Source organism: Bradyrhizobium sp. JHI2711 (assembly GCF_056156565.1).
Genome location: NZ_JBPZPT010000002.1, coordinates 1,117,698 through 1,230,617 on the forward strand (window position 1 = coordinate 1,117,698; position 112,920 = coordinate 1,230,617).

The window sequence follows — 112,920 nt, forward strand, 5'->3', positions numbered from 1 at the left end:
TCTGCTACGCCACCACCAACCGCCAGCTCGCGGTGAAGAAGGTGGCGCCGGTGGTGGACGCGCTCATCGTGGTCGGTGCTCCCAACTCGTCGAACTCGCAGCGCCTGCGCGAGGTTGCCGAGCGCGAGGGCTGCAAGATCGCGGTGCTGGCGCAGCGCGCCGCGGACCTCGACTGGAGCAGGTTCGGCAACATCAAGAGCCTTGGCATCACCGCTGGCGCGTCCGCGCCTGAGGTGATCGTCGAGGAGATCATGGACGCCTTCGCCGAGCGCTACACGCTGCACGTGGAGACGGTCTCGGCCGCGGAAGAGAACGAGTTCTTCCCGTTGCCGCGTCAGGTGCGCCCCGAAGCTGCCGCCGAGTAGACCTTGATGGCGGTCTACACCGACGTCGCCGCCGACGAGCTTGCGGATTTCCTGAAGCAATACGATCTCGGCGAATTGCTCTCCTACAAGGGCATCGCCGAGGGCGTCGAAAATTCCAACTTCCTGCTGCACACAAGCAAAGGCTCGTTCATCCTCACGCTGTACGAAAAGCGCGTGGCAAGGAACGATCTGCCGTTCTTTCTCGCGCTGATGACGCATCTGGCCGAGCACGGCGTCAATTGTCCGCTGCCTGTGAAGGCAAGAGACGGCGAGGCGCTGCGCGAGCTGGCAGGCCGGCCCGCAGCGATCATCACCTTCCTCGAAGGCGTCTGGCCGCGCAAGCCGAACGCGACCCATTGCGCCGGGGTCGGCGAGGGGCTGGCGAAGATGCATCTGGCAGGCGCGAATTTTGCGATCAAGCGCACCAATGCGCTCTCGGTTTCCGGCTGGCGGCCGCTGTTCGACGCAGCTTCAAGCCGCGCCGACGAGGTGCAGCCCGGTCTGCGCGATTTTCTTGCCGCCGAACTTGATTATCTCTCGAGCGGCGTCTGGCCGAGCAACCTGCCCGAAGGCGTGATCCACGCCGACCTTTTCAACGACAACGTCTTTTTCCTCGGCGACAAGCTCTCGGGGATCATCGACTTCACCTTCGCCTGCAACGACATGCTGGCCTATGACGTCGCGATCTGCCTCAACGCCTGGTGCTTCGAGCCGGATCATTCCTTCAACGTCACCAAGGCGCGTGCCTTCCTCAACGCCTATGGCCGGGAGCGCAAGCTGAGCGAAGCCGAAGAGGCCGCGCTGCCGCTGCTGGCGCGGGGCGCGGCGATCCGCTTCCTGCTGACGCGGCTGGTCGACTGGCTCAACGTGCCCGCAGGCGCGCTGGTCAAGCCGAAGGATCCGCTCGAATATGTCCGCAAGCTGCGCTTCCATCAGAGCGTGACGAGCGTGCGCGAATATGGGCTGACCCCGTCGGGACTGGTGGCGTGAGCGAGCTTCCCAATGTCACGATCTATACCGACGGCGCCTGCTCGGGAAATCCCGGGCCGGGCGGCTGGGGCGCGATCCTGAAGTTCGGCGACAAGGAAAAGGAGCTGAACGGCGGCCAGCCGCACACCACCAACAACCAGATGGAATTGATGGCGGCGATTTCGGCGCTCGAAGCGCTGAAGCGGCCGTGCACGGTCGACCTCTACACCGACAGCCAGTATGTCCGGCAGGGCATCACCGGCTGGATCTTCGGCTGGAAGCGCAACGGCTGGCGCACCGCCGACAAGAAGCCGGTGAAGAATGTCGAGCTATGGCAGCGCCTCGACGCAGCGCTGAAGCAGCACGAGGTCCGCTGGCACTGGGTCAAGGGCCACGCCGGCCACCCCGAGAACGAGCGCGCCGACCAGCTGGCGCGCGACGGCATCGTCATGGCGCGGTTGCAGCAGCGGGTGAGGGAGTAGGGGGCGCCATCGTCGCCTCATTCACCACTGTCATCGCCCGGCTTGACCGGGCGATCCAGTACTCCGATAGGTTTCTGATTCAACCGAGAAGCCTCGGCGTACTGGATGCCCCGCCTTCGCGGGGCATGACAGCGTCATGTGTGGCTAAGACCGGTGGCGCCTCACAGCTGCCCGAGCAGCGTATCGCCGCCGGAGACCTCGACCTTGCCGGGCATCGCCTCGAGGTTCAGCTTCTTGACCACGCCGTCCTCGATCAGCATCGAATAGCGCTTGGAGCGGATGCCGAGGCCGTTGGCGGAGGCGTCCAGCTCCATGCCGATCGCCTTGGTGAAGTCGGCATTGCCGTCGGCGAGGAAGACGGCCTCGTCGCGCTGGTCGGTGTCGCGCTTCCAGGCGTTCATGACGAAGGCGTCGTTGACGGAGACGATGGCGATGGTGTCGACACCCTTGTCCTTCATGGCATAGGCGTTGAGGAAGATGCTCGGCAGATGCATCTTGTGGCAGGTGCCGGTATAGGCGCCGGGGACCGCGAACAGCGCCACCTTCTTGCCCTTGAAGATGTCGTCGGTGGTCTTCACCTGCGGGCCTTCCGCCGTCATCACGCGGAATTTCGCCTCGGGCAGCTTGTCGCCAATCTGGATCGCCATCGTCACTCTCCCTGAAAATCGGTCCCGCTTTTTAGACCGGGCGGCGGGCCTGCACAATATTGCCGGCGGCGGAAGCGGCGAGGATGGCGGCCGTTCACCGTGATGTCATCAGCCGGCAAAACCGCCGCCGTCGAGGAAGGCCTGCTCCTCCTCGGTGGTGTCGCGGCCGAGGAGACGGTTGCGGTGGGGAAAGCGGCCGAACCGCGCGATGATATCGGCGTGGTCGCGCGCGTATTTCAGGCTTTCGGCATTGTCGGTGTTTTGAAACAGCGCGACGCAGTGCAACTGGTCGGCTAGGTGCTCGGAATGCATGAAGGGCAAATAGAGGAATTCGAGCAGGAGGGGATCGACCCTGCGATCGACGCCGCGCGCGATGGCGCGGCGGGCGACGTCGCGCGCCTGTGCGTCGCTGGCAAAGGCCTGCGGCGTGCCGCGAAACATGTTGCGGGGAAACTGGTCGAGCACGATGACGAGTGCCAGCACGCCGTCGTCGCTTGTCTCCCATGAGGCAAGCTCGCCGGCGGCCGCCTTCTGCCACAGCGAGAGAAAGCGGCGTCGTATCTCCGCATCGAAATCATCGCTGCGCTCGTACCAGCGTTGGCGCCCGGCCTCTCGCCAGAAGGCGAGAACGCCTGATGGCGTGATGTCGCGGGCGTCAGCCATGAACGGAGGCGCGCCTTACGCCGCCTCCGCCTTCTTCTCGTCGCGCAGCTGCCGACGCAGGATCTTGCCGACATTGGTCTTCGGCAGGTCATTGCGGAATTCGACGTGCTTGGGCACCTTGTAGCCGGTGAGCTGGTCGTGACAGAACTTGATCACGGCATCCGCCGTGAGGTTCGGGTCCTTCTTCACCACGAAGGCCTTCACCGCTTCGCCCGACTTGGAATCGGGGATGCCGATCACGGCGCATTCGAGCACGCCTGGATGGCTCGCGATGACTTCCTCGACCTCGTTCGGATAGACGTTGAAGCCGGAGACCAGGATCATGTCCTTCTTGCGGTCGACGATCTTGATATAGCCCCTCTCATCCATCACGCCGATGTCGCCGGTGCGGAAATAGCCGTCCGCGGTCATCACCTTGGCGGTTTCTTCCGGCCTGTTCCAGTAGCCGGACATCACCTGCGGGCCCTTGGCGCAGATCTCGCCCGCCTGGCCGAGCGGGACCTCGTTGCCCTCGTCGTCCCGGATCGAGATGTAAGTCGACGGCACGGGGATGCCGATCGAGCCGGCGAACTCGGTCGCCGTGGGCGGATTGCAGGTCAGGACAGGCGACGTCTCCGACAGGCCGTAGCCCTCGGCGATGCTGCAGCCTGTGATGTTCTTCCATTGCTCGGCAACGGGGCGCTGCACCGCCATGCCGCCGCCGTTCGAGATCTTCAGCTTGGAGAAGTCGAGCTTCTTGAAGTCGGGATGGTTCATCAAGGCGTTGTAGAGCGTGTTCACGGCCGGGAAGGTGTTGACCTGGTATTTCGCCAGCTCCTTGATAAAGCCGGGTATGTCGCGCGGGTTCGGGATCAGCAGGTTGCAGCCGCCGGCGCGCACAGCCAGCAGATAACAGGCCGTCAGCGCGAAGATGTGATAGAGCGGCAGCGCGCAGACGATCATGAGCTGCTCGACATGCGGCGGAGAAGCGAGCGCCGGCTGCAGCCAGGCATCGTTCTGCAAGACGTTGGCGACGATGTTGCGATGAAGCAACGTCGCGCCCTTGGAGACGCCGGTGGTGCCGCCGGTATATTGCAGGAAGGCGACGTCACCGGGCGACAGCTTCGGCTTGTTGAACGTCATGCCGCGGCCGGCGGACAGCGCGTCGTTGAAGGAGACCGAGCCCGGCAACGACCAGGCCGGTACCATCTTTTTGACCCGGCGGACGACGAGGTTGACGATCACGCCCTTGAAGCCGAGCAGGTCTCCCATGCTGGCGACGATGACGTGCTTCACCTGCGTCTTCGCGATCACCTGCTCGACGGTGTGGGCGAAGTTCTCCAGCACGATGATCGCTTCGGCGCCCGAATCCTTCAGCTGGTGCTCGAGCTCGCGCGGCGTATAGAGCGGGTTGACGTTGACCACCGCGAAACCGGCGCGCAGCACGGCGGCCGTCGCGACCGGGTATTGCAGCACGTTCGGCATCATGATGGCGATACGCGCGCCGCGCTGCAGCCCGCGGCCCTGCAAGTAAGCGGCAAGCGCGACCGACATCTGGTCGAGGTCGCGATAGCTGATCGACTTGTCCATGCAGATGAATGCCTTGCGGTCGGCGAACTTGGTGAAGCTCTCCTCCAGCAGGTCGACCAGCGATGCGTATTGCGTCGGCTCGATATCGGCAGGCACGCCGGGCGGATATTGCTTGAGCCAGATGCGCTCCATGGAAGACTCCCCTCATTGACCAGGGCCCGTTGTTCTCGGGCTTGCCTCGTTGTCGCCAGTATCCAGCTTGCCGGAACGGGTGGCAAGCCGTCGTGGCTTAGGGCAAAGGTCGGGCCGTCGCTACTGGAATCGTCGCAAAACGGTGCTGCCGCAGGTGCGAAGCGGGGCTGCGGTTTAGTGCCGAGCGGCGTTAACTGTTGTTGGCCGGCTTGGCCGCGGCGGGAGGCTTCGTCGCAGCGGGGGTCGTCGCTGCCTTGGGCTTGGCGGGCTTCGCCGCCTGATCGCCGCCGGCCGAAGGCTTCTCGGCGGGCTTCGCCACCGCATCCGGCTTGGTCGCGGCATGCTTGGCGCCAGCCGGCTTGGTTGCGGCCGGTTGGGGCGTGGCCGGCTTGGCCGCCTTGCCGTCAGTCGGCTTGGCATCCGGCTTGGCCGCCGCGGTCTTGGTGTCCTTGGGCTTATCGGCCGGCTTGTCGGCGGCGTCTGGCTTCTTGGCGACGCGCGGCTTCTTGGCGCGCGGCTTGGACGCGGCCTGCTGGTCGGCATCGGCTGCCACAGCGGCAATCAGGGCGGTGCCGGTGCGGGTCGGGCCGGTATAGACCAGCACGGGCTCGGTCGGAGCCGCAGCCGAGGCCATCAGCTCGGAAGCTTTCATCAGCGGCGGCTGCAGGCCTGCCGTGAAGAAGGTGAACTGGGCCGCGCCGCCGGTGGCGGAGCCCGATCCGGTCGCGCCGCCACTGGCCGCAATCAGCGCATCGTCGTCGTCGCTGGCCGGCCGCTTGCGGTTGGGTCCGCACATCTCGTCGCGCAGGTTCGGCGGCGTGGCATCGACCGGCACGAGATTGTCGACCGTGCCGAGCGAGGGGCGCAGCCAGGTGAGGTTGTCCGGAGCGAAGCCACGCTCCAGGAGCTGCGCCGCCTTCACCGCGCGTGCCGTGCCGGAGTTTGCACCGAGCACCACCGCGATCAGCCGGCGGCCGTTGCGCGTGGCCGAGGCGACGAGGTTGTAGCCGGAGGCGCAGATGAAGCCGGTCTTGAACCCGTCGGCGCCGGGATAGCGGCCGATCAGCTTGTTGAAATTGCCGGTGACGCGCTTGCCGAAGCGGATCGCCGGGATATGCATGTAGTACTCGTATTCCGGCAGGTCGCGCAGGAAGGACCGCGCCAAGATGCCGAGGTCGCGCGCAGAGGTGATCTGGCCTTCGGCGGGCAGGCCGTTTGGATTGACATAGCTCGTCTGCGCCATGCCGAGCTTCCTCGCGGTGTCGTTCATCACCGCGGAGAAGCCGTCGACCGAGCCGCTGACGCCTTCGGCGAGCACCACGGCCATGTCGTTCGCCGACTTGACCATCATCATCTTCAGCGCGTTGTCGACGGTGACTTGGGTTCCCGGGCGGAACCCCATCTTCGATGGCGATTGCGAGGCCGCGGTCGGCGACACCGTGAGCAGCGTGTCGAGCGTCAGCCTGCCGTCCTTGACCGCCTTCAGCGTCACATAGGCGGTCATGATCTTGGTGACGGAGGCCGGGTACCAGGGAAGGCTCGCGTTTTCGGCCTGCAGCACCTTGCCGCTGTCGGCCTCGATCAGCAGGAGCGCTTCGGCGCTCGCCGTGCGCGGCGCGAGCGTCGCGGCACAGGCGAGCGTCGCAGCGAACAGGTTGAACAGGGATTTGCGAAGCAGCGGGCGAAGGGCGTGCACTATCCGATTCCGGTCCTTGGAGATCCGCCTGATACGGCCGGTTCTCGTGATCTGATTGTCGGTTCTGAAATCCAGCGCCGCCGCTTGCGGCGTCGCAAACCTATACCGGCTGGTGCGTCGAGAATAGGGGGATCGGCGCGGTATTCCGCAACGAAGTAGGCCGAATTTCGACGGTCCTCTCGGGACTTGCTAGGGGGATTTGGCAGCTGTCGCGGCAGCCTCGGCGGCCGTCACGCTGGCCCGTGCGTTCTCCTGCACCATGAACTGGGCCTTGGCCATCTCGGCAAAATGGCCGCCTTTGGCCACGAGTTCATCGAAAGTTCCGGTTTCGATCACCCGTCCATTCTCGAACACCAGGATCCGCGTGGCGTTGCGGATGGTGGAGAGGCGATGGGCGATCACGAAGGTGGTGCGGCCCCTCATCACTTCGTCGAGAGCGGCGTTCACCTTGACCTCGGTGACCGCGTCGAGCGCGGAGGTCGCCTCGTCCAGGATCAGGATCGGCGGGTCCTTCAGCAGGGCGCGGGCGATCGAGAGCCGCTGCCGTTCGCCGCCGGAGAGCATGCGGCCGCGCTCGCCGGCATTGGTCTCGAAGCCGCCGCTGCGTTCGATGAATTCCAGCGCCTGCGCGCGCTCCGCCGCCTTACGCATCTCGGCCTCGGTCGCATCCGGCTTGCCGACGCGCAAGTTCTCCGCGATCGAGCGGTTGAACAGCAGCGCTTCCTGGAACACGACACCGATGTTCCGCCGCAGCGAGGTCAACGTGACGCCGCGCACGTCCATGCCGTCGATCTTGATGACGCCGGATTGCGGATCGAAGGCCCGGTGCAGGAGCGCAATCGCGGTGGACTTGCCGGCCCCGGTCGGGCCGACCAGCGCAATGGTCTGGCCCGGCAGCGCGGTGAAGGTGAGGTCCTCGATCGCCGGCCGCTTGCCGTCATAGGAGAACGTGACGTCGTTGAACTCGACGAGGCCCGACAGCCTGCCGGCATCGATTGCGTCGGGCCGGTCGTGCACCGCGGGCACGGCGTCGAGCACATTGAAGAACTCGCGCAGCCGCGGAGCTTCCATGAACACGTTGTTGATGAAGCTGACCACCTGCTCGAGCTTCTGGATCAGCAGCGTCGCGAAGCTCACGAACATCACGATCTCGCCGACCGAGGTCAGGCCCTGGTCGTGCAACGCGATGCCGAGGGTGAAGATCGCGAGCACCGTGATGGTGGTGGAGGCGCGCGTGATCACCGTGACCAGCGCCCACCACGACAACACCGGCATCTGCGCGGCCAGCAGCTCGTCGGCGACCGAGCGCAGCCCCTTGACCTCGGATTCGACGCGCACGAAGCTCTGCACCAGCGCGACGTTGCCGAGCGCATCAGACGCGCGCGCGGAGAGCTCGCTGTAGTGCTCCTCGACCGCCATCTGCATGCCGAAGGTCCTGCGCACCACGAAGGTGGTCAGCGCCGTGAAGACGATGCAGAGCACGAACAGGAGGATCGCCAGCCGCCAGTTCAGGTAGAGCGACAACGGCAGCAGCACCAGGACCGAAAGGATCGCGGCAAAATGCTCGCGGAAAAAGCCGAGCCACAGCCGCCACAGCGCGTCCGTGCCGTTGAGCATGACCTTCATCAGCCGGCCGGAATGGGTGCCGGAGTGGAAGGTCAAGGGCAGCTGCAGGATGTGCTCGAAATAGTCGGTCAGCACCGCCTGGCGCTGACGATGCGAGAGCCGGTCGGCCTGCAAGGCCACCAGCGCGCTGCAGACGATGGTGAACAGTCCGAACGCGACCCAGGCGACCAGGAACGGCCAGGCCGAGCTCGAGCCGGCCACGGTCTTACCCGAGAGCACGTCGACGATCCGGCCGAACAGCACGGGCTCGGCGAACTGGGATCCCGCCAGCAGGAGGTTGGCGACCGCGAGCAGCCAGCCCAGCCGCGCCTCCTTGCCGAGCAGCTCAAGAACGCGGGTGTAGAGTCGGAGAATGGACATGCGGGCGGGGGACTCGGTGACGACGGAGCTCACATTCTAAGCAGGGACCGCCGCGAGATACAGCGCAAGCTTTCAGTTTTGCTCAGTTGATCAGCCGCTCTGCCAGCGGCGGCAGGAACTGGCCGTCGAAGACGTCGCGAGCCGTCGGCCGTTTGCGGAATTTGAAGTCCCGCGCGATCTGATCGATCGAACGTTCCAGGCGCGCCGGCTCGACGCCGCCGAGGCCGTTGCGCTTGACCTCGTCGGTCAGGATATTGTCGGCAAGGACCGCGTGCAGGCGCTTCAGCTCCAAATTGCGGTCGCCGTCGTCGATGCGGCTCGCGGCCTCCTCCGCCGCACGCGCCGGCTCCCTGGCCGTCGCGGTGATGCCCGCAATCAAGGCGCGGACGAAGCCTTTCACGGCATCCGGCTTCGCTGCGGCGAAGGCGGTGTTGGCGACTACGGCAAAGCCGTAGGCCTCACAGCCGTAGTCCGCATAGCGCAGCACGACGAGATCGGCTTCGGGTACGCCGCGATCGCGCAGGTTCACCGCCGAGAGATAGCTGAACCCGGCGACGGCATCGACCTGTCCTGCGGACAGGATCGGCTCGCGCACCGCGGCACTGATCTTGTGGAATTTGACGTGCGATGCCTTGATGCCGTTCTGCTGCGCCAGCGCCGGCCACAGTCGCATCGACAGATCGCCGTCGGCAACGCCGACGGTCTTGCCGTCGAGGTCGGGCAGGAGACGGATGCCGCGGCTTTTGCGCGCGACGATCGCGTAAGGCGCGCGGTCGAACAGCACGAACACGGCCTTGACCGGCGCCGCGTCGTCCTTGTCACGAAAGCGTATCAGCTCGTTGATGTCGACGAGCGCGAGCTCGCTGTCGCCTTTGGCGAGCCGTGCGAGCGCCTCTGGCGATCCGCTCGCGCTGTTGAAGGACACGTTGAGATGCTCGGCGCCGAACCTGCCGTCCTTCGCCGCAAGGAAGAATGGCGCCATGCTCGCATCGATAGGACGGTCGAAGGTGAAACGGATGGCGGTCGAGGGAGTGCCGCTCTCGGCCGCAATGCATTCGCGCACCGTCGATGCGGTGAACGCGATTGCAAGGGCCAACAGGCATTGAAGGGCGATCGTCTTGAATCCGGACATCGGTCGCGCCGGCCCCGCAATGTTATGGTTTCGTGACGCTTGGCAAGCGCCGGCCCGCGACGAACGTGCGCGCGCGAACATGAACGGCGGATGAGCGGGCTTGCGGCATCGTTACGCAACCCCGTTCAGCTTGTGTTGGGATTGGGGAACCTACTTAGGTGGTGAGTGTTTGACAGACATCAGCCTGTCGTCAGGCACAATCCGAGGTCCCAAGGAGGGTCCAGATCATGTTTGACAGCCTTTCGAAGTTCGTCGGCCGCAAGGCCGTTCTGGCCACGGCCGCCGTGGTGGCCCTGACTGCCGCTGCACCCACCGCCTCTTACGCTGGCGGTCGTCATTGGCATGGCGGTGGCGGCGGCGCCGCTGCTGCCGCGATGTTCGGCCTCGCCGCGACCGGCCTCGCGATCGCAGCCAGCCGCAATGCCTACGCCTATGATCCGGGTCCGGGTTACTATTACGAGGGCGGCCCGGTCTATTACAGCGGCCCCGGCTATGGTTCCTATTACTACGACTCGGGCCGCCGCTACACCTATGGCGGCTACAAGAACCCCTGCGCCCACGGCTATTCCGGCTACAGCTGCTATTGACGGATCGGCCATTCTGATCGACGAACAGGCCGTCGCGCTTGCCGCGGCGCCCTGTTTTTTGCTTACATTGCCGCGTGTTAACACGCCGGCCATTTGTTTCGAGTAGTTTTGCGTACCATGAGTGATTCGCTTGAGCGGCTATATCTGGCTGTGCTCGCGGCCAGAGACCTTGATCCGGCAACATCGCGCACGGCCCGGCTGTTTCAGCGTGGGCCCTCAAAAATGGCAAAGAAGCTCGCCGAAGAGGCCATCGAAGTCGTCATCGATGCGGTCAATGGCGATAGCGAGGCCGTGATCCGGGAAAGCGCCGACCTGCTCTACAATCTCACCGTGCTGTGGGCTTCGGCCGGAGTGCGCCCCGAGGACGTCTGGCGGGAAATGACGCGGCGGGAGGACATGCTCGGAATTGCCGAGAAACTGCCGAAGTCGCCGCCGAAATTGCCCAAAGTCGCGTCACCGCGCATAGCCTCGCGGCGGCCTATTGTCGCGCTCGACGGCCGTGCCGCGCGCAAGCGCCACTAGAAGCGTCACAAATCGCTCAAAAACTGGCGATGGACAAATCCGTCCCATGGTGCTTCATCGCGGCGCCATGCTGAAACGAATGTACGACTGGTGCATCGACGCCGCCCACAAGCCCTATGCGCTCTGGATCATGGGCATCGTGTCCTTCGCCGAAAGCTCCTTCTTTCCGGTCCCGCCGGATGTGATGCTGATTCCGATGTCCCTGGCGCGGCCGCAGCGCGCCTGGTTCTATGCCGCGATCTGCACCGTGACCTCGGTGCTCGGCGGCGTCGTCGGCTACGCCATCGGCGCGCTGCTGTTCGACTCGGTCGGCCAGTGGCTGATCCAGGTCTACGGCCTCGCCGACAAGGTTGACGCCTTCCGCGCCTCCTATGCGGAATGGGGTGCGGTCATCATCCTGCTCAAAGGACTGACGCCGATCCCCTACAAGCTCGTCACCATCACCTCGGGCTTTGCCGGCTACAACATCCTCCTGTTCGTCCTGTGCTCGATCGTCGCGCGCGGCGGACGCTTCTTCGTCGTCGCGATCCTGCTCAACCGCTACGGTGACTGGATCCGGGTCAGGATCGAGCGGCATCTCGGATTGTGGGTCGCGCTCGGCGCGATCGTGCTGGTGCTCGGCTTCGTTATCGCCATCAAGCTGATCTAGAGCCGCGGCGCTTTGCCGCCGCGCCGGCTTCGGCTACGGTTGTCGTCATGATGGTTCGATCCGGCAATCCGGCGGCACGGCATGGGACGCTGATGTCGACAGCGCTGCTGCTGCTGCTGCTCGCTGCCGGAGGGACGGCCCGGCCGCAATCCGCCCCGCCGGCGCTCGGCCTTCAGCAGCAGGGAGCGCAGGCCGGCCCGTCGCCATCGACGCCCGCTCCCTCGGCGCCGCCGGCGCGCGAGGAGAATCCCGGGCTGATCAACGAAATGGGCAAGCTGTTCGACAAGCTGCCTTCGATCCTGCCGCCGATCAAAAGCCCCAGTGAAACCATGGATGACCTGTCGCGGCTGGCCAAGCCTTCGACCATGGTGTCGGGGCGCGTGATCTGCCCGGTCTCTGCGAACGGCGCGCCCGACTGCAAGCAGGCGGCCGACCAGCTCTGCCAGGGCAAGGGCTACAAGGAAGGCAAGAGCCTGAACGCCGACTCCGCGGAAAAATGCTCGGCCAAGGTCCTGATCCCGGGCCGGCAACGTAAACCGGACGACTGCCGCACCGACACTTTCGTGACCAGCGCGCTGTGCCAGAACTGAAGGCCGGCGCGCGAGAACCAAGGAGCGCCCATGAGCCGCACGGAGCAGGACTTCCTCGGACAGCGTGAGATCGCCGACGACATCTATTACGGCGTCCAGACCATCCGGGGTAAGGAGAACTTCCACATCACCGGCATTCCGATGAACCAGGAGCCTTACTTCGTGAAGGCGCTCGGTTACGTCAAGAAGGCCGCCGCGATGGCCAATCGCGACCTCGGCGCGATCGACGCCAAGGTCGCGGACGCCATCATCCTCGGCTGCGACCGCGTCATCGCGGGCGACATGATGGATCAGTTCGTCACCGATTTCATCCAGGGCGGTGCCGGCACGTCGACCAACATGAACGCCAACGAGGTGATCGCGAACCTCGCGCTGGAATCGCTCGGCTTTGCCAAGGGTGACTACCAGCACGTCAGTCCGAACGATCACGTCAATTACGGCCAGTCCACCAACGACACCTATCCGACCGCCTTTCGGCTGGCCCTGATCCTGCGGCTCAAGAGCTACATGACGGCGTTGCGTCAGCTCCAGGAAGCCTTCTTCGCCAAGGGACGCGAGTTCGAGCGGGTGCTGAAGATGGGCCGCACGCATCTGCAGGACGCGGTGCCGATGTCGCTCGGCGCGGAATTCCGGGGCTGGGGCACCACGATCGGCGAGGAGGTCGACCGCATCTCGGAAGCGCGCGCGCTGCTGCGCGAGATCAATCTCGGCGCCACCGCGATCGGCACCTCCGTCACGGCGGCGGTCGGTTATCCCAAGCTCGCCGTCCGGCACCTCAGCGCGCTCACAGGCGTCGATTTCATCCTCGCCGGCGATCTCGTCGAGGCGACCTCCGACACCGGCGCCTATGTGCAGCTTTCCGGCGTTCTCAAGCGCACGGCCAGCAAGCTGACGAAAATCTGCAACGACATCCGCCTGCTCGCTTCCGGTCCGCGCGCGGGCTTGAACGAGATCAACCTGCCGCAGCTTCAGCCGGGCTCCTCGATCATGCCCGGCAAGGTCAATCCGGTCATTCCCGAAGTCGTCAACCAGACCAGCTTCCTCGTCATCGGCCTCGATACCACGGTGACGCTGGCGGCAAGCGCCGGCCAGCTCCAGCTCAACGTGATGGAGCCGGTGATCTCGTTCGCGCTGTTCTTCTCGATCCGCACCATGGAGCGCGCGGTCAACAGCCTGCGCGAGAATTGCGTCGTCGGCATCACCGCCAACGAGGAGCACACCCGCAACATGGTGCTGAACTCGCTCGGCATCGTCACGGTGCTGAAGCCGCTGCTCGGCTACAAGCAATGCGCCGAGATCGCGCGCGAAGGCTACAAGACCGGCAAGTCGCTGCACCAGATCGTCGTGACCGAACGCAAGCTGCTGACGCAGGAGAAGTGGGACGAGATGTTCTCGTTCGAGCGGCTGATCAACCCGGATTTGATCGGGTAGGCGGTCGCTGTCATTCCGGGGCGCGCGAAGCGCGAGCCCGGAATCCATTTCGCCACGCGTGCTGACGCCCGATGGATTCTCTGATGCGCAATCGCGCATCATAGCTCGACGCTCCGCCTCGTCCCGGAATGACGGGTGAGGAATTCCGCTGCTTGGAATTGCGGGAATGGCCTCCGCTGCGGCGCCAAAACGCAATACTTGACAGTGGAAAGATTGCCTTGTTGGTATGGCTCCCAACTTCAATTTGACCGGCTGAGAGGATCGTACCGCAATGTCCATGCCTGCCTTGTTCAAGGGGCGCCTGTCGATCCCCGTGATCGGCTCGCCGCTCTTCATCATCTCGGTGCCCGATCTCGTGATCGCGCAGTGCAAGGCGGGTGTGGTCGGCTCGTTTCCGGCGCTGAATGCGCGGCCGCCGGAGCTGCTGGACGAATGGCTGGCGCGGATCACCGAAGAGCTCGCGGCCTATGACCGCGCTCATCCCGACAGGCCGTCGGCGCCGTTCGCGGTCAACCAGATCGTGCACAAGTCGAACAACCGGCTCGACCACGACATGCAGCTCTGCGCCAAGTACAAGGTGCCGATGATCATCTCCTCGCTCGGCGCCCGCGAGGAGCTGAACCAGGCCGTGCACGGCTGGGGCGGCATCGTCTTCCACGACGTGATCAACCAGAAATTCGCGCACAAGGCGATCGAGAAGGGCGCCGACGGCCTGATCCTGGTCGCGGCCGGCGCCGGCGGCCATGCCGGCACCATCTCGCCGCTGGCCTTCGTGGCCGAGACACGAAAATGGTTCGACGGTCCGATCGCGCTGTCGGGTGCGATCGGCAACGGCAAGGCGATCCGCGCCGCGCGCATCTTGGGGGCCGACTTCGCCTATATCGGATCGGCCTTCATCGCGACCAAGGAGGCCAATGCGGTCGAGAAGTACAAGGAGATGATCGCGGGCTCGAGCGCCGACGACATCGTCTATTCCAATCTCTTCACCGGCGTGCACGGCAATTATCTGAAGCCCTCGATCCTGGCGGCGGGCATGGACCCCGAAAATCTGCCGACGTCCGATCCCTCCAAGATGAACTTCGGCACCGACGCCTCCGGCGAGCGCGCCAAGCCGAAGGCCTGGAAGGAGATCTGGGGAAGCGGCCAGGGCATCGGCAGCATCGACAAGGTCGTGCCGGCGGCCGAGCTGATCGCGCGCTTCAAGAAGGAATACGACGAAGCGATCGATCCGCCGTTGTGATCGCACCCAGATCGAGTGCTGCATGCCCCCCATTTACCGCGTCGACGGCAACGACGTCGTCACCAGCCCCGATGCAGCCGGCCCCTGGGACCGGCGCATGCAGCACGGCTCGGCACCGGCATCGCTGGTGACATGGGCGGCTGAGCGCATCCCTGCGGCGGTGCCGATGGATGTCGCGCGCGTGACCATCGATCTGATGCGCCCGGTACCGGTGGCGCCGCTCACGATCGCCACCGAAATCTTGCGCGAGGGCCGCAAGATCCAGCTCTGCGGGATCAAGCTGCTCGCCGACGGCGTGCAGGTGGTCGGCGCCACCGTGCTCAAGATCAGGCGCCAGGCGCTGACGCTGCCCGACGAGGTCGAGGAACTTCCGGTCACGTTGCCGTCGCCGGAGGATTCATTGGTCGAGGACGGTCACGCCGCCACCAGCCCGTTCGTGCGATCGGTCTCGATGCGCGCCGCGCGCGGCCGCTTCGGCCAGGCCGGCGCCGGCGCGATCTGGTTTCGTGTCGACCATCCGCTGATCGAAGGCGAGGCCGTCTCGCAGGCGATGCGCGCCGTGGTCGCCGCCGATTTCTCCAACGGCACCGCCTCGACGCTCGACTTCCGTGCCTGGACCTACATCAACGCCGACCTCACCGTGAGCTTTGCACGCCAGCCGGTCGGCGAGTGGATCCTGCTCGACGGCGATTCCTGGATCGGCCCCGACGGCGCGGGCCTTGCGATGTCACGCCTCGCCGACCGCCAAGGCTATTTCGGCCGCGCGGTGCAGAGCCTCGTGATCGAGAAGCGGTGAGAGGCGCTATGTGCGATCAGCCGGGCGATGACACCGATCGTGTGAGAGCTCTCTCGCGTATCGCGGGATTGAACGGCAGACTTCCGCCGCCGCGGAAGGGATGCAAGGTCGTGTTCGACCAGGGCATCCTGCCAGTTCACACACCGTAGAAGATCTTGATCCCCCACAGCACCACGATGATGGCCGTGATCAACGTGATCGCGGCGACTGCACTTTCCAGGGAAGCGACTCTCATTTCACTCTCCGCTTCCCAGCCCCGTCAGCGGTCTAGTTGATTCCCTGATTCGCCGGCAATTGCGCGGGCATCGCCGTCGCAGACTCCGTTGCGGGCTGTGGTGCCGAAGCAACAACGACACCGTAGAATTCCGGAGTATTTACCCCACCATCCGGTCCCGCCCGCTCCAGAAGCCCGCACGCAGCACCTTCTTGTCGACCTTGCCGACCCCGGTCATCGGCAATTGCTTGACGAATTGGATCTGCTTGGGCGCGTGCGCCGAGCCTTTTCGCGTCTTCACCAGGTTGATCAGCTCGTCCGGATCGGGCTTCGTCCCTTCACGCGGGACGACGATGGCGGTGACGGCTTCGCCCCATTTCTCGTCGGGAATGCCGACGACCGCGACCATCGCCACGTCCGCGTGCTGCGACAGGACGTCCTCGACCTCGCGGGGGAAGATGTTGAAGCCGCCTGTGACGATCATGTCCTTCTTGCGGTCGAGGATGAACATGTAGCCGCGCTCGTCCTGACGTGCGATGTCGCCGGTGTGGACCCAGCCGTTCTTCAGCGTCTCGGCGGTGATATCGGGCCGCTTCCAGTACTCCGCCATCACATGCGGCGCGCGCACGCAGATCTCGCCGGCCTCGCCCGTCTTCACCTCCTGGTCGTTGTCGTCGAGGATCTTGACCTCGCAGGCCGCGATCGGGAAGCCGCAGGACAGGAACAGCTCCGGCCGCTGGGGATCGTGGTCGGCCTTGCGCAGCACCGAGATCGGATAGCATTCGGTCTGCCCGTAGAGCTGCGAGAACACAGGGCCGATGCGTTCGATGCCCTCCAGCAGTCGGCTCGGCGACATCGCGGAGGCGCCATAGAGCACGAGCTCGAGCGAGGAGAGGTCGGTCTTGCCGAGCGCGGGCTGATCGAGCAGCACATAGATCATGGTCGGAACGAACAGCGTGAAGTTGATGCGCTCGCGTGCGATCGTTGACAGCACGGCTTCGGGATCGAAGCCTTTCAGCATGTGCACGGTGCCGCCGCGCATCAGGGTCGGCAGCACCTTCGTGCCCGCGACATGGCTGATCGGCGCGACCGTGAGGTAGCGCGCAGCCTCGGGGATCTCGAAGTCGGCCAGGATCGCGCCGGCGGCGCCGGCATTTTCGCGGTGATAGCGCAGCGCGCCCTTGGATTTTCCGGTGGTGCCGCCGGTGTAGTTCAGTGTGGCGAGATCGTCGGAGCTGGCGAGGCACTGTGCGCTGGCGTGCCCCGCACTCTCGACCGCCGCCAGCAGATCGACGCCGTAGCCGGCCGGTCCCATGTTGAAGACCGCCTTGAGCCGGCCGGCCTTCGCGGCGAGCTCGCCGCCGCGGTCGCGGAAGGCGGCCGCATCCACCACCAGCATCTCGGCTTCGGAATCCTCGAGCTGAAACAGCTGGTCCTCCAGCGAGCCCAGAGGGTGGAGCCAGGTGATGCAGAGGCGGGCCAATTGGGCGGCGACGCCGGCGCACCAGCTGTCGGCGCGGTTCGCGGTGAGGAAGGCTACGCGGGCGCCGGGCTCGAAGCCGAGCCGCATGAACACGCCCTGGATCCGTCCGATCAGGTCGATGGCACCCCGATAGCTCAGCGATCCCTCGGGCCAGGCGAAAGCAATGCGGTCGGGATAGCGCGACAGCGCCCGTAGCGTCTGCGCACAAGCCGGGGATGATGCGTGGAGCGGATCAGGCATATGTTTCCTCGTTGCTTTGTCACCGGCTTATGGCGTGCCAATGTTGCTGACGACGCTAGCACAGAGACTGCGGGAGGAAACCACAAAGCCCGCGCGAGGGAGGCATGCATGCCATCAGATCGACTGCAACGCTTCCGCGATCGTCTTGCTCTGCCGCTGATCGCGGCGCCGATGTTTCTGGTATCGGGCGTCGAGCTCATGGTTGCAGCCTGCCGCAACGGGGTGATCGGCAGCTTTCCCACCGCGAATTGCCGTGGCGCGGAACAGCTCGATGAATGGCTGACCGAAATCAAGCTGCGGCTGCGGCAGCATGAAGATCAAACCGGGCGAAAGGCAGCGCCACTTTGCCCGAACTTGATCGTCCACCGCTCCAATGCGCGGCTGGAGCAGGATCTCGCCGTGCTGCTGCGGCACAAGCCGGAGATCGTCATTACGTCGGTCGGCTCGCCGGCGCCAGTCTTGAAGCTGCTGCACGACGCCGGCGCCCTGGTGCTGGCGGACGTGGCCTCGATCCGCCATGCCGAACGCGGCGCGGAAGCGGGGGCGGACGGGCTGGTCCTGCTCACTGCCGGTGCTGGCGGCCAGACCGGCTGGCTCAACCCGTTCGCCTTCGTCCGTGCGGTGCGCGCATTCTACGACGGCATCATCGTGCTCGCGGGCGGAATTAGCGACGGTCGCGCGCTGCGTGCCGCCGAAGTGCTCGGCTGCGATCTCGCCTATATGGGCACGAAGTTCATCGCGACGCGTGAGAGCATGGCGGACGAGCGTCACAAGCAGATGCTGGTCGAGAGCAGCGCCGACGACATCTTGCTCACCACCGCGTTCACGGGCTTGCAGACCAGCATGCTGAGGCCATCGATCGCGGCCGCCGGGCTCGATCCCGACAATCTGCCGGCGCGCGGCGCGATCAATATCACTGAGGATATCGACGTCGCCGCCCGCGACAGCCGCCCCAAGCGCTGGCGCGATATCTGGAGCGGTGGGCATTCGACCTCGGGTGTCACCGATGTGCTCGCGGTCGAGGATCTCGTTGCGCAGACCATCGCCGAATATCGGGAAGCGGGTGGGCGGTAGCGTCGTCGCCTCTCCCATAGGGGATCGGGCAGGGTTAATCCCGCATGCCTCCGGCCCATCCCACTTAACGGCGGATTAACCATCGCCAGCCAAGAATCCCTCTTGTGGCCGCCAATCAGGACGAGAGGGACAGGCGATGGACTTCAATTATCTCAACGGCAAAACGGCTGCGACCCTGGACGAGATCCGCGTCCGCGTCGCCCATGCGCTGGCCCGCCACCCGCTGTGTCGCAACGTCCGGTTTGACATCGTCAGCGTCCCCCGGACCCGCCGCGGCGGCAATTGGACGGTGACGCTGCAATCGGTCGAGCCGCGCGCGGTCTGGGAAGCCTCGGAGATCGTCGCCGACATCCAGGATGCCTATGACCTTGCGGCAGCAGCCTGATTTCGTTGGGGGTTTCCGGGCGATGTCGCCTTAGTCCGCGCGATTGCCGCCGCAATAGCACGGTTCAGCCTTAATTATCGCCCAGTTTCCGGGCAGTGATCACGTGGACTTGAAGTCGGACGCGGAGAGACGTTTGTCCAAAGCCATCACCATCGTCGCGCTGACCTGTTTCCTCGTCCTCGGCGCCGCCACCACCGCCATCCTCGGCCGCGACAGCGTTCCCAGCGTCAGCGCCGCGATGATCGCCGAGACGCCCCCAGCCAAGCCGCTCGCAACCAACCGCGCCGCCAAGGCCGACCGTCTGGTTCCGACGCTCGCGCTGGCCTCGGCCGCGATTGAGCCGGTCCAGGTTGCCGCCGACAAGCTGGCGCAGGCACCGGTCCTGACCGAGCCGCTGCGTCAGGCCTTCGCCGCCGCCACCCCCTCCGATTTTCCGATGCCGAAGCCGAGCGCGCACGAGGCGCCCGCCGCGACCGAGGTTCCGGCCGTCGAAGTTCCGGCCAAGCCGAAAGTCGTCGCCAAGCCGCAGCCGCAAAAATCCTACTCGCTGCTGTCCGACGTGCAGATCGCAGGCATCAGGGATCGCCTGAAACTCTCCTCGTCTCAGGAATATTACTGGCCCTCGGTCGAGACCGCGCTGCGCAACGTCGCGCGCAAGATCCAGGCGAACAGGCTGTCGAATCCGAATGCACCGCCCAGCGCACAGATCGATCCGAATTGCGACGAGGTGCAGCAGCTGAAGTCGGCCGCGATGCCGCTGTTGTTCCAGCTTCGCGACGACCAGAAGGAAGAAGTGCGCAAGCTCGCTCGCCTCATCGGGCTTGAGAAGGTCGCGCAGCAGATCTGACGCACGCGGTTCCTCGTCGAGGAGCCGCGGCTTATCAGGAACATCTGGCAATCCCCACGCGTTGCCCGCTCCGAAAGAGGGAGTGGACAAATGCGCGCCTCGACAGCCTATTTTGTCGGTGCCGGAACCATCGTCGCGGCCATCGCCATTGGTCTCGGTGGCGGCATCGTCGCCGGCAACATCATGAATCCGGTTGCGTCAAAACAGGGGCCGGACACCAGCAAGATGGCGCAGCGCGCGGCAAGTCCCACGCCGGTCAGCACCAACGCTCCCTCCGAGCGCGTGAACTATCTCACCGGCTCGCAAGCCTTCGGTGCGATGATCGCCGCGCCCGCACAGGCCGAAGCAAAGTCTGAACCCGCAAAACCCGACACGCCAACCACGCAGGCGAATGTCGCACCCGCGCCGCAACCCTCGCAAGCCGCTGCAGTCGAGCCGCCGAAGCCCGCCGCTGCGCCACAGGCCGCAAGGCCTGCCGAGCAGCAGGCCTCGACCGAGCCGTCGTCCTTACCGAATAACGCCTATGCCAAGGCAAGGGATTCCGATGTGAAGCGCGCCGCGTCCGAACGGCGCCGAGCCGAGCGTCGCGAGCGCTGGGCCGAGCGCCGCTATTATTACGAGTCCCGCGAGCCGCGCGGCCTGCGCGACCGCACCGATTGGGATGACGTCGCGCGCAACATCCGCGAGGATTCCGATGCGCGCGATTACGCGGGGCGGTCGCGCAGCGGCTTCCCGCAGATCAGGCTGTTCGGGCCTGACGACGATTAGCACCTGACACGGGGATCAAGCGGAGCGGTCGCGCCAGCGACCGTCACGTCATTCCGGCGCGCCGCAACCCCTCGAGATAGTGCGTACGATCCTCTTCCCGCAGCATCGGCAGCTCGCGCGTGATCCAGGCCAGCGAGACCTCGGGCTGGGTGCGGCGCAGGCCTTCCAGGGCGGATGCCGCGAGGGCGGGATCGCCGAGCATGCCGGCGGCGGCCGTCAGCACGCGGTGGGCGCCGACGAAATCCCCGCGCTGGCGCATCGATTCCCGAGCCATCTGCACGGCGCCCGCGTAGTCGCGGCCGACGAACCGGGCATAGGCCGCAACCCCGCAATAGATCGCCGCGAGCGGGTCGCGCGGGCTCAGCCGCAGCGCGCGGCGGGCGGCGGCATCGCCGTCCTGCCAACGTCCGGCATAGCACAGCGTCACGCCGTGGAAGGCATGCGCCATCGCGAAATTCGGATTGAGCCGCAAGGCCAGCTCGAATTCAGCCAGCGCGTCGTCGAAGCGGCGGCGGAACAGGTAGGTGTAAGCAAGGCCGTGATGGGCCCAGGCATCCTCGCGGTCGGCCTCCACCGCCGCGAGCGCCGCACGCTCGGCGACCGGCATGGTGGCAGCCATGTCGGCCCAGCCCATATGCGCGCCGAAGATATGGCTGGTGGCGAGCAGGCCGAGCGCCTTGCCATAGGCGGGATCGACCGCGACCGCTTCTTCCAGCAACTTCTGCGCGGCGGCATTGTCCTCGCGGGTGATGCGCCAATAATGCGACAACGCGCGCATCACGAGGTCCCATGCATCCAGGCTGCCCGGCGGCTTCTGCTGGGCCCGGAAGCTTTCGGCAGCATAGAGCTGCGGCTCGATGGCGGCGACGATCGCTTCCGTGATCTCGTCCTGCACGGCGAAGATGTCGGCGAGCTCGCGGTCGTAGCGTTCGGCCCAGAGATGGCTGCCGGTCGAGACGTCGTTGAGCTGGGCCGAGATGCGCACCCGTTCGCCGCTCCGCCGCACGCTGCCCTCGACCACGTAGCGCACCCCGAGCTCCCGCGCGACCTCGTGGATGTGCACGGCGCGGCCCTTGTAGACGAAGGAGGAGTTGCGCGCGATGACGAAGAACCAGCGCAGCTTCGACAGCGCCGTGATGATGTCCTCGCTGATACCGTCGGAGAAATAATCCTGCTGGACCTCGCCGCTCATATTGGTGAAGGGCAGCACAGCGATCGCGGGCCGCTCCGGCAGAGCGAAGGTGGCCTGGGACGGGGCGATCCGGACCGGCTCCGGCGCGACCGCGCCGATTTGCGTCTGGACGTCGCCGACGAAGCGAAAACCCTTGCGGGTGATGGTGCGGATCAGCGACTGGCTCGCGCCATCGTCGCCGATCGCCTTGCGCGCCGCGTTGATCCGGCTGGTCAGGGTGGATTCGGAGACGCTGCGCCCGTGCCAGATCTTGTCGATCAGCTCGTCCTTGCTGACGACCCGGTCGCGGTTCTGCATGAGGTGGACGACGAGGTCGAAAACCTGCGGCTCCACGGCAATGGGAACCTGCTCGCGGCTCAGCTCGCGCCGGTCGGTATCGAGAAGGTGGTCCCGGAACAGAAACTGCACGTCGAAAACTCGGGCCTCATTGCGAAATCGGGCAAACAAACAAAATGAAATTTGGGTCGAAAGATCGTGTGTCTGCCGAAGGGGGCGTTTGGTTCATCGCAATCGCGTGATGGCAGCCATGTGGTTTTCCGAGGGGAATACATCCGCAGCTAGAATGTTGCGGTGTAAATCTGGCGACGAGATCAGGCGCCCCTCCAGCACCGTCATCCTGGAGCGCGGGAGCGTAGCGCAGGCCCTCTCAGCGACAACGGCTTCGCCATTGCGCGGGAATGCCGTTTTAGTGTCGCGCACAACGGGGGATGCCCTTTGCCGATCTGCCCTGCGTACGTAAGGTACACCGACAGAAAACACCAACCCAGAAGAAGTGTCCATGCCTGCTTTCCCCGCCGCCACCACTGTGCTCGACTCCCTGCTGTTTCGCGACGCCTTCGGTACGCCTGAGATGCGCGAGGTGTTCTCGGACGTCGCGACGGTCGCACGCTATGCCGAGGTCGAGGTGGCGCTGGCGAAGGCGGAGGCGAAGTGCGGTGTGATCCCACACGAGGCGGCCGCAGCGATCGCGGCGCGGACCGACATCGGCGCGCTCGACTTCGATCTGCTCAGGCAGGAGACCGATGTCGTCGGCTACCCGATCCTGCCTTTGGTGCATCAAATGGTGAAGCAATGCGGCGAGGCGGGCCGCTACGTGCATTGGGGCGCCACCACGCAGGACATTATGGACACCGCCGTGGTGCTGCAACTGCGCGCCGCGCTCGAGATCGTCGAACGTGACATCGCCGAGCTGCGCAAGATCCTCGCCGATCTGTCGAAGCGCCATCGCGACACGGCGATGGCGGGCCGCACCCATCTGCAACAGGCGCTGCCGGTGACCTTCGGCTACAAGAGCGCGATCTGGCTCGCGATGTTCGACCGCCACGCCGAGCGGCTGGCGCAGCTGAAGCCGCGCGTGCTGGTCGGTCAGTTCGCCGGCGCGGCCGGTACGCTGGCGTCGCTCGGCGACAGGGGGTTCGAGGTGCAGGAGGCGCTCTGCAACGAGCTGAAGCTCGGCGTTCCCGCCTCGACCTGGCACGTAGCGCGCGACGGCTTCGCCGAAGCCGTGAACTTCCTTGCTCTCGTCACCGGCTCTCTCGGCAAGATCGCGCTCGACATCATGATCATGGCCTCGACCGAATTCGCCGAGGTCTACGAGCCCTTCGTCAAGGGGCGCGGCGCCTCCTCGACCATGCCGCAGAAGCGCAACCCGATCTCCTCGGAATTGATGCTTGCGGCCTCCAAGGCGGTGCGCCAGCACGCCGGCCTGATGCTCGACGCCATGGTGCAGGATTTCGAGCGTGCCACCGGCCCCTGGCACGCGGAATGGATGGCGATTCCCGAAAGCTTCGTGCTGGCCGCCGGCGCGCTGCACCAGGCGAAGTTCGCGCTCGCGGGCCTCATCGTAGACGAGGCGAAGATGAACGACAATCTCGCCATCAGCCGCGGCCTGATTGTGGCCGAAGCGGTCATGATGGGCCTCGCCCCGCAGATCGGCCGGCAGGAGGCGCACGACGTCGTCTATGACGCCTGCCGTCAGGCCAACGAGAAGGGAATGACCCTTGCTGACGCGCTATCCGCAGATTCACGGATATCGAGCCACATCGATCGTGCCACAATCGAGGCGCTCACTTCACCGAAAAATTACCTCGGCCTTGCGCCCGCCATGGTCGACCGGGTGCTGGCATCGGCAACGCGTTGAAAACCAAAATGCGTGAAACTGCGTATCTTTCCAAGGGCGCAAGACGCTCGCATACTTGTGCCCCGCGATGCTAGACTTAAATTGAGTGAGCGACTTTCGGCAGAGGGCCCGGCATGACTGATCAACGCAATCCTTCCACTCCCATCGATCCGGCGAAGCTCGACCGACTGGCCGAGGTGGCGGTGAAAGTGGGCCTGGGCTTGCGGCCGGGACAGGATCTGCTTCTGACGGCGCCCGCGATCGCGCTGCCGCTGGTGCGGCGGATCGCCGTGCATGCCTACAAGGCCGGCGCCGGCCTCGTGACGCCGATGCTGTCGGACGAGGAGATGACGCTGGCGCGCTACCGCCACGGCCACGACAACAGTTTCGATCGTGCCGCCGGCTGGCTCTACGAGGGCATGGCCAAGGCGTTCTCCGACAACACTGCACGGCTTGCCATCGTCGGCGACAACCCGATGTTGCTGTCCGGCGAGGATCCTTCCAAGGTGGCGCGCGCCAGCAAGGCCAATTCGATGGCCTATCAGCCTGCGCTGGAGAAGATCGTCAATTTCGACACCAACTGGAATATCATCGCCTATCCGAGCGCGTCCTGGGCGAAGCTGGTGTTCCCGAACGATCCCGAGGACGTTGCGGTCGGCAAGCTCGCAGACGCGATTTTCGCCGCGTCCCGTGTCGATCGCGAGGACGCGATCAGCAATTGGGCGAGCCACAATGCGGTGCTGCGCGAGCGCACCAACTGGCTCAACGGCCAGCGTTTCCGCGCGCTTCAGTACTCGGGTCCCGGCACCGATCTCACCATCGGCCTTGCCGACGGCCACGAATGGGAAGGCGGCGCCTCGCTGTCCAAGAACGGCATCAGCTGCAACGCCAATATCCCGACCGAAGAGGTCTTCACCACGCCGCATTGCCGCCGCGTCTACGGCCACGTCGTGAGCTCGAAGCCGCTGTCCTATCAGGGCACGCTGATCGACAACATCGCGGTGCGGTTCGAGGACGGCAAGATCGTCGACGCCAAGGCCTCGCGCGGCGCCGAGGTGCTGAACAAGGTGCTCGATACCGACGAGGGCGCGCGGCGCCTCGGCGAGGTGGCCTTGGTGCCGCATTCCTCGCCGATCTCGCAGAGCGGGCTGTTGTTCTACAACACGCTGTTCGACGAGAACGCGGCCTCGCACATCGCGCTCGGCCAGTGCTATTCGAAATGCTTCGTCAACGGTGCCCAGCTCACGCCGCAGCAGATCGCGGCGCAAGGCGGCAACCAGAGCCTGATCCATATTGATTGGATGATCGGCTCGGCCGAGACCGACATCGACGGCATCTTGGCCGACGGCAGCAAGGTGCCCGTCTTCCGCAAGGGCGAATGGGCGAAGTCGTAATCTAGATTTTGGTCCAAATAGGCAGCCCAGGACGTGCTCAACCTCTCCCCGCTGGGGAGAGGTGAACGTCCTCGCGTCAGTCTTCCCCCTCACGCCGCCGCGTTGCGCAGGGTCGGGCTGTTGTCGATGCTGAAGCGGTTGAACAGCGTCGTGAACGGGCTGCCGTCGGTGGCCCGCACGATCGCGTCGGACGCCGCCACCGCCTCGTAGAGCGCGCCAACCGGATCGTCCGCGTCCGCCAGCGCGAGCGCGCCGCGGATCTGTTCGCGGGCCTCGCTGACGTCATCCTCGTCTTGGAGCCTTGCCTCCAGCGCATCCGCCGCGCGGCGCATCTGTGCAAGGTCGCCGCCCCCGGAGAATTTGAGGATGTCGCGCCAGTAGGGACGGGCAACGACAAGCTGGATCAATGCATCGAAACTTTCCGCGATGATGCCCGCGCGGCCCTCTGACGAGACATAGAGCACATTCTGCGACGGCAGCAGCACGAACGCGCTGCCGGAGCTGTCACTGCCGATGTGCCGCGGGCTTTCGACGCCGTCGATGGTGAACCAGGGCTCCTCGTCCGGTTCGAAGGAGACGTCGAGACTGCGGAGCCTGGCGACGACCTCGCTGTTGGCTGTCAGAATCTCCGGCGTGAGGGGCATCGGTGCGGCTCCTTCCCAAGACTTCGCGCACTTTGTCGCACCCCGGACAAGCTAGGTTCATGTGTGCGAATTCGCAGAGGAAATCGTGACGTTAACCGTATCGCACCCGCAACTCTGGGCTGATTGTCGAGTGCCATGTAAGAAAGAATTAAAAGCAGCCTACTAGCGTCCCAACTTCTTTCGAAGCAATCCGGGCCGAGACCCGGCCATTCATATTTAAATCTTCTGGGGAAGCAGATGTCGCGCACATTGATTGAAATCGGTAGTTGCAATGTGGACCTCGAGCTGCGGCCGATCGAGCCGTCCTGGATCATCGAGGGCAATCCGGTATCCCGCTCCCGGGTGCTGTCGACCAGCGCCGATGGCACCGCGCAGACAATCATCTGGCACTGCACCGAAGGCCGCTTCAACTGGTACTACGACATCGACGAGACGATCATGATCATGGAAGGATCGATCGTGCTCGAGAGCGACGGCATGCCGCCCAAGCGCTACGGCCCCGGCGACGTCATTTTCTTCCGCGACGGCGCGCATGCCAAATGGCATGTCGAAGGCCACGTCAAGAAGATCGCCTTCTGCCGCAAGACCAATCCGGTGATGATCGGTTTCCTGATCCGCGTCGTCAACAAGCTGAAGAAGATCTTCACCTCCACCGCCGCGCCGCGTCCCGCCTCGCTGATGGGCACTGGCTAAGCGGACACCCAAAGGTTTCAAGGACGCTTCCCAGCGGCCACGACGAAGAGGGGTCGGGATCCATGTCCCGGCCCCTCTTTTCGTCATGACGGCAGCTCGAGCCGGTAGACGTCGATCGCGGTCTGCGAGAACAACGCCGTCTTGTCGGCCTCGCTCACCTTTGAGGCGATACGCTTGAAGGCGTTGAAGATCACCTGGTAACTGCACTGGCCCTTGTCCGGGGGGAAATTGCTTTCGAACATCGCGCGCTTCGGGCCGAACGCCTCGATGCAAGTCTCGACATAGGGCCGCCAGGCCGCGGCAAGCTCCTCGGATGTCGGCGGCCTCTCGCGCAAATGGAAGTCGTAGCCAAGCAGGCACATCGCGAGACCACCGAGCTTCACCACCACATTTTCGCATGTCGCGATCTCCCGGATCGAGGCGCGCCATTGCGCAAACACCTCCTCGCGCCGGCCCGCGAAGCGGCCGGTTCCGACCGGGCCGCCGCAATGGTCGAGCACAATCCTGGTGTCGGGGAAGGCGCGCGCCAGTGCCGTGAGCTCACCGATTTGCGGGTGGAACAGCCAGGCATCGAAGCTGAGCTTGAGGGGGGCGAGGCAGGCAAAGCCTTTGCGGAAGGTCGGATCCTGCAACAATCTCTTCGGCCTGTTCGCATACATGCCGGCGACGACAGGATCTTCGTCCCAGGCCGATGAATGCCTGATGCCGCGAAAGCGGCCGTTGCCAGCGGCGATCTCGGCTTCCAGCACGCCCTTTGCGGCGTCGCCGAGCAGCAGATTGGCATGGCTCACGATGCCGGCGCAGATCGCGGCCTTGCCGTAGCCACCGCTTGCACTCATGGCGGCGACGCCGTTGGCGAACTCGACCTCGCCCACGGGCCGGAACGCCTCGGGTCCATGCGCGCGGTACATCGAACGGCAGTCGACATAGACGGTGGCGATGACGTTGTGACCGGAGGCGATGTCGGCGGCCATCTCCTCGATCAGATAGCGGTGCCCGCGATTCCACAGATGATGATGGGGATCGACGATCGGCCGCAAGGGATCGATGATCTCCTCCCGATGCAGCGCGAGCCAGTCCTCACGCGGATCGACGAACAGCCCGCTCGTGTTGGCGGGCACACCGCTTGCTGCCATCGGCCTTCGCTCCCTGATGTTTTGTGTCGGGAGCCTAGCACCTCATTTCCGCATGCAGCAGCGCGCCTTGCGCAACCGCACCCATCATCACAAGCAATGCGGTATGCTCGTCAGCCCGTCCGCCGTCTTGCTCTTACTTCGACCATCAGCCGCCAGTCCACTGCCGTGGCCGGCTTGACCTCCCCACGCCAACGGAAGGAGTCCCCGGTAATCTCAGTAAAGCTCCAGCGCGTCAGCTCGCCGGATTCGGTCGTGCCTTCCTGCACGATGTCCTCGCCGCGGGGACGGCCGATCTGCTGCCGGAACACGCGGCGGCCCGGATCGAACCAGGAAATCCGCCACGCATCCATGGCCGGATCGTAGACGCGCAGCGTGGTGCCGTACCAATTGCCGGCGATCGGAAAGGCTGCGCTGCCCGCTGGCCGGGGAATGATCCAGACGTCCTGCACCGCACGGCCTTCCAGCACCCAGCCGAAATGGATTTCGCCCGGCGCGGTGTGGCTTCTGCCGTCCGGTCCAAAGGCGGTGATCTCGGCGTCCCAGTCGCCGACGAAACGGCCGTAGAGCTGAAGCGCGGCCGCGTGCTCGGGATGCGGTGCGCTGGCGTGAAGAAGTCTCGCAAAGTCGTTCATGTTGCTCTCCTGCTGCGGAGGATTCAGCACGGATGAGCCGCGGGCGACTTGGAGAAAATTGCCGTCGGTCGTCAGGTCTTGCGCAGCGACAGATGTCTCATGGGACGATCGGCCTCCGCCTGCGTCGACCGATTGCTCGAGCTCTCAGCACGCCAGATGGCGACAACGGCGACAATGACGAGACTCGCGCCCACGAGCATCATGCGAGAGAACGGCTCTGCGAGCACGAGGGTGCCGAGCAGCACCGCGATGACCGGATTGACGAATGTGTAGGTCGAGACCAGGGAGGTCGAGACATTCTCGAGCAGCCAATTGTAGGCGGCGAAGCCGATCACGCTGCCGGAGACGATCAGCCAAAGAGCTGCTGCAACGGACGTCATCGAGACCTCGCTCGGTCTAAAGCTCTCCAGTTCGCCCGTCAGCCAGCTGATCGCGAACAACACGGCGCCCCCGATCGATAGCTGCATGCCCGACAGCGCGATCGCGGATGCTTGATGCGACATGCTGCGCGACAGCACGGTGCCGATCGACCACGACAGAGCCGCAGCGAGCAGCCAGACGATCGGAAGCATGCTGATGCCGGCCTGCTGCGCATTTTGCCATGCCACGAGCCCGACGCCCACGAAGCCGGGGATGAGCGCGAGCAGCGCGATCGGCCGCGGGCGCTGATCGCCCGGAAAGAGCGTGTCCGCCAGCAGGATCCAGAACGGAATCGTGGCGAGCACGATGGCGGCCACGCCGGACGGAACCGATTGTTGTGCGAAGGCGAGAACGCCGTGGCAGCCGACGAAGAAAAGCAGCCCGCAAAGGCCTGCCTGCAACCATGTCCGGCCCGGGGTATTCGCGACATGCCTGTCGCTGAAGGCGAGCAAGATCATGCCGCCGCATAACGATCGAACTGCCATCAGCAGAAACGGCGGTATCGATTGCAAGCCCAGCGTGATGGCGAAATAGGTGGAACCCCACAGGAGATAGATGGCCGCAAACGAGCCGATGACCAGGAACCGTCTGCTCATGATTGCTCCGACTGAGGTGGGTCTTGGAGCAACCAAGTCGTTGACGGGTGATGCGTTCCGGCTCTGAGTCAGACCCCGTCGAGGATGATCACCGTCGGCTTGGTCGGCAGCGTATCCCGCGACATCCGGAACGAGCGCTCGACGCGCCGGTCGATCTCGAATTGCTGGCCGATCCGGCGCATGAAGTCGTCGAGCGGAGTGGCGAAGCGGTGCATCGGCAGTACCACCGAGGCGCGCAGCCGCTTGGTGATCTCGGAGATGCCGTCGAGCGTCATGGTATAAGTGCCGTCGATCGGCACCATCACGATGTCGAGCCGTCCGATCTGGGCGAAATGGCTGTCGTCGAGCTTGTGATGGAGGTGGCCGAGATGGCCGATGCAGAGGCCGGCTGCCTCGAAGATGAAGATGGAATTGCCGTCGCGGATCATGTCGCTGCCGGCATCGTCGCCGTAATAGCGGCGGATGTCGGTGGTGACGTTGCGGATGAAGGTGTCGCTGATGCGCTGCGACACGATCGCCGGCTTGCCGTCCTCGCTCCAGCCATGCAGCACGTGGGGAATGCGCTTGTCCGGAAAGAGAGTGTAATGGGTGCTGTGCGCCCGGTTCATGGTGACGACATCGGGCAGTCGCCCGACCTGGTAGGCGCCGCTATAGTCGGTCGCGATGCGCAAGCCGGCGGGCGTGTCGATGAAATAGGTGGAATGGCCGGCATAGGTGATCTCGACCTCGGCCGCAGCTGCAGCCTGCCTGAAGACGACCGGCACGATTCGCGGCGCCGCATTGGCCATCGCCAGGCATTCGCTGCGCAGTGGCTGCTGGGCCAGGGCAGGGGTCAGGAATGCGCCGAACAGCGCGATAGCCGCCAAAACCAGTCGCCGCATGGATCCGTCCCCGATGACTTCACAGCGAAGTCTAGCGTGCAATTCGGAGCATCGCCAATGGGGTGCGATCAACAGCGCGTCAGTGTCGCACCTATTGCTCGCGCTTCGGGCTGAACTTCCAGGTGACCGCGACGAGGCCTGCGGTAATCAGGCCGCTGATGAGGCCGGCCAGGGGAAGGGCGAGCAGCAGTGCGGCGGTGGCGGCCCAGCCGATCGAGGAAAAGGCCTCGGCGAAGGTTGCAAGCCGCGAAGACGTCTGACGGCGCCGGAATTGGCTGCGCCTTGCCTGCACCCGGAACCAGAGCTGGATCGCGGTCGCCGAGGCCGCGCTGATGATGATCGCACCCGCGCTGATTGCGGCTTGGGATGGCGAGGCAAAGGCCAGCGCCGCGAGCAGCGGAGCGAAGATTGCGGCAATCGCGATCAGCACCACCTCGATCTTGGCACGGATGATGCCGGACGGCATCAAGGGCGCGGTCGCGACCAAGTCGGGCGCGTCCTCGCCCGAGATCGTCAGCCAGGCGAGCCCGCCGGCGAGCTGTCCGGCCGCCATTACGATGACGGGTGTGATCAGTGTCAGCGCCGCGGAGCTGTCGGCGAAATTACGCCAGAGCAGCAGCGCCGGCGGCACCAGATAGAGCAGCTGCATCAAGGTCTGCGAGATCAGCCATGGATCGCGCCACAGCAGCATGAATTCCTTGCGACGCAGCGCCTGCTGGCGCGATCCGCCGCGGAACGGGCGCTCCTTGGCACGGACGCGGCCGGACGTGGCGTAGGCCGCCGCATCGATCGCGGTGTCGGCAAAGCGGTGCGAGAAGATCGCCATCACGCCGCCGAGCATGACCAGAGCGAGCGCGAGAAGCAGCGCCAGCGCCTCGCTGTCGCCCATCGCTGCCCGCGCCGGCCACCACCAGATGCTGTCGACGTCGGGGGCGTAGGCGGCAACGCTGCCCGAGGTCAGGATGGTGAAGCGCGACAGCGTGCCGTAGGACATGATCGCGGCGACCTGAAGCGCGATCACGAAACCCGCACCGATGATGGCGGCGAGGATCTGTGCGATCAGGCGCGTCCGCGCCGGGCCGATCAACCGGAACAGGAGAATGGTGATGGCGATCGCGATCGCCGCCGCGGACAGGCCCATCGCAATGACGACGCCGAAGGCCGCCAGCCAGCGCGCGCCGCCGCCGATCACCAGAACGTCGATGAAGGGCGTCGAGAACAGCAGCGCCAGCACGGTGACGGTCAGCGCGATCGCGGCGATGCGGACCGAGAACAGATTGGCCAGCCGCGCCGGCGAGGACATGATCAGGTCGAGATCGGCGCGGGCGTAGAATACCCGCGTCACGGATTCGATCGCCTGCGACAGCATCAAGGTCCAGGCGAGAAAGATCGTCGCCGAAATCACGATCAGAGAGGATTTGTCGAGCGGCAACTGCAGGTCGGCGAAACGGCCGATCACCGCCCAGGCCGGCAGGTGGAGCAGCGCGGCGAAGCACATGAGGCCGATCATTGCCGCGCGCGCCCGTTTGCGCCGCCCGCCCGTCATCATGGCGAGCCATTCGCGCCAGGCGAGCCGCAGCTCGTGGCGGGCAAACCAGGACAGCGCGGTGGCCGAGCTCATGCCGCTTCCTGAAGCGTCACCAGCGCGATGAAGAGATCTTCCAGGCTGGTGTCGGCATGGCCGTTCTGGTGGCGCAGCTCGGTGAGCGTGCCTTCCGCGACCAGGCGGCCGGAGGCGATCACGCCGATGCGGTCGGCCATGCGCTCGGCGACTTCGAGGATATGCGTGGTCATGATGACAGTGCAGCCGGCGCGGACACGCGCGCTGAGCAGGCCCTTCACATGGCGGGCGGAGACCGCATCGAGCCCCGTCAAGGGTTCATCGAGGATGATGAGGCGGGGATCGTGCACCAGCGCCCCTGCGAGAGCGACCTTCTGGCGCATGCCCTTGGAAAAGCCCTCGCAGCGCTCGTGGCGGTGCGCCTCGAGGCCGAGCGAATCGAGCAGTTCCTCGGCGGCCGGTTGCGAGATCGACGGCGCGATGCCCCAGAGGCCGGCGACGAATTCGAGATATTCGAGCGGGGTGAGCTTGTCATAGATCATGGGCTCGTCGGAGACCCAGGCCATCACCTGCTTGGCGGCGACGGGGTCTTGGAGCGCATCGATGCCGAAGATCGAGACGGCGCCGGCATCGGGCCTGAGCAGGCCCGCAACCATGCGTAAAGTGGTGGTCTTGCCGGCGCCATTGGGGCCGACCAGCGCGTAGAATTCGCCGGCGTGAATGGTGAGATCGAGGCTGTCGACCGCCAGACGGTCAAAACGCTTCGTTAACCCTCGGACTTCCAGGGCCGAGTTGTCCGGCTTCATGACGGCCACACCATCCGGTTTGCATCGCCCGCGACCATGACCCGAAGATGTTTCGGCACCGTGAATCGCACTGCCGCAAATTCCGCCAACCGGATTGGACTAAAGGCAAGGCATCCCGACAAGTCACCGTTTGTTGACAGCGCGCGGGCGTTCAGGCTGAATTGATTCCGGACAAATGGCGCTAACGCGGCGAAACGACTGCGTAGCGACTGGACACAAGATGCGGCAAGGCGGCCTCGAAGAACGCCGGTTGCATCGGGGAGGACGCGCGTCAATGCTGGATTTCGTTCAGCAGCTGGTCAGCGGTGTTGCGCTCGGCTGCGTCTACGGCCTGATCGCGCTCGGCTTCGTGCTCGTCTACAAGGCCACCGAAGTCGTCAATTTTGCCCAGGGCGATCTGATGATGCTGGGCGGTTTCTTCGCCTTCACCTTCATCGGCATGATGGGCCTGAACTACTGGATCGGCTTCGCCGGTGCGGTCGCCGCCATGGCGCTGTTCGGCATGCTGGCCGAGCGCGTGGTCGTGCGGCCGATCCTCGGCTATCCCCAGTTCTCCATCATCATGGTCACGATCGGTCTCGGCTATTTTCTGCGTTCGGTCGCGGGGATGATCTGGGGCACCGACGACCTGAAGATCGAAACGCCGTTCAGCCAGGGCGTGCTGCGCATGGGCTCGCTGGTGCTCGCCTACGACAAGCTCTCGGTGATCGCAGCGACGATGATCCTGTGCACCTTGCTGTGGCTGTTCTTCAACAAGACCACGCTCGGCACCGCGATGCGCGCCAGCTCCGAGAACATGCTGGCGGCCTATTACATGGGCATTCCGGTCAAGCGCGTGGTGGCGGTGGTCTGGGCGATCAGCGCGGCGGTCGCGACCTGCGCCGGCGTGCTGCTGGCGCCGATCACCTTCATCCACTCCAATGTCGGCCTCGTGCTCGGCCTGAAGGCGTTTCCCGCCGCCGTGCTCGGCGGTTTCGGCTCGATCCCGGGCGCGGTGGTCGGCGGCGTCCTGATCGGCGTGATCGAGAGCATGGCCGGCTTTTACCTGCCCGAGGGCTGGAAGGACGCCGCGCCTTACATCGTGCTGCTCACCGTGCTGCTGCTGAAGCCCGAGGGCCTGTTCGGCCTCCACGTCCGCAAGAAGGTCTGAACGCCATGCGCTTCCTGTTCAAGACCGACTACGAGGACGACATCAAGCTGTTCCCGCATTCGGGCTACGTCGTCACCTACGGCGTTCTGCTCGCGCTGCTGCTGATCGCGCCCCACGTGCTCTCCAGCTATCTGATGAGCCAGCTCGTCTTCGTCTGCATCTATGCGATCGTCGGCGTGGCGCTGCTGATTCTGACCGGCTTCACCGGCCAAGCCTCGCTTGGGCACGCGGCGTTCCTCGCCATCGGCGCCTACACGGCGGCATACTTGCAGAAATACAACGTGCCGTTCCCCGTCTACTTCCTCGCCGCCGGGCTGTTGACCGGCATCATCGGCGCGATGGTCGGCTTTCCGGCGCTGCGCCTCACCGGCATCTATCTCGTCATCGCCACCATCTCGTTTGCCCTGATCGTGGAGGAGATCCTGGCGCGGTGGGAAAGCGTTACCCACGGTAACGAGGGCATGCGGGTCAAGACGCTGTCGCTGCTCGGCGTCGCCGTGCCGCGCGACAGCCCGACCTTCTATTACCTCTGCCTTGCCGTGCTGGTGCTGACCATCGTCGGCACGCTCAATCTGCTGCGTTCGCCGACGGGCCGCGCCTTCGTCGCGATCCGCGATTCCGAGACGGCGGCGCGCAGCATGGGCGTCAATGTCGCGCTCTACAAGGTGAAGTCGTTCGCGATCTCGGCCGCGATCACCGGCTTTGCCGGCGTCCTGTTCGCGCACAAGCTCTCCTTCATCTCGCCGGAGATGTTCACGCTTCAGCTCTCGATCGAGTTCATCATCGTGATCCTGATCGGCGGCACCTTCAGCCTGCACGGCGCCGTGCTCGGCGCGATCTTCATCGTGATGATCGACCCGTTCCTCACCTATCTCAAGGACGACATGCCCGGCATCATCGCCGGCATTGCCGCGACATTCGGCGCCGGCGCGGCGACTGCGGGCAATATCGAGGCGAAGGTCGCGGCCTTCGCCTCGCTCAACGGCCTGAAGGGCGCGATCTACGGCATCATCATCGTGCTGTTCGTGCTGTTCGAGCCGCTCGGGCTCTACGGCCGCTGGCTCAAGATCAAGCTCTTCTTCCAGCTGTTCCCTCTCTACAAGCGCGCCACCTTCAAGCGGCAGAAGATCTACGTGAAGTCGGAGCGCAATCGATGAGCTATTTCCGCGCCGAGAACCTGTCGCTGCATTTCGGCGGCCTCAAGGCGGTCGATGCGGTCTCGTTCGCGGTGGAGAAGGGCGAGATCCTCTCGATCATCGGGCCGAACGGAGCCGGCAAGAGCTCGATCTTCAACCTGATCTCGCGGATCTACCGGCCGACCTCGGGCCGTATCTTCTTCGAGGACCAGGACATCACCGAGCAGCCGCCCTACGACATCGCCAAGCTCGGCATCGCCCGTACCTTCCAGAACATCGAGCTGTTCGAGAACGCGACCGTGCTGTCGAACCTTCTGGTCGGCCGCCACCGCCATTCGACCACGCAGCTGTGGCAGGAGCTCTTATTCCTGCCGAGCGTGCGGGCCAACGAAAAGGTTCACCGCCGCCGGGTCGAGCAGGTCATCGAATTCCTCGACCTCGAACCCTATCGCGACAAGCTGATCTCGGGCCTGCCTTACGGCGTGCGCAAGGTGATCGAGCTGGCGCGCGCGCTCTGCTCGGAGCCGAAGCTGATCCTGCTGGACGAGCCGTCCTCGGGTCTCAACGTGGAGGAGACCGGCGACATGTCGTTCTGGATTCGGGACATGAGGACCGAGCTCGGTATCACCGTGCTGATGGTCGAGCACGACATGTCGCTGGTCAACCGGGTCTCCGATCGCGTCATCGCACTGAACTACGGAAGGGTGCTGGCGATGGGCTCGCCCGCTGAAGTGCAGCAGCACCCCGACGTCGTCGCCGCGTATCTGGGAGCCTGACCGATGGATGCCGCTGCGCCCCAGGATATCATCCTCAAGCTCTCCAACATCGAGAGCTATTACGGGCCGATCATGGCGATCCGCGGCATCTCGCTGGAGGTGCCGCGCGGGCGCATCGTCACGCTGCTCGGGGCCAACGGGGCCGGCAAGACCACGGTGCTGAAGACCATCTCCGGCATCCTCGATCCGCAGAAGGGCGCGATCGAGTTCATGGGCAAGCCGATCCAGCGCATGGAGGCCGACCGCATCGTGCGGCTCGGCCTCAGCCACGTGCCCGAGGGGCGCGAGGTGTTCCCGTTCCTCTCGGTGCGCGAGAACCTGATGATGGGTGCCTATCCGCGCAAGGACCGGGACGGCGTCGCGGAGGACATGGAGCGCGTCTACGGCTATTTCCCGCGCCTGAAGGAGCGCATCAACCAGCCGGCGGGCCAGCTCTCCGGCGGCGAGCAGCAGATGCTCGCGATCGGGCGCGCGCTGATGAACCGGCCGACGCTGCTCTTGCTCGACGAGCCCTCGCTCGGCCTGTCGCCACTGCTGGTGAAGGAGATATTCACCATCATCCGCCGGGTCAACGAGGAGCAGGGCATGTCGATCCTGCTGGTCGAGCAGAACGCCAAGGTGGCGCTGGAAACCGCCCATTACGGCTATGTGCTGGAGATCGGCCGTATCGTGATGAACGATACCTGCGACCGCTTGATGCATTCCCAGGACATCCAGGAATTCTACCTTGGCGCCAAGGAAGCCGGCGCGCGCGGCGAGCGGCGCTGGAAAAAGAAGAAGACGTGGCGGTGAGGACGAGCTGGCAGTAAGATGAGCTTGCCCAACGTTGAGCAAAGACCGGCCGGCAAGGCAGGCAGCGGAGGGAAGGCGACAAGGAGGAGAGGTGCATGGCCCGACCGGCGGTGCTGACGGTCGCTGATACGATCGCGAAGAGCTTCTTGCGCGCCGCCGAGACGCGGGGCGACAGGCCGGCGATCCGCGAGAAGAAGTTCGGCATCTGGCAGCCGACGAGCTGGCTAGAATGGCTGGAGATCTCCAAAGAGATCGCCTACGCGCTCCGCGCCGTCGGCTTCATGCCCGGCGAGGTCGCCTCCATCATCGCCAATGCCGTGCCCGAATGGGTTTATGCCGACATGGGCATATTGTGCGCCGGCGGCGTCTCCAGCGGAATCTATCCGACCGATTCTTCGTCCCAGGTCGAGTATCTCGTCAACGACTCCGCCACGAAGGTGATCTTCGCCGAGGACGAGGAGCAGCTCGACAAGATTCTCACCTGCCGCGCGCGATGCCCCAGCTTGCAGAAGATCATCGTGTTCGACATGGAGGGCCTCAGCGGTTTCTCCGACGACATGGTGATGTCGCTGGACGAGTTTCGCGCGCTCGGCCGCAACCACATGGTCGGCCGCGAAGCGCTGTGGCAGGAGATGATCGACAGCCGCAGCGCCGGCGATCTCGCGGTCCTCGTCTATACGTCCGGCACGACCGGCCCGCCGAAAGGCGCGATGCACGCCAATCGCAGCGTCACCCACCAGATGCGACACGCCAACGACTTCATACCTGCGCGAGAGGACGAGAACCGGCTGGTCTTCCTGCCGCTCTGCCACGTCGCAGAGCGTATCGGCGGCTATTACATCTCGGTCGCGCTCGGCTCGGTGATGAATTTTGCCGAGAGCCCGGAAACCGTGCCTGACAATCTGCGCGAGGTGCAGCCGACCGCCTTTCTGGCCGTGCCGCGCGTCTGGGAGAAGTTCTATTCCGCCATCACCATCGCGCTGAAGGATGCAACGCCGCTGCAGCAATGGGTCTATCGCCGCGCCATCGGCATCGGCTACCGCATGGTCGATTGCCGGCTCGAGGGCAGGGCGCCGCCGCTATCGCTGCGCATCGCCAACCGCATCGCCTACCTGGTCGCGTTCCGCAACATTCGCCGCATGATCGGACTCGACCGCTGCCGCATCGCGTTCACCGGCGCAGCCCCGATCGCACCGGAGCTGATCCGCTGGTATCTGGCGCTCGGCATCGACATGCACGAGGTCTACGGTCAGACCGAGAATTGCGGGGTCGCAACCATGATGCCCGCGGACAAGATCAAGCTCGGCTCGGTCGGCACCGCGGTGCCCTGGGGCGAGGTCGCGCTGTCGCCCGCCGGCGAGATCCTGATCAAGGGCGACTTCCTGTTCATGGGCTATCTGAACCAGCCGGAGAAGACCGCAGAGACGATCGATTCCCGCGGCTGGCTGCACACCGGTGACGTCGGCACCATCGACAATGAGGGCTTCGTGCGCATCACCGACCGGATGAAGGACATCATCATCACCTCGGGCGGCAAGAACATCACGCCGTCCGAGATCGAGAACCAACTCAAGTTCTCGCCCTACATTTCCGACGCGGTCGTGATCGGCGACAAGCGGCCCTATCTCACCTGCCTCGTGATGATCGACCAGGAGAATGTTGAGAAGTTCGCCCAGGATCACGACATCCCCTTCACCAATTATGCCAGCCTGTGCCGGGCGAGGGAGATCCAGGACCTGATCGGGCGCGAGATCGAGCAGGTCAACGGCAATTTTGCCCGCGTCGAGACCATCAAGAGGTTCTACCTGATCGAGCGCCAGCTCACGCCCGAGGACGAGGAGCTGACGCCGACCATGAAGCTGAAGCGCGGCTTCGTGAACAAGCGCTACGCCGCCGAGATCGAGGCGATGTATCGCGAGCGTGCGGTGGCGTGACGAGTCGGTCCATTTCGAGAAAGCGAAGGAGCTGTGGCCCCGCCCTTCGTGCAATACGGGCCTTTAGGAGAGGAGACGTCAATGTCGAAATCGTTCAGCGCATTCGGCCTTGCTGTGGGTGCCGTGGTGCTCACCTGTCTGCCGGCCGCAGCGCAAACCAAGGTCACCAACGAGGGCATCTCGGCAACCGAGATCGTCATCGGCACCCATCAGGACCTGTCGGGTCCGATCAAGGGGTGGGGCGTTCCGGTCGCGAACGGCATGAAGATGGCGGCCGAGGAGATCAATGCGGCCGGCGGAATTCACGGCCGCAAGATCCGGCTGGTCGTCGAGGACAGCGGTTACGATCCGAAGAAGGCCGTGCTGGCGTCGCAAAAGCTGATCGAGCGCGACAAGATCTTCGCGATGGTGGGGCCGATGGGATCACCGACGGTGCTCGCCGCGCAAGACATCCTGTTCGATGCCGGTGTCCTGCAGCTGTTCCCGCTGACGGCGGCCGAATTCACCTTCAAGTTCGATCCGGCCAAGCCGCAGGAGCGCCTGAAGTTCAACAATTTGCTGCCCTATGTCGAGAGCACGCGGGCTGCGGTGAAATACATGATCGAGTGGAAGGGCTTCAAGAAGCCCTGCATCATGCATCAGGACGACGAGTACGGTAAGAACGTGCTCGATGGCTTCAATCAGCAGCTCACTGCCATGAAGGCGCAGCCGGCCTCGATCACGAGCTACAAGCGCGGCGCCTCCGATTTCAGCGCGCAGATCGCCAAGATGAAGTCAGATGGCTGCGACCTCGTCGTGCTCGGCACCGTGCTGCGCGAGACCATTGGGGCGATGACCGAAGCCAAGAAGCTCGGCTGGGACGTCACCTTCCTCGGGGCCACCCCCACGAACGTGATGGAGGTTCCTGCGCTGGGTAAGGACGCCGTCGAGGGTCTCTATGCTGCCAGTGGCTTCGAGATTCCTTATGAGGACACCGCCAAGGGCAAGGTGAAGGATTGGCTCGTCAACTACAAGAAGATGTTCAACGCCGACGCCAACACGCAAGCCATCATCGGCTACAATGCCATGATGACTTTTGCGTTCTATGCCAACAAGGCCGGCAAGGATCTCACCGGGCAGAAGATGCTCGATGCGCTCGAGTCGGGCGAGAAATTCCTCGACATCTTCAACTCGCCGCCCACCAAGTTCTCCAAGACCGACCACCTCGCCAACACCATCACCCAGGTGCAGCAGGTCAAGGGCGGCCGCTGGGTGCTGGTGAAGGACAATCTGATGTTCTGATGCGGGCTCTCTTGCGTCGAGCTCAGTGCACCCTCTCCCCTTGTGGGAGAGGGTGGATCGCCGCGAAGCGGCGAGCCGGGTGAGGGGTCTCTATCCTTCACGCACGGTCTTGCGTGCGGAGAGAACCCCTCATCCCGCGCGCTTGCGCGCGCGACCTTCTCCCACAAGGGGAGAAGGAAGAGAGAACCCTACGATCCTCCGCCCGCGGTGCCCGAATTCACCGGGGCGAGCTCGTCTTCCCGGCAGCGCCAGCCGTCGGCGGCTTTGACGAAGGCGAAGGTTCGCTGGACCCTCAGCCGGCGCGTGACGTTGAAGACGTCTGCTGGGCGCGTCTTGTTGCCGGCTCCCTGCTGCGGCCGACCCGTCGTGGCGTCCCAGCAGGTGCCGGTGCAGATGGAGGCGATCCTGCTGCACACGGTGAAGGGAGCGAGCACGGCCATTTCGATTTCGCCCGTGACCTGTGCCTCCTGGTCGGTCACCTGGCTGTCGAGCGCATAGACGCGGTTGATGCGCAGGAAGTTGCCGCAGGAATTGGCCGCATGAATCCGCGCGGCGCAGAAATCGACGGCGTCGGCGTCGGGAATGCGGGCCGCGACCTGCCGGCCGAACACTTTTTTGGGATCGCCCGTCGCGGCGCGGATTTCATCTGTCTTGCGCTTCAAATGGTCGGCGAGACAGTCCTCCGCGGATTCCAGCTCCTGCAGCGGCACGTTCTCCTTGCCGACCAGATTGCATTTGCGGTCGCGCTCGCGCGTCCACCGTCCATATTCGGCGAAGGCAAAGCGTGCCGCAGTCGGGTCCAATTTGCCGATCAGGCCGAGCACCTGGCCGTTGAGCTCGGTTTCGGCAAGCGTCAGCGAGGGGTCTGCGCAGATCACCGCGCCCGCAGCAGTGTTGGCCGCAAGGCAGTCGAAATCCGGATCGCGAACGATCGCGGCGCGCTCCTCGGTGACCTTGAGCAGGCACGCCTTGACCGTCTCGAATTGGTCGGGGCGGATCGCGGTCTGGCCGACGATGCCGCAGCTGAGGTTGCGTTGGCGGACCCAGATCGCATTCTCCTCGATAGCGGGCAGGCGATCCGGCAGGCGGGCGAGCCGCTCCTCGATCGCGATGCTCAGCTTCTCGGCGGCGGCGGCAAGCGCGGCATCACCGCAGAACAATTGGTTGCCGGGGTCGCGAATCGGCTGGCAGGTGTTCCTGGCAAACAGCGGCAGCCTGTCGGCGATCGCGCGGTCGGATTGCGCGGACGCGGGCACCGCCGGCAATGCCAGCAGCGCAAGCACAGACAGCACGATGAATCGCATTCCAAGTCGCCCCCGCACGGAAGGCGCCATGCTAGCGTCTGGTCTTGCGCGGTGAAATGGGTTTGTGGGGACGAGCAGTGGAAGGTCTGTAGCCCGGATGGAGCGCAAGCTTAATCCGGGGCCGGTGCGAGTGGTAAGAGTCTCGGATTTTGCTGCGCTCTATCCAGCTACGAACAAATCAACGTGCCTCGGCGGCCGCCATCGAGACCTGCACCGGCTCGTCGACATATTTCAGCACGGCCGACTGGTGGAGCACGAACAGTGGCTGATAGCTCCGCGTCGCGTCATCCTTGACTATCGCCATGCGGCGATTGTCCAGCATCAGCCATTGCCCGTCGAGCTTTGCCGCGGCAATTGCGTGCGCCTCGCCGGCCCTGACATCTCGCACCACAACGATGCGGAGGTCCTCAGAGGCAATTCCCGCCAGCCGCAACGCGGCCAGCTTGGCGATGGCATAGTCCTCGCAATCGCCGGTCCCGCGCGCGAAGGTCGAAAGCGGCGAGCTCCAGACGTCGTCGGTGCCATCATTGGCGGCATGGATGGCGAGATTGATGGCGCGGTTGACCTCGCCGAGCCGCGCGCGACCGTCGCGGGCGCGGGCGTGGTCGACTATGGCGAGCAGCTCGAGCGCTGCCGGTGAAGCGCAATTGTCCCGGTCGCCGTCGCACAGCGCGAGCTGCACCATGTCGTCGTCGAGCTTGTCCTTCAGCACGGACCATCTCTGCTGCAGGCTACCGGACGAGATGGCGAAGGCGAACACGCCGAACGGTTCGGCGGATTTGCGCACGAGGACGCCGGCGCCGGGCGACAGCAGCGTGCCGGCGCGAAGCTCGGCGGCCGATCCGAGCAGGATCAAGCCGCACATGACAAGGATTGCGCGCCAGGCGCGCGAGCGAGCAGCGGTCTCCATCTGACATCCCTTCCCAGGCTTCACGAGATCCCCCTCGATCTCGACGTGCCGGGCTTTGTTGCTTTCGCGGAGATAGTGCGAGACGGGCCGTTTTGTTCTGCTTAACGCGCCCGGCAGGGGTTCCAAAACCGGGTGACAGGCTGAAATGGGCCTACCCAAATTGCGTAAAATTTTACGATTCGCCGGCTAGGAGGTGTCGCGTTGCCGCGAAATGGAGCCAATTGCAGACACAGGTTGTGGCAGTGCCGAATCTGGGTCCTATGGCTAACAACCCCCATTTCATGGGGTTCTGTTAGATAGGTCACAGATTTAACTCCGTATTTGCCGCAGGATGCTGCGGGAGCTCGCGACGGAAAGATGATGAAAGTATCTGCTTCGTTACTATACAGCAGGTTACTTTGGATGACTGGAAATGCGTGGAAACAGGCTGAATTCGACATACGAATATTTGAGGAATTACTTTCACTCCTCTGTCGCGGCGCCACGCCGTGGGGCCTCCCGGGGGCCAAGTGATGCGAAATCACACAAGCAATAGATGGTATCGCTAAGGACTTGCTAATGCTATGCAAGCTTAGGCGGTCGATACTTACTTAGATTTTAACCCTTTTTACGGTGCCCGGTTGAATTACGCTGGCCAATTTGACGGCGCGATTTCTTTGGACGGCCAGGGTTCCCGCTCGCCCGTCGGGGCAAATATCGATTCTTTTACCGCAAAGGCGAACGGTCACGCGCCCGACGGCGCGTTCGTCGTTCCCGACCCCAATCTGATCTTCAACGGCGAGTTCAAGCGTGCCGGGCTCGACCTTGTGCTGTCCCACGACGGTCATGAGTTCGTCGTTCACGATTATTTCAGGGGCGACAAGCGCGCCGCGCTCGCTTCGCCCGACGGCGCCCACCTCAGCGGCGACGTCGTCAACGCCCTCACCGGCCATGTCCAGGTTGCCCAGGCCGCGCCCGGTGCCGGTGCGGGCCAGGTCATCGGTCACGTCACCAAGCTCGTGGGAAGCGCGACCGCGATCCGCAACGGCGTCTCGGTCATCCTGAACAATGGCGACAACGTCGAGAAGGGCGACGTGGTCTCGACCGGGGCCGACTCGACGCTCGGCATCACCTTCATTGACGGCACCGTGTTCGGCCTGTCCTCCAACGCGCGGATGGTGCTGAACGAGATGGTCTACGACCCCAACGGGTCGAACAATTCCTCGCTGCTCAGCCTGGTCGCGGGCACCATCACCTTCGTCGCCGGCGAAACCGCCAAGCGCGGCGACATGAAGGTCGACACGCCGGTCGCCACCATGGGCATCCGCGGCACGGCGGTGCTGACCCAGATCAACTTCGTCGTTCCCGCCGGCGGCGGCGATCCGCAGCCGCAGGCGAGCTTCCAGGTGCTGGTCGAGCCGAACGGCACGACCGGCTCCTACATCCTGTTCGACAAGGTCACGCTGCTGCCGATCGCGACGGTCAACCAGGCCGGCCAGATGATCCAGATCAGCGGCGGCAACGTCTCGATCACCAATGCACTGATGTCGCCGGAGGTGCAGAAGCTGATCACGGACGTGTTCACGCTGAAGTTTACCGACAACAACACCAACACCAAGCTGACCACGAACTACACCGATACGATCACGCCGTTCGGCTATGAGGTGTTACTCAAATCGTCGTCCGGCCCTAGCGCCACCGCAACATTCGTCAATCTCAATCCGCAGGGATCGGAGACGCCTACCACCTCCACGCCGCTCATCGTACGCATTCCCGGCCAGCCGATCGCGCAGAGCTTCGACGCGAGCGGCAACGTGAAGACGGCGTTCGCGTTGACGGAGCGTGCGGACACGACCGGCGACACGCGCGCCGACACGATTTCCGGCGTGATCAGGTTCGTCGATCAGAACCTCGGCGACCGGCCGACGGTGAGCATCAGCCTCGCCGAGGCGCCGAACTACGTCTACAAAACTGCGGGCCAGAACGACGTCACCGGCTCCCTCTCGGAGCTCCAGAAGCAGGGCATCGCGGCGACGCAGATCCAGATCAGCGTCGTCCCCGACCCCGCCAACAACAACAACGGCTCGGCGGTCTGGACCTACACGATCCCCGACCACGTTTTCGACTTCCTCGCGGCCGGCGAAACCCTGACGCTGACCTACATGGTCCGCGTCGACACCAATTTCACGGTGAACCCCGAGTCCAGGTTCATCCCGATCACCATCACGATCACGGGAACGAACGACAAGCCTACCGTTGCGACGTCAGGCGGCACCGTCGTCGAACAGGTCGGGACCGGCAACGAGGCGCTGGACATCATCACGGGCACGGTCACCTTCACCGACGTCGATCTGACGGACCGGCCGATCGTGAGCGCGGCGCTCTCATCCGTCGAGCCGTTCAAATATCTCGATGCCGAAGGCAACGATATCACTGCGTCCCTGACGCCGGAGCAACTCGCGGCGATCGCTGCCGTCAAAGTGCCGCTGACCGTGGTTCAGGGTGCCGGAAACAGCAACAACGGCACGGCCACCTGGACCTACAGCGTTCCCGACCATCTCTTCGACTTCCTGGCCGAGGACGAGAAGCTGATCCTCAACTACGTGGTGCAGGTCGATGACGGGCACGGCGGCGTCGTCAGCACGCCGATCACCGTGTCCATCGACGGTGCGGACGTCAATGTCGAGGGCACCAACGACGTGCCGACGATCGTCGAGGACTCGACGACGCCCACCGGAGAAGTGACAGAGGATACGGCGGCAACCCTGACGGCGAACGGCACCGTCGCCTTCAACGACCCCGATCTCACGGATACGCACACTGCCAGTTACGTCCTGAAGTCGACGACGTCGAACGCGCATCTGCCCGGCTTCGGCAACGGCACCTCGCCTATCGGGAACTTCGCGCTGACCGCGGTGAGCGAGAGTCCGGGTGTCAGCACGCGCGGATCAGTGGGTTGGACCTTCACGCTCAACGACAACGATCCGGTGCTGCAGTCGCTGGCCGAAGGCCAGACCATCACCCAAGTCTACACCGTGACCGTCGACGACCATCACGGTGGCACCGTCACCCGGGACGTCACGGTCACCATCACCGGCACCAATGACACGCCGACCATCACGAGTGATGCAGACGCTGCAAAGGGCAGCGTCACCGAGGATGCCTGCGCGACGCTGTCGATCGAGGGCACGCTCGCGATTCAGGATCTCGATCTGATCGACACCCACACCGCGCAGGCCGCATTCAAGTCAGCGACGTCGAACGCGCATCTGCCGGGCTTCGATGGTAATGCGCCGCTCGGCACCTTCACGATCGATTGCGAGGTCGCGGAGTTCAACACCGATACCGACAACAGCGCGACGCTGGGCTGGCACTTCAGCCTCGACAACGACAATGCGGTGCTGCAATCGCTGGCGCATGGCCAGACCATCACCCAGGTCTACACCGTCACCTTTACTGACGATCACGGTGCGCAGGTCTCCCAGGACGTCACTGTCACGATCAACGGCGCCAACGACGCGCCGACGATCACGAGCGATCCCGAGGCGGCAACGGGTGCGGTTACCGAGGATGACGGCGCCTCGCTGACGACCAGCGGTACGCTGGCGATCCAGGACGTTGACCTGATCGACACCCATACGGCGCAGGTGCAGTTCAAGTCATCGTCCGTCAGTTCGGCTCTGCCGGGATTCGAGGACGACAGCACGAATATCGGCACCTTCTCCATCGGCGCGGTGTCCGAATCCAACGCCGACACCAGCACCGGCGCGACGCTCGACTGGCACTTCACGCTCGACAACAACGATCCCGTGCTGCAGTCGCTGGCGGAAGGGCAGACCATAACTCAGGTCTACACCGTCACCTTCAAGGACAATCACAACGCGACTGTCACGCAAGACGTAACCGTCACCATCACCGGCACCAACGATGCGCCGACCGTCTCCTATGTGACGTCCGACTACATGAACTTCGACGGTGCGACCATCGCGGTCGGCGACGTACCGACGGTCGCCACCGACGACGTGACGCTGGACGGCTGGGTGAACTGGAACGGAGACGCTGCCTCCGCCAGCCAGGTCTTGTTCTACAATGGCAATACCTCGACCACCGGTTTCGGCCTCATGGGCACTGTCATCAGCGGCAAGCTGGAGATCGCGATTCTCGAGGGCGGCGTCGAGATCCAGGATACCGGCTTCGCGCTTACTGCGGGGCAATGGCATAACCTCGCCTTGACGCGTGACGACGGCATCTTCACGCTTTATGTCGATGGCAACGCCGTCTATTCCCACAGTGGCGGCGTCAACGCGATCGCTGGCGCTCAGGAGCCGTCCTACATGATGATCGGAGCGGCGAGCGGCAGGTACGCTCCGGGCTTCGGTACGCAAGGCTTCACCGGCTCGATCGCCGATGTCAGCGTCTGGACCACCGCACTCACGCAGGCGCAAATCCAGTCGTACGACTTCACCGCGCTCACCGGCAACGAGGCCAATCTGGCCGCCTATTATACGCTTGGCGACGGCAGCGGGAGCAAGGCCTCCAACACGGTCAACCCAACCAAGAGCCTCGCCATTGAAGGTGATGCGGATTGGGCCAGCGGGACCTCCGGGCCGGGCGGCGCATTTGCCGATCTGATGGAGACCAATGGCGGCCAGCTCTCGCATGGCGTGCTGGCGGTCTCCGACGTCGACGCGACCGATCACGTCACGGTATCGGTCGATGCGGTGCAGGTTAAGCTCGACAACGTGTTGCAAACGGGCAGCGTCGGCGGGCTGTCGCATGCCGATCTCCTGAACTATCTGACCGTGCCGTCCGGCGACATTCTCAACGGCACGGCGACCCACGCCCAGTTTACCTGGCAATTCAACTCGGCCGGCCAGGCCTTCGACTTCCTCGCCGCCGGTCAGACGCTATCGCTGCAATACACCATCGTTCCGTCGGATGCTCAGGGCTTTGGAACTAGCGCGGTCGTGACCATCAACATCACCGGCACGAACGACGCACCGACGCTGTCCGATCTCCACATCGGCCCGCTCACGGACACCGCTGACGACGACACCTTCTCCAATCTCACCGGGCAACTGGCGGGGACCGACGCCGACAGCGGTGAGACGGCGCCGCTGACCTATGCCGTCCTCGATTCAGATCACCAGGCGGCCACGACGGTCGCGGGACTCTACGGCTCGCTGACGGTCAATTCCAACGGCAGCTATAGCTACGTTCCGAATGATGCTGCGATCAATGCGTTGGCGGACGGATCGTATGTCGATACGTTCACGGTCCAGACCACGGATATCCATGGTGCGACCGACACGGCAACGCTCAAGGTGAACGTGACCGGTGCGGACGACGGTGCGGGCCCGGTCATCAACACCGAGAGCTTCCAGGTCGAGCACATCACCGAGAACAGCAACGAGATCATTACCGACCTCGTCGTCATGGACGCCGATCCCGGCGCTGCGACGGACACTTTCACGGTCACGCTGTCGACCGCGAATCCGGACGTCAGCCTTGCAAGTGTTTATCCGACGACCGGCACGCTCGAGCAGATCAACACCGCCCTCGCGCAAGGCGCGGGCATCGTCTACGAGCCGACCGGCGCTGATCCCGAGGCGGGACTGCCAGCCACCGATCAGATCACGCTGACCGTTGCCGATTCGGCGGGCCGCTCGGACACGGTGAACTTCATCTTCGTCGAAGGAGCCGAGAGCCAGGGCATGACCCTGCAAGGTACCGCCGGCAAGGACGTCATTTTCGCGACCGAGTCGAGTGATACGCTGATCGGCGGCAGTGCCAAGGATCAGTTCGTATTCGCACCGGCCTCGTCGCAGGATTCGGTTCAGCACACCGTGAATGATTTCGAGTACGGCCTCGACAAGCTCGACCTGCGGCAGTTCAGCGGCATCAGCTCCTTGAACGACCTTGCCCCGACCGCCGCGCAGGATGGCGGCACGTTGCTTACGCTGGATAGCCACGAGACGATCCTGCTCAAGGGTGTCGCCGTCGCGAATCTCCAGTCCAGCGATTTCATCTTCGGCACTCACGTCGGCTAGTGGAAGCAGGCGGCGCTTCCGGTTTGCACCTCGACCGCGGCAAAAAATCCATAATCCTCAGCACTCGGGGAATAGCCAATCGCACGCCGACGCTTCATGATCGGTGCGCCCGGCATGATCTGGGTCAGGAAGTCTGACTGGCATGAAGCGTTTCAAAATCCTGCGGCGGTGGTTTGCGCGGAAGTTTGGCCTTGCGCGGCTGATCTGCCTTGCGCTGCTGGTCTTGTTCGCAGGCGCGCGCCTGTGGGATCCGCCGCCGATCCAGGAATTGCGGCTGCGCACCTTCGACATGTTTCAATTGATCGATCCGCGCGAGAAGGCGGCGCGGCCGGTCGTCATCGTCGATATCGACGACAAGAGCCTCACCAGACTCGGACAGTGGCCGTGGCCGCGCACGCGCATCGCCGACATGGTCCAGAACCTCACCAACCACGGCGCGGTGGCGATCGGCTTCGACATGGTCTTCTCCGAAGCCGACCGGCTCAACCCGGAGCAGGTCGCGAGCCAGATGCGCTATCTCGACGACGCGACCCGCGCCAAGCTGCGTGAGCTGCCGAGCAACGATCAGATCCTCGCCGACGCGATCAAGCGCTCGCACGTCGTGCTGGGCGAGACCGGGCTTCCGGAGGTCTTGTCCGAGCTCGACAAGTCGCTGCCGTTCACGGGGGTTGCAACGGTGGGGGAGGACGGGGCCGAGCGTTTCCTGTTCGAATTCCCCGGCCTGCTCCGCAATGTGCCGGTCATCGAGAGGGCCGCGGCCGGCCGCGGCCTGTTCTCGATCCGGACCGAGCGTGACGGATTGATCCGCCGCGTGCCGATGATCATGCGCGCCCAGGGCAACATCATGCCCTCGCTCAGCCTCGAGATCCTGCGCGTCGTCACGGGCACGCCGACCCTGCTGGTCCGTACCGACAAGACGGGCATCAAGTCGATCCGCCTCAAGGGTTTGGAGGTTCCGACCGACAAGAACGGTCAGCTCTGGGTGCACTATGCCCGCCGGGATCCTTCGATCTACGTCTCCGCGGTCGACGTGCTCGACAATGCGGTGCCGCCCACGAGGTTTGCCGGCAAGCTGGTGCTGGTCGGCACTTCCGCGGGCGGCTTGAACGACATCAAGACCACGCCGGTATCCCGGGCCATGCCGGGTGTCGAGATCCATGCCCAGGTGCTGGAGGGCGTGCTGAGCCGCGCGGTGATCTCGCAGCCGAACTATGCCCTGGGCGTCGAGCTGATCGCGGCGCTGATCATCGGCCTGCTCGTCATCATCTTCACGCCGAATCTCGGCCCCGTCCGCCTAGTGCTGGTGGGCGCGGCCTTCGCGGCCATCCTGATCGGCGTGTCCTGGTTCTCCTACACGCAGCACCGCTATCTCATCGACTTCACCTATCCGCTGCTGTCGACGACCGCAGTCTACCTGACGCTGATCTTTGCGAGCTTCGTGCGCGAGCAGCGTCAGCGCGTGCAGATCCGCGGGCAATTCGCGCAATACATGTCGCCTGTGCTGGTCGAGCAGCTGGCGCAGTCGCCGGAAAAGCTCGTGCTCGGCGGCGAGGAACGCGAGATGACGATCATGTTCTCCGACGTGCGCGGCTTCACCACGATCTCCGAGAGCTACAAGCACGATCCGCAGGGGCTGATCGAGCTGATGAACCGCTTCCTGACGCCGCTGACCGACGTCATCATCGACCGCAAGGGCTATATCGACAAGTACATGGGCGACGCCATCATGGCGTTCTGGAACGCGCCGCTCGACGACGCCGAGCACGAGATCAACGCCTGCGAAGCCGCGATCCAGATGCTCGAGCAGATCGACGAGGTCAACAAGGAGCGCGAGCAGGAGGCCGCCGACGGCGGCCACGTCTATATCCCGCTCAATGTCGGCATCGGTCTCAACACCGGCATCGGCGTGGTCGGCAACATGGGGTCCGACCTGAAGAAGAACTATTCGGTGCTCGGCGACAGCGTGAACCTGGCCTCGCGCCTCGAGGGCCAGTCGAAGGCATACGGATTTCCGATCATCGTGGGCTCGCGCACGGCACTCGCTGCCAAGGAGAAATTCGCGATCCTCGAGCTCGACTTCATCATGGTCAAGGGCAAGACCGAGCCGGAAGTGATCTACGCCATCGCCGGCCGCGAGGACGTGATGCATTCGGCCGCGTTCCAGCGCCTGCGCAACATTACCATCGAGATGCTCGGCTGCTACCGCAGCCGCGACTGGCAGGGCGCCCTGGATGCCATCGAGCGCGGCCGCAAGAGCGAGGACGCCGACACGCTGGAGAAGCTGTTCAGGCTTTACGAGGCGCGGATCAAGGATTTCCAGATCGATCCGCCGCCGGAGGGCTGGACCGGCGCCTATGCCCTGCTGACCAAGTAGTCGTCACGGTCACCGCTCGTGCAGGGTGGGCAAAACATTGCATGCCTACCATATGCAGGTGCATCGAGGTAAGTATGGTGGTGGGACGGCGCTTGGCGCCTCTGCCCAACCAAAAGAAAAAAGGGCGAGCTGAGTGATGGACGCACAAGTCAGACAGAACGACCGCATCGGGGTGCTCGAAGAGCTCCTCAACGAGCGCTACTCCGTTCGCGCATTTCTCCCCAAGGAGGTCGATCGCGCCACCATCGAGCATGTGCTGGCGACCGCGCAGCGCACGGCGTCCTGGTGCAACAGCCAGCCCTGGCAGGTCATCATCGCCAGCGGCGAGGCCAAGGAGCGCTTTCGCAAGGCGATCTACGCGGAGGCCTCGAAGGGCCTCGGCGATGACTACGACTTCACGCCACCGCGCGAATATGTCGGGGTCTATCTCGATCGCCGCCGCGAGAGCGGCTTCCAGCTCTACAACACGCTCGGCATCGCCCGCGGCGACAAGGCGGCCTATGCCAAGCAGGCGCTGGAGAACTACAATTTCTTCGGCGCACCGCATGTCGCCATCATCCACACCAACGAGCCGCTCGGCATCTACGGTGCGATCGATTGCGGCGCCTATGTCTCCAACTTCGTGCTGGCGGCGCAGGCGCTCGGGCTCGGCACCATTCCGCAGGCCGCGCTGGCGCGGCATTCCGGCCTGATCCGCCGCCACTTCGATCTGCCCGATGACCGCCGCGTCGTCTGCGGCATCTCGTTCGGCTATGCGGACCATGCGCACAAGGTCAACAGCTACCGCACCTCGCGGGCGAGCGTGGCCGAGACCGCAACCTTCGTGGATGTGTGATCGCGACGTGAGCCGGACGCATCGCGCGCGAAGACAGCCGTGGAAGCGGCCGTCTTCGTCTCGTTCCGGTGCGATTGACGGCGGCGGTCAGCCGCCGCTGCCGCCGATCACGGCCCGCACGGTCTCGTCAGGCCCAAAATCCTCGGCGCCGTCGACATAGAGCAGCGCGGCGAGCTTCGAGCGGGCGCGGTTCACGCGGCTCTTGATGGTGCCGACTGCGCAGCCGCAGATCGAGGCCGCGTCCTCATAGGAGAAGCCGGACGCGCCGACCAGGATCAAGGCTTCACGCTGATCCTGCGGAAGCTTGTCGAGCGCGGTGCGAAACTCCTCGAATTCGAGGTGCGCATTCTGCGAGGGCTGGGTCTTCAGCGTCTTGGCGTAATTGCCCTCGGCATCTTCGACCTCGCGCCGCCGCTTGCGATAGTCCGACCGGAACAAATTGCGCAGGATCGTGAATAGCCAGGCCGGCAGGTTGGAGCCGGGCTGGAACGAGTCGATGTTGGCGAGCGCACGCAGCAGCGTCTCCTGGACCAAATCGTCGGCGCGGTCCGCATTGCCGCTGAGCGAGATGGCGAAGGCGCGCAGACTGGGCACGGCCGCCAAGATGTCGTTACGCAGGGAGTCCGTGAGAGGCATTAATCCCTCCCATTGTTGTTGTCGTTGGATCCGCCCTCATTTTCTACGTGGGGTGACGCTCCCGGCGCATCAAGCTTCTTGATCAGTTCCGCAAACCGATCCGGAACCCCCTGTCGCACGACATCGTCGTACATGGCGCGCAGCTGGTGCCCGATCCGGGATTGAATCTCCGGAGTCAGGCCTCCCTTGCCGGGGGTCGTGCTTCTGCTGGCTTGAGACTTGAGATCTTTCATGACCTGTTCCACGTTTCCCCGAGTTAAGTGACTGTAAAATCGAGAAGTTTTCTCAACCGGGAGCCGTTCCCTGGATAGGCACAATTCCAGCTGCGCCAAAAAGTTCCCAGCTCGGCGGAACTTTTGTTGTCGTGAGGCGTAGACAGCCCAGCAGGGGAACCTGGGCCCCCCGCGTGATGCCTGACCTCAGGATTGGACCTCAAGGTTGGCCCGAAGACGAATGGAGTGGGGATGTCCCGTTCACAGGTAGTTGCTGAACACTTGCCGTTGTTGCGCAGGTACGCGCGGGCTCTGACAGGCAGCCAGGCCTCCGGTGACGCCTATGTCGCCGCCATGTTGGAAGCCATGCTGGGCGATCCGTCGGTGCTCGACGAGAACCATGGGCCCCGGGCCGGCCTGTTCCGGCTCTTCACCCAGATCTGGAATTCAGTCTCGATCAACGACGATGCCGAGGTGACGACCTTGCCGATGCCGCCGGAACGGCGGCTGTCGAACATCACCCCGCTGCCGCGCCAAGCCTTCCTGCTGCTCTCGCTCGAGGGCTTTTCGGAAGAGGAAGTCGCCTTCATTCTCGGCACCGATGTTGCCGAGACGCGCCGTCTTGCGGACGCAGCCGGACGCGAGATGGCCGCCGAGATCGCCACCGACGTGCTGATCATCGAGGACGAGACCTTCATCGCCATGGACCTCGAGAGCCTGGTGAAGAATCTCGGCCACAACGTCGTCGGCGTCGCGCGCACCCATGCCGATGCGGTGGCGCTGGCCAAGAACAAGCGGCCCGGCCTGATCCTTGCCGATATCCAGCTTGCCGACGGCTCGTCCGGCCTGGACGCCGTCAACGAGCTCCTGCGCACCTTCGAGGTGCCGGTGGTGTTCATCACCGCCTATCCGGAGCGCTTCCTCACCGGCGAGCGTCCCGAGCCGGCGTTCCTGATCTCAAAGCCGTTCCAGCCCGCGATGGTATCGGCGGTGGCGAGCCAGGCCCTGTTCTTCCAGCGCAACTCGCGCAATCGCACGCCCAAAGCGCCTGCGGCGTAACAAGGCGCCTGCGGCCGTCCCAATAGCGAAGTCCGGCGTGCCCAAGGCACGCCGGATTTTTTTCATGCCGCCGGCCCGCTTGACGGGCGCTGAATTCGCCGCCCATAGCTCATGTAGCAGCTGCGCGTGCGACCACGCCAATCGGAGACGTGCCCATGGACCAGCAACTCCTCGATCGTCTCGCCATCCGCGATCTCGTCGAGAACTGGGCGGTGTGGCGCGATGCCGGCGACTGGGAGCGCTTTGCCACGGTTTGGCACGAAGAAGGCTGGATGTCCGCGACCTGGTTTCAGGGGCCGGCCCGGGATTTCATGCGGGTCAGCCAGGAGGGTTTTGCCAGGGGCGTGCGCATCCTGCATTTCCTCGGCGGCACCAGCATCGATCTTGCGGGTGCGCGAGCGATCGCGCAGACCAAGATGACCATCTCGCAGCGCGGCCTCGTGCACGACGTGCTCTGCGACGTCGTCTGCACCGGACGCTTCTATGATTTCCTGGAGAAGCGGGACGACCCATCAGGTATCGGCAAATGGGGCATCGTCCGCCGCCAGCCCATCTACGAGAAGGACCGCATCGACCCGGTCGATCCCGCCGCGACGCTTCGGCTCGACCAGGATGCGCTGGCTGCACTCCCCGAGGGCTACCGCCACCTCGCCTACATGCAGGAGCTGATCGGCTACAACGTGAAGCGCGACATGCCGGGCCTGATCGGCCCCGAGGTCGAGAAGCTCTATGGCGAGGGCCGGGAGTGGCTGGCAGGAAAGGCGAAGTAGGCCCCAGATAAAAGTAAGGCGCGACTGGCATCACCACAGTCGCGCCCTACGTCGCCGGCTTATGGGGCAGGGGGGAATAGCCGGCTGCTGAGACGACTCCTGTGCGCGAAAGTCGTTCCAAGGCGCGCGAAATATTTTGCCGTCTGCTGCATTTTTCGCACACGGTTAAGTGATCGTAGCTGTCGAGAACCCCCGATCCTGCGGCGGCGTTGTTCCCGTGCCCGCCATAGGGCGAGGGATCGGCAGCCATGTCACAGATTCAAAAGGTTTTTTTGAGCGCAATTGCGGTCGTCGCCACCCTCGGTGCCGTGCAACTGGCCTCCGGGCATGATCTCGCAGACCGCTGGCAGGCGGTCGCCGACCTCCCCAGCCACGGTTCCACCGTCGCGGTGGGTCACAACGTCAACCGCACCGCCAAGGCAGACCGGCTTGCAGAGATCAAACCGGCAGCCGTTCCCACCCGTACCGTCTCGATGCGGCTGAACGACCTCGCCGATACGTCGGTGCTGCTGCGGGTCCCCGCCGTGATCGAGACCGGCAATGCCAAGACGCCGGTGCTGCTCCAGAACCAGAAGAAGCCTCGCAACAAGCCGACGATCGCCTGTGAGCCGATGGTCAGCTCCCTGACCGAGGTTGCAAGGCTGCTCCAGCCCGGCCGCTGCGTGACCTGACCCCCTCTCCGCGAGGGGTGGTTTGGCGGACCCAGACTTCACATCCTCTTGATCCGCCATTGCCTCGCGCTATATCCGGGTTCCCTCCCTTTTGTTTGACCGGGTAAGCGCATGACGACGTCAGATACGGCTGTGCATACGCAGCCTTTCCAGGCCGAAGTTTCCGAACTGCTGCACCTGATGGTGCACTCCGTCTATTCGGAAACCGACATCTTCCTCCGCGAGCTCATTTCCAACGCCTCCGATGCCTGCGACAAGCTGCGCTACGAGGCCATCGCCAGTCCCGCCCTGCTGGGCGAAGGCGACGCACTCAAGATCCGCATCATCCCGAACAAGACGGCCAAGACGCTCACGATCGCCGACAACGGCATCGGCATGGAGCGGCAGGAGCTGATCGACCATCTCGGCACCATCGCCCGCTCCGGCACCAAGGCGTTCGTATCCAAATTGAAAGAGGCCAAGGACGGGCTCGGCCTGATCGGCCAGTTCGGCGTCGGCTTCTATTCCGCCTTCATGGTCGCCGAGAAGATCGTGGTGATCAGCCGCCGTGCCGGCGAGAGCGATGTCTGGACCTGGACGTCCTCCGGCGGCTCCGGCTTCGAGATCGCCCGTGCCAGCGACGAGGAAGCGGCGCGCGTGACGCGCGGCACCGAGATCGTCCTGCACCTGAAGGACGACGCCAAGAAATATCTCGAGACCTACGAGATCGAGCGCATCGTCACTTCCTATTCCGACAACATCCTGTTTCCGATCGAGCTGGTGCCCGAAGAAGGCGAGCCGCGACAGATCAACTCGGCGAGCGCGTTGTGGCAGCGCTCCAAGTCCGAGCTGACGGCTGACGATTACAAGAAGGCCTATCAGCAGATCGCCTCTGCCTTCGACGATCCCGCGATGACGCTGCACTACCGCGCGGAAGGACGTTACTCCTACGCCGTGCTGCTGTTCGCGCCCTCGACCAAGCCGTTCGACCTGTTCGAGCCGAACCGCAAGGGCCGCGTGAAGCTCTACGTGCGGCGCGTCTTCATCACCGACGATGCTGACCTCTTGCCGGGCTATTTGCGCTTCGTCCGCGGTGTGGTCGACAGCGAGGACCTACCGCTCAACATTTCGCGCGAGATGCTTCAGAACAATCCGCAGCTGGCGCAGATCCGGAAAGCCGTGGCGACCCGGGTGGTGTCCGAGCTCGAAAGCCTCGCCGAGAAGGACCCGGAGAACTTTGCCAAGATCTGGGACGCCTTCGGCGCGGTGCTGAAGGAAGGCATCTACGAGGATTTCGAACGGCGCGAAAAGCTGTTGTCGCTGTCGCGCTTCACCACCACGTCGGGCGAGAAGCGGTCGCTGAAGCAGGTCATCGCCGATTTCAAGCCGAACCAGACCGAGATCTATTATCTCGTCGGCGACAGCATCGAGCGGCTGAAGTCCAATCCGCGGCTGGAAGCTGCGACCGCGCGCGGCATCGAGGTGCTGCTGCTGTCGGATCCCGTCGATGCCTTCTGGACCTCGATGCCCTCGGATTTCGAAGGCAAGCCGCTTAAGTCGCTGAGCCAGGGCGATCTCAATCTCGATTTGATTCCGCGTATCGACGATAAGGACGAGGCGAAGAAGGACGAGCCGGCTGCGGACGAAGCAGCCACCATCGCCGTGATCAAGGCCGCGCTGGGCGAGCGCGTCAGCGACGTCAAGGTCTCGACGCGCCTGACCAGCTCGGCCTCCTGCCTCGTCGCCGACAGCCAGGGTCCGAGCCGCGAGCTCGAGCGCATCTTGTCGCAGCAGAACCGCGGCATGAAGACCAAGCCGATCCTCGAGATCAATTTGCGCCATCCGCTGGTCACCGCGGTCACCAAGGCGCAGGCTGGCTCGACAGTCGTCGACGATATCAGCCTGCTTCTGCTCGAGCAGGCGCAGATCCTGGACGGCGAATTGCCGGAAGACCCGGCGGCGTTCGCGGCACGGCTGAACCGGCTGGTGTTGCAGGGGCTCGGCGGCTAGCGCTGCCTCGCAGCATCATTCGGACCGCCAGGTTGTCAGATCGCTCGGCCCGCATCGCCTCTGGCGTTGCGCGTCCCACTCACCTTGACGTCATCAGGTCTCAGGAACAGTCGCGGACGGCGAGATGTTGTGTCATATGAAGCGACGTCACCAGTTCGAGGATTTCCCATGCGCTTGTCATTCCTCACTCTTACCGCGGTCTTCACGCTGCTGGGCGCAGCGGATGCCAGCGCGCAGCGATACGATCCGGCCTATCCCGTCTGCATGCACCGCTACGTCGGTGGCGGCCCTGGTGGCGGAGGCAGTGACTATTTCGACTGCTCGTTCACCTCGTTGGAGCAGTGCCGCGCCACGGCCTCGGGCCTTGCCGCGACCTGCGACCTCAATCCCTATTACGCCTTCAACGAGTCGCCGCCGCCGCGCCGGCGTCCCAAGAAGGTGCACTGAGGCGAACGGGACCAAGCCCGGGACTTCTGCATTCATCGCTCTTTCGACCTGGTCACACCCGTCGGCGCGCTGCCGGCGGGTGCGACCTTGGCTGCGCGCTGCCGACCGTTAATCGCGCCCTAACCGGGTTTTACCTTGTCTCTTAACGCCTGGGTCAGGGCGCGCGGGCTATACTGCCGGAAACCGCAGATCGCCCGAAAGAGTGAACAATATGACCACCGGCGTCATCGAGCAGCCGAAAGCCGCGCGCGCACCGTCGGCTTCCAAGATCTGGTTGAGGGCGATCGAGCTCACCGCGCGGATCGAAACGCTGCCGGGCCGCCTGTTCGCCGACGTCGTCGACGATTGGGCGCAGCGCCAGCCTAACCGCGTTGCTCTGGTGGCGGACGAGGCAAGCCTCGATTACGAAGGCCTCTCGAAGAGGATCAATCGCTACGCCCGCTGGGCGCGCTCGCTCGGCCTGTCCAAGGGCGATACCGTTGCGCTGATCATGCCGAACGGCATCGATTATATCGCGGCCTGGCTCGGCATCAGCCGCGTCGGCGGCGTGGTCGCACTGATCAACACCAAGCTCGTCGGGCAATCGCTCGCGCACTGCCTTGATGTCGCGAAGCCGATGCATGTCATCGTTGCGCATGAGCTAGCGGGGATGCTGGACAGCGCGGCACCTCATCTGAAGACGGCGGCAAAAGTCTGGACGCATGGCGATAGCCGCAGCGAACGTGCGATCGACGTCGCGCTTGCCGTTCTCGACGACGGCCCGCTATCGCCGGAGGAGCATGGCGAGGTCACCATCGACGACCGTGCGCTGCTGATCTACACCTCCGGCACCACCGGCCTGCCGAAAGCGGCCAGCATCAGCCACCGCCGCATCCTGAATTGGGGGTTTTGGTTCGCTGGCCTCACCGGCGCGACGCCGCAGGATCGGCTCTACGATTGTCTGCCGCTGTTCCATTCGGTCGGCGGCATCGTCGCGCCGTGCAGCATTCTGGCCGCCGGCGGTTCGGTAGTGATCGCCGAGAAATTCTCGGCCTCGCATTTCTGGTCCGACATCGTCCGGCACGACTGCACGCTGTTTCAATATATCGGCGAGCTCTGCCGTTACCTACTCAAGGCCGCGCCCTCGGAATACGAGAATCGGCATCGCCTGCGGCTCGCCTGCGGCAACGGGCTGCGCGGCGATATCTGGGAGGATTTCCAGGCGCGCTTCGCCATTCCGCGCATCCTCGAATTCTACGCCGCGACCGAAGGCAATTTCTCGCTGTTCAACGTCGAGGGCCAGCCGGGTGCGATCGGCCGCGTCCCGGCGCTGCTCGCGCACCGCTTTCCTGCCAGGCTCGTCAAGCTTGACCCCGATAGCGGCGCGCCGCTGCGCAATGAAGAGGGCTTCTGCATCGCCTGCAGCTGCGGCGAGGCCGGCGAAGCCATCGGCCGCATCGGCATCGCGGACGAGGGCGGTGGGCGCTTCGAGGGCTACACCGATGCCGGTGAGACCGAGAAAAAAGTCTTGCGTGACGTCTTCGTCAAGGGCGATGCCTGGTTCCGCACCGGCGATCTGATGCGGATGGACGACAAGGGATTCTTCCATTTCGTCGATCGTATCGGCGACACGTTCCGCTGGAAGGGCGAGAATGTCGCGACCTCGGAGGTGAACGACGCCGTGCGCGATTTCACCGGCGTCATCGATGCCACCACCTATGGCGTCAGCATTCCCGGCGCCGACGGCCGGGCCGGGATGAGCGCGATCGTCGTGAACGAGGGCTTTGACATCAGCGCGCTGCCCGCCCATCTCGCGCAACGCCTGCCGGTCTACGCCCGCCCGCTCTTCATCCGTATCTCGCGCGAGCTCGACGCCACCGAGACCTTCAAGCAGAAGAAGGGCGAGCTCGCCCGCGAGGGATTTGACCCGGCCGCGGTCGCCGATCCGCTGTTCATGCTCGACCCGATATCCGGCGTCTACGTCGCGCTGGACGCGGAGACATATGCGGCCATCTCGGGCGGTACGATCAGGCTGTAGGGCAAGCAAAATCGAGAGATAGGTCCAATTTTATCTGAATTGTCCAAGAAGCCATTTACTTCTGTCGGGTAAACAGACCGCGATGGGGAGGCGGTCAGCAAGAGCCGCCGCAACAACGAGATCGATAACAAAGCGAGCCAGCCATGTCGGTAAGGTCAAAGGTCATTGAAGCGATTCAGCAGATCGCCAAGGAGCAGCACGTCACGCTTCCCGCCCTCTCGGACGATCTGTCCCTGCATGAGACGGGCTTCGACTCGCTCGCCTTCGCCATCCTGGTCGCCCGCCTCGAGGACGAGACCGGCATCGATCCCTTCACCATTTCCGAGGACGCAGCGTTCCCCGCCACGGTGGGCGATTTCGTGCGGGCCTACGAAAATGTCCCCGCGTGAGATCTTTGCACTTCGCGACCATCTTGGCGCGGAGCTGAAAGGCCGCACCATCTCCGATGCGCATGATGTCGTGTCGCTGACGGGCATCCTGTCGCACACTGTTCTGGGCGGCCGGCTGCACGAGCTCTCCGGCCGTGCCGTGCTGCTCAAGCTGTCGGACCAGCTTCGGTCCGGCCTTGCCATGATCGAGCTCGACGGCATCGCGTGCCGCATGCTGCTGTGTCCGCCGGACCTCAATCCGGCGCATCTCGATGCCTTGATCGCGGATGCAGGGATCGATGCCGTCGTCACCGACGAGCCCGAACTCTGGGCGGCGTCCGGCGTGCCGCTGGTCGTCACCGCGCAATTGCCGCCGCAAGCCGCCGCGCCTGCCAAGACCGCGCGCGGCACCGAATGGCTGATGTTGACTTCGGGCACCTCGGGGGTGCCAAAGATCGCCGGCCATACGCTGGAAGCGCTGACCGGCGCGATCGTCGCCGAAGGCCCATCGCGCCGACCTGCACCGGTCTGGGCAACGTTCTACGACATCCGCCGCTATGGCGGCCTGCAAATCTTTCTCCGTGCCATCCTCTCCGGCGGCTCGTTGGTGCTGTCCGATCCCCATGAGGCGCTCGCCGATCACGTCGCGCGGCTGAAGGCGCGCGGTGTCTCGCATATCTCCGGCACGCCTTCGCATTGGCGCAAGCTCCTGATGAGCGGCTCGGCCGCCCAGTTCGCCCCGGCTTACGTCCGTCTCTCCGGCGAGATCGCCGACCAAGCCGTGCTCGACGGCCTGAAGGCGGCATTCCCCCATGCGTCCGTCGGCCATGCCTATGCCTCGACCGAGGCCGGCGTCGGGTTCGCCGTCAATGACGGGCTGGAAGGCTTTCCGGCCGACTATCTCGGCAACCGCAACGGCGTCGAGATGAAAGTCGTCGACGGCTCGCTGCGCATCCGCTCGACGCGCACGGCTCATGCCTATATCGGCCGCAACGCCTCCGCGCTCACCGACGACGACGGCTTTGTCGACAGCGGCGACATCGTCGAGCTGCGCGGCAACCGCTATTATTTCGTCGGCCGGCGCGGCGGCATCATCAATATCGGCGGGCTGAAGGTCCACCCCGAGGAGATCGAGGCGGTGATCAACCGCCATCCGGATGTGCGGATGTCGCGCGCGAAGTCCCGCAAGAGCCCGATCACCGGCGGCATCGTCGTCGCGGACGTGATCCTCACCGAGGGCACCGATCCGGCGCGCGCGAAAGAGATCCGCGACCAAATCCTGGATCTGTGCCGCGCCCAGCTCGCATCCCACAAGGTGCCGGCGGTCCTCCGCTTCGTCGAGGCGCTCGACGTCACCCCGGCCGGAAAACTGGCGCGCACCGATGCATAATGTTCTCGTCACCGGCGGCAGCCGCGGCATCGGGCTTGCGATCGGCAAGCGCCTTGTCGCGGCCGGCTTCAACGTCATCGCGGCGGCGCGGCGCGAAAGCGAAGAGCTCAAGGCGGCCATCGCAGCCGCCGACGGGCGCCTGCATTTCCGTGCCTGCGATCTTGCCGTGATCGATGCAATCCCGGCCTTCGCAAAGCTCGTGCGCGACGAATTCGGCCCGATCTACGGCCTCGTCAACAATGCCGGTCTCGGCACCGAAGGCCTGCTGGCCACCATGCACAATTCCGAGATCGAGGCGCTGGTGCAGCTCAACGTGCTGTCGCCGATCATCCTCACCAAATATGTGGCGCGCCAGATGATGGCCGACGGCGCCGGCCGCATCATCAACATCTCCTCGATCATCGCGACGACAGGCTATAACGGCCTCTCCGTCTACGGCGCGACCAAGGCCGCCGCGACCGGCTTCACCCGCTCGCTGGCCCGTGAGGTCGGCAAGCTCGGCATCACCGTGAACGCGATCGCGCCGGGCTTCATCGACACCGAGCTCACCCACAATCTGTCTGAGGAAGGCCGCAAGCGCATTGCGGGCCGCAGCGCGCTGCGCCGGCTGCCGGAGACGGATGACGTCGCGCGCATGGTGGAATACCTCCTGGGCGAAGGCGGCCGCAACGTCACCGGCACCGTGTTCACCATCGATGCCGGGAACACGGCGTAGACGGAACCCGGCTGCCACAATTGCGTTGATCGTGCGCAATGACAGCCAGCCGGATTTGGTCGTAAGATGCCCCGCAATCGATTGGTTTACGTCAATCGATCTGCCCTAAACGAAGGGGAGCAGTCGATGGCCACTTCAGACATGACCGCTTCAAGCCGGGCCCTGAAAGAGCCGGTGCGTGTGAAGTCGGATGAGGTCCGCTGCCCGCCGATGTCGCATCAGAATTCCGGCGATCACGGCCACGAGGCGTATCCGCAGCAATTCGTGCGCCTGATCGGCTGCCACGACGTCCCTGCATCCCAGCTGCGCAAGCGTCAGGACGAGAAGCTGCACTAGCCGCTCACGGCCGCTGCTTCGGCAGGTCGAATCGTTCGTGTGAAAATTCCGGCGGCCCTTCGGTGAGGCGGCGAATGCGGCGCTCGCGCTCGTCTGGCGGCAATGCCGGATCGAGCAGTAACTCGATCTCATGCACTGCGATCTCTTCGATCTTGGTCGCGTCCGATACGACCGGGTGCGCGGGCGCGGAGACGGGGAGTGCCAACTTCAGCCCCAGCTCGATCAGCTTGCAGATCGCATCCGAGCGGGTCAGGCGGTGAGCTTCAGCCCAGGCATCGACCGCCTCCGTCAATCTTTCCGGCATCTTCACCGCGCTGATCGGGTCGACACCCGTGCGCCGGCGGACCGGAGAGGTGGAGTCCTTGCTGCTGAAGTCGGACACCTCGATTTTCCCATGCAACCCCTTGGAGCCGACCGACGATAGCCGCTCTCCCCGGATGGCCGTTTGATGCCGATCAATGATCCCGCCGAGGCATTGCAAGGCGGCCGCATCTTGTTGTCCGGGCCACTTTCGGCCAATGATCGAAAGGGGGCGCGAGCCAGCGAACCCGGATCGATCCTGCCACGTATCTTGCTTCGCATTCCAACAGTCCGGCAATCCCGATGAGCTCAGGCGAGTCCTTCTATGGCGGCATTCCCGTCTTCCGAGGCTTCACCAGCCTGATGGATCCTGCGCTTTATGCGCCGCTGCCGGACGACTGGAGCATCGGTGTTGCCGATATCGTCGATTCGACCAAGGCGATCGCGGCGCAGCGCTACAAGGCCGTGAACATGGCGGGTGCCGCCGTGATCGCGGCGGTGACCAATGCGCTGGAGGGGCGGGAATTTCCCTTCGTGTTCGGCGGCGACGGCGCCAGCTTCGCGGTGGCGCCAGACGACGTCGAGCTTGCCCGCCAGGCGCTGGCTGCGACCGCGACCTGGGTGCGCGAAGGCCTCGATCTGACCCTGCGCGTCGCCTTGGTGCCGGTCAGCGTCATTCGCACACACGGCCTCGATGTGCGCGTCGCCCGGTTCGGGCCGTCGGCCAACCTGTCCTATGCGATGTTTTCGGGCGGCGGGCTCGCCTGGGCCGACGCCGCGATGAAGCGCGGCGAGTTTGCCGTCGATGAGGCGCCCGCCGGCACGCAGCCGGACCTTTCGGGCCTGTCGTGTCGTTTCGAGGTGATGCCGGCGGCGCGCGGCCTGATCCTGTCGGTGCTGGTGATGCCGGCGCGCGGCGTCGATCCGCAGGCCTTCCGCAGGGTGATCGAGGACATCATTCATCTCGTCGAGCGCAGCCCGGAGGGCGGCCGGCCGGTGCCGCCGCAGGGGCCCCCGCTGAAATGGCCGCCGCAGGGCGTGGAATTCGAGGCCCGAACCAGGCGCGGGGGTCCGCTGCTCGCGCGCAGAGCCAGCGTACTCGCCTATACGTTGTTCGCCTATTTCATCATGCGCTTCGACATCAAGATCGGCGGTTTCGTGCCCAGCCTCTACAAGCGGCAGGTGGTCGAGAACTCGGACTTCCGTAAATACGACGACGGCCTGCGCATGATTCTGGACTGCACGCCGCAACTCGAGCGCGCGTTGAACGATCGTCTCAAAGCCGCTGCGCGCGAGGGCATCGTGCGCTACGGCCTCTACCAGCAGGACGCTGCGATGATGACCTGCTTCGCGCCGTCGGCGCTGCGCAGCGATCACGTCCATTTCATCGACGGCGCGCGCGGCGGCTATGCCTCGGCGGCGACGGCGTTGAAGGCGATGATGGCAGCGGGTTAGCGCCCCGCGCGCGTCCAGGTCTCACCGCCGCAGAGCGCGCCGACGCAGCCTTCGACCCGCAGCGCGTCCGCGCCAGTCAGGCTGATGTTGCTCGCATAGGTGCTGCCGTCGTCCGCATTGTAGATCTGGCCCGACCATTTATTCGGTCCCGCCGGCTCCATGCCGCTGAACAATGGCAGGCCGATCATCGGGCGCCGGGCGAGCGCGGGATTGGGATTCTTGCTGTCGGTGGCGGGCTGGCCGGTCGCGCTGTCCATGGGCTCGCGCAGCCAGACGATGTGGCCGCAGATGCCGCCGCCGCATTTGCTGATCTTGACGCGTGCATCGCCCGCCTGCGTGAGCCAGGTCCCGTCGGCGCTCTGCGCATGGGCGGAAGGCGCACCGATCAGCGCAGCCAGAATGACGGTGAGAGCGACGAATCTGAATGTCATGGAGAGGAGCCCTGGAATGGAGGCGACTCCATAGCAGCAAATCGAGCGCGCGCAACGCCCGAGGGAATCACATCTCTGAGCTTATCTGCCGGCGCTTATTTACCTGCGGTCATTTGCCCCAGCGCGCGAAAGCGACAGAGGCGGCGGTCGAGAGCCCGAACACGACCATGGCGCCGCCGACCAGCGCGAACAGGGTCCAGGCCGGAGCCTGCGCGGTCATCAGTCCGATGCCGCCGATCGCGACGATCAAAAGCCGTGCCGTGGAGGCGAGCACCGGACCGCCGACGCGTGCGGCGCCTTGCGAGGAGAAGTAAAGCGACACGCCCATGCCGAAGAACACGAAGGCCGGACCGGCCCAGTGGAAATAGCTGTGCGCTGCGGCGGTGACGCCGGGATCGCGGGTGAAGAGCCCGACCCACAGTGACGGCGCGAGCGCAACGACGAGACCGATCAGCCCCACCGTGAGTCCCGAGGCGGCAGCCGCGGTCCAGGCGACACGCCGCGCGCGCTTCACATGCCCGGCGCCGATCGCCATGCCGACCATCGGGACCGAGGCGATGCCGAAGGCGAAGGTGATCGGGATCAGCAGAAATTCCAGCCGCGAGCCGATGCCGTAGCCGGCCAGCATCTCGGTGCCGAAGGTCGCGAGGATCTTCGTGAAGATCAGAATGGTGAGCACGGTCTGCAGCGGCGACAGGCAGGCCACCGCGCCAACTTTGAGAATGTCCAGGAACATCGCGCGCTCGAAATGAAAGGCGCGGACATCCAGCGGCAGCCGGCTGCGCCCCGACAACAGATACCAGATGAAGAAGATCGCCGCGCAGCTGAACGCGATCAGCTGCCCGCTCGCCACGCCCGGCATGCCGAATTGCGGCACTCCGAACAGGCCGAGCCCCAGCGTGCCGCCGAGCACGATCTGCAGCGCGCTCGCGCCGATCAGAATCATCGAAGGCAGGCGCATGTCGCCGGTACCGCGGATCACCGAGGCCAGCGTGTTGACGAGCCAGATCGCGACCGCGCCGGAGAACAGCACCTGCGAATAGCCGCTGGCCTCCTCGAGCACGCGCTCGCGTCCGCCGAGCAGCGCGAAGAAGGAGCGGCCGAAGGCGAGCATCATCACCGTGAAGAACAGCCCGCCGCAAAGGCCGATGATGGCGGCATGCAGCGCCAGCGTCGCGGCGCGGTCGCGATCCCCTGCGCCGAGGGCGCGGCTGATTGCGGACGAGACGCCGCCGCCCATCGCGCCCGCGCTCATCATCTGCGTCAGCATCGCGAACGGAAACACCAGCGCGATCGCGGCGAGCGGGATGGTGCCGAGCCGGCCGATATAGGAGGTCTCAGCCACTGCGACGAGCGTGCTGCCGACCATCGCGATCATGTTGGGGATCGCGAGCCGCAGCAGCGTCGGCAGGATCGGCGCGGTCAGGAGGCTCGCGATGGGGGAGGCGACCGGCGCAACCGGCGGGACGGCATCTGCGGGGGCGTCGATCGTCATGTTCACCGGGCGTAAATTAAATGATGACCGACATATTATAAGAGAATGAGCCGGCCGGCGCAGCCCTGGCTCACGCAGGGCTCACCACGGCAGGCCGCATAGGTCGATGGTGCCCAGCGTCGGCGCGCGCACGATGTGGAAGACATAGGGCGCCATGTAGGTGAACCGAATCCGCCCTTCCGGCTGTTCGCAATAGACCTCGCCTTTGAACGGCAGCCAGCTCCGGGCCTCGTAGAACGCGAAATTGTGCGGCTCGCAGACCAGTAGGGCGAACCGAACCGCCTCGTTGGCGCGCATGGTATGCACCGCCGCGTCGATCGCCACGGTCGCATAGCCACGGCCGCGCTGGTCCTCGCGCGTCGAGACGCCGCCGATGCCGCCGATATGAACCTTCTGTCCATTCCAGGTGATGGTGCGGAAGTAGATGCCGACATGGCACACGAGACCATCCTCGGGCGTCTCGACCAGCACGCGGAGATCGGCATTGGCCCATTTGACATGAGCCCAGGGCTTGCCTGCGACCAACTGCGGTGCCCAGACCGCCTGAAGTAGCGGCTCGGCCCTCGGCCACGAGGCGTCGCCGTTCAATATGTCGATCTCGATGCTCATGGCGTCGTCCTCCACAGCTCCGCTTCTTCGCGCGTTTGTTCTGTCTTAAGCGCCTCAAAGGCAATGATATTTTACAGCGAACCGCAGGCCTGATCGACACGGCCGGTTGCGACGAATTTGTGCATTCAGGCAGGACGCGCCAAGTCACGCTTTTCGCAAATTCTGAGGTATTTAATGGCGGCGGAACCTTCTATAAGGGGTGACCGTTAGAACTCGTTCCCCACCAGTTGCGGACAAGAAGCCATGACCTTTACGCTGCCCCCACTTCCTTACGCCTATGACGCCCTTGGCCAGTACATGTCGAAGGAGACGCTGGAATATCACCACGACAAGCATCATCAGGCCTACGTCACCAACGGCAACAACGCGCTCAAGGGGACCGAATGGGAAGGCAAGTCCCTTGAAGAGATCGTCAAGGGCTCGTTCGGCAAGAACCCCGCGGTGTTCAACAACGCCGGCCAGCACTACAACCACATCCACTTCTGGAGCTGGATGAAGCCCAATGGCGGCGGCACCAAGCTGCCGGGCAAGCTCGAGAAGAAGATCAACGAGGACCTCGGCGGCTTCGAGAAGTTCAAGACCGACTTCCAGGCGGCCGGCGTCGGCCAGTTCGGCTCCGGCTGGTGCTGGCTCCAGGTCAAGAACGGCAAGCTCGAGATCTCCAAGACCCCGAACGGCGAGAATCCGCTGGTGCACGGCGCCACACCGATCCTCGGCTGCGACGTCTGGGAGCACTCTTACTACATCGACTATCGCAATCGCCGTCCCGACTATCTCAAGGCGTTCGTCGAGAACCTCGTGAACTGGGAATACGTGGAGTCCCTGTTCGAGAAGGCGTGACAGGTGTCATTCCGGGGCGCGGGAAGCGCGAGCCCGGAATCCATTTGTCTGCTCGGGTGACGCCCGATGGATTCCGGGTTCGGCGCTGACGCGCCGCCCCGGAATGACAGAAACAAAGGCGGTCGCAGGCGCGACCGCCTTTTTGCTGTGCGGAATTGCCCTGCGTGGCGCGCGCATGGGTCTGTCGTCACACCGTTTGCATCGGGGGAACACCGCCCTTAATCAAAACGGGCATCACCCTTCGAGCGATCCAGCCCGTTGTCAGAACCTTCCCCGAACCATCCAGCGCCTTCCGGCGACGCGGAATCCGAGCCGCGGCCGGGCCGGGTCCGCAAGCCGATCGGCTGGTCGACCGTCATCATCGCAGCTCTGGTGGCGGTGAGTGCTGCACTGGTCTGGCGGCGGGACGGCACTGACGGCGTTCTGGACATCCTCACCCACGATCTCTCGCTGTTCTCGGGCATCCTGCCGCGCGTGCTCGCCGGCTGCCTGCTCGGGGCCTTCATCTCGGAGATCTTGCCGCACGAGAAGGTCTCGCGCTCGCTCGGGCCGAAATCCGGCCTGATGGGCCTGCTGATCGGCACCGCCTTCGGCGCGATTCTGCCCGGCGGTCCCTTCACCGCCTATCCGGTCGCGAGCGCACTGCTCGCGGTCGGCGCCGATTTCGGCGCCACCATCGCCATGGTCGTGAGCTGGACGCTGATCGGTTATGGCCGGGCGGTCGCCTGGGAAATCCCGATCATGGGCACCGATTTCACGCTGTGGCGGATCGTGATCTCGCTGCCGCTGCCGGTGCTCGCCGGCGCCCTCGGCCGCTTCGTCTATGTCAGGCTCTATCCGAAGCCGCTCGCGAAGGACGACGAGAGTTGAGCGCAGCGCTTCTGATCGACATCCTGCTGTGGGGCTCGGTGCTCGGCGTCGGGCTGATCGCCTTTCGTCGTGGGCGCCCGGTGTTCGTGGCCTCGCTGCGCGAAGGCACGATGGATTTCGTCAACATCGTGCCGCGGATTGCGCTTGGCGTGATCGGCTCCGGCTACATCGCCGCCATCATCCCGCAAGAGGTGATCACCGGCTGGCTCGGCCCTGATAGCGGCTGGCTCGGGGTTGCCACCGCCGTGGTCGCCGGCGCCGCCACGCCCGGCGGTCCCGTGGTCGGCTTCTCCATCGGCACCGTGGCGTTGAAGTCGGGGGGCGGGGTGCCGCAGGTGGTTGCCTATGTCGTCGCCTGGGCGCTGTTCGCCTTCCAGCGGGTGATCTTGTGGGAGATCCCGTTCATGCCCGCCCGTTTCGTCTGGTTCCGCTGCGCCGTCTCGGTGCCGTTCCCATTCGTGGCAGCCGCCCTCGCCATGGTGATCGGCAAGCCCTGAGCCGCGATGTCATTCCCGCCGTGGACAGGCGTAATGTTATAATATAACGTCCGCAAATGGCTCCCGCCGCGTCCCACGCCCACCAGCACGACCATGCTCATGGCCATTCCCATGATCACGGCCATGGACATTCGCACGGGCACGATCACGCCCACGCCCATGTCCACGATGCGACCTCGCCGCATCCGGCCCAGACCGCGCCTTGGTCGATCCTGCGCATGACCATGGCGGGCCGTCTCGCGGCCGCGCTCGCGGTCTGTGCCGTGCTGTGGGGCATCGTCTTGCTGGCGATGAGGTGACGATGGCAGCGTTGCACTTTCACAACGTCACGCTCGGCTATGATCGGCACCCCGCCGTGCATCATCTCAGCGGCGAGGTCGCGCCGGGCGCGCTAGTTGCGGTGATCGGCCCGAACGGCGCCGGCAAGTCGACGCTGTTGCGCGGCATCGTCGGCATCCTCAAGCCGCTCGACGGCACGATCCATCTCGGCGGGCTCGATGCCCGCGACATCGCTTATCTGCCGCAAAGTGCGGAGATCGACCGCAGCTTCCCGATTTCGGTGTTCGATTTCGTCGGCACCGGGCTGTGGCGTGGCACAGGCCTGTTCGGCGGCATCGGCAAGGCCGCGCGCGACAAGATTCTCCGGGCAATCGGAGCCGTTGGCCTCAGCGGTTTCGAGAACCGCCCGATCGGCACGCTCTCCGGCGGTCAGATGCAGCGCGTGCTGTTCGCCCGTGTGCTGCTCCAGGATGCCAGCCTGATCGTGCTCGACGAGCCGTTCAACGCCATCGACAGCAAGACCACCGCCGATCTGCTCGCGCTGGTGAGGCGCTGGCATGGCGAGGGTCGCACCGTGCTCGCCGCGCTGCACGACATGGAGATGGTGCGCAATCATTTCACCGAAACGCTGGTGCTGGCGCGCGGCCCGGTCGCGTGGGGTCCGACGGCGGAGGTGCTGACGCCGGAAAATCTGCTGGTCGCGATGCGGATGTGCGAGGCCTTCGACGACAGCGCCGCGGCCTGCGCGGCCGATGATATCAGCTCGCGGGCGGCCTGATATCCGATGCTCTATGACGCGCTGATCGGTCCGTTCACCGAATTCGAGTTCATGCGGCGCGCGCTCGCCGCGGTGATCGCGTTGGCGCTGGCGGGGGCGCCGATCGGCGTGTTCCTGATGCTGCGGCGGATGAGCCTCGTCGGCGACGCCATGGCGCACGCGATCCTGCCTGGCGCGGCGGTCGGTTTCCTGCTCTCCGGCCTCAATCTGTTCGCGATGACGGCCGGTGGCCTGGTCGCCGGCTTTGCCGTCGCGATCCTCGCTGGCGTGGTCGCACGCTCGACCGGGCTGAAGGAAGATGCCTCGCTCGCCACCTTCTATCTCGCTTCGCTTGCGCTCGGCGTCACCATCGTCTCGATCAAGGGCACCAACATCGATCTCCTGCACGTGCTGTTCGGCAACATCCTCGCAATGGACGATCAGACCCTGCTGGTGGTCGCCTTCAACGCCACGGTGACGCTGCTGGTGCTCGCGGTGATCTACCGCCCGCTGGTGATCGAGAGCGTCGATCCCCTGTTCCTGCGCACCGTGAGCCGCGCCGGCGGCCCCGCCCATCTCGCCTTCCTCGCGCTGGTCGTCATCAACCTCGTCAACGGCTTTCAGGCGCTGGGCACGCTGCTGGCGGTGGGGCTGATGATCCTGCCTGCGGGCATCGCAAGGTTCTGGTCGCGCGATCTCACCGCGATGATCTGCATCGCCGTCATTGCTGCTGCGGTGTCCGGCTATGCCGGCCTCGTGCTCTCATTTCAGACCCGCGTGCCTTCGGGCCCGGCGATCATTCTGGTGGCGACGGTGCTCTACATCGTCTCCATCCTGTTCGGCCGCGTCGGCGGCATCGTCCGGCAGCTGTTTCCTGGCCGGCATCTGGAAGCATGACGATGCGGCTCATCCTGGTCTTTGCACTGTTGCTGATCGCCTCGCCGCTGCGGGCCGCGGAGCGGCTCAACGTCGTCGCGAGCTTCTCGATCCTCGGCGATTTCGTCCGCAATGTCGGTGGTGACCGCATCAACCTGACGACGCTGGTCGGGCCCGACGGCGACGTCCACGTCTATACGCCGGCCCCTGCCGATGCCAAGCGGGTCGCGGCGGCGAAGCTCGTCATCGTCAACGGGCTCGGGCTGGAGGGCTGGCTGCCGCGCCTCGTGCAATCCGCAGGCAGCAAGGCCAAGGTGATCACCGCAAGCGCCGGCATCGCGCCGCTGAAGCTGGGCTCGGCCGCTGATCCCCACGCTTGGCAGTCCATCCTGAACGCCAAGATCTACGTCACCGACATTGCGAGCGCGCTCGCCACGGCCGCTCCTGACGATGCGGAGTTCTTCCGCGCCCAGGCCAAGGCCTATCTGGAAAAGCTCGAAGCCCTCGACCGCGAGGTCCGCGACGCTGTCGCAAAAATCCCGCCGGAGCGGCGCAAGGTGATCTCCACCCATGACGCCTTCGGCTATTTCTCCAGCGAATACGGTATCCGGTTCATCGCCCCCCGGGGCGTCTCCACGGAGAGCGAGCCGAGCGCGCGAGATATCGCCGCCATCATCGGCCAGATCAAGGCCGCGAGGATCCCGGCCGTGTTCCTTGAAAATATCAGCGACGATCGCCTGATCCGGCGGATCGCCGCCGAGACCGGCGCCAAGGTCGGTGGCACCCTGGTTTCGGACGGTTTGACCGGCGAAAAGGGCCCTGCACCCACTTACATTGACATGGTCAGGCACAATATAAAGGCCCTGACCAGCGCGCTTGACCATTAGGGCAGGAGCCACCCCGCCTCGCGTCGCGCGAAAAAGCCTTGAAGTCCGGAGTTGTTATGTCTGACGCGACCTCCCAGAAGATTCCCGTGACCGTGCTGACCGGCTATCTCGGCGCCGGCAAGACCACGCTGCTCAACCGCATCCTGTCGGAGAACCACGGCAAGAAATACGCCGTCATCGTCAACGAATTCGGCGAGATCGGGATCGACAACGACCTCATCATCGGCGCCGATGAGGAAGTGTTCGAGATGAACAACGGCTGCATCTGCTGCACCGTGCGAGGCGACCTCGTCCGCATCATGGACGGCCTGATGAAGCGCAAGGGCAAGTTCGACGCCATCATCGTCGAGACCACCGGTCTTGCCGATCCCGCCCCCGTCGCGCAGACTTTCTTCGTCGATGAGGACGTGCAGAAGAACGCCCGGCTCGATGCGGTCGTGACGGTCGCCGACGCCAAATGGCTGTCCGACCGTTTGAAGGATGCACCAGAGGCCAAGAACCAGATCGCCTTTGCCGACGTCATCGTTCTGAACAAGACCGACCTCGTCAACAAGGGCGAGCTCGCCGAGGTCGAGGCCCGCATTCGCGGCATCAATCCCTATGCGAAGCTGCATCGCACCGAGCGCTGCGCGGTGGCGCTGGCCGACGTGCTCGACCGCGGCGCATTCGACCTCGACCGCATCCTCGACATCGAGCCTGACTTCCTGGAGGCCGACGATCATGACCACGATCATGATCATCACCACCATCACGGCCACGATCACCATCACCATGATCACGGCCACGGCCTGAAGCACTATCACGACGAGGAGATGCAATCGCTCTCGCTCAAGACCGACAAGCCGCTAGATCCCAACGTGTTCATGCCCTGGCTGCAGAACCTGGTGCAGGTCGAGGGCGGCAAGATCCTGCGCTCCAAGGGCATCCTCGCCTTCCACGACGACGACGATCGCTACGTCTTCCAGGGCGTCCACATGATGCTGGAGGGCAACCACCAGCGGAAGTGGAAGGAGGGCGAGCCGCGCGAGAGCCGCCTCGTCTTCATCGGCCGCGAATTGCCCGAAGAGGCGATCCGCAAGGGTTTCGAGAGCTGCATCGTCTCGTGATGAAAGAGTTTACGCCGGCGCCCGAGTCCGCTTCGATCGTTTCCGTCACCGACCGCGTCAAGCCGATTGCGCTCGGCATGGCCGTGACCTCGGTGCATTTCCTGAAGGATCGCGCCGCCTTCGTCGGCGGCGAGGAGAACGTCGCATTCGTCGATGCCGATTGCGAGATCACCACGGTTGCAGTGCATAGCGGCGGCATTCTCTCGACCGCCTCCGACGGCAAGCGCCTCGTCATGGGCGGCGACGACGGCAAGGTCATCTCGCTCGATGCCAAGGGCGAGGTGACGCTGCTCGCCACCGATCCCAAGCGGCGCTGGATCGACGCGGTGGCGCTGCACGCCGACGGCGCCTTCGCCTGGTCGGCCGGCAAGACCGCGACCGTCAAGAGCGGCAAGGCCGAGGAGAAGTCGATCGACGTGCCCTCGACCGTCGGCGGCCTTGCCTTCGCGCCGAAGGGCCTGCGGCTCGCAATCGCGCATTACAACGGCGTGACGCTGTGGTTTCCGAACATGGCGGGATCGGCCGAATTCTTGCCCTGGGCCGGCTCGCATCACGCGGTCACCTTCAGCCCCGACAACAAATTCCTGGTCACCGCCATGCACGAGCCGGCGCTGCACGGCTGGCGGCTCGCAGACAACAGGCACATGCGCATGACCGGCTATCCCGGCCGCGTCCGCTCGATGTCGTGGAGCGCCGGCGGCAAGGGGCTGGCGACCTCGGGCGCGGACACGGTGATCATCTGGCCGTTCGGGAGCAAGGACGGTCCGATGGGCAAGGAGCCCGCGATGCTCGCGCCGCTGCAGGCGCGCGTCTCCGCGGTCGCCTGTCATCCCAAGAACGACATCCTCGCCGCCGGTTACAGCGATGGCACCGTGCTGATGGTCCGTCTGGAGGATGGCGCGGAGATCCTGGTCCGCCGCAATGGCACGCCGCCGGTGGCCGCGATCGCCTGGAACGCCAAAGGCACGCTGCTGGCCTTTGCCGACGAAAATGGGGACGGCGGTCTGCTCGAGCTTTAATCTGTCATGGTTCCCGCCGTATAGGGAACCATGCGATTTCTGACGACCTTCCAGCTTGCCGACTTTCGCGACACCCTGGTCAGCCTGATCACGGCCTTCGTGCTGGGCACGCTGATCGGCGCCGAACGGCAATACCGTCAGCGCACCGCGGGGCTGCGCACCAACGTGCTGGTCGCGGTGGGCGCTGCCGCCTTCGTCGATCTCGCCATGCAGCTGGATGGCGCCGACGGCGCGGTCCGGGTGATCGCCTATGTCGTCTCCGGCATCGGCTTCCTGGGAGCCGGCGTCATCATGAAGCAGGGCATGGATGTGCGCGGGCTCAACACCGCGGCGACCCTGTGGGCCTCGGCCGCGGTCGGCTCCTGTGCCGGCGCCGACATGATCGCACAGGCGGCCGCGCTGACCGTGTTCGTCATCGCCGGCAACACCATGCTGCGCCCGCTGGTCAACGCCATCAACCGCATCCCGCTGAACGAGAAGGCGCTGGAGGCGACCTACTATTTCAAGCTCGCGGTTGCGCCCGACGCCTTGCCCGACATGCGTGACCGCCTCGTCGACAAGCTCGAAGCGGCGAAATATGCGGTGGCCGATATCGAAGTCGCCGAGATCAGCGAGGGCATTCTGGAGATCGCCGCCAAGCTGGTTGCGACCGCGGTCGACCCGAACGAGCTGAACGCGGTCGCGACCGATCTGCAGCATCTGCCAGGCGTCCGGCATGCAACATGGGAAGTCAGCACGACGGAGTAGCGCGGCGTTTTGGCGCGTGCGGGTGGGTTCCGCGCGTTTTCAGGTTCCGGAACCGGCGCGCCCCAGTTTCGTTGATTCCGCGAACAAAGGCGGTGATCGACATGCCCGGCCGAGATGACAAACGTAGACTGAAGCTCAACCTGACAATCGCCGGTGCGCTGTTCGCAGCAGGCGTTGCGGTGTCGGTGATGTCCCTGGCGCAAATCCGCGCCGAAAGCCGCATGCAGCTGGCGCAGGCGACGCCCCCGCTCCAGGGCACCCCGTCCGACGAACAGAGCAAGGTGCCCGCGGAGGCGAAGCCCGGCGGTGATCGCCCGACCACGCCGGCCCCCGAGCCGGCACGGCCGGAGCCGCAGACTCAGGGCGCGGCTGGTGCGGCCAAACCGGCACTGCCGCCGGCCCCGGCCGAGAAGATCGCGCCGCCGATCAAGGAGAAGTAGCTGGCAGCGGCGCTCGTCACCACAAGAACGGTGTCATCACCCGCGAAGGCGGGTGATCCAGTATTCCAGAGGCCGTTCGGCTAGAATCGAGAAGCCGCGGCGTACTGGATGCCCCGCCTTCGCGGGGCATGACAGTGGTGTGCGTTGCGCGCCCGGCGACGCTGGACGCGTCGCTCGCCTCACCGCACTAGTATATTCCGGAACTGCCAGGGATCGCTGCTGTCAATATCCTCCGGGAACAGTCCCGGACGATCCGTCAGCGGCGTCCAGTCGGTATAAAAGCCCTTCACCGGGCCGAGATAGGGCAGCTGAACTTCGAGCAGGCGCTCGAAATCCATCTCGTCGGCCTCGACGATGCCTTCGTTCGGGTTCTCCAGCGCCCAGACCATGCCGCCGAGCACGGCGGAGGTCACCTGCAGGCCGGTGGCGTTCTGGTAGGGCGCGAGCTCGCGGGTCTCTTCGATGGAGAGCTGCGAGCCGAACCAATAGGCGTTCTTGTCATGGCCGAACAGCAGCACGCCGAGCTCGTCGATGCCGTCGACGATCTCGTTCTCGTCGAGGATGTGGTGCTTTTCCTGCATCTTCCCGGCGCGGCCGAACATTTCATGCAGCGACAGCACGGCATCGTCGGCCGGATGGTAGGCATAGTGGCAGGTCGGCCGGTAAATCGCCTTGCCCGACGCATCGCGCACGGTGAAGTAATCGGCGATCGAGATCGACTCGTTGTGGGTGACGAGGAAGCCATACTGGGCGCCGCGGGTCGGGCACCAGGTGCGCACGCGCGTGTTGGCGCCGGGCTGCATCAAATAGATGGCAGCGCCGCAGCCGGCTTCATGAGTGTGCGCATTCTCGGGCATCCATTTCTCGTGGGTGCCCCAGCCGAGCTCGGATGGCTGCATGCCTTCCGACAGGAAGCCTTCCACCGACCAGGTGTTGACGAAGACGTCGGGCTCCTTCGGCTTCTTCGAGCGCTGGGTGTCGCGCTCGGCGATGTGGATGCCCTTGATGCCGGCCTGCCGCATCAAATCCGCCCATTCGCCCTTGGTCTTCGGCCTGGGTGCATTGAGCTTCAGATCGGCCGCGACATTGAGCAGCGCCTGCTTGACGAAGAAGGAGACCATGCCGGGATTGGCGCCGCAGCAGGACACGGCCGTGGTCGAGCCGGCGGGACGGGCCTTCTTGGCGGCCAGCGTCGTTTCGCGCAGCGCGTAGTTGGAGCGCGCTTCCGGACCCTTCGAGGAATCGAAATAGAACCCGAGCCAGGGCTCGTTGACGGTGTCGATGTAGAGTGCGCCGAGCTCGTTGCAGAGCTCCATGATGTCGGTCGAGCCGGTATCGACCGACAGATTGACGCAGAACCCCTGGCCGCCGCCCTCGGTGAGCAGTGGGGTCAGCACCTCGCGGTAATTGTCCTTGGTCAGCCCCTTCTGGATGAAGCGGACATTGTGCTTCTCGCAAAGCGCCTTGCGGCCCTCGTCCTTGGGATCGAGCACGGTGATGCGCGACTTGTCGTAGTCCAGATGCCGCTCGATCAGGGGCAGCGTGCCTTTGCCGATGGAGCCGAAGCCGACCATGACGATGGGGCCGGTGATCTTCGCGTAGATCTGCGAGGGAGGGCTCATGGGATGGATTCTCCGGAACGTGCTGGCAGTGAGGGATGGATCAGGCGCTGCAGCGCTTGTCAGATGCTGCGGCGCTTGGCGGTGACTTCAATCTCGACCTTCATCTCGGGCCTCGCCAGGGCAGAGACGACCAGCAAGGTCGCCGCCGGCCTGATGTCGCCGAGGACCTCGCCGCAGACGGCGAAGTGGGCATCGATATAGCTGGCGTCGGTCACGTAATAGGTCGCACGGACGATATCGGCCATCTCGAATCCGCCCTCCTTCAGGGCGGCGGCGATGGTCTTGAAGCAGTTGCGTGACTGGCTCGTGACATCTGATGGCATCGTCATCGTGGTGTAGTCATAGCCGGTCGTTCCCGCGACGAAGGCGAACTCGCCGTCGATCACGGCACGGCTGTAGCCGACGGACTTCTCGAGCGGGGAGCCGGTGGAGATCAGGCGACGGGACATGGTCATGGGCCTCGACTGAAGGGGTGTTTCGCGGGGTTAAAGGGCGTTTCCGGCGCCTGCGCAACCCCAAAGGAACGGGCCTCGCGCAGGCGCGGCAGGGCGTTTCCACTCGATGCGGCTGCGGTCTTCGCTACGCCAGCGATCCCTCAGGCCGCGTGCGCCTCAGGCGCGCGAACCGACCTCCGTTTGGGCAGGGCCGCGCCGGTCGGGACGATCATCCCGGCGGCGCCATCGAGCGCGCCATCAGTGAACTCGATCGCCAGCAGGCGGTTGCGCTCGAACGGGCCGGGCAGCGACAGCTCGGCGGTCTTCTCGGCTGTGAAGCCGAAGCGGGCGTAATAGGGGGCATCGCCGAGCAGGATCACGGCGCCATGCCCGCGCGCCCGGGCGGCAGCCAGCGCTTGTTGCATCAGCGCGGCGCCGATCCCGAGCTCGCGGCAGGCAGGGTCGACCGCCAGCGGTCCGAGGACCAGAGCGGGCCTGCCTCCGGCGCTGACATGCCACAGCCGCACGGTTCCCACGAGCTTGCCCTCGCGCATCGCCGACAGGGCAAGGCCTGCAGCGGGCGCGCGTCCGTCGCGCAGGCGCTGGCAGGTGCGGCCATGGCGGTTCTCGCCAAAGCAAGCATCGAGCAGCGCTTCACGCGTCGCGACGTCTCCAGCACGTTCCGCACGGATCACGAACGGAGCGGCTTTCGAGGTGAGGGCAACTTGCGGCTTCCGAGGAGCAGTCATGGCACGTCAGTCCCCGCTTGAACCGGCGTGCGCACAGCACGCCTGTCCAAGACGTCGTCAGAAATCGAGATGTTGGATGAGGAGCCGGCGGACCGGCTCCCGGGTTCGTCAGGCCTCTGGAAAAGAGAGGCGGATCAGATGTGGTACGTCCGCAGCGGCGGAATGCCGTTGAACGCCACCGACGAGTAGGTCGACGTATAAGCCCCGGTGCCTTCGATCAGCACCTTGTCGCCGATCTCGAGCGTCACCGGAAGCGGGTACGGGGTCTTCTCGTACAGCACATCGGCGCTGTCGCAGGTCGGACCTGCGAGCACGCACGGGGTCATGTCCGCGCCGTCGTGACGGGTGCGGATGGCGTAGCGGATCGACTCGTCCATGGTCTCGGCGAGACCGCCGAACTTGCCGATGTCCAGGTACACCCAGCGCACCTCGTCCTCATCGCTCTTCTTCGAGATGAGCACGACCTCGGATTCGATGATGCCGGCGTTGCCCACCATGCCGCGGCCCGGCTCGATGATGGTCTCCGGAATCTGGTTGCCGAAGTGCTTGCGCAGCGCGCGGAAGATCGAGCGGCCGTAGGTGACGACCGGCGGCACGTCCTTCAGGTACTTGGTCGGGAAGCCGCCGCCCATGTTGACCATGGACAGGTTGATGCCGCGTTCGGCGCAGTCGCGGAACACCTGCGAGGCCATCGCCAGTGCACGGTCCCACGCCTTCACCTTGCGCTGTTGCGAGCCGACATGGAAGGAGATGCCGCACGGCTCCAGGCCCAGGCGCTTGGCGAGGTCGAGCACCTCGACCGCCATCTCCGGGTCGCAGCCGAACTTGCGCGACAGCGGCCACTCGGCGCCGGCGCAGTCATAGAGGATGCGGCAGAACACCTTCCCACCGGGAGCGGCGCGGGCGATCTTCTCGACCTCGGCGGCGCAATCGACCGCGAACAGGCGAATGCCGAGCGCGAAGGCGCGAGCGATGTCGCGCTCCTTCTTGATCGTGTTGCCGAAGGAGATGCGGTCGGGCGTCGCACCCGCAGCCAGCGCCATCTCGATCTCGGCGACCGTGGCGGTGTCGAAGCAGGAGCCCATGGACGCCAGCAAGGCCAGCACTTCCGGCGCCGGGTTCGCCTTGACGGCATAGAACACGCGGCTGTCGGGCAGCGCCTTGGCGAAGCTCTGGTAATTGTCGCGCACGACCTCGAGGTCGACGACGAGGCACGGCTCGGTGTCGAGGCCTTCGTTGCGGCGGTTGCGCAGGAATTCCTGGATACGTTCGGTCATGGCACTCTCCAACGGTCCCAGCGACGGGAGCCGTATCAACGTGACGTCTGATGAGAGTGCTTCGGCCGCATCGCGCGATGGAGGCGCGCTGGGGCCAAAAAACTCAAACCAGACTGTGCTGCCGTGGATTGGTTGGGAGAGTTTCCCGCCCGCTCACCTGGCAATGAAGGACAAGCCTTTTCAGTAGCCCGCGCCGGCGTTGGACTGCCGGTAGAGACCAAAAAAGCCCGATCCGTCGTTGCTTTAAGTCGCGTCCCCCGTTGAGAGCGGGGTGCGCCGGTTCGCCTCCGGCTGCCAGTCACGGTTGCAAAGAGCGAAGTCACCTTCGACATGGCATCTCTTTGAGAGAGATGCTGGGCGCTCCGGGTTTGCTTCGGTCGCTCGACGTTTCAGTCTCGACTTCCGCACTTCCGAAGAGCCCCTCGGCTTCTTCACCCCTTGGCGGCTGTCCGGCCTCTTGTCCGGATACCTACCGACTGACACACGACCACAGGCACGTGCGAAATTGGGCAAGTCCGCACATAAGCGTTTTGACTGTGGTTCGCAAGAATTTTTTTAGGCTGCGGACAGGATTGCCTAACATCTGCTTGCGCACTGTTGCGCGAGCGACGCGGAAGATGAACGCGCGTTAAGTTTTCGCCGCGCAGCGCGTGCTGCCCACGCGCGAGACGCGTCAGCCGCGCTTGGTGAAGGGCTCGATGCGCTGAGCGCCGCGGATGAAGGCGGTCATCACGAGCACGCCGAGTGCGAACAGCACGGCCTGCAGGATATGGGCGCCTTGGTCGCCGAGCCCGAACAGGATCGCGAGCGCCCAGCCGCCGGCAAACGCCGCGCCGAACACCTCGGCGCCGATCAGGATGGCGGCGCTGATGACGGTGATGACGCTGGACCAGACGATCTGGCGGGACGATGAGGAAGGCGCGTTCATGGCTTCAGGGGATCCTGGCTTCGAGGGCCGCAATCTCCCCGAAAAGGCGGCCGGGGGCAAGGGCAAACGGCCCAAAAAAGCCCCACGCGTGCTATAGCTGGCCGCAACAATCGAGCCACGAAATCCGGGACTTGCGATGTCAGAAACCCGCCAAACTACGGACGCCGAGACCAATCCGCTGCTGAAGGCCTGGGTGACGCCGTTCGCGACCCCGCCCTTCGACGAGATCAAGCCGGAGCATTTCCTGCCGGCCTTCGAGCAGGCCTTCGCCGACCACGCCGCCGAGATCGCGGCGATCACCAACGATCCCGCGGCGCCCGACTTCGCCAACACCATCACGGCGCTGGAGCGCTCGGGCAAGCTCCTGAGCAAGGTCGCGGCGGTCTTCTACGACCTCGTCTCGGCGCATTCCAACCCGGCCATCCTGGAGATCGACAAGGAGGTCTCCTTGCGGATGGCGCGGCACTGGAATCCGATCATGATGAACGCCGTGCTGTTCGGCCGCATCGCCCATCTGCACGAGAACCGCGCGGGTCTCGGTCTCACGCCCGAGCAGCTCCGTCTGCTGGAGCGCACCTACACCCGCTTCCACCGCTCCGGCGCCGGCCTCTCCGAGGAGGCCAAGACGCGGATGGCCGAGATCAACGAGCGGCTGGCCCAGCTCGGCACCGGCTTCAGCCACCATCTGCTCGGCGACGAGCAGGACTGGTTCCTGGAGCTCGGGGAGTCCGACCGCCAGGGCCTGCCGGAGAGCTTCGTCGCCAGCGCCAAGGCTGCGGCGGAAGAGCGCGGCATGGCAGGCAAGGCCATCGTCACGCTGTCGCGCTCCTCGGTCGAAACGTTCCTGAAGAGCTCCGCCCGGCGTGACCTCCGCGAGAAGGTCTACAAGGCCTTCATCGCGCGCGGCGACAACGGCAACGCCAATGACAACAATGCGACCATTGTCGAGATCCTGAAGCTGCGCGAGGAGAGCGCCGGGCTCCTGGGCTATCCGACCTACGCCGCCTACCGGCTCGAGGACTCCATGGCCAAGACGCCGGACGCGGTGCGCGGCCTGTTGGAGCGGGTCTGGAAGCCGGCCCGCGCCCGCGCGCTTGCCGACCGCGACGAGATGCAGGCGCTGATCACGGAGGAGGGCGGCAATTTCAAGCTCGCCCCTTGGGACTGGCGCTTCTACGCCGAGAAGCTGCGTCTGCAGCGCGCCAATTTCGACGATTCCGCGATCAAGCCGTATCTCGGTCTCGACAACATGATCGCCGCCGCCTTCGACTGCGCCACGCGCCTGTTCGGCGTCACCTTCGAGGAGCGCAAGGACGTTCCGGTCTGGCACCCGGACGTCCGGGTCTGGGAGATGAAGGACAGGGGCGGCAAGCACAAGGCGCTGTTCTATGGCGACTACTTCGCCCGGCCGTCCAAGCGCTCCGGCGCCTGGATGACCTCGCTGCGCGACCAGCAGAAGCTCGACGGCGACGTCGCGCCGCTGGTTCTCAACATCTGCAATTTCGCCAAGGGCGCCGGCGGCGAGCCGTCGCTGCTGTCGCCCGACGATGCCCGCACCCTGTTCCACGAGTTCGGCCACGGCCTGCACGGCATGCTCTCCAACGTGACCTATCCCTCGCTGTCGGGCACCTCCGTGTTCACCGACTTCGTCGAGCTGCCGTCGCAGCTCTACGAGCACTGGCAGGAGCGGCCCGAGGTGCTGCAGAAGTTCGCCCGCCACTACCAGACCGGCGAGCCGCTGCCGGACGACCTGCTGCAACGCTTCCTCGCCGCGCGAAAATTCAACCAGGGCTTTGCCACGGTCGAGTTCGTCTCCTCGGCGCTGGTCGACCTGGAATTCCACACCCAGCCGGCCGCCGCCGCGCAGGATGTCCGCGCCTTCGAGAAACGCGAGCTGGAGAAGATCGGCATGCCCGAGGAGATCGCGCTGCGTCACCGGCCGACGCAGTTCGGCCACATCTTCACCGGCGACCATTACGCCGCCGGCTATTACAGCTACATGTGGTCGGAGGTGATGGACGCCGACGCCTTCGGCGCGTTCGAGGAGGCCGGCGACATCTTCGATCCCGCCGTGGCCAAGCGCCTGCACGACGACATCTATTCGTCGGGCGGATCGGTCGATCCGGAAGCCGCCTACGAGGCGTTCCGCGGCCGCCCGCCGGAGCCGGATGCGCTGCTCCGCCGCCGCGGCCTGCTCGAAGACGCCAAGGCAGCCTGATGAGCATGCGCGCCCTGTTCGGATACCTGCTCGCCGCCGCGATGACGCTCGCGGCCGGAGCAGCGAATGCACATCCGCATGTCTGGATCACCGCCACTAGCGAATTGCTCTATGCCGCCGACGGCAGCATCACCGGCGTGCGCCATGCCTGGACCTTCGACGACATGTTCTCGGCCTATGCGGTGCAGGGGCTCGAGAGCAAGACCAAGGGCGCATACACAAGCGAGGAGCTGAAGCCCCTGGCGCAGACCAATGTCGAGTCGCTGAAGGAATACGCCTACTTCACCTTCGCCAAGGCCGACGGCAAGAAGGAGCGGTTCCAGGAGCCGGTCGACTATTTCCTCGACTACAAGGACACGGTGCTGACCCTGCACTTCACGCTGCCGCTGAAGAACCCGGTCAAGCCCAGGCAGCTGGTGCTCGAAGTGTTCGACCGTTCCTTCTTCATCGACTTCCAGATGGCCAAGGACAGTCCGGTCAAGCTGGTCGGTGCGCCCGCGGGGTGCCAGATGAAGCTGGAGCGGCCGAACGACGGCACCGCGAGCGCGCAGAAGCTGAACGAGCAGACCTTCCTGAACGGTGAGAACTCGAATTTCGGCATGATGTTCGCCAACAAGATCACGGTGGATTGCCCTTGAAGCCGCAACTCTCTCCGCTTGCGCGTGGGCTGCTCGCCGCTGCCGCTGTGCTGCTGGTCGTGGCCGTGACTGATGCCGCTCTTCATGATCTTCTCGCGCAAAACCCGTTCGGTGCGCCGCGACCGGCGCAGGCGGCCCAGCCTGAAGCAAGCGGCCTCATCGGCTGGCTGCTCGCCAAGCAGTCGGAATTCTATCGCCAGATGTCGGCGACGATCCGCGCCGCGAAGTCCGATGGCTCGGCGGTGTGGACGCTGCTGTTCATCTCGTTCGCCTACGGCATCTTCCACGCCGCCGGTCCCGGCCACGGCAAGGCGGTGATCGCCTCCTATCTGGTCGCCAACCGCGAGACGGCGCGGCGCGGCATCGCGCTGTCCTTTGCCTCGGCCCTGATGCAGTCGCTGGTCGCGATCCTCATCGTCGGCATCTCGGGCTGGCTGCTGAATGCGACGGCCAAGACGATGTGCAAGGCGGAAGGCGTGATCGAGATTGCGAGCTACGCCCTGATCGCGCTGTTCGGCCTGCGCCTGGTCTGGGTCAAGGGCCGCACCTTCGTCCGCGCATTTCAGGCCATCCAGCCGGTGCCGGCGATGGCGGGCGTGCCGCACGACCATGATCACCACCATCATGATGCGCATGATCATCATCACCACGATCACGGCCATGATCAACACCATGGCCACGGCCACGCTCACCATCACCACGGGCACGACCACGTCCACGACGAGCATTGCGGCCATTCCCACGGACCCACGCCAAGCGAACTCGCCGGCCCCGGCGGCTGGCGGCGCGGCTTCGCTGCGATCCTGACCGTCGGCATCCGCCCCTGCTCGGGCGCAATCCTGGTCCTGGTGTTCGCGCTGGCGCAGGGCCTGTTCTGGGCAGGGATCGCCGCGACCTTCCTGATGGGGTTGGGCACCGCGATCACGGTGGCGGCCATTGCTGTCGTCGCCGTCTCCGCCAAGGACATCGCCGCCCGCCTCAGCGCCGGACGCGACGGCGGTGGCGCGCTGTTTATGCGCGGCATCGAGTTCGGCGCCGCGAGTCTGGTCCTGCTGTTCGGCGTCGGCCTCCTGTTCGGCTACATCGCCGCCGAACGGACCACGTGTTTTTGAGGCGATAGATGTCGCGCGAACACTTCTGGTTCTTCCATCCGTTCCGGGTGCGCTATTCCGAGATCGACGGCCAGGGCGTCGTCTTCAACGCGCATTATTTGACCTATTTCGACACCACCATCACCGAATATTTCCGCGCGCTCGGCTTCGACCAATATGCGGATGCAAAGGCGAGCGGCATCGATTTCCACGTCGTCAAATCGCTGATCGAGTACAAGGCGCCTGTTAGGTTCGACTGGGAGCTCGACGTCGGCGCGCGCGTGGCGCGGATCGGCAATTCGAGCCTCCTGTTCGAGCTCGCCATCTTCCGGAAGGGCGGCACTGAGGCTCTGGTAACCGGCGAGATCGTCTGGGTCTATACGGACCAGAACACCCATCGTCCGGTCACGATCCCGGCATCAATGCGGGCACTGATCGCGACGCGAGAACGCCATCTTTCGGCGTGAAGCCGCTCACACCGGCAGAAACCGCTTCAATGCCGGCATGAAGAAGATGCCGAGATTGATCGCAAAGCCGATGCTCCAGAGGATCGAGCGCAGCGTCGGGCGGTTGCCGAGATACGTCAGCACATAGGCAATCCGCACGATCAGGAACAGCGCCGCGAGCTCGTCGATCAGCCGCTGCGGCGCTTCCCTGTATTCGGCGAGCAGCACCGCGAACGCAAAGAACGGAAACGTCTCGATGCCGTTCTGGTGCGCGCCGAGCGCGCGTTGCGACAGGGCGTCCTCATAGAAGGCGGGGTCGCGCGGCCGGGAATTGTCGAAGCGGCGAAACCTGATCCATTTTACCGTGACGATCGTCGACAGATAGAGCAGCAGCGCCCCGAAGACGCACCATTCCGCGAGTGTCATCCTGCCTCCCCCCGCTTGGGTGCGACCCTAGCGAACCCCGGCTCATCTTGACAAGTTCGGACCAACGCGCGACCCAACCAGTCATGAACAGCGTCCTCCCCCGCGAGACCGCGAAACCGGCCACCCGATCCGCCCTACCGCGCGTCGGCGTGCTCCTGATCAATCTCGGAACGCCCGATACGGCCGATGCTCCGGGCGTGCGGGTCTACCTCAAGGAGTTCCTCAGCGACGCCCGCGTCATCGAGGACCAGGGCCTGATCTGGAAACTGGTGCTGAACGGGATCATTCTGCGCAGCCGTCCGCGCACCAAGGCGGTCGACTACCAGAAGATCTGGAACAATGAGCGGAACGAGTCGCCGCTGAAAACCATCACGCGCTCGCAAAGCGACAACCTCGCGGCCGCCTTGTCGGACCGCGACAACGTCGTCGTGGATTGGGCGATGCGCTACGGCAATCCGTCGATCAAGTCGGGCATCGACGCGCTGATCGCGAAGGGCTGCGAGCGTATCCTGGCCGTGCCGCTCTATCCGCAATATTCGGCCTCGACCTCGGCGACCGTCTGCGACGAAGTCTTCCGCGTGCTCGCGCAGCTGCGGAACCAGCCGACTCTGCGGGTGACGCCGCCCTACTATGACGACAAAGCCTATATCGAGGCGCTCGCCGCCTCGATCGAGGGCCATCTGGCGACGCTGTCCTTCAAGCCGGAGCTGATCGTGGCATCCTTCCACGGCATGCCGAAAGCCTATGTCGACAAGGGCGATCCCTATCAGCAGCACTGCATCGCGACGACTGAGGCGCTGCGCCGCCGGCTCGGCATGGACGAGACCAAGCTGCTGCTGACCTTCCAGTCGCGCTTCGGCAACGACGAGTGGCTGCAGCCCTATACCGACAAGACCATGGAGCGGCTTGCCAAAGAGGGCGTGCGCCGCATCGCGGTGGTGACGCCGGGCTTTTCCGCCGACTGCCTGGAGACGCTGGAGGAGATCGCGCAGGAGAACGCGGAGATATTCAAGCACAATGGCGGCGAGCAGTTTTCCGCGATCCCCTGCCTCAACGACAGCGGACCGGGCATGGACGTGATCCGCACCCTGGTGCTGCGCGAGCTCCAGGGCTGGATCTGATGGGCGTCCCATGAACCGCCGCCGGTGCCTGGCGCTTCTGGGGATGTTCGCGGCGCTGCCGGCCCCGGCCCTGGCGCAGCAGCCGAACGCGACACGGCGGCTCGGCGTGCTCTCGGTCACGGCTGCTGATGATGCGATCGGCCAGACGCGCAGCATGGCCCTGGTCGAAGCGCTCGCCGGCCAAGGCTGGAAGGAGCGCGACAATCTCAAGATCGATTGGCGCAACGGCGGCGGCGAGCGCGCCCGCATCGCGCAGCTCGCCGACGAGCTGATCGCGCTCAAGCCCGACATCCTGCTTGCGGTCGGCACACCCTCGGTCGAAGAGCTGCGCCGGCGCACCACGACGATCCCGATCGTGTTCGCCGTCGTCACCGATCCCGTCGGCCAGGGCTTCGTCGAAAACCTCGCGCATCCCGGCGGCAACCTCACCGGCTTTACCGATTACGACGGTCCGCTCGCCGGCAAATGGCTGGAGATGCTGACGCAGGTCACGCCGAAGGTGTCCCGCGCTGCGGTCGTCTTCAATCCCGCCACCGCGCCGTTCGCGCCACTGATGTTGCGCGCCATCGAGGACGCCGCACGGACGCTGCGCCTGACGGTCGAGCCCGCGCCCGTCCATGACGCCGTCTCGATCGGGGCGCTGGCTTCCAGGCAAGACGGCGCCATCCTGGTCCTGCCGGACTTCTTCACCATGGCCAACCGCGCGCAACTGCTCTCGGCGATCGCACAGGCGCGTGTACCCGCGGTATTCTGGAGCCGGACGTTCGTCGATGAGGGTGGGCTGATGTCCTACAGCACCGACAGCGTCGAGCAGCTTCGCCGCGCCGCGGACTATATCGATCGGATCCTGAAGGGCGCACGGCCGGCCGACCTGCCGGTGCAGAATCCCACCAAGTTCGAGCTGGTGATCAACCTGAAGGCGGCGAGAGCGCTCGGCATCACGCTTTCCCCGGGCCTGCTTGCAATTGCGAATGACGTGATCGAATGAACCCGTCCGTGACGGACGCCTCGCCCGAATTCGTTAATTTCCGCCGCTAGAGCATGATCCGGAAAAGCGTGAAGCGGTTTTCCGAAAAGATCATGCTCAAACAATAACCTAAAGTGCGATGACGATTCATCCTGATCGCATCGCGCTTTAGGCCTGCGCCCGCGCGCTTTCAAGAGCCTGTCGCAAATACATATCGCGACCGTTCTCTTGCTGTGTGTCTTGTGTGGAATTGCTCCGATACCGACGTGAATTGCGACCGCTGAACCGGTAGGATCGTGATCCCGACCAATGACAGCGCCGGAAAGGGCTTTTTCCTGACGTCTTGTCCCGGCTTGGAGGAGATATGAGCGGCTTCGACATTTTCGCGATTGTTCTGGTTTTGCTCGTCATCGTCACGCTGGTCGCCGGCGTGAAGACGGTGCCGCAGGGCTATGACTGGACCATCGAGCGGTTCGGCAAATACACCCAGACGCTGAGCCCCGGGCTCAATTTGATCGTGCCCTATTTCGATCGCGTCGGGCGCAAGATCAACATGATGGAGCAGGTGATCGACATTCCCGAGCAGGAGGTGATCACCAAGGACAACGCCACCGTGACGGTGGACGGCGTCGCCTTTTATCAGGTGTTCGATGCCGCCAAGGCGAGCTACGAGGTCGCCAACCTGAACCAGGGGATTACGGTGCTCACCATGACCAACATCCGCTCGGTGATGGGCTCGATGGACCTCGACCAGGTGCTGTCGCACCGCGACGAAATCAACCAGCGCCTGCTCCGTGTGGTCGACGCCGCGGTCTCGCCCTGGGGCGTCAAGGTCAACCGCATCGAGATCAAGGACATCGTGCCGCCCGCCGACCTGGTCGAAGCCATGGGGCGGCAGATGAAGGCCGAGCGGGTCAAGCGCGCCGACATTCTCGCGGCCGAAGGCCAACGCCAGTCCGAGATCCTGCGCGCCGAGGGCGCCAAGCAGGGCCAGATCCTCCAGGCGGAAGGCCGCCGCGAGGCCGCCTTCCGCGATGCCGAGGCGCGCGAGCGGTCGGCCGAAGCCGAGGCCAAGGCCACGCAAATGGTCAGCGAGGCCATCGCCAAGGGCGATGTCGCTGCGCTAAACTATTTTATCGCCGATAAGTATATCAAGGCATTCGGGCAGCTGGCCGACTCGCCGAACCAGAAGGTCATCATGCTTCCGGTCGAAGCGATGAGCATGCTGGGCTCGCTCGCCGGTATCGGCGAAATTGCGAAGGCCACGTTCGGGGAGAGCGCGGTGGCCGCGGCCCGCCGCGGCGGCTCGGTACCGTCGTCGGGCCCGACACTGCCGTCCGTGCCGCAGCAATAACGGGACTATTCACAGAGGTCGTGTCATGACCGACATGTTCGTATCGCTCGGCAACTGGAACTGGCTGATCCTCGGCTTCATCCTGATGGCCCTGGAGGTGCTGGCGCCCGGCATCTTCCTGTTCTGGCTTGGGCTCGCTGCGCTGCTGGTCGGCCTGATCTCGTTCGCGGCTGCGATCTCCTGGCAGGTCCAGCTCGTGATGTTCGCGATCTTCGCCGCAGCTGCCGTGCCGGTCTGGCGCCGTCTTGCCAAGCCGAAGCCGGAGGCTAGCGCCAGCCCGTTCCTCAACAAGCGTACCGAAGCCCTGCTCGGCCGTGAGTTCACGCTGGAGAAGCCGATCATCGACGGCACCGGCACCGTGCGGATCGGCGACACGGTATGGCGCGTGGCTGGGCCCGATACGCCGGCCGGCACGCGGGTGAAGGTGGTACAGGTCGACGGCGCGAACCTGACGGTCGCCGCGGCGTGAGGACTTTTCCCCTCTCCCCTTGCGGGAGAGGGTGGCTCGCCGCAAAGCGGCGAGACGGGTGAGGGGTGTCTCTCCGCGATAGCTAAGCTGAGTTCGTGGAGAGAGACCCCTCATCCGGCGCTTCGCGCCACCTTCTCCCACAAGGGGAGAAGGAACACCAGCGCGTGGCAACGAGTGATGCTCACCTTCTCCATCGCTCCGCAAACCTGTGTAGTGGCATGAAGGTCTCGCACAATTCCCGGCCCAGCGGTGTCAGTCCGTAACCTCCGCCGTCGCCCAGCTCCACGAAGCCCGCCTCGCGCAGCTCGGTCAGCCGGGCCTGCAGCACCGTGGGCGAGGCCTCGTCGCAGGCGCTGCGCAGGGCGCGCGAGGTGAGGGGCTCTCCCCGCAACTCCCACAGGATCCGCAAGGCCCAGCGCCGGCCGAGCAGGTCGAGCAAAGCCATGATCGGCCGCCCGGTGCGCGAGCCGCGGACGCTGCGTGTATTCGAGCCGGCCTGTTTCGCCATCGTCGCCTCTTGCGTCGTGCTACAAATAATGTAGCGTATTGCTACGATAAATGTAGCAAAGGAGCCGGCCTATGTCTGCCGCGATGTCCCAGGTCCCACCGCGCATCGCCCCGCTCTCGCCGCCTTATCCCCCGGAGATCCAGGCGCAGTTCGATCGCATCATGCGGGGTGCGCCGCCGCTGGTGCTGTTCCGGGTGATGGCGGGCCATGGCCGGGCCTGGGACAAGTTTCGCGCGGGCGGGCTGCTTGATCCGGGGCCGCTCTCGCTGCGGCAGCGTGAGATCGTCATCGACCGCACCTGCGCGCTGAACGGATGCGAATACGAATGGGGCGTGCATGTCGCGATCTTCGCCGGGCCGGCGAAGCTCACCGCGGAGGAGGTGCGTGCGACGGTGCTGGGTGATACGAATTCGGCCCTTTGGTCGCCGGCCGAGCAGGCGCTGATCGCAGCCGTCGACGCGCTGCATCATCGCGCGACACTCGCGGACGAGGAGTTCGCCGCGCTGTCGACGCATTACGACGAGGCGCAGATCCTGGAGATCATGCTGCTGTGCGGCTTCTATCACACGGTGTCGTATCTGGCGAACGGGCTGCGCTTGCCGCTGGAGGAGAACGCGGCGCGGTTTCCGGCGTAGGTCTCTCCACCGTCATTGCGAGGAGCGTCTCATCTTCACCGTCATTCCGGGGCGCGCGAAGCGCGAGCCCGGAATCCATCGGGCAGCGACCTCGGGGTGAAATGGATTCCGGGTTCGCGCCAAGTGGCGCGCCCCGGAATGACGGGTGAAGCGGGCTGCGCGCCCTACGCCACGCCCGCGCGCAGCAGATCGTGCAGGTGCACGATCCCGACCACCTTGCCCGCTTCCGTCACCAGCAGCGAGGTGATCTTGCGGGTGTTCAGCACCTCGATCATCTCGGTCGCGAGCATCGAAGGCGGCACGGTCTTGGGCTGCTTCGTCATGATCTCGTCGACGGTCACCGTCAGCAGATCGGGCCGCATGTGGCGGCGCAAATCGCCGTCGGTGATGATGCCGACGGCCTCGCCCGCATCGTTAACGATGCAGACGCAGCCGAGCCCCTTCGCCGACATCTCGACCACGGCTTCCGACATCTCGGTGCCGAGCGGCTTGAGCGGAATCTCAGCGCCCGTGCGCATGTAGTCGCGAACGAATTTCAGCATCGCGCCCAGCTTGCCGCCGGGGTGGAAATGCGCGAACTCCAGCGCGGTGAAGCCGCGGCCCTCGAGCAGCGCGATCGCGAGCGCGTCGCCGATCGCGGCCTGCATCAGGGTCGAGGTGGTCGGCGCCAGATTGTGCGGGCAGGCCTCGCGCGCCTTCGGCAGCTCGATCACGAGGTCGGCGGCTTGGCCGAGCGAGGACGACGCGCTCGAGGTCACCGCGATCATCGGGATCGCAAAGCGCGCCGAATAGTTCACGAGATTCTTCATCTCCGGCTGCTCGCCGGACCAGGACAGCGCCATGATGACGTCGTCGGGCGTGATCATGCCGAGGTCGCCATGACCAGCTTCGGCGGCGTGCACGAAGAAGGAAGGCGTGCCGGTCGAGGCCAGCGTCGCGGCGATCTTGCGGCCCATATGGCCTGACTTGCCGAGCCCGGTGACGATGACGCGGCCCTTGGCATTGCGGATCAGCTCGACCGCCTTGGCGAACGGCTCGCCCAGCGGGCCGCGCAGCGCGCTAGCGAGCGCATTGATGCCGCCGCTCTCCGTCTCCAGCGTGCGGAGCGCGGATTCGACGCTATCGGGAATGGAGCCGGATGATTGGGTCATCAGCGGTTTCGAGCTCGGCATGGTCGGGTCCAGGGAGGAGGGGCGTTCGCCCATTGGCGCCTGCTTAGCACGCCCCGATCAGCGAGGCGACGCGCGGCCGGATGCCCTCAACCGGTCATTAACCATAATTGTTTTAACTCCATTAACGATGGTTCTCGCCAGTCGGCGGGGATGATCGAGAAAGTGTTTGATTTCGTTGGGGTAATTCCATCGTGGGGTCGTCTCCAGGCAGGGGCCGGAGCAAGGTCGCGCATTTCCTGCGCGCCTCTTTGCCGTGCCTCGCGCTGACCACCCTCGCAAGCGGCCCGGCGGCGGCCCAGGGGCTCACGCCCGACCTGTTCAATCCCAACCGCGGCGCCTTCGCCTCGCCTGAGACGCTGCCGACCCGCCGCACCGCCGGCGTACCCCAGGCGCCCTCCGATGCCTTGCCGAAACTGCCTGATCCCAACGCCGACCCGCGCCAGCGCCAGCAGGCGCCGGCGAGCTCGCGTGTCGGTCAGGTCCCGACCTACGGCCTGCCGGCCGCCACCGGCGCGAGCGGCTCCGGCTACGACTCGCTCAACCGCAAGCGCCAGCAGCCCAAGCTCTATCCGGGCCAGCCGAAGCCGAAGCGCGCCGCCGGTCCCGGCTCACCGCCGCCGCCCGCAACGCCGGCCACGACGCTGGGCCCGCCGCGCATCGCGCCACCGCCCTCCGAGACCGCGCACAAGGTCCCGGTGCCGGCGGCGATGGCGGGCAACGTGCCCGGCCAGCCGCTGCGCCGCCGCCTCAGGGCCGATGACGATCCGTTCGGCGCGGTCGGCGATTACGCCGGCAGCTTCCTGATCAAGGGCGGGCTCGAACTCTCCGCCGGCTACGACAGCAATCCGACGCGCCTCAACAGGCCCGTCGGCTCGCCGGCCTATGTCATCGCGCCCGATCTGCTCGTGGTGTCGGATTGGGAGCGCCACGCGCTGGTCGCCGATCTGCGTGGCTCGTTCTCGGGCTACACCAAGGACATGCCGGCGACGATCAACGGCTTGGCCTCGCCGTCGCCGGTCGAGGCCAATCGTCCCGATTTCAACGGCCATGTCGATGGCCGCCTCGACGTCACCCGCGATTTCAAGCTGACCTCGCAGCTGCGCCTGCGGCTCGCCACCGACAATCCTGGCAGCCCCAACGTGCAGGCCGGCCTGCAGAGATATCCGGTCTACGCCGCCTATGGCACGACGCTCGGCTTCGACCAGACCTTCAACCGCTTCCAGGTCGCGGCCGGCGCCACCATCGATCGCACCGCCTACACCGATTCCAAGCTCACCGACGGCTCGACCTTCAGCAACGACGACCGCAACTTCAACCAATATGGCGGCGTCGGCCGCTTCTCCTACGACCTCAAGCCCGGCCTAAAACCCTTCGTCGAGATCCAGGGCGATACCCGCGTCCACGACCAGGCTTCCGACCGCAACGGCTATTTCCGCGATTCCAACGGCGGCTATGCCAAGGTCGGCTCGTCCTTCGAGTTCTCGCGCATCCTCACCGGCGAGATCTCGGTCGGCTATTCCGCGCGCAGCTACACCGATCCGCGCCTCAGCCAGCTCGCAGGGTTTCTGACCACGGGCTCGCTGATCTGGAGCGCCAGCGGCCTCACCACGGTGAAGTTCTTCACCGACACGCAGATATCGGAGACCACGGTCCCCGGCTCATCCGGCGTCCTGGTGCGCACTTACTCCGCCCAAGTCGACCACGACTTCCGCCGCTGGCTCACCGCGGTCGGCAAGTTCACCTACGGCACGCTCGACTACCAGGGCCAGAACCGCAACGACAAGACCTACTCGTTCGAAAGCAATTTGATCTACAAGCTCAACCGCAACATCTGGGTCAAGGGCACGCTGCGCCACGACATCCTGAATTCGAGCCAGCCGGGCTCGAGCTCGCAGGGCACGGTGGTGCTGCTCGGGGTGAGGCTGCAGAATTGAGGCGCTTGTTAGCGCGTCGCACGAGACGAAGCCGAAAGGCGCGGCTCTCTCCAATTGTCATTCCGGGGCGCGCCACTTGGCGCGAGCCCGGAATCCATCGGGCGTCTGGGTTGGTGATGAATGGATTCTCAGGTGCGCAATTGCGCACCATAGCTCGCGCTTCGCGCGCCCCGGAATGACATCTCAGCGCGGCAAATCCGTCTTCCCCATAAGGAACGTATCGATCGACCGCGCGCACAGCCGGCCCTCGCGGATCGCCCACACGACGAGCGATTGCCCACGCCGCATGTCGCCGGCGGTGAACACGTTGGGGCGCGAGGTCTGGTAGTCCAGCGTGTTGGCCTTGACGTTGCCGCGCGGGTCGAGCTCGACCGCGAGCAGCTTGAGCAGGCCCTCGTGCACGGGATGGACGAAGCCCATCGCGAGCAGGACCAGCTCGGCATCGAGCTCGAACTCGGTGCCGGCAATCGGCTTGAACTTGTCGTCGACGCGGACGCAGTGCAGCTTCTTGACCTGGCCGTTCTCGCCCGAGAACTTCTGGGTCAGCACGGCGTATTCGCGCACCGCGCCTTCGGCCTGGCTCGAGGAGGTCCGCATCTTCAGCGGCCAGTTCGGCCAGGTCAGGCCCTTGTTCTCGCGCTCAGGGGGAGCGGGCATGATCTCGAGCTGCGTCACCGAGAGCGCGCCCTGGCGCAGCGAGGTGCCGATGCAGTCGCTTCCGGTGTCGCCGCCGCCGATGACGACGACATGCTTGCCGCCGGCCAGGATCTCCTGGACGCCGCCGAGCGGCTCCTCGGAGACGCGGCGGTTCTGCTGCGGGAGGAAGTCCATGGCGTAGTGGATGCCGGCGAGCTCGCGGCCGGGGATCGGCAGGTCGCGCGGGGCTTCCGCACCGCCGGTCAGCGCCACGGCGTCGTACTCGTTGAGCATCTCGCGCGGATCGACGTTGCCCTCAGCGCCGACATGGCTGTTGTAGTGGAAGGTGACGCCTTCAGCTTCCATCTGCGCCACGCGGCGGTCAATGACGCCCTTCTCCATCTTGAAGTCGGGGATGCCGTAGCGCAGCAGGCCGCCGGCCTTGGCGTACTTCTCGTAGAGGTGGACGTCGTGGCCGGCGCGCGCCAGCTGCTGCGCACAGGCCATGCCGGCCGGACCCGAGCCGATCACCGCGACTTTCTTGCCGGTCTTCACAGTCGCGACTTCCGGCTGGAGCCAGCCATTGTCCCAGGCGCGATCGACGATCGCGCATTCGATGGTCTTGATGGTGACGGGGTTGTCGTCGATGTTGAGCGTGCAGGACGCCTCGCACGGCGCCGGGCAAATGCGCCCCGTGAACTCCGGGAAATTGTTGGTCGAATGCAGGTTGCGCGAGGCTTCTTCCCAATTGCCCTGGTAGACGAGGTCGTTCCAGTCGGGAATCTGGTTGTTGACCGGACAGCCCGGCGTGCCCGGCGCGACCGAGCCGGTGCCGTGGCAATAGGGAATGCCGCAATTCATGCAGCGCGCGGCCTGGTCGCGCACCTCCTTCTCGGAGAGCGGAACGACGAATTCCTTGTAATGCTTCACGCGCTCGGCGACCGGGGTGTACTTGCGGTCGTGCCGTTCGATTTCCAGAAAACCCGTGATCTTGCCCATTAAACCCGAAGTCCCTGCCGCTTAAATTCGTCTTGTTGTTTCCTCACCGTCATTGCGAGGAGCGAAGCGACGAAGCAATCCAGTCTTTTTTCCGCGGAGAGATTCTGGATTGCTCCGCTTCGCTCGCAATGACGAGGTGTAATGCCTTACGCCCCGATCGCGATTTTCGGCTCGGCGTCCGCGTTGGCCGCCATCTCGCGCAGCGCGCGCCGGTACTCGACCGGCATCACCTTGCGGAATTTGGGCAGCCAGTCCTTCCAATTGGCAAGGATGTCGGCGGCGCGCTTGGAGCCGGTGGCTTTGGCGTGGCGCGAGATCAGGACGTGCAGCCGCTCGACGTCGGAGGCGAGCAGGTTCCTGAACACGTCGACCCGGCCATGCGCCTCGAGGTCGCCGGCATGGTGATAGGTGCCGGCGTTGATCAGCTCCTCCGACAGCACCGGCTCGAGCTCGACCATGCTGAGGTTGCACAGCTTGTCGAAGTCGCCGGCCTCGTCGAGCACGTAGGCGATACCGCCGGACATGCCGGCCGCGAAGTTGCGCCCGGTCTTGCCGAGCACGACCACGATGCCGCCGGTCATGTATTCGCAGCAATGATCGCCCGCGCCCTCGACCACGGCGACCGCGCCCGAGTTACGCACGGCAAAACGCTCGCCGGCGATGCCACGGAAGTAGCACTCGCCCTCGATCGCGCCGTACATCACGGTGTTGCCGACGATGATGCTCTCTTCCGGCACGATGGCCGAGTTCCTCGGCGGCTTGACGATGATCTTGCCGCCCGAGAGGCCCTTGCCGACATAGTCGTTACCCTCACCTTCGAGCTCGAAGGTGACGCCGTGGGCGAGCCAGGCGCCGAAGGCCTGGCCCGCGGTGCCCTTGAGGCTGACATGGATGGTGTCGTGCGGCAGGCCGGCATGGCCGTAGATCTTGGCCACCGCGCCGGACAGCATCGCGCCTGCGGAGCGGTTGGTGCTGTTGATGGCGGCCTCGATCTTCACCGGCGCGCCGCGATCGAGCGCTGCCTGCGCCTTCTCGATCAGCGTGCGGTCGAGCACCGCCTCCAGATGATGGTTCTGGCGCTCGGAGTGATAGATCTTCTGGCCCTTCTCTTCCTTCTGCTTGACGAAGAGCTTGGAGAAGTCGAGCCCCTTGGCCTTCCAATGCGCGACCAGCTTGGTCTGGTCGAGCAGCTGCACCTGGCCGACCATCTCGTTGAAGGTGCGGAAGCCGAGCGAAGCCATGATCTCGCGGACTTCCTCGGCGACGAAGAAGAAGTAGTTGATCACGTGCTCGGGCTGGCCGGTGAAGCGCTTGCGCAGGACAGGGTCCTGGGTCGCGACGCCGACCGGGCAGGTGTTGAGATGGCACTTGCGCATCATGATGCAGCCGGCCGCAATCAGCGGCGCGGTGGCGAAGCCGAACTCGTCGGCGCCCAGCAGCGCGCCGATCACGACGTCACGGCCGGTGCGGAAGCCGCCGTCGACCTGGACCACGATGCGGCTGCGCAGCCGCTCGCGCACCAGGGTCTGGTGGGTTTCGGCGAGCCCGATTTCCCACGGCGATCCCGCATGCTTGATCGAGGTCAGCGGCGAAGCACCCGTGCCGCCCTCGAAGCCCGCGATGGTGACATGGTCGGCGCGCGCCTTGGCAACGCCCGCGGCCACAGTGCCGACGCCGATCTCCGAGACGAGCTTGACCGAGACGTCGCCGGTCGGGTTGACGTTCTTGAGGTCGTAGATGAGCTGCGCCAGGTCCTCGATCGAGTAGATGTCGTGGTGCGGCGGCGGCGAGATCAGGCCGACGCCCGGCGTCGAGTGCCGGACTCTTGCGATGGTCGCGTCGACCTTGTGGCCGGGCAGCTGGCCACCTTCGCCGGGCTTGGCACCCTGCGCCATCTTGATCTGCATCATGTCGGAGTTGACGAGATACTCCGTCGTGACGCCGAAGCGGCCCGAGGCGACCTGCTTGATCGCCGAACGCATGGAATCGCCGTTCGGCATCGGCTTGAAGCGGTCGGCTTCCTCGCCGCCTTCGCCGGTGTTCGACTTGCCGCCGATCCGGTTCATGGCGATCGCGAGCGTGGTGTGCGCCTCGCGCGAGATCGAGCCGAAGCTCATCGCACCGGTGGCGAAACGCTTGACGATCTCCTTGGCCGGCTCGACCTGGTCGAGCGGGATCGGCTTGCGCTTTTCTTCCTCCGCGTTCTTGATCCGGAACAGGCCGCGCAGCGTCAACAGGCGCTCCGACTGCTCGTTGAGGATCTTGGCGAAGGCGCGATAGCGCTCCTGCGAATTGCCGCGCGCGGCGTGCTGCAGCAGCGACACAGACTCCGCGGTCCACGCATGGTCCTCGCCGCGGCTGCGATAGGCATATTCGCCGCCGACATCGAGCGCGGTCTTGTAGACCTGCGCCTCGCCGAACGCGTCGGCATGGCGGCGCACGGCTTCTTCCGCGATCTCCCCAAGGCCGACGCCCTCGACGCGGGTGTGCGTGCCGGCGAAGAACTTGGCGACGAAGTCGGCCTTGAGGCCGACCGCGTCGAAGATCTGCGCGCCGCAATAGGACTGGTAGGTCGAGATGCCCATCTTGGACATCACCTTGAGCAGGCCCTTGCCGATCGACTTGATGTAGCGCTTGACGATTTCATAGTCGTCGAGCGAGCCGGGCAGGCGGTCCTTCATCGCGGTGATGGTCTCGAACGCGAGGTACGGATTGATCGCTTCGGCGCCGTAGCCGGCAAGGCAGGCGAAGTGATGCACTTCGCGCGGCTCGCCGGATTCGACGACGAGGCCGACCGAGGTGCGCAGGCCGGTGCGGATCAGGTGATGATGCACGGCGGCGCAGGCGAGCAGCGATGGGATCGGCACGCGGTCGGTGCCGACCATGCGGTCGGACAGGATGATGATGTTGACGCCCTCGCGCACCGCGCTTTCGGCGCGCGCGCAGAGCTCGTCGAGCACCTGGTCCATGCCCGCCGCGCCGAGACCGGCGTGGAAGGTGGTGTCCAGCGTGCGCGACTTGAAGTGCGACTCCGCCACCTCCGAGATCGAGCGGATCTTTTCCAGGTCCGCGTCGGTCAGGATCGGCTGGCGCACTTCGAGGCGCTTGGTCGTGGCCATGCCCTGCAGGTCGAACAGGTTCGGCCGCGGCCCGATGATCGAGACGAGGCTCATCACCAGCTCTTCGCGGATCGGGTCGATCGGCGGGTTGGTGACCTGCGCGAAGTTCTGCTTGAAGTAGGTGAACAGCGGCTTGGCCTTGTCCGACAGCGCCGAGATCGGCGTGTCGTTGCCCATCGAGCCCGCGGCTTCCTCGCCCGTGGCCGCCATCGGCGTCATCAGGATGGTGATGTCTTCCTGGCTGTAGCCGAACGCCTGCTGGCGGTCGAGCAGCGACAGGTTTGAGCGCACGCCTGTCGTCGGCACCTTCGGCAGGTCTTCGAGCACGATCTGGGTCCGCTCGAGCCACTCCTTGTAGGGATGGCTGGCGGCGAGCGAAGCCTTGATCTCGTCGTCCGGGATCAGGCGGCCTTGCTCGAGGTCGACCAGCAGCATCTTGCCCGGCTGCAGCCGCCACTTGGTGATGATCTGGTCCTCTGGGATCGTCAGCACGCCCATCTCGGACGCCATGACGATGCGATCGTCCTTGGTGACGAGATAGCGCGCGGGCCTCAGGCCGTTGCGGTCGAGCGTGGCGCCGATCTGGCGGCCGTCGGTGAAGGCGATCGCGGCCGGGCCGTCCCACGGCTCCATCAGCGCGGCATGATATTCGTAGAAGGCGCGGCGCTTCTCATCCATCAAGGGATTGCCGGCCCACGCCTCCGGAATCATCATCATCACGGCGTGCGGCAGCGAGTAGCCGCCCTGCACCAGGAATTCGAGCGCGTTGTCGAAGCAGGCGGTGTCCGACTGTCCCTCATAGGAGATCGGCCAGAGCCGGTTGATGTCCTTGCCGTAGAGCTCGGAGCTGACCGAGGCCTGACGTGCCGCCATCCAGTTGACGTTGCCGCGCAGCGTGTTGATCTCGCCGTTATGCGCGATCATGCGGTAGGGATGCGCCAGCGACCAGGCCGGGAAGGTGTTGGTCGAGAAGCGCTGGTGCACGAGCGCGAGCGCGCTCTCGAAGTCAGCCTCGTGCAGATCGGGATAGTACTTGCCGAGCTGGTCGGCGAGGAACATGCCCTTGTAGATCACGGTGCGGCAGGACAGCGAGCACGGGTAATAGCCGGCGAGGCCGCGGTCGCGGCGCTGGTAGATCGCCTGCGAGATCGACTTGCGCAGGATGTAGAGCCGGCGCTCGAACTCGTCCTCGGTCTTGGCGGTGCCGTTGCGGCCGATGAACACCTGCATGCAGGCGGGCTCGGTCGGCTTCACGGTGACGCCCAGCGAGGAATTGTCGGTCGGCACGTCGCGCCAGCCGAGCAGGGTCAGGCCCTCTTCCTTGATCTGGTCGGCGATGATGCTCTTGATGACGTTGCGCCAGGCGGTGTCGCGCGGCATGAACAACGCGCCGATGGCGTACTCGCCGGGCGCCGGCAGCTTGAAGCCGAGCTCTGAGGCCTTGCGGCTGAAGAAGGCGTGCGGGATCTGCACCAGAATGCCGGCGCCGTCGCCGGCGCGCGGGTCGGCGCCGACGGCGCCGCGATGCTCGAGGTTGCAGAGGATGCTCAGCGCGTCCGAGACGATCTCGTGCGACTTCTTGCCCTTGATGTTGGCGATGAAGCCGACGCCGCAAGAATCCTTTTCCAGGCTCGGATCGTACAGGCCTTCGGCTTTGGGGCGCGAATTGTGCTCTTGAATCGGTGAGGTGATCGGATCGGTCGTTTTCGAGGCGACCGTCGCCGACAGCTCTTCTGCCACGATGTTTGCGCGCTCGAATTGCGACCCGTTCATTGTTCCTGTCCTCTCCATGCGGCAAGCTGCCTCACCGCCATCTTCGGCGCACCTTGGGCGTCCCGCGGCACCCGCTCCTGGGCCACCGCTCGTCCTCTGCGAGCCGCATTTTCTTAAATTCAGGCCTAGGCGTTCTTCGTCCCCGAGAACGGCTTTGCCTGGTACCTTGCCGGCGCTCGAGAGCACCAGTTCTCGCTGCAATCCCTATGCCGGAACCGCAGGCAAAATTGAGACAGTCTTCCTGTCCTAACCATCACCTTGCCAAATTTTTGTCTAGCACACAAGCGCGCGGAAGTCCCGATTCCGCAGAAGTCAATCGATCGCTTTCCAAAAGTTGCGCAGCGCCGGTTTTGAGGCAAACACGCCCTGATCCGGCCCCGGCGGCGCCGAAATCCCAAATGAAGCTTCGGATCAACCCTTCGGAAGGCGCGCCACGCCGCGAGAAGCGAAAGAGGGCGGCCACCGGAGGGCCTGACAGGAGCGTCTGGATCATGAAGTTTTTCACAGGATGTGTGGCCACCGCCGTGCTGGCGCTGGGTGCCAGTGCGGGGCAGGCCCAGGTTCCCGCGAGCGGGATCGCCAGAGGGGCCGTCATCGCGGTCTCGGATTTCGACGGACCCTATGCGCCGCCGGACGCCGCCCCGCCGCCGCGCTACGGTTATGGTTACGAGGAGCGCGGCCCGGCGCTGGCCCTGTTGCCGCCGACCGAGGTTTACGCCGTGCTGCGCGAGAACGGCTTCTCGCCCCTCGGCATTCCGCGCCTGCGGGGCAGCGTCTACACCATCGCGGTGATCGACAGAAACGGCGACGATGGCCGGCTGGTGATCGACGCCCGCGACGGGCGGATCATCCGCTTCATGCCCGCCACTGACGCCTATGGCATGGCGCCCGCCTATGACGAGCGCGCGGTCGCGCCCTACGGGCCGCAAACCGCACTGCCACCGACCGTGGTCCGCAGCGGCCCGCCGCGCCCGCCGGCGTCGATCCCCCATGTGGCCAGCCGCGCCGTGCCGCTGCCGAAGGCCGCCCCGCGGCGCGCCGAGACGCCGGTCGCCGTTGCCAAGCCGGCAGAGCCGACGCCGCAGGCCCAACCCACGCAGCAAGCCGTTGTGGTGCAAGCCAAGCCGGCCGAGGCCGCCCCGCAAGCAATCGCACCAACCGTCGGTCAGGCCCGGCCGACTCCGACCATCCTGCCGACGCAGGACATGCCGGCTGCGCAGGGGCTGGACTAAGCGTCAGCGAACGGAAAGCGCCCGAGAATCTCTCGGGCGCTTTTGCGTGAACTGACCGCGTGTCAGCTCCGCGGGTATCCCGCCGCATCCAGGATCAGATTCGCCACCTCCTTCGAATGCGACACCAGCGAGAGGTGGCCGGCATCGAGCTCGATCGTGGTGGCGTTCATGCGCTTGGCGAGGAAGCGCTCGAAATCGGGGTTGATGGTGTAGTCGTTCTTCGACACCGCGTACCAGCTCGGCTTGGAGCGCCAGGCCGCCTCCGTGGTGCGGCCGGCGAAGATCGAGGCCGCGGTCGGCCATTGCACGGCGTAGAGCTCCTTGGCCTGCGCCGGCTTCACGCCGTTGGCGAAGTACTTCAGGAAGGCCTCTTCCGAGAGCTTGGTGTAGCCGTCGCGCTCGACGATGCCGGCGCGCGCCGGCCCGGCCGGAAACTGCTTCGACAGCGCCACGAAATCCTCGTTCGCATCGGGCGCGCGTGCGGCGACGTAGACGAGGCCGGTGACCTTCGGGTCGGTGCCGACCTGGCTGATCACGGTGCCGCCCCAGGAATGCGCGACCAGCACCGTCGGCCCGTCCTGCTCGGCCAGCGCCCGCTTGGTCGCCTCGACGGAGTCGCTGAGCGAGGACAGCGGATTCTGCACGGCGGTCACATGCAGGCCTGCAGCCTGCAGGATCGGGATCACCTCCGACCAGCTCGAGCCGTCGGCCCAGGCGCCGTGCACCAACACGACGTTCTTCGCTTTGACCGTCTGCGGTGTCTGGGCATGAGCGAGGTTGAGAGGAGCGGCCAAAAGGCTCGCGGCGACGAAAAGGCTGCGCCAGAGTGACATGATCTTCTCCGTGTTTTTGGTTCGATGCCCAAAGGACGGAGAGCGAGGCGACGGTGTTACGCCATCACTGCTCTGTGATGCATTGCAACGAAAAAAACGCCCCGGGGCACCGGGGCGTTTTTCGCAACCTGGACGTCGCTGGGTTTGGTCGCCTGGCTCAGGCGGCCTGCGCGGCGGAGTTCTCGATCACCTGCGCCTTGGCGCCGGCGTTGATCGCGATCTGGCGCGGCTTCTTGGCCTCGGGAATCTCGCGGACGAGGTCGACATGAAGCAGCCCGTTCTCGAGCGAGGCGTCCTTCACCTGCACGAAGTCGGCAAGCTGGAAGGCGCGCTCGAAGGCACGCGCGGCGATGCCGCGGTAGAGCACTTCGGATTTCGAGTTCTCGTTCGCGACTTTCTCGCCCTTGATCGTCAGCGTGTTTTCCTTGGCGACGATGGAGAGCTCATCCTTGGCAAAGCCCGAGACCGCAACGGTGATGCGGTAGGCGTTCTCGCCGGTGCGCTCGATGTTGTAGGGGGGATAACCGGGGCTGCCGTCGGAGCTGGCCTGGTCGAGCAGGTTGAAGAGACGGTCGAAGCCGACGGTGGAACGATAGAACGGAGTGAGATCGTAGCTACGCATGGTCAAGTCCTCCATTGAGCGACTGTTGGTAACCCGCCCGCCAATCGGGCCGGGCTTTAGTCTGTGTGCAGCCTGATGTTCCGGTTCCGAAACACTGGTAGCGGCCTGCACGAAGGTGATATGGGTGGAACGAGACGGCGTTCAAGAGGGCGGGACAGGCGCCTTTTCGGCGCTTTGGCCCCTTGATTTGCAGCACTTCCCGCCCAAGCACGCCCAATGACGCTGGTCTCGATTCCCGCCAATCCGGTCCCCGAAAACGTCGTCAGCGGCACCATCAAGACCCCTGATGGCGTCGAGCTGCGCTTTGCGCGCTGGGCGCCGCCGGCGAACCGCAAGGGTACGGTCTGCGTCTTCACCGGGCGCAGCGAGCAGATCGAGAAATATTTCGAGACCGTGCGCGACCTGCGCGACCGCGGCTTTGCGGTGGCGATGATCGACTGGCGCGGGCAGGGCCATTCGTCGCGCCGCCTGCGCGATCCGCGCAAGGGCTATGTGCGCGACTTCGCCGATTTCGAGATCGACGTCGAGACCTTCGTGCAGCAGGTGGTGCTGCCGGATTGCCCGCCACCCTTCTTCGCGCTCGCCCATTCCATGGGCGGCACGGTGCTGCTGCGGGTGGCGCATGCCGGCAAGCGCTGGTTCGACCGCATGGTGCTGTCTGCGCCGATGATCGACCTGCCCGGGCGCACCACCTCGCTCCCCGTGCGTGCGCTGCTCAAGACGATGCGCCTGCTCGGGCAGGGCGGCCGCTACGTCCCCGGCGGCAGCGACCGCCTCACCGGGCTCGAACCCTTCATCAACAATCCCTTGACCAGCGATCCCGTCCGCTATGCGCGCAACGCCGCGATCCTGGAGGAAGACCCGACGCTTGGCCTGGCCTCGCCGACGGTCGCCTGGGCCGATACCGCCTTCCGCGCGATGCACACCTTCAAGCGCGTGAACTACCCCTCCCAGATCCGCCAGCCGATCCTGATGCTGGCGGCCTCCAACGATACCGTGGTCTCGACCGCGGCGATCGAGGAATTCGCCTATCATTTGCGCGCCGGCTCCCATCTCGTGATCGCCGGTGCCAAGCACGAGATCCTCCAGGAGCAGGACCGCTACCGCACCCAGTTCTGGGCCGCCTTCGACGCCTTCGTGCCGGGCACGCCGCTGTTCAAGTGAGAAGAGATCGGGAGCCTCCACGAGGACGGTGAGAATCGGAGTCGAGGAGCGTCCTCATTCTCCGTCATTGCGAGGAGCTCTTGCGACGAAGCAATCCAGGCTATCTCCGCGGCGACAGCCTGGATTGCTTCGCTGCGCTCGCAATGACGAAGCAAGATTCTTTACAGCGTCTTCAGATACTCGATCAGGTCGTAGCGTTCGGCGTCGTCCTTGAACATGCGGCCGATGACGCCGGGGCGCTTCGACTCACCGTCCTTGCGCTCGAAGGAATGGCCGAGCACGCTGTTGCCCTGGATCGGCTTGCCGTCGGAGCCGGTCGCGGAGAACTCCGTTTCACCGGTCTTGCAGCGCTCGTCGGCGGCGACTGCGAAACCGACGGTGTCGGGGTCGTAGTCGCGGCGGCCCATGCAGAATTTTTGCGGACGCTCGTTCTGCGGCTTCAGCAACCAGTACAGCGAAGGCACCGAGCCGTTGTGCAGGTAAGGCGCAGTGGCCCAGATGCCGTTCAAGGGCCGGGCGCGATAGCGCGGGTCAGGCGCCGGATTGAGACAGTTCTTGCGCGCCATATTCCACATTTGCGCCCGTTCGGCCTCCGGGATCTTCTCGTCGTCCATCCATTTGCGGGCGACGAGATCGACCACCGTCATGAGCCCGAGTGCATAGACCATCTCGTTGGGCGATTTGCTCGCGGTCGGGATCTCGCACTGCCACCACGTCTGCAGGTCAGCCGTGTTGATTTTCAGAAAGCCGGGCACGTCGACGGTCCGCTTGCTGAGAACGAGGGACTGCTCGGGATCGGTCTTGATCTCGTCGAGCGGGATCGTCACCGCATTCAGCACCTTGCTGTCGCCGCTCGGCTCCCAGCGCTTCGACGACCAGAAGGCCGGGGTGTTGATGTCAGGCAGATGGCATCCGGAGCACATCTCCGCGTAGATGGCGCGGCCGCGCTCGACCCGATCGGGCTTCAGCTTCCAGGCATCGCCGAGGATGTGCGAGGGCCATTTCGGTGCGAGCAGGCCGCCGAACTTCGGACCATCAGCCGCCTTGAATGGATCGGGGCCTCTCAGCATGTCCTCGATCCAGCCGAGCGTCCTGATGTTCACCGAGGAGCGCCACAGCCTGTCCTGCGGATAGGCATCGGACAAATTGAGCAGCGCCGTCACGCCGAGGGCTTCGCCGGCGTTGCGGATCAGCGGCTGCTCGATCGAGGCGTCGTACTGGGCGAATTTGAACCAGGGCACCGTCCAGATCGCGGGATAGCTGACCGGCGCGTCCTGGGCGTGCAGGTTCTTCTCGAATCCCTTGACCCCGCTCATTGCGAGGTCCTGCGAAAACACCTGGTTGCCGATGCGGTTGAGGGCATCGAGCCGGCCGAACCCTTCCTCGGTGTCCTGCTGCTGCTTGCCGTCCCAGGTCGTCTTGCCTTCGATCGTCTTCTCGTAAGTCTTGGCCCAGTCGATCAGGAAGCTGCCGATCGTGCTCAGCTTCTGCTTGAGCGCGGCGCGGTCCGCCGTGCTGGCGTCGGGGCCGAGCACGCGATCGGCGAAACGCTGGAAGCGGAACGGGACGTACAGCGTGTAGGCGATCGACAGGCCGGTCGCGAGCTCGAGCTTCTTCAGGTCGGTCATCGCCGGGCCGCCGTCGAAACGGACGTCGATGCCCTGGTAATGGATCTGGCCGGTATGACAGGCGGCGCAGGTCAGTCCGATCATGTCGTCCTCGCGGCGGCTCGTCGCGGGATCGACCACGCCGGTCATGCGCGCGAAGCCGACCGGCAGGCCGTCAACGTTCTCCGCCGGCGTCCAGCGCGTCGACCAGTCCGACGCTTGCGTGGTCTCGTAGACATTGGCGTAGCCGAAGCGGCGCAGCGTCGCCGTGTCGGTCTGGATCGTCTGCGGGCTCGGGATGAAGCCGAAGCGTTCGAGATAGGCGCTGTCCTTGATCAGGCCCGGTTTGGAGAACAGGTGGAGCTGCGGCTGCTCCAGCGCCACGAACCACTCATAGGGCACCGGGAACGTCGCGGTGCCCTGGCTGGCGTGGTGGAACCAATGTCGGTCCTTGAGCGACCAGTTTTGCTCGAGCCAATAGGCAGCCTTGGTTTCGGGCATCGCCGGCAGGGGCGGCGGCAGGAGATTCACCAGCACGCCCTTCTGCGGCAGCATGGCACGAACCTGGTTAGGGAATTCGGCGACCGCGACCAGGGCGACGAGGCCGAGGCCGATGACGAACGCCGTGAGCGCGACCGCCCAGCGAAAGCGGAGCTGGCAGGACGACAGCAGCGGCTGCGATACGATCCGCTGATTGATGCGGTCGGGGAATTGGCGCTGTTCGAACAGCGTGCGCACGTCGGCCACGCTGAGATAGCGCTCTTCGCCCTGCTTGCCCTTGCCGATGATCTTCAAAAGGATGGGCCATTCGAACTTCATCAGCAGCGGGTAGTACCAGCGAGCGGCGCTGCCGGCGCGCTCGAGGTTGTCGCGCATGAAGGTCTTGATTTCCGCTGCGTTGAGGCCGGGCTCGCTGCTGCCGGTGTTCGGGTCGGTGTAGTTCCGGCCGAAGCTCGCGAGCCGCGCGATCTCGTCCTCGTCGATCTTGCCGTCGACGCCGAGGATGCGCGAGCCGGCGCCGCGCTTGTCCAGCGGGCCGCCGCGCAGCGCGTCGAGCTCCGCGCCCGAAAAGATGCTCTTCAGAATGTGCTTGACGCCGTTGGCGATCATCGCGACGCCGCGGACCTGGATGCGGGCCGAGACCTTCTTCAGCCCCGTCTCACCGGTCGCATTGGCGATGGTCTGCGACAGCGTGTTGAGCGGGACGGTGCCGCCCTCGACGAAGCCTTCGCCGACGAGGCCGCGCAGGAACGGGCAGGGATTGTTCGGCGAGACTGGAATCGAGGGATCGAGGGGCGGCTTCGAAGCGGGGTGATGCATGGCCCAAATCCTGAAAGCAGCGAATCTTGAAAAAGCAGGCGCGCTGTTAGAGCGCGGAAAGTCCTAACAAACCGACAGCACGATATACTACTTCAGCGTGTGACGAGTGTGGCCCATTTCACTGTCGTGTCAACAACGAGCAGGCGGTCGCACCGGAACCACGTCGGGCCTGCGGCCCCCTTCGTTCAGGATTCGGCGGCCCGTTTGACGTCGCTCTGGACCAGCGTCAGCTTGCCGAGCGGCACGCCGGCCTTCAGCAGCCCCTCGCGATAATGGGCGATGTCCTCGGGCCGCTTCCAGTGGAAGTTGCGCAAGTGCCTGTCGACATTCAGCGTTGGATAATTTGCCATCAGCACGCGGGCAGCTTCGCTGGCCTCGTCGCTTCGCCCGAGCTGCGCCAACGCCGCGGCGCGGATCGCCAGCGCCTGCATGTGATTCGGGTTGATGTAGAGCTGCTCGCGGGCCCATGACAGCGTCGCGTCATATTGGCGCAGAAGATAATGACTGAACGCGTTCAGCGCCGACCATTGGTAGCGCGGGTCGCTGTTGTCGCGTTGCGCGGCCATCGAGAACAGCTCGATCGCCTCGCGGTGCTCGCCGATCATGAAATGACAGATGCCGAGCACGCCGCGCGCGCCATTGTCGTAGGGGTTGAGCGCGACGGCGCGCTTGGCGGCGTCCATCGCCGCCTCATGATGTCCCTCCATCGCATGGGCCCAGGACAGGATCGAGAACGCAAAGGAGGAGCGCGGGTCGAGCCGGACGCTGGTTTCGGCGAGGTTCATTGCCTCGGTCCACATGTCGCGCGTGCCCTTGACCCAGCCGAACTGAATGCTCTGGATCTGGATCGTGGCGAGATAGGCGTGTGCGATCGACAGTTTGGGATCGAGCCGGATGGCCTCACGGAACAGGTCCACAGCGACGGCCAAGTCCTCCTTGGTCTGCCGGTAATAGTGCGACAGCCCCTTGAGGAAACGGTCCCAGGCGGACACGTCGGTCGAGATCCGCGCCGGTGCCGAGGCCTCGGCACGGACGATCTCGGTGGCGACCGCGGCAGACAGGTTGGTCGTGATCTCGTCCTGCATCGCGAAGAGGTCGCCGATGTCGCGGTCGTAGCGGCCGGTCCAGAGCTGCTCGCCGGTCTCCGGCGCAATCAGCTCGGCCGTGACGCGGATCTTGGCGCCGGCGCGGCGCACGGAGCCCTGGATCAAATAGGTGGCGTCGATCTCGCGTGCGATCAGGCGGGTGCTCGTGTTCTTGCCCTTGAAGGCGAAGGTCGAGTTGCGGCTCAGCACGCGATAGAAGGATTGCAGCGACAGCGCGTGGATCAGGTCCTCGGTGAGGCCATCGGAGAAATATTCATCCTGGGCGTCGCTGAGATTGGCAAAGGGCAGCACGCCGACGATCGCGGTGCGGTACTGCTGCGAGAGGGCGGAGGCTTCCCGGAGCTCGGGGGCAAGCGCCGGCGCGCCCTCGGGCGTCCAGGTAAAGACCCCGACCGCATCCTTGATGTTCTTGAAGCGATGGTTGCCGGCATCGGTGAGCGGCACCGAGAGATGCTTGCTCGCCTCTTTGTAGGCCTTGGCCGAGATCGCGAAGCCGCCGGGGCTCGCCACGGATTCCAGACGGACGGCGATGTTGACATCGTCACCGAAGACCTCGTCCTCGTCGGCGATGACATCGCCCATGTGGATGCCGAGCCGGAACTGCATGGCGCGGTCAGCGGGCAGATGCTGGTTGCGCTCCGCCATCACAGTCTGCATCGCGATCGCCGCCTCGGTGGCGCCGACAATCGAGGCGAACTCGAGCAGGAAGCCGTCGCCGGTGTTCTTCACGACGCGGCCGCCATGATTGAGGATGATGGGGTGGATTGCCGCGCGATGGGCCTTGAAGGCGGCATGGGTGCCGGCCTCGTCGCTGCCCATCATGCGCGAATAGCCGGCGACATCGGCGCAGACGATGGCAGCCAGACGTCTTTCCATATCCGCGAAGCTCCAGGGGATTAGATGACCGGCCACAGCGTGGCGGTTGCCGCGAATCCCACATTTCAAGAACCCCGCCTTTATAGAGCAGATGCGCCGCAGCGGAAGCATGATCCGCATTGCAAATTCGAGGTAAATCCTGCGCAATCCCGGCGGTGGACGGGAACGGGCGAACCGACTAAGCGGAACCAGGACCGCCAGGACGGCAGCGGAGGACCTTCATGCTGGGCATTCACGAGATCGGGCTTTTCATCCTCTCGGGCGTGGTGCTCAACATCACGCCGGGGCCGGATTCGGTCTATGTGATCGGCCGCAGCATGCAGATGGGCTGGCGGGGCGGCGCCGCTGCCGCCCTGGGCATCAGTTGCGGCTGCTTCGTCCATGTCGCGGGCGCGGCGATCGGGCTTTCGGCTCTGCTGATGGCCTCGTCCACGGCCTTTTCGATCCTGAAGCTGGTCGGCGCGGCCTATCTCGTCGTGACCGGTCTTCAGATGCTGTGGTCGCGCCCGACGCTGGCTTCAGACCTGGACGAGCCGGTGCGGAGCTCATTGCAGCGGGTCTTCCTCCAGGGTGTCTTCACCAACGCGTTCAATCCCAAGGTCGCGCTGTTCTTCCTCGCCTTTCTGCCGCAATTCGTCGCAGCCGATGCCCCGCACAAGCCGCTCGCCTTCCTGACGCTCGGCCTGATCTTCATCTTTACGGGGACACTGTGGTGCCTGGTGCTGGCGGCGTTCGCCGCCAGAGCCGCCTACCGGCTGCGCAAGTCCGAGGGCGCGATCGCCTGGGTCAACCGCGCGCTCGGCGGCCTCTTCATCTATCTCGGCATCCGCGTCGCCATGCTGGAGACACGGTAGCTCCTTTTAGTGAATGAGAAGCGGTCCGATCGAGGCTGCGCTCGGGAGGTTTCGATGATCCGTGGAAGCTGTCTGTGTGGCGCCGTGCGGTTCGAGATCGAGAAGGTGCGCGCGCTGACGCACTGCCATTGCGTCAATTGCCGCAAGCTGAGCGGCGCGGCCTTCGCCACCTACGCGCATGTCGATGCCGACAGATTTCGCTTCGTGGCGGGCGAGGACATGACGGCATCTTACGAATCCTCGCCGGGCAGTATCCGCTATCGTTGCAGGACCTGCGGCTGCCCGACGCCGGGCAAGGCGAGCTATCTCCCGACCGTCAGCATTCCCGCTGGCCTGCTCGATGACGACCCGGAAGTCCGGCCTCGCCTCCACGTTTTCACCTCGTCGCGCGCGTCGTGGTGGACAATCCAGGACGACCTGCCCCAGCACGAAAAATGGGTGCCGGGCTACGGGCCGAAATCGTAAGGCGCTTAAGCGAATTCTTTCGCCAGCGCGCTGCCGGCGAGGTAAAGGCCGAGCAGGATCATCGCGATCAGGAACCAGCGGCGAAACGCCTCCGCCGGCATCCGCGCCCGCACCGATTGGCCGATGAACATGCCGGCAAAGGCCATGGCGAGGCCCAAGGCGCCCGGCACGACATTGGCGGGCGTGAGCAGTCCGACCGCAGTCAAATTGAAGGCGAGCGCCAGCGTCGCGGTGGTGAAAAACACCCCAAGCGCCTGCACCAATTCGTCCTTCTCCATGCCGATCGCCTGCATGAACGGCATCGACGGGATCACCTGCACGCCTGTTGAGGCCGAGATCACGCCGGTGATGACGCCGACCACGCCGCCGACCCATTTCTCGTTCTCGGGCGCGACGTGGAACTCGAACTTGTTCAGGCCGATCACAGCGTAGACGACGAGCAGGGCGCCCAGCACGATCGTGCCGTAGCGCGCATGCGGCCCGGTCAGCGCGCCGGCATTGAGCCAGCAGCCGACCACGGTGCCGATCATCAGCGGCCACAGCCGCCGCAGGATATCGCGCAGATAAGGACCAACGAAGGTCTGCCAGATGTTGGTGAAGATGGCGGGAACGATGACGATGGCGATGGCGCGGCTCGGCGCCATGCTCACGGCGAGCAGGCCCATCGACACCGTCGGCAGGCCGAGCCCGACCACGCCCTTGACGAATCCGGCGAGGAGGAACACGGCGGCGATGAGGATGAGCAGCGGGTCGATCATGTCTGCACATTGACCGAAGCCGCGCCGGCGCACAATCTGGAGGTTACGGAGAGAGCCTTCGGCCTCAACGAAGGCTCAAGGAGACATCGCATGCGCTTCGACCTGGTCGATCTCCAGCTCTTCATCGCGGTCGCCGACCAGCGCAGCATCACCCGCGGCGCGGAGCGCTCGCACCTCGCCCTGGCCTCGGCCAGCGCGCGCATCAAGGGGCTCGAGGATGCGCTCGGCGTCGCGCTGCTCAAGCGCGGCCGCCGCGGCGTCGAGTTGACCGCGGCCGGCGAGAGCCTGCTCGATCATGCCAGGCTCGTGATCCATCAGATCGACGCCATGCGCGGCGATCTAGCCGGCTTTGCCAGCGGCGTGCGCGCCAGCGTGCATTTCCTCGCCAACACGTCGGGCCTGTCGGAGCATCTGCCGAAGGCGCTCGCCGGCTTCCTGCGCCAGCATCGCGACGTCGCCGTCGACATCGAGGAGCGCGAGAGCACCGATATCGCGGCGGCGATCACCGCAGGCGCGGCCGATCTCGGCTTCGCCGCCGAGCACGCGCTGCCCGACCATATCGAACGCTTTCCCTTCAGCGAGGATCGCCTGACGCTGGTGACGTCGAAACGCGGCCCGTTCGCCGGCCGCCGCCAGATCGACTTTCAGGAGGCAGGGGCTTGCGACTTCGTCGGGCTGACCAGCGCCACCGCGCTCCAGATGCACATCTCGAAGCACGCCGCGCGGCTCGGCATGCGGCCGCATTTCCGCGCGCGCCTGCGCGACTTCGACGCGATCTGCCAGATGGTCGCCGCCGATGTCGGCGTGGCGCTGGTGCCCGAAGCCGCTGCCCGCCGCTGTGCCAAGACCATGCCGCTCGCCATGGTCCGCCTGCGCGATGCCTTCGCCAACCGCCGTCTCGTGATCTGCGCGCGCAGCTTCAAGGCGCTACCAAAGCCGGCCAAGCTGCTGGTGGAGCATTTGCGAGCAGAGGCGGTGTGAGGAGACTCTTACCCTTCCCTGGAGGGTCAGGGCAATCGTAATTGAATTTTGCAGAGGTCGTCATGCCCGGGCTTGTCCCGGGCATCCACGTTCTTTGTGCCGCGTGGAAAGGCGTGGATGGCCGGGACAAGCCCGGCCATGACGCTGCCATAGCGACATCTCATATGCGATAGCCCTGCCCTCCAGGGGAGGGTAAGACACCTACTTCGCCATCTCCGCTCCCGCGTCGGTGATGCAAGCCCTCCGCCCGCGCGCTACTGGTTCAAAAGCTTCAACGCTGCCTCGTGCACCCGTGCGTCGCCGGCGGCGATGATGCGGCCGCCGCCCTGGGCCGGCTTGCCTTCCCAGGTGGTGACGACGCCGCCGGCGCCGGTCACGATCGGGATCAGTGCCGCGATGTCATAGGGCTTCAGCTCGGTCTCGACCACGAGGTCGACGTGGCCCGCGGCAAGCATGCAATAGGAGTAGCAGTCGCCGCCATAGCGCGACAGCCGCGCGCTCTTCTCGATGTGGCCGAAGATGGCGCGGTCGCGCTCGTTCATCAGCAGCGGGCTGGTGGTGTAGGTCGTGGCCTCCGACAGCGAGGCGCAGCGGCGGACCTGGAGCCGGCGCTCGCCCGACGGCCCTTTATAATTGGCCGAACCGTTGTCGCCGGAAAAGCGCTCGCCGATGAAGGGCTGGTGCATCATGCCGAACACCGGCGTGCCCTTGTGCAACAGCGCGATCAGCGTGCCCCAGATCGGAAAGCCGCCGATGAAGGATTTGGTGCCGTCGATGGGGTCGAGCACCCAGACATAGTCGGCGTCCTCGCGCTCGTTGCCGAATTCCTCGCCGACGATGCCGTGCTGGGGGAAGTTGGCCTTGATCAGCCGCCGCATCACCGCCTCCGCGGCGCGGTCGGCCTCCGTCACCGGGTCGAAATCCTTGGTCTTGCTCTTGTCGTCGATCGACAGCGAGGTGCGGAAGAACGGCAGGATGGTTTCGCCGGAGGCGGTGGCGAGCCGACCGATGAAGGCGGAGAAGTCGATCACCGTCACAGGCGAAATCCTCGAAGCGAAGTTGGAGAGCTTGCCTCCTGCCTAGCTCAATTCGCCTGCCGCGTGCAGCGCTGTCTTGATGTTGCTCCCTGGTATTTTGGATGCCGCGGCGGGCTGCCCCATTCCAGTCATCTGCTGGCCAAATATCGATCATGGAGTTGAAATCTTAGTTCCGACCTTGCCTTGTTCGTATGCAAATGACTATCAACCCATTGAATTCCCTTATCAAAGAAACTGAATCTGGGTTTCCATAGAAGCAACTGAGCCATGTGCGATTTGCATGGGAAACCGCGCAAAAGCCCTTGCACTTTGTGCGGCGCGGTCGCATATTGTTGCGGTGCGGTAGCGCCTCGCGTTACCGCTGCCCTCCTTGGGCGTTTCCTCCCTAGACTTGGGCCGCTTGCGTCATTCGCGAGCGGCCCTTTTTTCTTAGCCCCGCCGTTTTCATTTGGGGCGCGCAAGCTTGCGAAGCGAAAACGCAGTCGCGCGCAAGGCCTCGTCGTTTCGGAGAGAAGCTGCGTCCTATTCCGCCGCGGCTTGGAACGGGCCGAGATCGGCGAACGGAATCGTGGTCGCCAGCACGTCGGCGAGAACGCCGAAGTCGGAGGCCACTTGCGCAAAGCGAGCGCTGCGCTCGCGCCGCCGCTCGTCCATGTAGATCGCGCGGTTGAGCTCGAGCTGCACGGCGTGCAGGCCGCTCGCGGGATTGCCGTAATGCTCGGTGATGAAGCCGCCGGCATAGGGCTTGTTGCGGCCGATCGAATAGCCGAGCCCGCTCATGGTCTCCTCGACGCGATCGGGCAAGAGCGGCGTGCAGCTGGTGCCGTAGCGATCGCCGATCACGACGTCGGGCCGGCGCGGCTCGTCCCTGCTGACGCCGACCGACGGCATCGAGTGGCAGTCGACCAGCACCACCGTGCCGAACATCTGGTGCACCTTGTTGATCAGCCGGCGCAGCGCGCGATGGTAGGGCTTGTACAACGTCTCGATCCGCCCCAGCGCATCGTCGACCAGGAGGCGGTCGCGGTAGATCTCCTGGCCGTCGCCGACCACGCGGGGAATGGTGCCGAGGCCGCCGGCGACCCGCATCGAGCGGGTGTTGGCGAAGCTCGGCAGCCGGCCGGTGAACATGCGCGGGTCGAGCTCATAGGGCTCGCGGTTGACGTCGACATAGGAGCGGGGAAAGTTGACCCGCACCGTCGGAAAGCCGCGCGCGCTCAGATGGCCGATCAGCTCATCCATGAACGAATCTTCCGACCGTCGCAGCGT

General features: G+C 64.9%; 103 protein-coding genes (2 of these 103 running past the window's edge). 63 read left to right on the forward strand and 40 right to left on the reverse strand.

Annotated features, from left to right (window positions below):
* The 3 genes in view from ispH to rnhA are tightly spaced (at most 6 nt apart) and all read left to right on the forward strand, a layout consistent with a single transcriptional unit that may run on beyond the window.
* A protein-coding gene (gene ispH / locus ACTEK7_RS17785; protein WP_035997503.1) for a 4-hydroxy-3-methylbut-2-enyl diphosphate reductase crosses the window boundary here: on the forward strand, nt 1-365 show its end. Its footprint begins 604 nt before the window's first position; 365 of the gene's 969 nt are visible here — the last part of the coding sequence; the start codon falls outside the window, past its left edge; its stop codon occupies nt 363-365.
* Nucleotides 366-371: 6 nt separating this feature from the next.
* The gene (locus ACTEK7_RS17790; RefSeq protein WP_057028259.1) at nt 372-1,355 is read left to right on the forward strand and encodes a homoserine kinase; all 984 of its coding nucleotides are present in this window, start codon (nt 372-374) and stop codon (nt 1,353-1,355) included.
* Nucleotides 1,352-1,816: a ribonuclease HI gene (gene rnhA, locus ACTEK7_RS17795; protein ID WP_035997507.1), complete on the forward strand. Its 465-nt coding sequence runs from the start codon at nt 1,352-1,354 to the stop codon at nt 1,814-1,816. Before ACTEK7_RS17790 ends, rnhA begins: the two co-directional genes overlap by 4 nt.
* A gap of 161 nt (nt 1,817-1,977) precedes the next feature.
* Here rnhA and ACTEK7_RS17800 read toward each other — a convergent pair whose 3' ends face one another.
* The 6 genes from ACTEK7_RS17800 to ACTEK7_RS17825 form a co-directional block, all read right to left on the reverse strand.
* Entirely contained in the window at nt 1,978-2,463 is a 486-nt protein-coding gene (locus ACTEK7_RS17800; protein ID WP_028180275.1) for a peroxiredoxin, read from the reverse strand.
* A gap of 108 nt (nt 2,464-2,571) precedes the next feature.
* Nucleotides 2,572-3,126, reverse strand: coding sequence for a DUF924 family protein (locus ACTEK7_RS17805; RefSeq protein WP_225146314.1), 555 nt, complete (start codon nt 3,124-3,126; stop codon nt 2,572-2,574).
* 15 nt (nt 3,127-3,141) lie between these two features.
* Complete coding sequence (locus ACTEK7_RS17810; RefSeq protein WP_035997514.1) at nt 3,142-4,827, reverse strand: long-chain fatty acid--CoA ligase; 1,686 nt, start codon at nt 4,825-4,827, stop codon at nt 3,142-3,144.
* Between the two features lie 190 nt (nt 4,828-5,017).
* Complete coding sequence (locus tag ACTEK7_RS17815) at nt 5,018-6,523, reverse strand: D-alanyl-D-alanine carboxypeptidase family protein (RefSeq protein WP_225146315.1); 1,506 nt, start codon at nt 6,521-6,523, stop codon at nt 5,018-5,020.
* A gap of 189 nt (nt 6,524-6,712) precedes the next feature.
* The gene (locus tag ACTEK7_RS17820; protein ID WP_057028254.1) at nt 6,713-8,509 is read right to left on the reverse strand and encodes a glucan ABC transporter ATP-binding protein/ permease; all 1,797 of its coding nucleotides are present in this window, start codon (nt 8,507-8,509) and stop codon (nt 6,713-6,715) included.
* 82 nt (nt 8,510-8,591) lie between these two features.
* Nucleotides 8,592-9,641 carry an ABC transporter substrate-binding protein gene (locus tag ACTEK7_RS17825; RefSeq protein WP_225146316.1) on the reverse strand — a complete coding sequence of 350 codons (1,050 nt, stop codon included), beginning with the start codon at nt 9,639-9,641 and terminating at the stop codon, nt 8,592-8,594.
* Nucleotides 9,642-9,868: 227 nt separating this feature from the next.
* Here ACTEK7_RS17825 and ACTEK7_RS17830 point away from each other — a divergent pair, with 227 nt between their 5' ends.
* The 7 genes from ACTEK7_RS17830 to ACTEK7_RS17860 all read left to right on the forward strand — a co-directional run bounded on the left by ACTEK7_RS17830 (nt 9,869) and on the right by ACTEK7_RS17860 (nt 15,456).
* Nucleotides 9,869-10,228, forward strand: coding sequence for a hypothetical protein (locus tag ACTEK7_RS17830; protein WP_225146317.1), 360 nt, complete (start codon nt 9,869-9,871; stop codon nt 10,226-10,228).
* 117 nt (nt 10,229-10,345) lie between these two features.
* Nucleotides 10,346-10,750, forward strand: coding sequence for a phosphoribosyl-ATP diphosphatase (gene hisE, locus ACTEK7_RS17835; protein WP_035997540.1), 405 nt, complete (start codon nt 10,346-10,348; stop codon nt 10,748-10,750).
* Between the two features lie 46 nt (nt 10,751-10,796).
* The gene (locus tag ACTEK7_RS17840) at nt 10,797-11,399 is read left to right on the forward strand and encodes a YqaA family protein (RefSeq protein ID WP_081492862.1); all 603 of its coding nucleotides are present in this window, start codon (nt 10,797-10,799) and stop codon (nt 11,397-11,399) included.
* Nucleotides 11,400-11,446: 47 nt separating this feature from the next.
* Nucleotides 11,447-11,989 carry a hypothetical protein gene (locus tag ACTEK7_RS17845; protein WP_036021240.1) on the forward strand — a complete coding sequence of 181 codons (543 nt, stop codon included), beginning with the start codon at nt 11,447-11,449 and terminating at the stop codon, nt 11,987-11,989.
* 30 nt (nt 11,990-12,019) lie between these two features.
* Nucleotides 12,020-13,420 (forward strand): aspartate ammonia-lyase, encoded by a 1,401-nt coding sequence (locus ACTEK7_RS17850; protein ID WP_225146318.1) that lies wholly within the window; start codon nt 12,020-12,022, stop codon nt 13,418-13,420.
* A 271-nt stretch (nt 13,421-13,691) separates the two neighbouring features.
* The gene (locus tag ACTEK7_RS17855; protein ID WP_036021244.1) at nt 13,692-14,660 is read left to right on the forward strand and encodes an NAD(P)H-dependent flavin oxidoreductase; all 969 of its coding nucleotides are present in this window, start codon (nt 13,692-13,694) and stop codon (nt 14,658-14,660) included.
* Between the two features lie 22 nt (nt 14,661-14,682).
* Complete coding sequence (locus ACTEK7_RS17860; protein ID WP_035997551.1) at nt 14,683-15,456, forward strand: thioesterase family protein; 774 nt, start codon at nt 14,683-14,685, stop codon at nt 15,454-15,456.
* A gap of 374 nt (nt 15,457-15,830) precedes the next feature.
* Here the strand turns inward: ACTEK7_RS17860 and ACTEK7_RS17865 are convergent, their stop codons facing one another.
* Complete coding sequence (locus tag ACTEK7_RS17865; protein WP_225146319.1) at nt 15,831-17,393, reverse strand: AMP-binding protein; 1,563 nt, start codon at nt 17,391-17,393, stop codon at nt 15,831-15,833.
* A 108-nt stretch (nt 17,394-17,501) separates the two neighbouring features.
* Here ACTEK7_RS17865 and ACTEK7_RS17870 point away from each other — a divergent pair, with 108 nt between their 5' ends.
* From ACTEK7_RS17870 to ACTEK7_RS17885, 4 genes are all read left to right on the forward strand, one after another.
* Nucleotides 17,502-18,467 carry an NAD(P)H-dependent flavin oxidoreductase gene (locus tag ACTEK7_RS17870; RefSeq protein ID WP_225146320.1) on the forward strand — a complete coding sequence of 322 codons (966 nt, stop codon included), beginning with the start codon at nt 17,502-17,504 and terminating at the stop codon, nt 18,465-18,467.
* A 136-nt stretch (nt 18,468-18,603) separates the two neighbouring features.
* Entirely contained in the window at nt 18,604-18,852 is a 249-nt protein-coding gene (locus tag ACTEK7_RS17875) for a hypothetical protein (RefSeq protein ID WP_036021252.1), read from the forward strand.
* 133 nt (nt 18,853-18,985) lie between these two features.
* On the forward strand, nt 18,986-19,699 hold the full coding sequence (locus ACTEK7_RS17880; RefSeq protein WP_192893067.1) for a hypothetical protein: 714 nt from the start codon (nt 18,986-18,988) through the stop codon (nt 19,697-19,699).
* Between the two features lie 90 nt (nt 19,700-19,789).
* Nucleotides 19,790-20,467 carry a hypothetical protein gene (locus tag ACTEK7_RS17885; RefSeq protein ID WP_192893068.1) on the forward strand — a complete coding sequence of 226 codons (678 nt, stop codon included), beginning with the start codon at nt 19,790-19,792 and terminating at the stop codon, nt 20,465-20,467.
* A gap of 43 nt (nt 20,468-20,510) precedes the next feature.
* Here ACTEK7_RS17885 and ACTEK7_RS17890 read toward each other — a convergent pair whose 3' ends face one another.
* The gene (locus ACTEK7_RS17890; protein WP_109142357.1) at nt 20,511-22,067 is read right to left on the reverse strand and encodes a winged helix-turn-helix domain-containing tetratricopeptide repeat protein; all 1,557 of its coding nucleotides are present in this window, start codon (nt 22,065-22,067) and stop codon (nt 20,511-20,513) included.
* Between the two features lie 370 nt (nt 22,068-22,437).
* Here ACTEK7_RS17890 and pcaB point away from each other — a divergent pair, with 370 nt between their 5' ends.
* Nucleotides 22,438-23,799 (forward strand): 3-carboxy-cis,cis-muconate cycloisomerase, encoded by a 1,362-nt coding sequence (pcaB, locus tag ACTEK7_RS17895; protein WP_225146321.1) that lies wholly within the window; start codon nt 22,438-22,440, stop codon nt 23,797-23,799.
* Nucleotides 23,800-23,912: 113 nt separating this feature from the next.
* Complete coding sequence (locus ACTEK7_RS17900; RefSeq protein WP_225146322.1) at nt 23,913-25,172, forward strand: aminopeptidase; 1,260 nt, start codon at nt 23,913-23,915, stop codon at nt 25,170-25,172.
* An 89-nt stretch (nt 25,173-25,261) separates the two neighbouring features.
* Here ACTEK7_RS17900 and ACTEK7_RS17905 read toward each other — a convergent pair whose 3' ends face one another.
* Nucleotides 25,262-25,816: a hypothetical protein gene (locus ACTEK7_RS17905; protein ID WP_225146323.1), complete on the reverse strand. Its 555-nt coding sequence runs from the start codon at nt 25,814-25,816 to the stop codon at nt 25,262-25,264.
* Between the two features lie 237 nt (nt 25,817-26,053).
* Here ACTEK7_RS17905 and ACTEK7_RS17910 point away from each other — a divergent pair, with 237 nt between their 5' ends.
* A complete protein-coding gene (locus ACTEK7_RS17910) occupies nt 26,054-26,509 on the forward strand; it encodes a cupin domain-containing protein (protein WP_036021269.1) in 456 nt (151 codons plus the stop codon).
* Nucleotides 26,510-26,592: 83 nt separating this feature from the next.
* On the opposite strand, the gene ACTEK7_RS17915 is transcribed toward ACTEK7_RS17910, so the two are convergent.
* The 6 genes from ACTEK7_RS17915 to ACTEK7_RS17940 form a co-directional block, all read right to left on the reverse strand.
* A complete protein-coding gene (locus ACTEK7_RS17915) occupies nt 26,593-27,645 on the reverse strand; it encodes an amidohydrolase family protein (protein WP_225146324.1) in 1,053 nt (350 codons plus the stop codon).
* A 110-nt stretch (nt 27,646-27,755) separates the two neighbouring features.
* A complete protein-coding gene (locus ACTEK7_RS17920) occupies nt 27,756-28,277 on the reverse strand; it encodes a hypothetical protein (RefSeq protein WP_036021294.1) in 522 nt (173 codons plus the stop codon).
* A gap of 71 nt (nt 28,278-28,348) precedes the next feature.
* Nucleotides 28,349-29,293, reverse strand: a complete 945-nt coding sequence (locus tag ACTEK7_RS17925; protein WP_225146325.1) for an EamA family transporter — start codon at nt 29,291-29,293, stop codon at nt 28,349-28,351.
* A 68-nt stretch (nt 29,294-29,361) separates the two neighbouring features.
* A complete protein-coding gene (locus ACTEK7_RS17930) occupies nt 29,362-30,174 on the reverse strand; it encodes an MBL fold metallo-hydrolase (protein ID WP_225146326.1) in 813 nt (270 codons plus the stop codon).
* A 91-nt stretch (nt 30,175-30,265) separates the two neighbouring features.
* Nucleotides 30,266-31,795, reverse strand: a complete 1,530-nt coding sequence (locus ACTEK7_RS17935) for a permease (protein ID WP_225146327.1) — start codon at nt 31,793-31,795, stop codon at nt 30,266-30,268.
* Nucleotides 31,792-32,541: an ABC transporter ATP-binding protein gene (locus tag ACTEK7_RS17940; protein WP_057028575.1), complete on the reverse strand. Its 750-nt coding sequence runs from the start codon at nt 32,539-32,541 to the stop codon at nt 31,792-31,794. The genes ACTEK7_RS17935 and ACTEK7_RS17940 overlap by 4 nt, the downstream gene beginning before the upstream one ends.
* Before the next feature lie 274 nt (nt 32,542-32,815).
* Between ACTEK7_RS17940 and ACTEK7_RS17945 the strand changes: the two genes are divergently transcribed.
* The 6 genes from ACTEK7_RS17945 to ACTEK7_RS17970 all read left to right on the forward strand — a co-directional run bounded on the left by ACTEK7_RS17945 (nt 32,816) and on the right by ACTEK7_RS17970 (nt 39,610).
* On the forward strand, nt 32,816-33,691 hold the full coding sequence (locus tag ACTEK7_RS17945; protein WP_036021277.1) for a branched-chain amino acid ABC transporter permease: 876 nt from the start codon (nt 32,816-32,818) through the stop codon (nt 33,689-33,691).
* Nucleotides 33,692-33,696: 5 nt separating this feature from the next.
* The gene (locus ACTEK7_RS17950; RefSeq protein ID WP_036021279.1) at nt 33,697-34,848 is read left to right on the forward strand and encodes a branched-chain amino acid ABC transporter permease; all 1,152 of its coding nucleotides are present in this window, start codon (nt 33,697-33,699) and stop codon (nt 34,846-34,848) included.
* Nucleotides 34,845-35,603 carry an ABC transporter ATP-binding protein gene (locus ACTEK7_RS17955; RefSeq protein ID WP_035997604.1) on the forward strand — a complete coding sequence of 253 codons (759 nt, stop codon included), beginning with the start codon at nt 34,845-34,847 and terminating at the stop codon, nt 35,601-35,603. Before ACTEK7_RS17950 ends, ACTEK7_RS17955 begins: the two co-directional genes overlap by 4 nt.
* A 3-nt stretch (nt 35,604-35,606) precedes the next feature.
* Nucleotides 35,607-36,395, forward strand: coding sequence for an ABC transporter ATP-binding protein (locus tag ACTEK7_RS17960; RefSeq protein WP_035997607.1), 789 nt, complete (start codon nt 35,607-35,609; stop codon nt 36,393-36,395).
* 95 nt (nt 36,396-36,490) lie between these two features.
* Nucleotides 36,491-38,329, forward strand: a complete 1,839-nt coding sequence (locus tag ACTEK7_RS17965) for an AMP-dependent synthetase/ligase (RefSeq protein ID WP_036021288.1) — start codon at nt 36,491-36,493, stop codon at nt 38,327-38,329.
* A gap of 81 nt (nt 38,330-38,410) precedes the next feature.
* The gene (locus ACTEK7_RS17970; protein WP_035997612.1) at nt 38,411-39,610 is read left to right on the forward strand and encodes an ABC transporter substrate-binding protein; all 1,200 of its coding nucleotides are present in this window, start codon (nt 38,411-38,413) and stop codon (nt 39,608-39,610) included.
* A 188-nt stretch (nt 39,611-39,798) separates the two neighbouring features.
* On the opposite strand, the gene ACTEK7_RS17975 is transcribed toward ACTEK7_RS17970, so the two are convergent.
* On the reverse strand, nt 39,799-40,914 hold the full coding sequence (locus ACTEK7_RS17975; RefSeq protein ID WP_225146328.1) for a lysozyme inhibitor LprI family protein: 1,116 nt from the start codon (nt 40,912-40,914) through the stop codon (nt 39,799-39,801).
* Nucleotides 40,915-41,092: 178 nt separating this feature from the next.
* Nucleotides 41,093-41,824: a transglutaminase-like cysteine peptidase gene (locus ACTEK7_RS17980; RefSeq protein ID WP_225146329.1), complete on the reverse strand. Its 732-nt coding sequence runs from the start codon at nt 41,822-41,824 to the stop codon at nt 41,093-41,095.
* 620 nt (nt 41,825-42,444) lie between these two features.
* Between ACTEK7_RS17980 and ACTEK7_RS17985 the strand changes: the two genes are divergently transcribed.
* The 3 genes from ACTEK7_RS17985 (at nt 42,445) to ACTEK7_RS17995 (ending at nt 51,062) form a co-directional block, all read left to right on the forward strand.
* Nucleotides 42,445-47,853, forward strand: a complete 5,409-nt coding sequence (locus ACTEK7_RS17985) for a VCBS domain-containing protein (RefSeq protein ID WP_463671647.1) — start codon at nt 42,445-42,447, stop codon at nt 47,851-47,853.
* 142 nt (nt 47,854-47,995) lie between these two features.
* Nucleotides 47,996-50,227 (forward strand): CHASE2 domain-containing protein, encoded by a 2,232-nt coding sequence (locus ACTEK7_RS17990; protein ID WP_225146331.1) that lies wholly within the window; start codon nt 47,996-47,998, stop codon nt 50,225-50,227.
* Between the two features lie 136 nt (nt 50,228-50,363).
* Nucleotides 50,364-51,062 (forward strand): nitroreductase, encoded by a 699-nt coding sequence (locus tag ACTEK7_RS17995; protein WP_035997645.1) that lies wholly within the window; start codon nt 50,364-50,366, stop codon nt 51,060-51,062.
* Between the two features lie 87 nt (nt 51,063-51,149).
* Here ACTEK7_RS17995 and ACTEK7_RS18000 read toward each other — a convergent pair whose 3' ends face one another.
* Nucleotides 51,150-51,698, reverse strand: coding sequence for a sigma-70 family RNA polymerase sigma factor (locus ACTEK7_RS18000; RefSeq protein WP_018316216.1), 549 nt, complete (start codon nt 51,696-51,698; stop codon nt 51,150-51,152).
* Nucleotides 51,698-51,931: a NepR family anti-sigma factor gene (locus tag ACTEK7_RS18005; protein ID WP_025032292.1), complete on the reverse strand. Its 234-nt coding sequence runs from the start codon at nt 51,929-51,931 to the stop codon at nt 51,698-51,700. The genes ACTEK7_RS18000 and ACTEK7_RS18005 overlap by 1 nt, the downstream gene beginning before the upstream one ends.
* Before the next feature lie 231 nt (nt 51,932-52,162).
* Here ACTEK7_RS18005 and ACTEK7_RS18010 point away from each other — a divergent pair, with 231 nt between their 5' ends.
* From ACTEK7_RS18010 to ACTEK7_RS18055, 10 genes are all read left to right on the forward strand, one after another.
* Nucleotides 52,163-52,969, forward strand: a complete 807-nt coding sequence (locus ACTEK7_RS18010; RefSeq protein ID WP_035997648.1) for a response regulator — start codon at nt 52,163-52,165, stop codon at nt 52,967-52,969.
* A gap of 155 nt (nt 52,970-53,124) precedes the next feature.
* On the forward strand, nt 53,125-53,739 hold the full coding sequence (locus tag ACTEK7_RS18015; protein WP_035997651.1) for a nuclear transport factor 2 family protein: 615 nt from the start codon (nt 53,125-53,127) through the stop codon (nt 53,737-53,739).
* Nucleotides 53,740-53,987: 248 nt separating this feature from the next.
* Nucleotides 53,988-54,410, forward strand: coding sequence for a hypothetical protein (locus ACTEK7_RS18020; RefSeq protein ID WP_036021311.1), 423 nt, complete (start codon nt 53,988-53,990; stop codon nt 54,408-54,410).
* Nucleotides 54,411-54,521: 111 nt separating this feature from the next.
* On the forward strand, nt 54,522-56,399 hold the full coding sequence (gene htpG, locus ACTEK7_RS18025) for a molecular chaperone HtpG (RefSeq protein WP_225146332.1): 1,878 nt from the start codon (nt 54,522-54,524) through the stop codon (nt 56,397-56,399).
* A 168-nt stretch (nt 56,400-56,567) separates the two neighbouring features.
* The gene (locus ACTEK7_RS18030) at nt 56,568-56,846 is read left to right on the forward strand and encodes a DUF3551 domain-containing protein (RefSeq protein ID WP_035997672.1); all 279 of its coding nucleotides are present in this window, start codon (nt 56,568-56,570) and stop codon (nt 56,844-56,846) included.
* Nucleotides 56,847-57,048: 202 nt separating this feature from the next.
* Nucleotides 57,049-58,863, forward strand: coding sequence for a long-chain-acyl-CoA synthetase (locus ACTEK7_RS18035; protein WP_225146333.1), 1,815 nt, complete (start codon nt 57,049-57,051; stop codon nt 58,861-58,863).
* 143 nt (nt 58,864-59,006) lie between these two features.
* Entirely contained in the window at nt 59,007-59,252 is a 246-nt protein-coding gene (locus ACTEK7_RS18040) for an acyl carrier protein (RefSeq protein WP_129275800.1), read from the forward strand.
* Complete coding sequence (locus ACTEK7_RS18045) at nt 59,239-60,621, forward strand: class I adenylate-forming enzyme family protein (protein WP_225146334.1); 1,383 nt, start codon at nt 59,239-59,241, stop codon at nt 60,619-60,621. Before ACTEK7_RS18040 ends, ACTEK7_RS18045 begins: the two co-directional genes overlap by 14 nt.
* Nucleotides 60,614-61,336 (forward strand): SDR family NAD(P)-dependent oxidoreductase, encoded by a 723-nt coding sequence (locus tag ACTEK7_RS18050; protein WP_036021322.1) that lies wholly within the window; start codon nt 60,614-60,616, stop codon nt 61,334-61,336. Before ACTEK7_RS18045 ends, ACTEK7_RS18050 begins: the two co-directional genes overlap by 8 nt.
* 126 nt (nt 61,337-61,462) lie before the next feature.
* Nucleotides 61,463-61,672 (forward strand): hypothetical protein, encoded by a 210-nt coding sequence (locus ACTEK7_RS18055; RefSeq protein WP_035997682.1) that lies wholly within the window; start codon nt 61,463-61,465, stop codon nt 61,670-61,672.
* 4 nt (nt 61,673-61,676) lie between these two features.
* Here ACTEK7_RS18055 and ACTEK7_RS18060 read toward each other — a convergent pair whose 3' ends face one another.
* Nucleotides 61,677-62,054: a hypothetical protein gene (locus ACTEK7_RS18060; RefSeq protein WP_051056810.1), complete on the reverse strand. Its 378-nt coding sequence runs from the start codon at nt 62,052-62,054 to the stop codon at nt 61,677-61,679.
* A 221-nt stretch (nt 62,055-62,275) separates the two neighbouring features.
* Between ACTEK7_RS18060 and ACTEK7_RS18065 the strand changes: the two genes are divergently transcribed.
* A complete protein-coding gene (locus ACTEK7_RS18065) occupies nt 62,276-63,427 on the forward strand; it encodes a DUF3095 domain-containing protein (RefSeq protein ID WP_225134556.1) in 1,152 nt (383 codons plus the stop codon).
* Here the strand turns inward: ACTEK7_RS18065 and ACTEK7_RS18070 are convergent.
* The 3 genes from ACTEK7_RS18070 to ACTEK7_RS18080 form a co-directional block, all read right to left on the reverse strand.
* Entirely contained in the window at nt 63,424-63,858 is a 435-nt protein-coding gene (locus ACTEK7_RS18070; protein WP_225146335.1) for a DUF2147 domain-containing protein, read from the reverse strand. The two genes, ACTEK7_RS18065 and ACTEK7_RS18070, sit on opposite strands and share 4 nt — an antisense overlap.
* Nucleotides 63,859-63,967: 109 nt before the next feature.
* Nucleotides 63,968-65,353 (reverse strand): MATE family efflux transporter, encoded by a 1,386-nt coding sequence (locus tag ACTEK7_RS18075; protein ID WP_035997689.1) that lies wholly within the window; start codon nt 65,351-65,353, stop codon nt 63,968-63,970.
* An 81-nt stretch (nt 65,354-65,434) separates the two neighbouring features.
* Nucleotides 65,435-65,962: a GNAT family N-acetyltransferase gene (locus tag ACTEK7_RS18080; protein WP_035997755.1), complete on the reverse strand. Its 528-nt coding sequence runs from the start codon at nt 65,960-65,962 to the stop codon at nt 65,435-65,437.
* Nucleotides 65,963-66,205: 243 nt separating this feature from the next.
* Between ACTEK7_RS18080 and ACTEK7_RS18085 the strand changes: the two genes are divergently transcribed.
* The 11 genes from ACTEK7_RS18085 to ACTEK7_RS18135 all read left to right on the forward strand — a co-directional run bounded on the left by ACTEK7_RS18085 (nt 66,206) and on the right by ACTEK7_RS18135 (nt 74,280).
* A complete protein-coding gene (locus ACTEK7_RS18085; RefSeq protein ID WP_027573470.1) occupies nt 66,206-66,802 on the forward strand; it encodes a superoxide dismutase in 597 nt (198 codons plus the stop codon).
* A 258-nt stretch (nt 66,803-67,060) separates the two neighbouring features.
* Nucleotides 67,061-67,672, forward strand: a complete 612-nt coding sequence (locus ACTEK7_RS18090) for a permease (protein WP_225146336.1) — start codon at nt 67,061-67,063, stop codon at nt 67,670-67,672.
* Entirely contained in the window at nt 67,669-68,169 is a 501-nt protein-coding gene (locus tag ACTEK7_RS18095; RefSeq protein ID WP_225146337.1) for a hypothetical protein, read from the forward strand. The genes ACTEK7_RS18090 and ACTEK7_RS18095 overlap by 4 nt, the downstream gene beginning before the upstream one ends.
* Nucleotides 68,170-68,225: 56 nt before the next feature.
* Complete coding sequence (locus tag ACTEK7_RS18100; protein ID WP_225146338.1) at nt 68,226-68,468, forward strand: hypothetical protein; 243 nt, start codon at nt 68,226-68,228, stop codon at nt 68,466-68,468.
* Nucleotides 68,469-68,470: 2 nt separating this feature from the next.
* A complete protein-coding gene (locus ACTEK7_RS18105; RefSeq protein WP_035997701.1) occupies nt 68,471-69,226 on the forward strand; it encodes a metal ABC transporter ATP-binding protein in 756 nt (251 codons plus the stop codon).
* 6 nt (nt 69,227-69,232) lie between these two features.
* The gene (locus ACTEK7_RS18110; RefSeq protein WP_225126496.1) at nt 69,233-70,102 is read left to right on the forward strand and encodes a metal ABC transporter permease; all 870 of its coding nucleotides are present in this window, start codon (nt 69,233-69,235) and stop codon (nt 70,100-70,102) included.
* A gap of 2 nt (nt 70,103-70,104) precedes the next feature.
* Nucleotides 70,105-70,968, forward strand: a complete 864-nt coding sequence (locus ACTEK7_RS18115) for a metal ABC transporter substrate-binding protein (protein WP_225146504.1) — start codon at nt 70,105-70,107, stop codon at nt 70,966-70,968.
* A 56-nt stretch (nt 70,969-71,024) separates the two neighbouring features.
* Complete coding sequence (locus ACTEK7_RS18120) at nt 71,025-72,074, forward strand: CobW family GTP-binding protein (RefSeq protein WP_036036600.1); 1,050 nt, start codon at nt 71,025-71,027, stop codon at nt 72,072-72,074.
* Nucleotides 72,074-73,093: a WD40 repeat domain-containing protein gene (locus ACTEK7_RS18125; RefSeq protein WP_225146339.1), complete on the forward strand. Its 1,020-nt coding sequence runs from the start codon at nt 72,074-72,076 to the stop codon at nt 73,091-73,093. Before ACTEK7_RS18120 ends, ACTEK7_RS18125 begins: the two co-directional genes overlap by 1 nt.
* 30 nt (nt 73,094-73,123) lie before the next feature.
* Entirely contained in the window at nt 73,124-73,840 is a 717-nt protein-coding gene (locus ACTEK7_RS18130) for an MgtC/SapB family protein (protein WP_225146340.1), read from the forward strand.
* Between the two features lie 101 nt (nt 73,841-73,941).
* A complete protein-coding gene (locus ACTEK7_RS18135) occupies nt 73,942-74,280 on the forward strand; it encodes a hypothetical protein (protein WP_225146341.1) in 339 nt (112 codons plus the stop codon).
* Nucleotides 74,281-74,459: 179 nt separating this feature from the next.
* Here the strand turns inward: ACTEK7_RS18135 and ACTEK7_RS18140 are convergent, their stop codons facing one another.
* The 5 genes from ACTEK7_RS18140 to ACTEK7_RS18160 form a co-directional block, all read right to left on the reverse strand.
* Nucleotides 74,460-75,902 carry a homospermidine synthase gene (locus ACTEK7_RS18140; protein ID WP_225146342.1) on the reverse strand — a complete coding sequence of 481 codons (1,443 nt, stop codon included), beginning with the start codon at nt 75,900-75,902 and terminating at the stop codon, nt 74,460-74,462.
* 59 nt (nt 75,903-75,961) lie between these two features.
* The gene (locus ACTEK7_RS18145) at nt 75,962-76,351 is read right to left on the reverse strand and encodes a RidA family protein (protein WP_036036634.1); all 390 of its coding nucleotides are present in this window, start codon (nt 76,349-76,351) and stop codon (nt 75,962-75,964) included.
* Nucleotides 76,352-76,497: 146 nt separating this feature from the next.
* Nucleotides 76,498-77,085, reverse strand: a complete 588-nt coding sequence (locus tag ACTEK7_RS18150; protein ID WP_035997718.1) for a GNAT family N-acetyltransferase — start codon at nt 77,083-77,085, stop codon at nt 76,498-76,500.
* A 134-nt stretch (nt 77,086-77,219) separates the two neighbouring features.
* Nucleotides 77,220-78,362, reverse strand: coding sequence for a type III PLP-dependent enzyme (locus ACTEK7_RS18155; protein WP_225146343.1), 1,143 nt, complete (start codon nt 78,360-78,362; stop codon nt 77,220-77,222).
* 673 nt (nt 78,363-79,035) lie between these two features.
* Nucleotides 79,036-79,290: a hypothetical protein gene (locus ACTEK7_RS18160; RefSeq protein ID WP_035997726.1), complete on the reverse strand. Its 255-nt coding sequence runs from the start codon at nt 79,288-79,290 to the stop codon at nt 79,036-79,038.
* A 136-nt stretch (nt 79,291-79,426) separates the two neighbouring features.
* Here ACTEK7_RS18160 and ACTEK7_RS18165 point away from each other — a divergent pair, with 136 nt between their 5' ends.
* The 4 genes from ACTEK7_RS18165 to ACTEK7_RS18180 are packed head-to-tail and all read left to right on the forward strand — an operon-like array spanning nt 79,427 to nt 83,704.
* Nucleotides 79,427-81,508, forward strand: a complete 2,082-nt coding sequence (locus tag ACTEK7_RS18165) for a M3 family metallopeptidase (RefSeq protein WP_225146344.1) — start codon at nt 79,427-79,429, stop codon at nt 81,506-81,508.
* Complete coding sequence (locus ACTEK7_RS18170; protein ID WP_225134567.1) at nt 81,508-82,146, forward strand: DUF1007 family protein; 639 nt, start codon at nt 81,508-81,510, stop codon at nt 82,144-82,146. Before ACTEK7_RS18165 ends, ACTEK7_RS18170 begins: the two co-directional genes overlap by 1 nt.
* Nucleotides 82,143-83,258 carry a nickel/cobalt transporter gene (locus ACTEK7_RS18175; protein WP_225146345.1) on the forward strand — a complete coding sequence of 372 codons (1,116 nt, stop codon included), beginning with the start codon at nt 82,143-82,145 and terminating at the stop codon, nt 83,256-83,258. Before ACTEK7_RS18170 ends, ACTEK7_RS18175 begins: the two co-directional genes overlap by 4 nt.
* Nucleotides 83,259-83,266: 8 nt before the next feature.
* Nucleotides 83,267-83,704: an acyl-CoA thioesterase gene (locus ACTEK7_RS18180; RefSeq protein WP_035997736.1), complete on the forward strand. Its 438-nt coding sequence runs from the start codon at nt 83,267-83,269 to the stop codon at nt 83,702-83,704.
* A gap of 6 nt (nt 83,705-83,710) precedes the next feature.
* Here ACTEK7_RS18180 and ACTEK7_RS18185 read toward each other — a convergent pair whose 3' ends face one another.
* Nucleotides 83,711-84,109 (reverse strand): MAPEG family protein, encoded by a 399-nt coding sequence (locus ACTEK7_RS18185; RefSeq protein ID WP_035997738.1) that lies wholly within the window; start codon nt 84,107-84,109, stop codon nt 83,711-83,713.
* An 83-nt stretch (nt 84,110-84,192) separates the two neighbouring features.
* On the opposite strand from ACTEK7_RS18185, the gene hemH reads away from it, so the two are divergent.
* The 4 genes from hemH (at nt 84,193) to ACTEK7_RS18205 (ending at nt 88,020) form a co-directional block, all read left to right on the forward strand.
* Nucleotides 84,193-85,230 carry a ferrochelatase gene (gene hemH, locus ACTEK7_RS18190; RefSeq protein ID WP_225146346.1) on the forward strand — a complete coding sequence of 346 codons (1,038 nt, stop codon included), beginning with the start codon at nt 84,193-84,195 and terminating at the stop codon, nt 85,228-85,230.
* 10 nt (nt 85,231-85,240) lie between these two features.
* The gene (locus tag ACTEK7_RS18195) at nt 85,241-86,218 is read left to right on the forward strand and encodes an ABC transporter substrate-binding protein (RefSeq protein ID WP_225146347.1); all 978 of its coding nucleotides are present in this window, start codon (nt 85,241-85,243) and stop codon (nt 86,216-86,218) included.
* Between the two features lie 343 nt (nt 86,219-86,561).
* On the forward strand, nt 86,562-87,551 hold the full coding sequence (locus ACTEK7_RS18200) for an SPFH domain-containing protein (RefSeq protein WP_225146348.1): 990 nt from the start codon (nt 86,562-86,564) through the stop codon (nt 87,549-87,551).
* 25 nt (nt 87,552-87,576) lie between these two features.
* Entirely contained in the window at nt 87,577-88,020 is a 444-nt protein-coding gene (locus tag ACTEK7_RS18205; RefSeq protein ID WP_225146349.1) for an NfeD family protein, read from the forward strand.
* 181 nt (nt 88,021-88,201) lie between these two features.
* Here the strand turns inward: ACTEK7_RS18205 and ACTEK7_RS18210 are convergent, their stop codons facing one another.
* Nucleotides 88,202-88,528: a winged helix-turn-helix transcriptional regulator gene (locus ACTEK7_RS18210; RefSeq protein WP_057028213.1), complete on the reverse strand. Its 327-nt coding sequence runs from the start codon at nt 88,526-88,528 to the stop codon at nt 88,202-88,204.
* An 83-nt stretch (nt 88,529-88,611) separates the two neighbouring features.
* Between ACTEK7_RS18210 and ACTEK7_RS18215 the strand changes: the two genes are divergently transcribed.
* Complete coding sequence (locus ACTEK7_RS18215; RefSeq protein ID WP_225146505.1) at nt 88,612-89,163, forward strand: carboxymuconolactone decarboxylase family protein; 552 nt, start codon at nt 88,612-88,614, stop codon at nt 89,161-89,163.
* Nucleotides 89,164-89,327: 164 nt separating this feature from the next.
* Here the strand turns inward: ACTEK7_RS18215 and ACTEK7_RS18220 are convergent, their stop codons facing one another.
* Nucleotides 89,328-90,335, reverse strand: a complete 1,008-nt coding sequence (locus ACTEK7_RS18220) for a KpsF/GutQ family sugar-phosphate isomerase (protein ID WP_225146350.1) — start codon at nt 90,333-90,335, stop codon at nt 89,328-89,330.
* A gap of 191 nt (nt 90,336-90,526) precedes the next feature.
* Between ACTEK7_RS18220 and ACTEK7_RS18225 the strand changes: the two genes are divergently transcribed.
* A complete protein-coding gene (locus ACTEK7_RS18225) occupies nt 90,527-92,269 on the forward strand; it encodes an outer membrane beta-barrel protein (protein ID WP_036021389.1) in 1,743 nt (580 codons plus the stop codon).
* A 183-nt stretch (nt 92,270-92,452) separates the two neighbouring features.
* Here ACTEK7_RS18225 and ACTEK7_RS18230 read toward each other — a convergent pair whose 3' ends face one another.
* Nucleotides 92,453-93,904 carry a glutamate synthase subunit beta gene (locus ACTEK7_RS18230; protein ID WP_225139351.1) on the reverse strand — a complete coding sequence of 484 codons (1,452 nt, stop codon included), beginning with the start codon at nt 93,902-93,904 and terminating at the stop codon, nt 92,453-92,455.
* A gap of 146 nt (nt 93,905-94,050) precedes the next feature.
* Nucleotides 94,051-98,796 carry a glutamate synthase large subunit gene (gltB, locus tag ACTEK7_RS18235; protein WP_225146351.1) on the reverse strand — a complete coding sequence of 1,582 codons (4,746 nt, stop codon included), beginning with the start codon at nt 98,794-98,796 and terminating at the stop codon, nt 94,051-94,053.
* 491 nt (nt 98,797-99,287) lie between these two features.
* On the opposite strand from gltB, the gene ACTEK7_RS18240 reads away from it, so the two are divergent.
* A complete protein-coding gene (locus ACTEK7_RS18240; RefSeq protein ID WP_225146352.1) occupies nt 99,288-100,028 on the forward strand; it encodes a hypothetical protein in 741 nt (246 codons plus the stop codon).
* A gap of 62 nt (nt 100,029-100,090) precedes the next feature.
* Here the strand turns inward: ACTEK7_RS18240 and ACTEK7_RS18245 are convergent, their stop codons facing one another.
* The gene (locus tag ACTEK7_RS18245; RefSeq protein WP_225146353.1) at nt 100,091-100,861 is read right to left on the reverse strand and encodes an alpha/beta fold hydrolase; all 771 of its coding nucleotides are present in this window, start codon (nt 100,859-100,861) and stop codon (nt 100,091-100,093) included.
* A gap of 157 nt (nt 100,862-101,018) precedes the next feature.
* Nucleotides 101,019-101,483, reverse strand: a complete 465-nt coding sequence (locus ACTEK7_RS18250) for an Hsp20 family protein (protein ID WP_035997846.1) — start codon at nt 101,481-101,483, stop codon at nt 101,019-101,021.
* A gap of 216 nt (nt 101,484-101,699) precedes the next feature.
* On the opposite strand from ACTEK7_RS18250, the gene ACTEK7_RS18255 reads away from it, so the two are divergent.
* The gene (locus ACTEK7_RS18255; protein ID WP_057028207.1) at nt 101,700-102,647 is read left to right on the forward strand and encodes an alpha/beta fold hydrolase; all 948 of its coding nucleotides are present in this window, start codon (nt 101,700-101,702) and stop codon (nt 102,645-102,647) included.
* Nucleotides 102,648-102,808: 161 nt separating this feature from the next.
* Here ACTEK7_RS18255 and ACTEK7_RS18260 read toward each other — a convergent pair whose 3' ends face one another.
* The gene (locus ACTEK7_RS18260; RefSeq protein ID WP_225146354.1) at nt 102,809-105,574 is read right to left on the reverse strand and encodes a di-heme-cytochrome C peroxidase; all 2,766 of its coding nucleotides are present in this window, start codon (nt 105,572-105,574) and stop codon (nt 102,809-102,811) included.
* 185 nt (nt 105,575-105,759) lie between these two features.
* Nucleotides 105,760-107,556 (reverse strand): adenylate/guanylate cyclase domain-containing protein, encoded by a 1,797-nt coding sequence (locus tag ACTEK7_RS18265; protein WP_225146355.1) that lies wholly within the window; start codon nt 107,554-107,556, stop codon nt 105,760-105,762.
* A gap of 221 nt (nt 107,557-107,777) precedes the next feature.
* Here ACTEK7_RS18265 and ACTEK7_RS18270 point away from each other — a divergent pair, with 221 nt between their 5' ends.
* Entirely contained in the window at nt 107,778-108,410 is a 633-nt protein-coding gene (locus ACTEK7_RS18270) for a LysE family translocator (protein ID WP_225146356.1), read from the forward strand.
* 54 nt (nt 108,411-108,464) lie between these two features.
* Nucleotides 108,465-108,875, forward strand: coding sequence for a GFA family protein (locus ACTEK7_RS18275; RefSeq protein ID WP_225126470.1), 411 nt, complete (start codon nt 108,465-108,467; stop codon nt 108,873-108,875).
* Nucleotides 108,876-108,880: 5 nt separating this feature from the next.
* On the opposite strand, the gene ACTEK7_RS18280 is transcribed toward ACTEK7_RS18275, so the two are convergent.
* On the reverse strand, nt 108,881-109,633 hold the full coding sequence (locus ACTEK7_RS18280; RefSeq protein WP_225146357.1) for a sulfite exporter TauE/SafE family protein: 753 nt from the start codon (nt 109,631-109,633) through the stop codon (nt 108,881-108,883).
* Nucleotides 109,634-109,723: 90 nt separating this feature from the next.
* Here ACTEK7_RS18280 and ACTEK7_RS18285 point away from each other — a divergent pair, with 90 nt between their 5' ends.
* Nucleotides 109,724-110,614, forward strand: a complete 891-nt coding sequence (locus ACTEK7_RS18285; protein ID WP_225146358.1) for a LysR substrate-binding domain-containing protein — start codon at nt 109,724-109,726, stop codon at nt 110,612-110,614.
* A gap of 254 nt (nt 110,615-110,868) precedes the next feature.
* Here ACTEK7_RS18285 and hisN read toward each other — a convergent pair whose 3' ends face one another.
* Together hisN and ACTEK7_RS18295 are read right to left on the reverse strand one after the other, a co-directional pair.
* Nucleotides 110,869-111,651, reverse strand: a complete 783-nt coding sequence (gene hisN, locus ACTEK7_RS18290) for a histidinol-phosphatase (RefSeq protein ID WP_035997821.1) — start codon at nt 111,649-111,651, stop codon at nt 110,869-110,871.
* Between the two features lie 522 nt (nt 111,652-112,173).
* Nucleotides 112,174-112,920: the 3' portion of an N-formylglutamate amidohydrolase gene (locus ACTEK7_RS18295; RefSeq protein WP_036021434.1), read on the reverse strand. Its footprint extends 144 nt past the window's final position; 747 of the gene's 891 nt are visible here — the last part of the coding sequence; its start codon lies off the right edge, out of view; the stop codon is at nt 112,174-112,176.

Excerpts from the sequence above, each read along its gene's own strand:
- ACTEK7_RS17790 (WP_057028259.1), top strand. The coding sequence starts at position 372 with ATGGCGGTCTACACCGACGTCGCCGCCGACGAGCTTGCGGATTTCCTG.
- ACTEK7_RS18200 (WP_225146348.1), top strand. The coding sequence starts at position 86,562 with ATGAGCGGCTTCGACATTTTCGCGATTGTTCTGGTTTTGCTCGTCATC.
- ACTEK7_RS17955 (WP_035997604.1), top strand. The coding sequence starts at position 34,845 with ATGAGCTATTTCCGCGCCGAGAACCTGTCGCTGCATTTCGGCGGCCTC.
- ACTEK7_RS18115 (WP_225146504.1), top strand. The coding sequence starts at position 70,105 with ATGCGGCTCATCCTGGTCTTTGCACTGTTGCTGATCGCCTCGCCGCTG.
- ACTEK7_RS18260 (WP_225146354.1), bottom strand. The coding sequence starts at position 105,574 with ATGCATCACCCCGCTTCGAAGCCGCCCCTCGATCCCTCGATTCCAGTC.
- ACTEK7_RS17885 (WP_192893068.1), top strand. The coding sequence starts at position 19,790 with ATGCGCGCCTCGACAGCCTATTTTGTCGGTGCCGGAACCATCGTCGCG.
- ACTEK7_RS17900 (WP_225146322.1), top strand. The coding sequence starts at position 23,913 with ATGACTGATCAACGCAATCCTTCCACTCCCATCGATCCGGCGAAGCTC.
- ACTEK7_RS17925 (WP_225146325.1), bottom strand. The coding sequence starts at position 29,293 with ATGAGCAGACGGTTCCTGGTCATCGGCTCGTTTGCGGCCATCTATCTC.
- ACTEK7_RS18205 (WP_225146349.1), top strand. The coding sequence starts at position 87,577 with ATGACCGACATGTTCGTATCGCTCGGCAACTGGAACTGGCTGATCCTC.
- ACTEK7_RS17845 (WP_036021240.1), top strand. The coding sequence starts at position 11,447 with ATGATGGTTCGATCCGGCAATCCGGCGGCACGGCATGGGACGCTGATG.
- ACTEK7_RS17805 (WP_225146314.1), bottom strand. The coding sequence starts at position 3,126 with ATGGCTGACGCCCGCGACATCACGCCATCAGGCGTTCTCGCCTTCTGG.
- pcaB (WP_225146321.1), top strand. The coding sequence starts at position 22,438 with ATGCCTGCTTTCCCCGCCGCCACCACTGTGCTCGACTCCCTGCTGTTT.
- ACTEK7_RS18005 (WP_025032292.1), bottom strand. The coding sequence starts at position 51,931 with ATGAAAGATCTCAAGTCTCAAGCCAGCAGAAGCACGACCCCCGGCAAG.
- ACTEK7_RS17995 (WP_035997645.1), top strand. The coding sequence starts at position 50,364 with ATGGACGCACAAGTCAGACAGAACGACCGCATCGGGGTGCTCGAAGAG.
- ACTEK7_RS18010 (WP_035997648.1), top strand. The coding sequence starts at position 52,163 with ATGTCCCGTTCACAGGTAGTTGCTGAACACTTGCCGTTGTTGCGCAGG.
- ACTEK7_RS17865 (WP_225146319.1), bottom strand. The coding sequence starts at position 17,393 with ATGCCTGATCCGCTCCACGCATCATCCCCGGCTTGTGCGCAGACGCTA.
- ACTEK7_RS18160 (WP_035997726.1), bottom strand. The coding sequence starts at position 79,290 with ATGAACGCGCCTTCCTCATCGTCCCGCCAGATCGTCTGGTCCAGCGTC.
- ACTEK7_RS18185 (WP_035997738.1), bottom strand. The coding sequence starts at position 84,109 with ATGACACTCGCGGAATGGTGCGTCTTCGGGGCGCTGCTGCTCTATCTG.
- ACTEK7_RS18285 (WP_225146358.1), top strand. The coding sequence starts at position 109,724 with ATGCGCTTCGACCTGGTCGATCTCCAGCTCTTCATCGCGGTCGCCGAC.
- ACTEK7_RS17960 (WP_035997607.1), top strand. The coding sequence starts at position 35,607 with ATGGATGCCGCTGCGCCCCAGGATATCATCCTCAAGCTCTCCAACATC.
- ACTEK7_RS17855 (WP_036021244.1), top strand. The coding sequence starts at position 13,692 with ATGTCCATGCCTGCCTTGTTCAAGGGGCGCCTGTCGATCCCCGTGATC.
- ACTEK7_RS18255 (WP_057028207.1), top strand. The coding sequence starts at position 101,700 with ATGACGCTGGTCTCGATTCCCGCCAATCCGGTCCCCGAAAACGTCGTC.
- ACTEK7_RS17825 (WP_225146316.1), bottom strand. The coding sequence starts at position 9,641 with ATGTCCGGATTCAAGACGATCGCCCTTCAATGCCTGTTGGCCCTTGCA.
- ACTEK7_RS18080 (WP_035997755.1), bottom strand. The coding sequence starts at position 65,962 with ATGAGCATCGAGATCGACATATTGAACGGCGACGCCTCGTGGCCGAGG.
- ACTEK7_RS17915 (WP_225146324.1), bottom strand. The coding sequence starts at position 27,645 with ATGGCAGCAAGCGGTGTGCCCGCCAACACGAGCGGGCTGTTCGTCGAT.
- ACTEK7_RS18145 (WP_036036634.1), bottom strand. The coding sequence starts at position 76,351 with ATGTCCCGTCGCCTGATCTCCACCGGCTCCCCGCTCGAGAAGTCCGTC.
- gltB (WP_225146351.1), bottom strand. The coding sequence starts at position 98,796 with ATGAACGGGTCGCAATTCGAGCGCGCAAACATCGTGGCAGAAGAGCTG.
- ACTEK7_RS17860 (WP_035997551.1), top strand. The coding sequence starts at position 14,683 with ATGCCCCCCATTTACCGCGTCGACGGCAACGACGTCGTCACCAGCCCC.
- ACTEK7_RS17920 (WP_036021294.1), bottom strand. The coding sequence starts at position 28,277 with ATGAACGACTTTGCGAGACTTCTTCACGCCAGCGCACCGCATCCCGAG.
- ACTEK7_RS18050 (WP_036021322.1), top strand. The coding sequence starts at position 60,614 with ATGCATAATGTTCTCGTCACCGGCGGCAGCCGCGGCATCGGGCTTGCG.
- ACTEK7_RS17910 (WP_036021269.1), top strand. The coding sequence starts at position 26,054 with ATGTCGCGCACATTGATTGAAATCGGTAGTTGCAATGTGGACCTCGAG.
- ACTEK7_RS18015 (WP_035997651.1), top strand. The coding sequence starts at position 53,125 with ATGGACCAGCAACTCCTCGATCGTCTCGCCATCCGCGATCTCGTCGAG.
- ACTEK7_RS18040 (WP_129275800.1), top strand. The coding sequence starts at position 59,007 with ATGTCGGTAAGGTCAAAGGTCATTGAAGCGATTCAGCAGATCGCCAAG.
- ACTEK7_RS18030 (WP_035997672.1), top strand. The coding sequence starts at position 56,568 with ATGCGCTTGTCATTCCTCACTCTTACCGCGGTCTTCACGCTGCTGGGC.
- ACTEK7_RS17970 (WP_035997612.1), top strand. The coding sequence starts at position 38,411 with ATGTCGAAATCGTTCAGCGCATTCGGCCTTGCTGTGGGTGCCGTGGTG.
- ACTEK7_RS18120 (WP_036036600.1), top strand. The coding sequence starts at position 71,025 with ATGTCTGACGCGACCTCCCAGAAGATTCCCGTGACCGTGCTGACCGGC.
- htpG (WP_225146332.1), top strand. The coding sequence starts at position 54,522 with ATGACGACGTCAGATACGGCTGTGCATACGCAGCCTTTCCAGGCCGAA.
- ACTEK7_RS18280 (WP_225146357.1), bottom strand. The coding sequence starts at position 109,633 with ATGATCGACCCGCTGCTCATCCTCATCGCCGCCGTGTTCCTCCTCGCC.
- ACTEK7_RS17950 (WP_036021279.1), top strand. The coding sequence starts at position 33,697 with ATGCGCTTCCTGTTCAAGACCGACTACGAGGACGACATCAAGCTGTTC.
- ACTEK7_RS18105 (WP_035997701.1), top strand. The coding sequence starts at position 68,471 with ATGGCAGCGTTGCACTTTCACAACGTCACGCTCGGCTATGATCGGCAC.
- ACTEK7_RS18110 (WP_225126496.1), top strand. The coding sequence starts at position 69,233 with ATGCTCTATGACGCGCTGATCGGTCCGTTCACCGAATTCGAGTTCATG.
- hemH (WP_225146346.1), top strand. The coding sequence starts at position 84,193 with ATGAACAGCGTCCTCCCCCGCGAGACCGCGAAACCGGCCACCCGATCC.
- ACTEK7_RS17945 (WP_036021277.1), top strand. The coding sequence starts at position 32,816 with ATGCTGGATTTCGTTCAGCAGCTGGTCAGCGGTGTTGCGCTCGGCTGC.
- ACTEK7_RS18070 (WP_225146335.1), bottom strand. The coding sequence starts at position 63,858 with ATGACATTCAGATTCGTCGCTCTCACCGTCATTCTGGCTGCGCTGATC.
- ACTEK7_RS17905 (WP_225146323.1), bottom strand. The coding sequence starts at position 25,816 with ATGCCCCTCACGCCGGAGATTCTGACAGCCAACAGCGAGGTCGTCGCC.
- ACTEK7_RS18055 (WP_035997682.1), top strand. The coding sequence starts at position 61,463 with ATGGCCACTTCAGACATGACCGCTTCAAGCCGGGCCCTGAAAGAGCCG.
- ACTEK7_RS17975 (WP_225146328.1), bottom strand. The coding sequence starts at position 40,914 with ATGCGATTCATCGTGCTGTCTGTGCTTGCGCTGCTGGCATTGCCGGCG.
- ACTEK7_RS18130 (WP_225146340.1), top strand. The coding sequence starts at position 73,124 with ATGCGATTTCTGACGACCTTCCAGCTTGCCGACTTTCGCGACACCCTG.
- ACTEK7_RS18125 (WP_225146339.1), top strand. The coding sequence starts at position 72,074 with ATGAAAGAGTTTACGCCGGCGCCCGAGTCCGCTTCGATCGTTTCCGTC.
- ACTEK7_RS18275 (WP_225126470.1), top strand. The coding sequence starts at position 108,465 with ATGATCCGTGGAAGCTGTCTGTGTGGCGCCGTGCGGTTCGAGATCGAG.
- ACTEK7_RS17980 (WP_225146329.1), bottom strand. The coding sequence starts at position 41,824 with ATGGAGACCGCTGCTCGCTCGCGCGCCTGGCGCGCAATCCTTGTCATG.
- ACTEK7_RS17935 (WP_225146327.1), bottom strand. The coding sequence starts at position 31,795 with ATGAGCTCGGCCACCGCGCTGTCCTGGTTTGCCCGCCACGAGCTGCGG.
- ACTEK7_RS18265 (WP_225146355.1), bottom strand. The coding sequence starts at position 107,556 with ATGGAAAGACGTCTGGCTGCCATCGTCTGCGCCGATGTCGCCGGCTAT.
- ACTEK7_RS18140 (WP_225146342.1), bottom strand. The coding sequence starts at position 75,902 with ATGAGCCCTCCCTCGCAGATCTACGCGAAGATCACCGGCCCCATCGTC.
- ACTEK7_RS17820 (WP_057028254.1), bottom strand. The coding sequence starts at position 8,509 with ATGTCCATTCTCCGACTCTACACCCGCGTTCTTGAGCTGCTCGGCAAG.
- ACTEK7_RS18020 (WP_036021311.1), top strand. The coding sequence starts at position 53,988 with ATGTCACAGATTCAAAAGGTTTTTTTGAGCGCAATTGCGGTCGTCGCC.
- ACTEK7_RS18075 (WP_035997689.1), bottom strand. The coding sequence starts at position 65,353 with ATGACGATCGACGCCCCCGCAGATGCCGTCCCGCCGGTTGCGCCGGTC.
- ACTEK7_RS17840 (WP_081492862.1), top strand. The coding sequence starts at position 10,797 with ATGGTGCTTCATCGCGGCGCCATGCTGAAACGAATGTACGACTGGTGC.
- ACTEK7_RS18165 (WP_225146344.1), top strand. The coding sequence starts at position 79,427 with ATGTCAGAAACCCGCCAAACTACGGACGCCGAGACCAATCCGCTGCTG.
- ACTEK7_RS18180 (WP_035997736.1), top strand. The coding sequence starts at position 83,267 with ATGTCGCGCGAACACTTCTGGTTCTTCCATCCGTTCCGGGTGCGCTAT.
- ACTEK7_RS17850 (WP_225146318.1), top strand. The coding sequence starts at position 12,020 with ATGAGCCGCACGGAGCAGGACTTCCTCGGACAGCGTGAGATCGCCGAC.
- ACTEK7_RS18240 (WP_225146352.1), top strand. The coding sequence starts at position 99,288 with ATGAAGTTTTTCACAGGATGTGTGGCCACCGCCGTGCTGGCGCTGGGT.
- ACTEK7_RS18085 (WP_027573470.1), top strand. The coding sequence starts at position 66,206 with ATGACCTTTACGCTGCCCCCACTTCCTTACGCCTATGACGCCCTTGGC.
- ACTEK7_RS17990 (WP_225146331.1), top strand. The coding sequence starts at position 47,996 with ATGAAGCGTTTCAAAATCCTGCGGCGGTGGTTTGCGCGGAAGTTTGGC.
- ACTEK7_RS18065 (WP_225134556.1), top strand. The coding sequence starts at position 62,276 with ATGAGCTCAGGCGAGTCCTTCTATGGCGGCATTCCCGTCTTCCGAGGC.
- ACTEK7_RS18245 (WP_225146353.1), bottom strand. The coding sequence starts at position 100,861 with ATGTCACTCTGGCGCAGCCTTTTCGTCGCCGCGAGCCTTTTGGCCGCT.
- ACTEK7_RS18220 (WP_225146350.1), bottom strand. The coding sequence starts at position 90,335 with ATGCCGAGCTCGAAACCGCTGATGACCCAATCATCCGGCTCCATTCCC.
- ACTEK7_RS17800 (WP_028180275.1), bottom strand. The coding sequence starts at position 2,463 with ATGGCGATCCAGATTGGCGACAAGCTGCCCGAGGCGAAATTCCGCGTG.
- ACTEK7_RS17810 (WP_035997514.1), bottom strand. The coding sequence starts at position 4,827 with ATGGAGCGCATCTGGCTCAAGCAATATCCGCCCGGCGTGCCTGCCGAT.
- ACTEK7_RS18000 (WP_018316216.1), bottom strand. The coding sequence starts at position 51,698 with ATGCCTCTCACGGACTCCCTGCGTAACGACATCTTGGCGGCCGTGCCC.
- ACTEK7_RS17870 (WP_225146320.1), top strand. The coding sequence starts at position 17,502 with ATGCCATCAGATCGACTGCAACGCTTCCGCGATCGTCTTGCTCTGCCG.
- hisE (WP_035997540.1), top strand. The coding sequence starts at position 10,346 with ATGAGTGATTCGCTTGAGCGGCTATATCTGGCTGTGCTCGCGGCCAGA.
- ACTEK7_RS18230 (WP_225139351.1), bottom strand. The coding sequence starts at position 93,904 with ATGGGCAAGATCACGGGTTTTCTGGAAATCGAACGGCACGACCGCAAG.
- ACTEK7_RS17930 (WP_225146326.1), bottom strand. The coding sequence starts at position 30,174 with ATGCGGCGACTGGTTTTGGCGGCTATCGCGCTGTTCGGCGCATTCCTG.
- ACTEK7_RS17875 (WP_036021252.1), top strand. The coding sequence starts at position 18,604 with ATGGACTTCAATTATCTCAACGGCAAAACGGCTGCGACCCTGGACGAG.
- ACTEK7_RS18100 (WP_225146338.1), top strand. The coding sequence starts at position 68,226 with ATGGCTCCCGCCGCGTCCCACGCCCACCAGCACGACCATGCTCATGGC.
- ACTEK7_RS17965 (WP_036021288.1), top strand. The coding sequence starts at position 36,491 with ATGGCCCGACCGGCGGTGCTGACGGTCGCTGATACGATCGCGAAGAGC.
- ACTEK7_RS18170 (WP_225134567.1), top strand. The coding sequence starts at position 81,508 with ATGAGCATGCGCGCCCTGTTCGGATACCTGCTCGCCGCCGCGATGACG.
- ACTEK7_RS18135 (WP_225146341.1), top strand. The coding sequence starts at position 73,942 with ATGCCCGGCCGAGATGACAAACGTAGACTGAAGCTCAACCTGACAATC.
- ACTEK7_RS18155 (WP_225146343.1), bottom strand. The coding sequence starts at position 78,362 with ATGACCGAACGTATCCAGGAATTCCTGCGCAACCGCCGCAACGAAGGC.
- ACTEK7_RS18150 (WP_035997718.1), bottom strand. The coding sequence starts at position 77,085 with ATGACTGCTCCTCGGAAGCCGCAAGTTGCCCTCACCTCGAAAGCCGCT.
- ACTEK7_RS17830 (WP_225146317.1), top strand. The coding sequence starts at position 9,869 with ATGTTTGACAGCCTTTCGAAGTTCGTCGGCCGCAAGGCCGTTCTGGCC.
- ACTEK7_RS18215 (WP_225146505.1), top strand. The coding sequence starts at position 88,612 with ATGTCCCAGGTCCCACCGCGCATCGCCCCGCTCTCGCCGCCTTATCCC.
- ACTEK7_RS18250 (WP_035997846.1), bottom strand. The coding sequence starts at position 101,483 with ATGCGTAGCTACGATCTCACTCCGTTCTATCGTTCCACCGTCGGCTTC.
- ACTEK7_RS18270 (WP_225146356.1), top strand. The coding sequence starts at position 107,778 with ATGCTGGGCATTCACGAGATCGGGCTTTTCATCCTCTCGGGCGTGGTG.
- ACTEK7_RS18045 (WP_225146334.1), top strand. The coding sequence starts at position 59,239 with ATGTCCCCGCGTGAGATCTTTGCACTTCGCGACCATCTTGGCGCGGAG.
- ACTEK7_RS18195 (WP_225146347.1), top strand. The coding sequence starts at position 85,241 with ATGAACCGCCGCCGGTGCCTGGCGCTTCTGGGGATGTTCGCGGCGCTG.
- ACTEK7_RS17940 (WP_057028575.1), bottom strand. The coding sequence starts at position 32,541 with ATGAAGCCGGACAACTCGGCCCTGGAAGTCCGAGGGTTAACGAAGCGT.
- ACTEK7_RS18210 (WP_057028213.1), bottom strand. The coding sequence starts at position 88,528 with ATGGCGAAACAGGCCGGCTCGAATACACGCAGCGTCCGCGGCTCGCGC.